Source organism: Aliiroseovarius zhejiangensis, from assembly GCF_014656375.1.
GTDB lineage: Bacteria > Pseudomonadota > Alphaproteobacteria > Rhodobacterales > Rhodobacteraceae > Aliiroseovarius > Aliiroseovarius zhejiangensis.
On record NZ_BNCH01000001.1, the window covers coordinates 1 to 115,343 of the forward strand.

Genomic DNA, 115,343 nt, shown 5'->3' on the forward strand with positions numbered 1-115,343 from the left:
CGTTGCGCTCAGAGTGACATTTCTGCTTTGCGAACCAGGTGACATTTCTACTTGGTTGCAACAAGGGCGCGCATTGCTGCGCACTGCCCTGACGTGAGATTATCACTGGATATCAGTGTGTTAACGGGTGATCCCTACGCCAACTGATATCGGTCTGCGCAATCCTTCGGTCGAATCAACTTGACCTGTCTTTTCCTTTGTAGATTTGCGACCGGTCGTTTTTTGTCGAACGGGTGATGATGCCTTGTTGAGCTTTGGTCTGACATTGATGCGATTTGTGAAAGCCGTGCTTCTGCGGGCAAGATCTTCACGGTGTTCTATATTCTGGTGGGTGTCGGAATTTTCGTGTCGCTGTTTACGTTTCTGGCTCGCGCGCTATTGCAAAGCCCTGATGTCGACACAGAAGGAAGCGCCCCGCATGGATCACCTGCGACCGGGAAGGACTAAGGGCGGGGTTTTCGCCCCTACCCGGTCGCCCCCTACCCCAGAGCGTAACCAGTCCCGCGCACGGTGCGTAGCGGATCGGCGCCGCCATCCCGGCACAAGGCCTTGCGCAGGCGACCGACATGCACATCAACCGTACGCGTATCGACATAGACATCGCGCCCCCAGACCCGGTCCAGCAGTTGTTCGCGGCTCCACACCCGACCGGGTTTTTCCATCAGGGTGGACAGCAGGCGAAACTCCGTCGGGCCGAGTTTTACCTCGCGATCCGCGCGCGTCACGCGGTGGCTTTCGCTGTCCAGCACGATGTCCTGATACTCCAGCCGTTGGCCGACGGCGGCAGGCCGGGTGCGGCGCAACTGGGTGCGGATGCGGGCCATCAACTCGCTGACCGAGAATGGCTTGACCACATAATCATCCGCGCCGGTTTCCAGCCCGCGCACGCGGTCGACCTCTTCCGAGCGGGCTGACAGCATGATCACCGGAATCATCCGGGTGTCCTTGCGGGTTTTCAGGCGGCGGCAAATCTCGATGCCCGACACGCCGGGCAGCATCCAGTCCAGCAAAACCAGATCGGGCGTGACCTCCTCGATCAGGATCAACGCATCATCTCCGTTTTCGGCAAGGGTGACATCATAGCCTTCGGCAGAAAGGTTGTAGCGCAGGATTTCCCGCTGGGCCGGTTCGTCTTCCACCAGCAGCACACAGGGCGTGTCGGCGCTCATGCCTTGGCTCCGCTGTCGGTGGTGGCCGGGATCTCGTAGTTGGGCGCGTTGCCTTTCGGGCGTGCCTCGTCCGGCATTTCGCCTTTCACCAGATAGATCACCTGATCCGCGATCGAGGTGACGTGATCCCCCATCCGTTCGATGTTCTTTGCGATGAAATGCAGGTGCATACAGGATGAAATATTGCGCGGATCCTCCATCATGAAGGTCAGAAACTCACGGAACAAAGCGTTGTACATCTGGTCGATTTCAAGGTCACGCTGGCGCACATCCTGCGCCAGATCGGCATCGCGGCGGATATAGGCGTCCAGCGCATCAGTCAGCATCTGCTGAGCCTCGCCCGCCATCCGTTTGATCGCGCCCGAGGCGCCGTCGATGGGCTGCATATGCACCAGAACCGTGGTGCGTTTGGCCATATTCTTGGCATAGTCGCCAATTCTTTCCAGGTTCGCGGCGACCTTCATCACCGTCAGAACCGTGCGCAGGTCCGAGGCAATCGGTTGACGCAGGGCCAGGACGCGGGCGCAATCCTCCTGAATCTGCAAATCCAGCGCGTCGATCTTCTTGTCGTTCTGGCGCACTTTGGCGGCCAGTTCTTCGTCCCGGTTTTTCAGTGATCTGGCGCCCTGGCGGATGGCGTCCTCGACCATGCCGCCCATTTTCATCAGATGGGCCTGAATGTCCTCAAGGTCGCGGTCGAAGGCGGATGCGATATGTTGGTCGGTCATGTTGGTCTCCTGCCCCGTGGTCAGCCGATCCGGCCGGTGATGTAGCTTTCGGTGCGCGGGTCGGTCGGGTTGGTGAATATCCGATCCGTCTCTCCGTATTCCACAAGGTTGCCCAGATGGAAGAACGCGGTTTTCTGGCTGACCCGTGCGGCTTGTTGCATGGAGTGGGTGACGATCACCACGGAAAAGTTCTGGCGCAGCTCGTCGATCAGTTCTTCGACCTGCGCGGTCGCAATCGGATCCAGTGCCGAGCAGGGTTCGTCCATCAACAGCACTTCAGGTTCGGTGGCAATCGCACGGGCGATGCACAGGCGTTGTTGCTGGCCGCCGGACAGTCCGGTGCCGGGCGCGTGCAGGCGGTCTTTCACCTCGTCCCAGATGGCGCCGCGACGCAGGGATTTCTCGACGATCTCGTCAAGGTCGGCCTTGTTGCGGGCCAGGCCGTGAATGCGCGGGCCATAGGCAATGTTGTCATAGATTGACTTGGGGAACGGGTTGGGTTTCTGGAACACCATGCCCACCTTGGCGCGCAACTGCACGGGATCGACGCGCTTGTCATAGATGTCTTCGCCATCCAGCCGAATATCGCCGTCGACCCGGCAGATGTCGATCGTATCGTTCATCCGGTTCAGGCAGCGCAGAAAGGTCGACTTGCCACAGCCTGACGGCCCGATGAAGGCGGTGACGGTGTTGTCCTGAATGTCGACCGACACATCCTTGATGGCGTGGGTGTCGCCATAGTGGACCTGCACGTTCTTTGCCGTGATCTTGATGTCCTGCATCGATGCAGTCCTTTCGATACTTTTCATGTCGTTCATGTGGTCGGTCTTTCATCTTTCGTTGCGGCGTGCGTCGTGCCGCTTACCAGCGGCGCTCGAACCGGCGTCGCAGGATGATTGCGATGATATTCATGCTCATCAGGAAGAGAAGCAGGATGATGATGCCGCCCCACGCCCGTTCATAATAAGCGGGATCGGCGCGTTTGGCCCATTCATAAATCTGTGCGGGCATCGCCGAGTTCGGGGCCATGAACCCTTCGATCAAGCCATCGGGATAGTTCGAGGCGATATAGCCCACCATCCCGATCAGCAGCAGGGGCGCGGTTTCGCCAAGCGCCTGTGCCAGACCGATGATGGTGCCGGTCAGGATGCCGGGCATGGCCAGCGGCAGGACATGGTGGAACACCATCTGCATATTCGAGGCCCCTATCCCAAGGGCGGCCTCGCGGATCGAGGGCGGCACCGATTTCAGCGAGGCACGTGTCGAAATGATGATCGTTGGCAAGGTCATCAGGGTCAGGACCAGCCCACCCACCAGCGGGGCGGATTGGGGCAGATGTGCGAACTGGATGAACACGGCAAGGCCAAGGATGCCGAACACGATGGACGGCACGGCGGCAAGGTTTGCGATATTGACCTCGATCAGGTCGGTGAACCTGTTCTGTGGCGCAAATTCTTCCAGATAGATCGAGGCAGCCACACCAATGGGCAGCGCACAGGCCAGCACCACCAGCATCATATAAAAACTGCCCAGCATCGACACGCCAATCCCAGCCTGTTCCGGGCGGCTTTCCGAGGCATCCGCCCCGGTGATGAAATCCAGATTGAAGGATTTTGTCACCAGCCCGGCCGTTTGCAGCGCGTCGACAAGATCAAGATGTGCGGGCGTCAGGTTCTTGTCCCGCGCAAGGCTGTCACGGGTCACGCGGCCTTTCAAATAGCCGTCAACACGCGACGAGGCGAGCAGCTTGAACGCCACCGTTTCCCCGATCTGCTCAGGGTGCGCAATGACGTGGTCACGAATGTCCGCCGCCGCGCCCGAACTGATCATCTTGCGCAGGTCTTTGCCCTTGGTGAACGGGTTTTCAGCACCAGCATCTGCGATGGCGCGGGCCAAGGCGTCATCAATCAGCGGGTTGTAACCGAAAGTCGTCACCTTCTTGATGGCCTCGATGTCACGGGTGCCGGACTTGTCCAGTTTTGCTTCCTGAAGGTCGACATTCAGGGTGATGAAGCTTTGCTGAAACGCGCCCGCGCCCTTGAAGAGGATCGAACTGACCAGCACCACAAGGAACACCAGACCCACCGCAATGGCGGCAATGCCATAGGCGCGGAACCGGGCCTCGGCGGCGTTGCGCTTTCGGGTGCGGTCATCGACCGTCAGGATCGAGGAGGTCGCACGGGGTTCAGGCGTCCCGGCAAGGCTTGCGTCGGTCATTCGTATTGCTCCCGGTATTTGCGCACGATGTAGAGCGCAAGGACATTCAGGCCGAGGGTCAGGATGAACAGTGTCATGCCAAGGGCGAAAGCCACCAGTGCCTCGGGGCTGGCGAAGTCGCTGTCGCCGGTCAATTGGCTGACGATCTTGGCGGTGACGGTGGTCATTGCCGCAAACGGATTCAGGTCCAGCCGGGCCGCAGCCCCTGCCCCCATCACCACGATCATCGTTTCACCGATCGCGCGGCTGGCGGCCAGAAGCACCGCGCCCACGATGCCCGGAAGGGCGGCGGGCAACACCACCTGCCGCACGGTTTCCGATTGCGTGGCCCCCAACCCGTAGGATCCATCGCGCATTGTCTGCGGCACCGCGTTGATGATGTCATCCGACAACGAGCTGACAAAGGGGATCAGCATGATGCCCATCACCAGCCCCGCCGTCATCACCGACCGTGCGCCCTGCATCCAGCCCAGCCCATCGGCACCAAAGACGCCCACCAGCATCGGCCCGACCACGGTCAGGGCGAACAGGCCATAGACGATGGTGGGAATGCCGGCCAGCACCTCCAGCAAGGGTTTGGCAACGGCGCGGGTGGTTTTGCCTGCGTATTCGGCCAAATAGATGGCCGCGAACAACCCGATCGGCACCGCGACCAGCAGTGCGACCAGCGATATGTAAAGTGTGCCCCACAAAAGCGGCAGGATGCCCAGATGCTCGGACCCGCCGCGCCCTTCCGGGCTCCAGACCGTGCCGAACAGGAAATCGGTCATCGGGAACATGCCGAAGAAGTTGATCGTGTTGAACACCAGCGACAGGACGATGCCGATCGTGGTCAGGATGGCCAGCGACGCCGCCCCGATCAGCAACAGCTTCACGCCGGACTCAACCCTGTTGCGGGCACGAAAATCGCCGGTGCTGCTGCGCAGCGCGAACAGAAAGCCGCCTGCCGCGATGATCAAGACAACCACGGTCAAGGCCAGGGTGCCTGTTTCGCTTCGCGCGCGCAAAGCCTGCGCGGCGCTCAGGATGGTGGGGCTGACCTCGCCCCCCAGCGCGACGCCGACCTGTGCCAATTGCGCGCGCAGATCGGTGCTGTCGGCATCAAGTGCGGCAATGCCTTCGCGGGTCATCACATTCTGGCGCACCATTTCGTCCAGGCCTTCGGCGACACGGGCCACATCGCTCATCACAAGGTTCAACTGGCCCGAGCTTTCATAGTGGGTTTCGGGGATCGCCCCGGCCACGCTGGCGTGGATCACGATGGGTTGCAGGATCACCCAAAGACACAGCACCAGAAGTGCCGGCACCAGCGCCAGCATCGCTACGTTGTATCCATAAAAGCTGGGCAGAGAATGCAGTTTGCGCCGATCCCCCCCCACCGACGCCAGGGCCCGGGCACGGCCCAGAACAAAGCCAAGCACCGCCAGCGCCAGAATGATCACGAGAAGCCAGAATGCGGACATGGGGAACTCTTCGCCATCTGTGCAGTTCCGTTGCTGGATCTGCGGGGTGAAGCGGTGCGGGACCCCTGCCCCGCACCGCTGTTTTTTAGTTGGTCAGCACGTCTTCGGCAGCCACGGCGGCCTGTGTCGCTGCCAATTCGGGATCGGCCACCAGACCGTATTCGGACAACGGACCATCCGGGCCGGCGATCTCGTCCGCGACGAAGAACTCGGCGAACTCTTTCAGGCCGGGGATCACGCCGATATGGGCTTTCTTGATGTAGAAATAGAGCGGACGCGACACCGGGTATGCACCGCTTGCGATGGTCTCGGTCGAAGGCAGAACCCCCGACATGGTGGCCACTTTCAGCGTGTCGGTGTTGTTTTCGTAAAACGCCAGACCAAAGATGCCGATGCCATCGGTATTGGACGAGATCGAGGCCAGCGTTTCGGTATAGTCTCCGTCGATATCGACCGATCTTCCGTCCGTCCGCACCGAGATGCAGGCCTTCTCGGCGGCTTTCTTCCTGGCTTTCTCGTCATCGCCTTCGGCGGCTTCGAGATAGAGGTCAAAGGCGCCTGCGGCCTCACATCCGGCCAAGAGCACCTTGTCTTCGAACACCTCGCGGGTGCCATGCTTGGTGCCGGGGATGAAGGCGGCGATGTCGGCGGCGGGCAGGGCTGCGTTGAACTCGGCCCACTGATTGTAAGGATTGTCGACCAGCGCACCGTCGACCACCACCTTGGCACCCAGCGCATTGAAGATGTCGATGGGTTCAAAGGCGCTGAAATCCGGGCCGTCGATCTGGCTGGCAAACACGATGCCGTCATAACCGATCCGCACCTCGACAATGTCGGTCACACCCGCGGCAGCGCAGGCGTCAACTTCGGACGATTTGATCTTGCGCGAGGCGTTCGCGATGTCGATGGTGTTTTCCCCCACCCCTTCGCAAAACCGCTTCAACCCGGCGGACGAGCCGCCCGATTCGACCACCGGTGTCGGGAAGTCGAAATTTTCCCCGAACGCTTCGGCCACGATCGACGCATAGGGCAGCACTGTCGACGACCCGGCCACCTGCACCTGATCGCGGGCAGAGGCTGCGGTTGCAGAGGCGGCGGCAATCGCCAGGGTGGAGGCGGTCAGTTTGGCAAAGGACATGATGAACTCCTGTCTGTCTGTGTCATCGCCCGCTCGGACGACATGCCCCTGTCCTATGGGTCCTGATCAAAACTTTTGTGTCGAATTTGTAAAAGTAATGTGACAAACCGCCGGGGTTTGCCGGATTTCATGCGGACCGAAAGCTCAACCCGCTGCGGCCGCAGGCAGAGTGACCGTGAACGTGCTGCCCTGCCCCATGGCGCTTTCGATCCTGAGCCGACCGCGATGGCGGTTCACGATATGCTTGACGATGGCAAGGCCCAGACCGGTGCCACCCATTTCGCGTGAGCGATGGGTGTCGACACGATAAAAGCGTTCGGTCAGCCGCCCAAGATGCTTGGGGTCGATTCCATCGCCATCATCTTCGACCGAAACCTCGACACCCGGTCCCTTGAAGGCGGGCACCTGTTCCAGCGCGCGGGTGGTGATCCGCACATTCCCGCCCTCGCGCCCGTATTTGATCGCGTTCTCGGTCAGGTTGGTCACGACCTGCGTCAGTTGATCGCGATCCCCTGTCACAAGGACGGGCTGCTCGTCGCACGGTTGGATCACCAGTTCGACCTGCCGGTCCGCGGCCGCCGGGCCAAGCGTCGTTGCGACCATCGCGATCACCTGATCCAGATCGACCAGATCAGTGGGGCGCATCCGGGCCATGTCCTCGACCCGGCTCAACGACAGAAGATCCGTGACCAACCGGTTCATGCGCCCTGCTTCTTCTGCCATGATGTTGAGAAACCGGGCACGCGCCGCGGCATCGTCACGGGCCGGGCCGCGCAGGGTTTCAATGAAGCCGGTCAGTGCGGTTAGCGGCGTGCGCAGCTCGTGGCTGACATTTGCCACGAAATCCGAGCGCATCTGCCCCGCCTCTTCCTGTGGCGCGGTGTCCACAAAGGCCATGAGAACGGAGTGATCGGACTCAAGCGCCGCTATATGGACATCAAAGATCTGTTCCTGACCATGCGTTGTCACAAGATAGCGGGCCGTGGTGGATGTGGTGCCTTCGATCACAGCCTCAACCGCGTCAAGCAAGGCAGGTTGGCGGATGGCCGTCGCCAGATGGCGCCCGGTCAGATCCCCCCGAAACAGGTCGCTCGCGGCCGCGTTCTGGTCCGCGATGCGCCGATCGCCCCCCACCACCAGCGCGGGCAAGGGTAAGGCATGCAGGACTTCGCTTGACGTAGGCACACAGATCCCTTTCCGACTTGTTGCGTCAGTCTTAGGGATGGCGGGATATCGGCAGCAGGTCAAACCCCAAAAAAATGCAGCGCCCATCGCAAAGCGGGAATTGCAAACCCCCGGATCGCCTTATATGTGTAAATCGAATTGGTGATGTGAAGGCCTGCGACAACCGCCCGCGGCGCCGGGAAATGGTGTTCAGAACTGTGAGAGATTTCAATCTGGTAACGTGTAATGACTGAACGACGCAGTGATAAACCAATGCTCCTGGCACTAGGCGACGATCCCGTCGCAGACGACCGACTGAATCAGGTCTGCCGCGTTACCCCTATGTCCTGCGAAGCGTTCTTTCGGATGTCGCGCGATGCGTTTGATCAGACCCGCGTCGACCTTGTGACGTCGTCCCTGTTCTGTGCGCAGACAGATTGCATCGAAATCGGGCAGCACCTGAACGCCATCGGGTTTCAGGGCGTATATCTGGTGCGCGCCGATACGCTGCCCAACCCTGCGGTGATCCGGCGTGAGCTGAAGCAACTCTATCCGAAACTTGATTGCCGGATTGTGACGCCGGAGGCGCTGATCAGTTTCATGAGCAGCGCACAACCGGTGTCGGGTCAATAAATCAGATCATGATCGTCGCCCGCCACCTGATCATAGTGGCGCGCAAGATAGCTGAGCGCGACGCGCAACAGGTATTTTCCTGACCGGGCCGGCATTGCCATATCAGCCTCGATCCGCTCCATCCCCCGTTCATGGCAACAGACCGCCATGGCAATCTGCCCAAGCTCCGGGCCAAGTGCGGTGATCGCGTCGCTGAACCGTCGCCGGGCATCAAGCTTGCGGTCCGAGGGGTGGCCCGCCCGCACCGCCAGCCCCTGCCCCTGCCCGGCAGCCTGCACCCGATCCCAACTGTTCAACCCCGAGACCGCGCATTGACCCAGCGCGAAGTCGCGGTGCAACCGTTCGGCGGCGCGCACCAGATCGGGCGACAGATAAGGCTTCTGCGCGCCTTTCGCGCGCCCCAGGACGCGCACCGGGCTGTCCGCCCCGATCGGACGCCGGGTCCGTTGCGTGCTCCGGGCGGCCTTGCCCCGCGTACCATCCCCCGCCAGACCCATGAAGGGGGTCTGAGCCTCGGCAAACCCGGTGGCGCGGCTTTCCGCCTGCGCCAGCATGCGGTTCAAGGCGACGCGACCTTCTGCGGTCATGTGATAGCGACAGATCCGCCCCTGCGTGTTGCCTTCGATCCAACCGCGCAGGGCCATGACCTCCACGACCTCGGTCGGTCCCTTGGCCAGAGTTACGGGATCGCCATCGTCGCGGGCGGCCAGCACAACGGCTGTGTCCACCCCCTGGCTGACCACCATCACCGCCCGATCCTTCATCATCGCCCTGAGCAGACGCATCATATGCGGCGATACCGGGTCTTCCATCGTGTCATCCTGCCGGTGATCGGCAGGGTCCAGATCGGCCTGACCATCCCGCACCCCTGCCCCAAGACGGGTCAGAAGCGCATCGACAAGGGGATCATCGCGGCGCGCTTCGGTCTTGCGCACCTGGCGCATCACCGTCGACGCATGAACCCCCATATCCCGCGCGAGAGAGCGAATTGACGTGCCCTTTTCCGTGTGTTTCAGATACAGGTGAACCTCGTCCGGCAGCCAGCGCAGTACAGAGTTGTGTTCGATCCCAGATGGCGTCGCGTTTTGCATTCAAGCCCCTTCCAATTGGCGTTCCGTGCGCTTCGCGATCATTCACCGCGCAACCGCAGGTTGAATTTTAGCCGGTTAGACCTATCATTCGATTGGTTAGCGTTTCGTTAACCTAATCGGCCTGCGATAAGGATTGTTGCCGAAGCGGTAAGAATTGTTAAAGGCCGCGCACGGTCGGCGGTGGCTTGGCGCAACACCCGTTTAGGTTGTGCAACGATCAGGGGGAATCATTGAAAGGATACCCCCATGACCGACCCCTTCACCTGCATCAAAGCCCTTCGTCGTCCGCGTTTGCTTGTGCGCGCCGCGCGGTTCGGTTTGGTAGATTACAACCGGGACAGAGATTTGAAAAAGCTCATGAAAACAGCCGCGACCCCCAGCCCTGCGACCGCAATTGACGAGCTGTTGCAGGAAGAAGCTCGGTTGGAAGACACCCGCAAATCGGGGGATGCATCCTATTCCATCGCCCATCATGTCGAGGTGCTGATTGCCCTGATGTCTGAACTGCGCTTGCTGCCTCAGGGGCCGCGAGAGGTTCGATAAGGATCACCTTGGATCACGATTAGTTAAGGGGGCCGTTAAGCCCCCTTAGCAGGTCGTTAACCGACAAGAACGGATCGCGAACGATTCCAGTTTAGCCGAAGGCATCCGGCATCGAGGCTTTCTTGGCCTCGACATAATCGCGCAGACCTTCGGCAATGCCCGGATCCATTCCGGGTTGCTGATAGTCGGTCAGCAATTTCTCGACCCGCGCCGCGGCCAGGGATTCGGTGTCGCGCGCGCCCTCCTCTTCCCAGGTCTCGAACGGTTTGTAGTCCAGAAGCTCGGACCGCCAGAACGCGGTTTTGAAGTTCGCCTGTGTGTGCGCGCAACCCAGATAATGCCCGCCCGGCCCAACCTCGCGGATGGCGTCCATTGCTTGCGCGTTCTCGTCCACGGCGATGCCTTTGGCCAGATGATGCAGCGTTCCCAACTGATCGGCGTCCATCACGAACTTCTCGAAGCTTGCAACCAGCCCGCCTTCCAGCCAGCCTGCGGCGTGCAACATGAAGTTCACACCCGACAACAGACCCATGTTCAGGCTGTTTGCTGTCTCATAAGCGGCTTGTGCATCCGGCAGTTTCGATCCGTTGAACGATCCCGCCGAGCGGTAGGGCAGCCCCAGGCGGCGGAACAACTGCCCCGCGCCATAGGTGATATGCGCCGCTTCTGGGGTGCCGAAGGTCGGCGCGCCCGAGTTCATGTCGATCGAGGACACGAATGTACCCGCCACCACCGGCGCGCCCTTGCGCACCAGCTGGCTATAGGCGACACCTGCCAGCACCTCGGCCAGCACCTGCGTCAGCGTGCCGGCCACCGATACCGGTGCCATCGCGCCGCCCACGATGAAGGGCGAAATGATCGAGGCCTGATTGTTGGCCGCGAACACCTCCATCGCGCCCATCATCACGTCGTCATACTGCATGGGCGAGTTGATGTTGATCAGCGAGGTCATCACGGTGTTTTGCTGCACGAAGTCCTTTCCGAACAGGATCTCGGACATCTCGATGCTGTCCTGCGCACGTTCGGGTGCCGTGACGGACCCCATGTAAGGCTTGTCCGACAGGGTCATGTGGGCCAACAGCATGTCCAGGTGACGCTTGTTCACCGGCACATCGGTCGGTTCGCAGACCGTACCGCCGGAATGGTGCAGCCATTTCGACATATAGGCCAGTTTCACGAACTTGCGGAAATCCTCCATCGTGGCATAGCGCCGCCCACCGGCCATATCGCGCACGAACGGGGGGCCATAGACCGGGGCCAGCACCAGGTTGTTGCCACCGATCTCGACATTGCGTTCGGGGTTGCGGGCGTGCTGTGTAAAGCTGCTGGGCGCGGTCTTGCACAGTTCACGCGCCAATCCACGCGGGATACGGACCCGTTCACCGCTGACATCGGCCCCGGCGTCTTTCCAACGCTCAAGGGCTGCCGGGTTCTCGACGAAGTTGACGCCAACTTCCTCCAGCACCGTTTCGGCATTGTGTTCAATGATCTCCAACGCCTCGTCATTGAGGATTTCGAGGTTCGGGATGTTGCGCGCAATCGTCTTGGCGCATTCGATGCGTACGGCGGTGCGTTCCGCGCGACGGGCTGCGCCGCCGCCTCCGCGACCACGACGGCGGGTGGGTGCCTCGGTCATGGATGTCCTCCAATCTGTCCTGTTGATCTGTGAATATCCTGCGGGTCCGGTCAAATCCGCTCGCAAGCGTCCTTCGCGGGGCAAAAGCGACATCCGGCGGGAAAAGGTCGAAAAAATGTCCGTCGAGCCGCCTGCCTGGGCACGGCGGGACTTGCGCCCGCCCCGCCCCTGCCCTAATCGGTTTGCATGACAGATCAGAGCCACGACCGCCTTCTTATCATCGACTTCGGCAGCCAGGTGACGCAGCTTATCGCGCGTCGTTTGCGCGAATTGAACGTCTATTGCGAAATTCACCCCTTTCAGAACGTCACGATGGACTTCGTGCGCGAGATGGCCCCGAAAGCTATCATCCTGTCCGGTGGCCCTGACAGTGTGACCCGCGAGGGCAGCCCCCGCGCCCCGCAAGAGATCTTCGATTTCGGCGTGCCGATTCTGGGCATCTGCTATGGGCAGCAGACGATGATGACGCAACTGGGCGGCAAGGTGGTCAGCGGTCATGGCACCGCCGAGTTTGGCCGCGCCTATGTCACCCCGGAAGCCAAGCTGGATCTGCTGGACGGCTGGTTTGAACACGGGGTCGAACAGGTCTGGATGAGCCACGGCGACCATGTTGCTGAAATTGCACCGGGGTTTCAGGTTTACGGCACATCGCCCGGCGCCCCGTTCGCGATCACCGCTGATCTGTCGCGACACTTCTATGCGGTGCAGTTTCACCCAGAGGTCCACCACACCCCCAAAGGCGCGAAGCTGTATGAAAATTTTGTGCGTCTGGCCGGGTTCAAGGGCGACTGGACCATGGACGCCTATCGCGAGGAGGCGATCCGCCAGATCCGCGAACAGGTGGGCGACAAGAAGGTCATCTGCGGTCTGTCCGGCGGTGTCGACAGTTCGGTTGCCGCGGTGCTGATCCACGAAGCCATCGGCGATCAGCTGACCTGTGTGTTCGTGGACCACGGCCTGCTGCGCAAGGGTGAGGCCGAAGAAGTCGTCACCATGTTCCGCGACCACTACAACATGCAACTGATCCACGCGGACGAGCAGGAACTGTTCCTGGGCGAGCTTGACGGGCAGTCCGATCCGGAAACCAAGCGCAAGATCATCGGGCGTCTGTTCATCGACGTGTTCCAGAAACACGCGGACAAGATCGAAGGGGCCGAGTTTCTGGCGCAGGGCACCCTTTATCCGGACGTGATTGAAAGCGTAAGTTTCTCGGGCGGACCTTCGGTTACCATCAAATCGCATCATAATGTGGGCGGTCTGCCGGAAAAGATGGGCCTGAAACTGGTCGAGCCACTGCGTGAGTTGTTCAAGGACGAGGTGCGCGAGTTGGGCCGCGAACTGGGTCTGCCTGCCCATTTCATCGGTCGCCACCCCTTCCCCGGCCCCGGCCTGGCCATCCGCTGCCCCGGAGAGATCACCCGCGAAAAACTGGACATTCTGCGCGAAGCCGATGCGGTCTATATCGACCAGATCCGCAAACATGGCCTGTATGACGAAATCTGGCAGGCCTTCGTGGCGATCCTGCCCGTCCGCACCGTGGGCGTGATGGGCGATGGGCGCACCTATGACTACGCCTGCGCGCTGCGCGCCGTGACGTCCGTGGATGGGATGACGGCGGATTATTATCCGTTCAGCCACGAGTTTCTGGGCGAAACCGCCACGCGCATCATCAACGAGGTCAAAGGCATCAACCGTGTGACCTATGACGTGACCTCGAAACCCCCCGGCACGATCGAGTGGGAGTAAGCCTTTCGGGTGTTGCAGAGTTTCTGCACCGCCTGATCCACCCTCACCTTTGAGTTGTATATTACATTGCGCAATGCAGCTTTGACGGAATATGATCCGCTCAGGTTCAATCAGTATGAAAGCGCAAGACATGAAGGCAATCCTCGTGCGGATGATCACGGGCCTTACGGCACATATGCGAGTCCGGCCGGTGCTGGCCCTGCTGCGCAGATTTCATCATCGCCCGGCTGTCCAGCGCATGTCGCGCTTTTTCGATCCGAATTACATCAGGAAAATCAGACCCTTCCGATGCCGACTTAAGTTAATGACCGTAGCTTGGAACGGCACTCGACTGCTGGTTGATGTGAACGATCACATCGGGTTTCAGACCTATATTCGCAACGAACCGTTTGAGATGACCGTCCACGCCGTGGCGCGGCAGCTTGGTCTGGCCCGTGGCGATGTGATCCTGGACATCGGCGCCAATATCGGGACGGCCAGCATACCGATCTGTCGCGAGCTTGGCTGCGAACTTGCGGCGGTCGAGGCGTCGAAAGACAACGCGGCCCTGCTTCTCAGGAACATCTCCCTGAATGATGTGAAAGCCCGCGTGGATGTGGTCGCACTTTGCGCGGATACGGGGGCGGACGGGTTTGTGAAGCTGCATCTGCGGGACGGGAACCGGGGTGCGAACTCCTTGCATGCGGAGTGGGCGGCCACCGCGGGCGACACGGCGTTTGAATGGGTGCCGGCCCTGACGCTGGACGACTATGTCAACCGGTCACGAATTGCGGACCGGATCAGGCTGATCAAGATTGACGTGGAGGGGGCAGAGCTGGATGTCCTGCGCGGCGGGCAAGGTTTCCTGAAAACAAACACCGCGCCGATCCTGATGGAATACAGGATTGACGCGGGCGATTCGACACGCGACCTGCTGTTTCAGGTGCTTGACGGGCTTTGCGTCGATTATGAGGTGCATGCGCTGGATGACCGAGGCAACAGGCAGCCTTTCGACCGCAACACCCCCTATGCCAATGTGATCTTCGAGCGGCGCAGGCTGGCGGCAGCGGCCTGACCCTTTCCGCTTTCAAAACCGTGATCGTTTGATACCTTGCCCCCATGCCCAGGATCAGCCTGACAGGATATATGGATGTTCCCGCCGCCCGACTGCCTGCGGTCCGGGCCGCGCTTGCCGACCATATCGCTCTGACGCGGGCTGAACCTGGGTGCCTGCGCTTTGACGTCACCGAAGACCTGACACATCCGGGTCGCTTTCAGGTGTCGGAGCTTTTCGCGTCGCGCGCCGCTTTCGACGCGCATCAGGTCCGCAGCGCGGCAAGCCCGTGGGCTGACGTCACGGTGGGCCTTCCGCGCCGCTACGAGATCAACGAGGTCACTGCATGACGCCGACCCTGCGTGCCGCGCTGTGGATGACAGGGGCAATCGCCTCTTTCACCGCGATGGCCATTGCCGGGCGCGCGGTCAGTCATCAGTTGGATACGTTCGAACTGATGCTCTATCGCTCCTGCGTTGGGTTTGTCATTATCCTGACCATCCTGACCGTCAGCGGGCGATGGGCCGAGGTCTCTGCCCGCAACACGCCGCTGCATCTGGTGCGCAACCTCGCCCATTTTGCAGGGCAGAACCTGTGGTTTTTCGCATTGACCGCCATTCCCCTGGCACAGGTCTTTGCGCTGGAGTTCACCTCGCCGCTCTGGGTGGCGGCGCTGTCTCCGCTGGTGCTGGGTGAACGGCTGACGCGGTCCCGCGCATTCAGCGCAGCGGTGGGCTTTGTCGGGATCCTGATCATCGCGCAACCCGGGTCGGGTGGTGGATTGTCGGTGGGGCTTGGAGCGGCGGCGCTGTCGGCTGTCTGTTTCGCCTTTACCGCGATGTTCACCCGTCGCCTGACCCGGTCCGAGACCACGCTGGGCATCCTGTTCTGGCTGACTGCGACCCAGCTTGTGTTCGGGCTGGTGACGGCGGGCCATGATATGGACATCTCCCTGCCCGACCAAAGCACCGCACCCTGGCTGGTGCTGATCGGCTGCGCGGGGCTGTTGGCCCATGCCTGTCTGACCACGGCGCTGTCCCTGGCGCCCGCGTCAGTGGTGATCCCGATCGACTTTACCCGCCTGCCGCTGATCGCCCTGATCGGTGCGGTGTTTTACGACGAACCATTGGGTTGGGCGCTGATCGCAGGCGGCGGGCTGATTGTCCTGGCCAACCTGGTCAACCTACGGGCCGAAGCATCGCCCGTGCGGCGCAAAACCAATCTGCACAACCTGTGATCGCACCCTGCCGACCGTGCCGGGGCGAAAAACCGTGTCCTTTCCACATCTTTTTACGGCTTATAAACCCCGTCGAACGATCTTACCCAAGGTAACGATTGACCAAGATCAACTGCGACAAATAGCCTTGGATTATGTAACCCACTTATCGGACAGTTTGTGGTTCACGGGAGGAATGATGAACAAACTAACACTCACAACCGCTGCGCTTTTCACCGCGGCAGCGACCACCGCACAGGCGGGGATTGATCGGTCTGACCAGGACATTTCGATCCTGTTTGAGGAAGGCAACTACCTGTCCTTCTCATATGTCAATGTCAGCCCGACCATCGAAGGCACCGCCGCCGGTGTCTTTCCGATCAGCCAGTCGGCCGTCGATTTCTCGATGTTCTCATTGGGATACAAGACCCAGTTGAGCGACAACCTGAGCCTTGCACTGATCTGGGACCAGCCCTATGGCGCCAGCATCTCCTATATCGACCCCCCTCTGGCCCCGGGAATGGCCGAGGTCAAAAGCTCGGCTCTGACCGGTATTTTGCGCTATGAAATGGGCAATGGGTTCTCGGTCCACGGCGGTGTGCGCGCCCAGAAAGTCTCGGGTGAGATCATTTCGAGCCTTGGGGCATTGAGCGCGGAAAGCGGCACCGAATGGGGTGGTCTTGTCGGCGTGGCCTATGAAAAACCCGAGATCGCGTTGCGTGTTGCCCTGACCTATTTCACCGCGGTCGATCATGCGCTGACTGGCGTACGCGCCACGCCGTTCGGAGTGGATGCTGTGACCGGTTCCGTTGAGATGCCGGAAGCCATCAATCTGGATTTCCAGACCGGTATTGCTGAAAACACATTGCTGTTCGGTTCGATCCGTCACGCAAAATGGGATGGTATCTCGCTGGATACGACCGGCCCGGCTTTCGGGGACGCCAACTGGGTGAACTTTGTCGAGGACATTACATCTTATGAGCTCGGCATCGGGCGCCGTCTGAACGACAATTGGTCGGTGTCGCTGTCGCTGGGGTATGAAGGCGGGTCGGACACCGGCACCACTTTCCTGGCACCGGCAGGCGCATCACGCTCGATCGCACTGGGTGCCAAATACACCCAGGGCAATTACGACATTTCGGCGGGTGTACAATACACCAAGTTCGACACCAAAACGGTGACATCGGGTGGCCTGCCCGTGGTCTATGACGGTGGCAGCGCCGTGGCTGTCGGCGTAAAAATGGGCCTGCGTTTCTGAGCTACACCCAGCAGACCTTTGTAAACGCCCCGTGCCTGATGCGCGGGGCGTTTTTCGTTTCACGCCGAGTTTTCTTTTCCCCTGCCTTCGCAGGATGATGCGAACCATTTGACCCGCCCGTCCTGGCCCCTTACCAAGGACCAAAATAACCGGGTGAACGATGCTGTATCAAAACGCGCAGGACTGGCTGGATGCTCCGCATAAGCGGGTGTTGTTTTTTGGCATGTCCGGCTTGGGCAAGACCTTTCTGTCGACAATGCTGCGCAAACAGGGCGATTGGTTCCACTACTCGATCGACTACCGGATCGGCACCCGGTACATGGACGAATACATCACCGACAACCTGAAAACCCAGGCGATGCAGGTGCCCTTTCTGCGCGACCTGCTTTTGTCGGATTCGATCCGCATCGCGCCCAAGATCCGGTTCGACCACCTGACCCCGATGGCCACCTATCTGGGCAAACCCGGAGCCCCCGACAAGGGCGGGCTGCCGATCGAGGAATATCGCCGCCGCCAGTCACAATTTCGCACAGCCGAAACCGCCGCCTTGATGGACACCGGCCATTTCATCGAACGGGCCGAAAAGATCTATGGCTATCCGCATTTCATCTGCGACACCGGCGGGTCGATCTGCGAATGGATCGATCCGGCCCTGTGCGAAAACGACCCCCTGATCGCTGAGCTAAGCCAGCATTGCCTTCTGGTCTGGCTCAGGGGGGACGAGGCCCATACCCAACATCTGATCGACCGCTTCGACCGCGACCCCAAACCGATGGCCTATCAACCCGAGTTCCTGGCCCGGGTGTGGGAGGATTATCTGTTGAAAAACAGTCTGAAAGCCGACGAAGTTGAACCCGATTCCTTCATTCGCTGGACCTATGCGCAGGCGCTCGCCCATCGTCAGCCGCTATATGAACACATGGCGCGCTATGGCGTGTCGCTCTGCGCTCACGAGGTGTCCGCGATCCAGACGCCGCAGGATTTCACGGCGATGATCGCCACGGCGATTGACGCCGCCTGATCCACACCTATCTTAAACCTTCTGTTGTTGACCAAGGACATCTGACATGCCGATCAAGATACCCTCATCCCTGCCCGCAGCAAATGTGCTGAAGGACGAGGGCGTGATGGTCATGTCCGAAGATCAGGCCGACAAACAGGACATTCGCCCGATGCGGATTGCGCTGTTGAACCTGATGCCCAAGAAGATCGAGACCGAGACCCAGTTTTCTCGGCTGATCGGTGCACATCCGTTGCAGATTGAACTGACCCTTTTGCGCCCGTCCGAGCATACGTCGAAAACCACCAGTCAGGCGCATATCGGTGCGTTCTATCAGCCGTGGGAGGACGTGCGCGATCAGAAGTTCGACGGGTTGATCATCACCGGCGCGCCGATCGAGCATCTGCCCTTCGAAGACGTCACCTATTGGGATGAAATCAGCCAGATCTTCGATTGGACGCAGACGAACGTGCACTCCACCTTCGGCGTTTGCTGGGGGGGGATGGCGATGATCTATCACTTCCACAAGGTCAAGAAACATATACTGGAGGCCAAGGCCTTCGGATGCTTTCCGCAAAAGAACCTTGATCCCGCTTCGCCTTATCTGCGCGGGTTTTCAGACACTTGCGTGGTGCCCGTCAGCCGCTGGACCGAGATGCGGCAGGCCGAAATTGATGCCGCTGACGGGCTGAGAACCTTGTTGGGATCGGACGAGGTCGGGCCGTGTCTGGTCGAAGATACGGCGCATCGCGCGCTCTATATCTTCAATCATTTCGAATATGATACGGGCACGCTGAAGGGTGAATATGACCGTGACATCGCCAAGGGCGCACCGATCAACGTGCCGATCAATTACTATCCCGGCAACGATCCGACGAAACAGCCCGAGAACCGGTGGCGCAGCCATGCGCATCTGCTTTACGCCAACTGGATCAGCGAGATGTATCTGACCACGCCGTTCGACATCGACCAGATCGGGGAAACCAGACAAGACCGCCGCAACTGACCCGGCCGGGGTCGTCTGGCGATTGCCAACCCGCGGCCTTCGCCCCATAATGGCGTGAAATCAGGAGTTTGCGTATGTCTTTGCCGTTCGATGGTGCCATCTCGAAATTTTTTCATGAGACTGCACCGGATGCGGTCAGACAGGCGATTGCAGAGGGTCACAAGAAAGACATCCTGTCGGACACCTATCCCTATGACGACCGGATGGACAAGAATATCTATCAGGCCGAGATCGAGGCGCTTCAGCTTGAACTGGTCAAACTGCAGGCCGATGTGAAAGCCACGGGCAAGCGCGTCGTGGTGATCTTCGAAGGGCGCGATGCGGCAGGCAAAGGCGGCACGATCAAGCGATTTCGTGAAAACCTGAACCCGCGTGTGGCGCGGGTCGTGGCCTTGTCCAAACCGTCCGACCGCGAAGCGGGAGAGTGGTATTTCCAACGTTATGTCAAACACTTGCCGACCGAAGGTGAAATCACTTTGTTCGACCGATCCTGGTACAACCGCGCGGTGGTTGAGAAGGTGTTCGACTTTTGCACCGAGGCCGAGCGCGAAGCCTTCTTTCGCCAGCTTCCCGATTTCGAGGACATGCTGGTCGATGAAGGCATCCATTTCGTCAAATTGTGGCTGAATGTCGGACGCGCCGAGCAATTGCGGCGCTTCCTTGCGCGCGAGAAGAACCCGCTGAAACAGTGGAAACTCAGCTGGATTGATGTCGAAGGTCTGAACCGGTGGGACGCCTATACCGACGCAATCAAGGAAACCTTTGATCGCAGCCATCGCCCACGCACGCCCTGGACCATTGTGCGGTCAGACGACAAGAAACGTGCGCGTCTTGCCGCCATTCGTTCCGTTCTGCAAGGCATTGAATACGCGGGTAAAGACAAGAACGTCGCGCATGCGCCAGACAGCAGGATCAGCGGTGGGCCAGAGGTTTGGGATGGCTAAACGCGGTTATCACCACGGAAATCTCAGGCAGGCGCTGGTCGATGCAGCCCTTGAACTGATCGAGGCGAAAGGCCCGACCGGCTTCACCCTGTCCGAAGCAGCCAAACAGGCTGGCGTGACCCCTGCCGCCGTCTATCGCCACTTTGCCGGGCGCGACGACCTGATCGCCGAGGCTGCACGTCAGGGATACGAGATTTTTGCCGATCTGATGGTCTATGCCTATGACAAGAGCCAGCCATCCGCCCTGGCCAGTTTCGAGGCTACGGGCCGGGCCTATCTGGCCTTCGCGCGCAAATATCCCGGCCATTACATCTCGATGTTTGAAAGCGGGATCTCCACCAACCATTCCGCCGAACTGGCCCGCGTGGCCGGGCGTGCAATGGGGGTTCTGGAAAAGGCCGCCGAGCGTCTGGCCGAAAACATTCCGGAAAACAAGCGCCCCCCCGCACGGATGGTCAGCGCCCATATCTGGGCGATGAGCCACGGCGTGGTCGAGCTGTTCGGGCGTGGCAGTCCAGGGCAGAAAAGCCCCTTCCCGCCCGAAGAGCTTCTGGAAAGCGGGATCGGGATCTATCTGCGTGGTTTGGGTCTGATTCGGCCGGACGATTGATGCACTCAGCTGCCGGTCAGACCAGCAAGCGGTGACACAGCTCCAACCCGTCAATCAGGCGATCCACCTCGTCTTTCGTGTTGTAAAGCCCAAACGACGCCCGCGCCGTTGCCGATACGCCAAGATGCTCCATCAACGGTTTCGCACAGTGGTGGCCCGCCCGGATCGCGATGCCCTTCTTGTCCAGAATGGTCGAGATGTCATGCGCATGCGCGGCACCTTCCATCGTCAAAGAGAAGATCGCCGCCTTGCCGGGGGCGGTGCCCTGCACGTTCACCCAATTCAGCCCGGCCAGCCGTTCAGACGCATAGGAGGCCAGTGCGGCCTCATGGGCGGCAACGTTGTCCATGCCCAGATCCATCAGGTATTCCAGCGCCACGCCCATACCGATGGTCTGCACGATGCCCGGGGTGCCGGCCTCGAATTTCAAGGGCGGTGCGGCATAGGTGACATTGTCCTTCGTCACCTCGTTGATCATGTCACCGCCGCCGAAAAAGGGCCGCATCTCGGCCTGTCGATCGGCCCGGATATAGATCGCCCCCGACCCGGAGGGGCCATAGAGCTTATGCCCGGTGATCGCATAGAAATCACAGCCGATATCCTGCACGTCGACCGGCATATGCACGGCCCCCTGTGAGCCATCCACCAATACCGGTACATTCCTGGCGCGTGCCTCCGTGCAGATGGTTTTCACATCCACCACGGTGCCGAACACGTTCGAGCATTGGGTGACGGCGATCAGCTTGGTGCGGTCGGTGATCGCGTCCAGCACCTTTTGCGGGTCCAGTGATCCATCCGGTTCCGGGTCGACCCATTTCAGCACCACGCCTTGGCGTTCGCGCAGGAAATGCCAGGGCACAATGTTTGCGTGATGCTCCAGCGTGGACAGGATGATCTCGTCCCCCGCCTGCATGCGCGGCGCGGCCCAGCCATATGAGACAAGGTTGATACCTTCGGTGGTGCCAGAGTTGAAAATGATCTCGTCGTCCGAACCGGCGTTCAAAAAGCGCGCGACGATTCCCCGAACAGCCTCGTATTTCTCGGTCGCCAGGTTTGACAGGTAATGCAACCCACGGTGAACATTGGAGTATTCCTCGGCATAGGCGCGGGTCACGGCGTCAATCACCACCTGCGGCTTCTGCGCCGAAGCGCCATTGTCCAGATAGGTCAGAGGCTGGCCATTCACCTGCCGCGACAGAATGGGAAAGTCGGCCCGGACTGTGTTGATATCGAACATGACGCGGGCTCCGATCAGTTGGGAAGGGTCATCGGCGCCGGTTCGACACCCAGAAGGACCAGAAGGAAAGATAGGGCAAAGACCGTCAGGATCATGAAGCCCAGGATCGACGCAAAGACCATACCTGTGGATGCAAAGCCGTGACTTTCGGTGGTGAAATGGCTCAGCACCCAGAAAAACAGGAAGATCGAGGCGATCATGGTGATCGCGGCCAGACCCGGTGCGAACACGGTCAGAAGCAAGGTCAGGGCCTGCACCATCAGAAAGATGAATTCCATCCAGACGACGGTGATGATGGCGTCCGACAGGCTGCCCTGCCCACCGAACATCCGCCCGATCACATATATGCCCCAGGCCAACCCGAACATGAACGACGCCTCGATCACGCCCAGCAGGACCGGGCTGGACAGGACGGATCCCACCTGTGCGGCATCAAGCGGAAACATCATTCCCGCCAGCACACCCAGGGCGGCATTCACCACCACGACCAGCGCCAGCGCGGTCCACAATGTCTCGCGCGGAAGGTTCAGGTCGAACAGATCGCGCGCGACCTTGCGTGGTTCCGGCACCGTTTGCAGCGCCATACCAAACAGATACCCAGGTTCAAGCCGCATGGTTCATCCTTCCACCCCGCGTTCCGCTTCCCGAAGGTTGATGGACCAGAACAGAAGGAATGCCAACAGGGCAAGCGCGCCGGTCAGGCTCATTTGCACGCCCTCACCAATGAAGCCAGCCACAAGACCCCAAAGAAGCCACAGCGGCGTGGCACAGAGAAGCGCCCAGAACAGGGCAAACCGCGCGCCGAACGCCGTACCCTTGCCGCCCGCAAGCCGCATCAGCATGTGGCTGAGGGTGCCGATCACATAGAAGGCCAGCGGCATGATGAAGATCCATGCCAGCATGGTGCCCCCCATCAGCATGTTCAGGTCTTCGCCCGTTTCATGCGCGACACGGGCCAGACGGGGCAATTGGGCGGCAAAAACCAGAAGGCACCCCCCCATCAGGACGGCCAGCGCCTTGTCTTCGCGCGTGCCCAGATCAAGCCTGCGCCGAAACACCGCACGCGGGGCGCGGTAGCTGCGGATCACATCATCAATCACGGACATCGCATCACGCCCTGATCAGCCGCGATGGCGGGCAAGCCACGCATCCAGCCGGTCGTTGATCTCGGCGGCGATGGTGTCGTCCTCGATCTCGTCGATCGCGTCGGCCAGGAAGGCCAACACCAGAAGATCGGTCGCGATATGGGCCGGCACACCGCGCGAGCGCAGGTAGAACAAAGCCTCTTCATCAATCGCGCCTGACGTTGATCCGTGCGAACAGATCACGTCATCGGCATAGATCTCCAGTTCGGGTTTGGCCTGGAAACTGGCGTCGTCGTCCAGCAAAAGCGACTGCGATTTCTGATAGCCGTCGGTCTTTTGCGCATCCGGTTTGACCAGAATCTTGCCCTGAAACACGCCCTTCGCGCCGTTTTTCAGCACTTTCTTGAACACCTGGCGACTTTCGCTGGCCACCGCGTCATGGGTGATGAACACGGTGTCGTCATGGTGAAAGGCACCGTCCGCCCCGTCGCCCAAGGCGGCACCCGCCACATGCGCGGTGGCGTCGTCGCCCAGAAATTCGATCACGCATTCGTTGCGGGTCAGGCGGCCATTCACCGTCATGGTGAAGCTTTTGAACACCGACTCAACGCCCAGACGGGCAAACATATGAGTGATCGCTTGCCGCTCATGGTCGCGTCCCTGCGCGCGGATATGGTGGAATTCGGCCCCATCCGCAACATCGACCTCGCACACTTTCGAGAACCGGGCAGCCGCCGCGCCGTTTTCCAGAAGCGTCAGTTTCGCCCCCTCTTCCAGCCGGATCACATGGTGCAACACCGCGTCCGAGGTGGCGTCTTCGTGGCGATAGAACAGGCTGACAGGGCGGCTGACCTCGCCGGTGACACGGATCACCACGCCATCGGTGGCCATGGCTGTGTTGTACGCCGCCAACGGGCGCGCGACAGGGTTTTGCCCCCGCGCTTCCAGCACACCATAGAGGTCCTTGGCCCAATGGATATCGGCCGCCGTGGCATCCGCCAGACGCTCAATCTCGATCCCTTCGCCGGACAGATCATCCGAGGCGGTGGCGTCGAACACACCATCTACAAAGACAATTGTCAGCCGGTCGATCTGGTGAAAGACCGGCGGCTCGCCTTCGTAATCAAAAACCGCAGCAGCGTCGGGCACGGCGGCAATCAGGCTGTCGGGCCGGGTCCATTTCCAATATTCGTCACGGCGCGTCGGCAGCCCCATCTGGGCAAGGCGCCGGGCAGCATCGGCGCGGGCATCCTGTGCCCAGGCACCCGAAACCGGGCGCGCCTCGGCGCTGATCACCGCGGTGGCTTGCTTGGTGGCGGTGTTCATGCCTCGACCTCCATTTCGGCCAGGATGTCGGCATAACCGTTGGTTTCAACCTCAAGCGCCAGTTCGGGACCACCCGATTTGACGATGCGGCCATCGGCCATGATGTGCACCACGTCCGGTTTGATGTGATCAAGCAGACGCTGATAGTGGGTGATGACCAGAAACGCGCGGCCCTGATCGCGCAGGGCGTTTACCCCGTCCGACACCAGTTTCATTGCGTCCACGTCCAGACCTGAATCGGTTTCGTCCAGGATGCACATCTTCGGTTCCAGCATCGCCATCTGCAGGATCTCGTTGCGCTTCTTCTCGCCACCCGAAAAGCCGACATTGACGGGGCGTTTCAGCATCTCGGCGTCGATTTTCAGCTCTTTCGCCTTGGCACGGATGAATTTCAGGAAATCGGCGGCCGACATTTCCTCTTCCCCACGTGCTTTGCGCTGCGCGTTCACGGCGGTGCGCAGGAATGTCATGTTGCCGACGCCCGGGATCTCGACCGGGTATTGGAACGCCAGGAACAGGCCCGCGGCGGCGCGCTCTTCCGGCTCCATCTCCAGCAGGTCTTCTCCTTCCAGCGTGGCGTTGCCCTCGATCACCTCGTACCCGTCACGACCCGACAGGACATAGGACAAGGTCGATTTGCCCGACCCGTTCGGCCCCATGATCGCATGCACCGACCCGGCGGGCACCTCAAGATCAACGCCTTTCAGGATGCGCTTGTCTTCTTCTTCAAGTTTGACGTGCAGGTTGTTGATTTTCAGCATTTTAATCCGTCCTTACGAAACAGTGACAGCCGTGCCCGAGGCCGACACCATCAGCATGTTGTTGATCACTTCATAGTCGAGGTCCACGCCCACGACCGCGTTGGCGCCCAAGGACGCCGCGTGTTCTTCCATCTCGGCCAGCGCGGTACGCCGCGCCCGGCCCAGTTCTTCTTCATATGCGCCCGAGCGTCCGCCCACGATGTCGCGCACCTGTGCAAAGATATCGCGAAAGATGTTGGCGCCCAGAATGGCCTCGCCGGTGACGATGCCGTGGTATTTGGCGATAGGATGCCCTTCGACCGACGGTGTTGTGGTGATGATCATTTCTCCGCTCCTTAACTGCGCAGGTCTCAGCGCCACAGATCCAACAGTTTCATCACACCGCGCGACGCGGCCCAGCCCAGAAAGATCCCGACCGGAATCCAGATCATCGGGTTCAACTGGTCCATCTTGTGGGTGTTGATGTAAATCACGGCTGCCCCGCCGCCGATGGCGGGCAACACGTAGGGCAACGCGGATTCAACGCTGGCCCAGAATGCCTGACCCCTGTTGTTTTGTTCCATGATCAATCCTCGGCTCACTCGGGGCGCTGATCAGCCCACCGACCCTTCCAGCGAAATCGCCACAAGCTGTTGCGCTTCCATGGCAAATTCCATCGGCAGCGCTTGCAGCACTTCCCTGGCGAAGCCGTTGACGATCAGGGCCACGGCCTCTTCCTCGTCCATCCCGCGCTGGCGGCAATAGAACATTTGTTCTTCGTCTACCTTGGATGTGGTCGCCTCGTGCTCCACGCGCGAGGAATTGTTCTTCACCTCGATATACGGCACCGTATGCGCGCCGCATTTGTCGCCGATCAGAAGACTGTCACACTGCGTGTAGTTGCGCGAGTTCTTGGCCTTCGGGTGCATCGACACGAGACCCCGATAGGTGTTCTGCGCCACGCCCGCCGAAATCCCCTTGGACACGATGCGCGATTTCGTATCGCGCCCCAGATGCACCATCTTGGTGCCGGTATCGGCCTGCTGGTGGTTGTTGGTGATCGCGATGGAATAGAACTCGCCCTGGCTTTCGTTGCCACGGAGCAGGCAGGACGGGTATTTCCACGTCACGGCAGAGCCGGTTTCCACCTGCGTCCACATCACCTTCGACCGGTCGCCCCGGCAATCGGCGCGCTTGGTCACGAAGTTATAGATGCCGCCCTTGCCCTCTTCATCGCCGGGAAACCAGTTCTGAACGGTCGAGTATTTCACCTCGGCGTCTTCTTCGACGATGATTTCCACCACCGCGGCGTGAAGTTGCGCCGTGTCGCGTTGCGGCGCGGTACAGCCTTCCAGATAGCTCACGTAAGAGCCCTTGTCGGCGATGATCAGCGTGCGTTCAAACTGGCCCGTATTTTCCGCGTTGATGCGGAAATAGGTGGACAGCTCCATCGGGCAGCGGGTGTTGGGCGGGATATAGACGAACGAGCCGTCCGAGAACACGGCCGAGTTCAGCGTCGCATAATAGTTGTCGCTGACCGGTACCACGGACCCCAGGTATTTCTTCACAAGCTCCGGATGATCCTTGATGGCTTCCGAGATCGAACAGAAGATGACACCGGCCTTCTTCAGTTCTGCCTGAAACGTCGTGCCCACGGACACGCTGTCAAAAACCGCGTCCACCGCGACCTTGCGGCCTTCGGCGGGCACGTCTTCGGCCCCTTCGACCCCGGCCAGGATCATCTGTTCCTTCAGCGGAATACCCAGTTTTTCATATGTCGCCAGCAGCTTGGGATCAACCTCGTCCAAAGACTTCGGCTTCACCTCCATCGACTTGGGCCGGGCATAGTAATACTGATCCTGAAAGTCGATTTCGGGATAGTTCAGCATCGCCCATTCCGGCTCCACCATCTTTTCCCAACGTGCGAAGGCCGCCAGACGCCATTCGGTCATCCATTCGGGTTCTTCGTTCTTCTCGGAAATCAGCCGCACGATATCGGGGTTCAGGCCCTTGGGCGCGTACTCCATCTCGATATCTGTTTCCCAGCCATACTTGTATTGGCCGGCCAGCGATTTTACCGCCTCGACGGTTTCTTCTTCCACGCCTTCCTTGACGTTCAGTTCATCTGCACCGGCCATGTCGTCCTTTCATTCGGGGACCGGGGGTCATCGACCCCGCGCCCGAAATTTCCTGTATTCTCTGATCCACGCCTCGGCAAAGGCGCGCACCTCATCCTCACTCGTCATGGGGCCAAGCGAGACACGCAACGCGCATCCCGCATGATCCCGGTCAAAGCCCATTGCCACCAGGGCGGCGCTGGATTTTACCTTCCCCGATGAACAAGCCGACCCTGCGGAAACCGCAAAACCGGCCAGGTCCATCACCATCACCTGTGTCTCGCCCTTCCAGCCCGGAGTGATGAAGCACGAGGTGTTGGGAAGCCTGTTCGCGTCTTTCCCGACAAAAATAGTCTCTTTTGCTGATTCCGCAATGGTGTTTTCTAGAATCTTTCTAAGTTTTTCGATGGCGGTCCAGGTGCCCGCCTCCAGATCCCGCTGTGCGGCTTTTGCAGCGGCGGCAAACCCGGCGATGCCGATCACATTCTCGGTGCCCGACCGGCGGCCCATCTCCTGCCCTCCGCCCTTGATCCGCGCTTCGATGTCGGTGCCACGCTTGACGATAAGGACACCCACACCCTTCGGCCCGCCCAGCTTATGCGCCGAGACAATCGCCATCCGCGCCCCGCACCAGTTGAACGCAAAGGGGATCTTCCCAAACGCCTGTGTCGCGTCGGTCAGGAAAAGCCCCTCTGGCAAGGTCTGGATCACGCCGGTTTCCGAATTCGCAACCTGCAACGCGCTGCGGGCCGGGTCGGGAACGGTCACGATGCCATCCATATCTGACGACAGGCTTTCATCACACCAACTGCGCACCGCATCATGTTCTATGCCAGCGCAGGCAATGCCGCGCCCCTGCAGCGCCAACGCCGCCGCCTCGGTCGCGGAAGAGGTGAAGATGATGTCCGCCCCTTCGGCCCCCAAGGCCGCCGCCAGGTCCTTGCGCGCCCGTTCAATCAACCCTTTCGCCGCCCGTCCCTCGGCGTGAACCGAGGATGGGTTGCCCACCACATCCATCGCCGCGACCATTGCTGTACGCGCCTCAGGTCGCAATGGCGTCGTGGCGTTCCAGTCCAGATACACGCGGCTCACCGGCGCACTCCCTCGCATTTTCTTGTTAAAAATATCCTTGCCGAAGGCCTTGAATCGCCGCGCAGCGGCTTATTCCTCATCAACCACCGCAAACAATGTCGGCACGGCAGGGCACGGTGTCAGCTCGTTCTTCACCACGTCCGACAATCGCGTCTGGTGCAGGAAAACATAGACATGCGCCGACAATCCTTCCCACAAACGGTTGGTCATGGATTGCGCCTTCGAGCCTGAGCTGGCCCCTGACGCCCCTGCCCCCTTGTGCATGGCAGAAACGGTCTCATCCACTGCCTCAAGCACTTCCGACACGCGAATGTCTGACGCGGCCCGTGCCAGTTTATAGCCGCCCCCCGGCCCGCGCACGCTGTCGACCAGCCCGGCACGGCGCAGCTTGACGAAAAGCTGTTCCAGATAGGGCAACGAGATATCCTGCCGCTTGGCCAGATCGGTCAGCGACAACAGGCTGTCATTGTCCTGCAACGCCAGATCGGCCAGCGCGACCATCGCGTAACGCCCCTTGGTTGACAGCTTCATCGCGTAACCTCCCGCAAAAACATTGACCTTTTGGACTATCGCCACTAGGTCACTTAGGACTGGTAAAGGCAGGTCCAGCACCCGCCAGATCGCCACCCCTGTATTATGGTGCGGGTCCGTATGCGTCAAGAAAGCTGGCAGTGGCAGCACGACGCAGGAACCGACGAAAAGAAGAGGCCAAGACCGAATGCCTGAAGTGATTTTTCCCGGCCCCGAAGGCCGTCTTGAAGGCCGCTATCACGCCCAGAAGGAAAAAGACGCCCCCATCGCCATCATTCTTCATCCACACCCGCAATTCGGCGGCACGATGAACAACAAGGTGGTCTATAACCTGCATTATGCGTTCCACAACATGGGGTTCAACGTCCTGCGGTTCAACTTCCGTGGCGTGGGGCGCAGCCAGGGCGAATATGATCAGGGCGTGGGCGAGTTGTCCGATGCCGCCTCGGCGCTGGATTACCTGCAATCCATGAACCAGAACGCCAAGCATTGCTGGGTCGCGGGTTTCTCATTCGGGGCATGGATCGGGATGCAGCTTCTGATGCGCCGGCCCGAAATCACCGGTTTCGTGTCGGTCAGCCCACCTGCGAACATGTATGATTTCAGCTTTCTGGCCCCCTGCCCCAGTTCGGGTCTGATCATCAACGGCACCGCCGACCGCGTGGCCCCGCCCGCCGACACCCATGCGCTGGTGAACAAGCTGCATGAACAGAAGGGCATCACCATCACCCACACCGAGGTCGAGCGGTCCGGCCATTTCTTTGAAAATGACCATATGGACACGATGATCACCCATGTGGATGAATATGTCCGCCGCCGCCTGACCGAAACGACACGCTGAACGGGGTCACGATGGATCTTCTGGAACAGGTTGCGGACGACATGGCCAAGGACGTGCTGGAGGCGGTTGAGCTGACGGGCAACGAAGACCTGGTGGACGAGATCAAGAAGACCATCGGATCCTCCTCAACCACGTTGGAGGAAGCGTTTATGACCGCCGTCCGCATCCGCCGCGCCGAGGCGCGCGGGCGGGCGCAGTTGCAGGCGCTGCTCAGGAAGTACACCTGATCAGGATCAGGCCGGGTCGGTATCGCTTGTGCGACTGTCATCCCATTCACACGGCTGCCACAGCTCAACCTTGTTGCCCTCCGCGTCCATGATCCACGCAAAATCACCGTTCTCGTGACGTTCAGGTCCGGCGACAATCTGCACTCCTGCCGCCTTTAGCTGGGCAAGCAAGCCGTCCAGATCATCCACCCGGTAGTTGATCATGAAACCGGCCGTGCTTGGGGCAAACCAGGTGCTTCCCCTGTCGGCCGTCGCCCAAACGGTCAGACCGCCGTCATTGGCGTTGTCGTCCTGCCATTTCAGGATTGCACCACCAAAATCGGCCAGTTCCAACCCCAAATGATCCCTATACCACTTCGCGAGCGTCGCACCATCGCCGGTTGACTTGATGAACACGCCCCCAATGCCGGTGACTTTTGCGATGATCAATCCATCCCTTGATGTGGCCGGGACGCTTGACCGTCTGGCCTGTTGTGGGGCACACGCTGCGCCGTCAGGGCTGCTTGATTTCTACCACTAACGCTTCGCCGCGCCCCTTGTCACGAGTGTACCGCATCTGAGAGCGACGGGCTTCGATTGTTTCACAGTCCAGACCAAGGTCTTCGCCTCGCCACATGGCGGTTCGACAAAAAAACTTCCCGGACCAATACCAACTGCCCGTCAAGACCTCGCCGTTGATCAGGCCCGACATCCGGCCATCGGAATGGATGGTGAACTCCATCCCGTCACCCACCAGAACCTTGTCGACGAAGTTGCGAACAAAGGCTTCTTTCGTTGTGATCTGGCGCCAATCCTTGTCATCGTTCGACGTCATTCAGAATGGTCCTTTCAGACGGGGGCGGCAGCATCGCCCCATCTACAGCCGATATATCTCGCCAAACTTGGCTTCCAGATACGCCAGCAATGGCTCGACCGAGACCGGTTTGCCGGTGGCCAGTTCGATCAGCTTTTCCGGCGCATAAAGCGCACCGTGCTGTTGGACCTTGTCGCGCAGCCAGTCCGTCGCATATGTGACATTGCCTTGCGCCAGTTGGACATCCAGATCGGGGCAGTCATGGCGCAGAGCGTCGTGCAGGCAGCCTGCATAGACATTGCCAAGGCTATAGGTCGGGAAATAGCCAAACAAACCCTCGGCCCAATGCACGTCCTGCAACACGCCGTGCGAGGCGCGGTCGACCTCGTATCCGAAATCGGCAGCGAAACGTGTGTTCCAGGCCTCTTCCAGATCGGCAACGTCCAACTGGCCGGCAATCAGACGACGTTCAAGATCAAAGCGCAGCAAGACATGCAGGTTATACTGCACCTCGTCCGCCTCCGTGCGGACATAGCCCTTTTCAAGCCGGTTGACCGTGCCATAGAACGCGTCGGCGCTGCTGGCAGGCGCATAGCCAAAACGCTGCTCCATCCGGTCAAACAGCCAACCCGTGAAGGCGCGCGAACGCCCCAGCTGGTTTTCATAGATCCGCGACTGGCTTTCATGCGCCCCCATTGACGCGCCGCGCCCGATCGGCGTCAGCAGATAGGCACGGTCCACATTCTGTTCGTAACAGGCATGGCCGACCTCGTGGATGGTGGAATAGAAGCAGTTGAACGGATCGGCGGGATTGGTGCGCGTGGTGATGCGCACATCAAGGCCCGAGCCGGAACTGAACGGATGCAACGCCTTGTCGATTCGCCCATGGGTCAGGTCATAGCCGAATGTGCGCGCCAGCTTTGACGCCAGCTTCATCTGCTTCTTGGCCGGATATGTGCCGATCACTTTCTCGGGCTGGTGGTCAGAGCCAAGGGCGGCATCCCTGAGCTTGACCAGTCGCGGGCGCATCGCGTCGAACATGGTTTGAATGTCCTGCCCCGACGCCCCCGGTTCGTAATCATCCAACAGCGCGTCATAAAGATCGCCCCCGTTGGCCAGCGCGGCGGCCTCTTCCCGGCGCAGGGACACGATTTCCTCCAGCGCCGGTTGAAAGGACGCGAAGTCGTCAGCCGCCTTTGCCGCCGCCCATGTGCGATGCGCGGCGGAGGTGGCGCGGGCGATCGCCATCGACAACGTGACCGGCACTTTCAGGGCGCGTTGCCGCGCGCGTTCGATTTCGCGGATCTGCGCGGCCGCGACAGGTGACAGTAGGGCTGTGTCAATCGCCTCCAGCCAATCGGCAATGCGCGGGTCGATCCGGCGGGCGTGCAGGATGTTCTCCATCGCTGCCATTTCTTCGGCGCGCTGCGGGGCGGCGCCGTCGGGCATCACGGTTTCCTGATCCCAGCCAAGACGTCCCGCGACTTCGGCAAGTGCCTGCGTGTCGCGCTGAAACGCCATCAGATCGTCAAACGCAGTCATATCGCCTTATCCCTTGCTGCGAATGGATTGTTCGGTCGGGTAACCCGCCAGAAAACGCGCGTTCAGGATCAGAACCCAGGTCAGGATCGCACCCACCTGATGGGTGATCGCCACATGCAGGGGCGAGGCCTGCAAAACCGTCGTGATGCCCAGCACCACCTGCCCCAGCACCATCAGCGCAGCAAGGGTGAACCCCGTCCGCACCATCTGATTGCCGGACTTGCGCGAGACACGCCAAACCACGATGGCATAGATCACCAACAGATAACCGGTGATCCGGTGCATGAACTGCACAAGACCTGCGTTTTCAAAGAAGTTGCGCCAGACCGGGGTCAGGTCGAAGGCATCCGGCGGGAAAAACTGCCCGGCCATCCAAGGCCAGTCGACAAAGCTGCGGCCCGCGTCGATCCCGGCCACCAACGCGCCCAACAGGATCTGAAGCAGCGCCAGATGCATCAAACCCGTGCCCATACCGAACAGTTTCGCCTCGCGCCCGCGGCGTGCGGCCATCAGGCTGGCCTCTTTCCGGCCCAGCAGCAGCACATACCACGCGATCAGCCCCAGGATGACAAAAGCCAGCCCCAGATGGATCGCCAGCCGATAGGACGCGACATCGACCCGATCCCCCGACAGACCGGACGAGACCATCCACCAGCCAATGGCCCCCTGCACACCGCCCAACGCGCCCAGAAGCAACAGGCGTCCGGTCCAACCATTGGGGATCTTGCGCGCAGCCAGAAAGCCTAAAAAACCGATCGCCCAGACCAGACCGATGAAGCGGCCCAATTGGCGATGCCCCCATTCCCACCAGTAAATGTATTTGAAATCGGACAGCTCCATGCCGCTGTTTTGCAGCTTGAACTCGGGGATTTGCTGATACTTCTCAAATTCACGCACCCAGTCTGCCTCGTTCATCGGGGGCATCGCCCCGGTAATGGGCGCCCATTCGGTGATCGACAGCCCCGAATCCGTCAGCCGCGTCAATCCGCCCACGACCACCATCAGGGTCACCAGCAAGAAAAGAACCACCAGCCACAGGCGCACGGCCCCGCGCGCGGCACCTCCGCCCGAGCCGCGTTCGATCACACCCGCCTTGGGCGCGGTGCGCGCGGTCTTCGTCTGGTCGCCGACTTCTTCAAAAATGCTGCGGGGTTTGGACATTCTGCTCTCCCATAGGCTTTGGCGCGATATTCGTTTACTTGACGGTGAAAGCCAAGGGGGCAGCGGGCAGGAAAATCCGTGAATATGCGCCGGTTTCCGGGGGAAAACAGGCCGTTCTGGTTGCCCCTGCGGTCAGCCCGATGATATAGTCATCGCAACCAGATATAGTGTGGCAAACACCAAAACGGCGGACAACGTGACAGACACCCCAGAACCCCCTGAGCAGACAGGCGAATTGCCGCCTGAACGACCCCATTACGACGGCCCCCAGATCGCCATCGAAGAGGAGATGAAAGCCTCCTATCTCGATTACGCGATGAGCGTGATCGTCAGCCGGGCCATTCCTGATCTGCGCGATGGATTGAAACCGGTGCACCGGCGCATCCTTTACGCGATGTACGGGACGGGCAACACGCATGACAAACCCTATCGCAAATCGGCGCGTCCGGTGGGCGATACGATGGGGAAATACCACCCGCATGGGGACTCTGCCATTTATGACGCTCTTGTGCGGATGGCGCAGCCCTTTTCGATGTCCCTGCCGCTTCTGGATGGTCAGGGCAACTTCGGCTCGATGGACGGCGATAATGCCGCGGCCATGCGATATACCGAGGTGCGGATGGACAAGCCCGCCGCCTCGCTTCTGGCGGATATCGAAAAAGACACGGTCGATTTTCAGGACAATTACGACGGCAAGGATCTTGAACCCACCGTCCTGCCCGCCCGGTTCCCGAACATGCTGGTCAATGGCGCTGGTGGTATTGCCGTTGGTATGGCCACCAACATCCCGCCCCACAACCTGGGAGAGGTCGTGGACGCTACGCTGGCCCTGATCGAAAACCCGGACCTGACGTCTGAGGGGCTGATGGAATATGTGCCCGGCCCCGATTTTCCGACCGGCGGCATCATGCTGGGCCGGTCCGGCGCGCGAAAGGCGTATCTGGAAGGCCGTGGCAGCGTCATCATTCGCGCCAAAACCCGTGTCGAAGAAATCCGCAAGGATCGCTATGCCATCGTGCTGGACGAAATCCCCTATCAGGTGAACAAGGCCACGATGATCGAAAAGATCGCCGAACTTGTGCGTGACAAACGGATTGAAGGCATCTCGGCGGTGCAGGATGAAAGCGACCGGATCGGTGTGCGTGTGGTGATCGAATTGAAGCGCGACGCCACACCCGAGGTCGTGTTGAACCAGCTGTTCCGCTTTACACCGATGCAAACCTCGTTCGGCTGCAACATGCTGGCCCTGAACGGGGGGCGGCCCGAACAACTGACGCTGCGTGATTTCCTGAGCCATTTCATCACCTTCCGCGAAGAAGTTGTGACACGCCGCACGGCATTCGAACTGCGCAAGGCACGGGAACGCAGCCATGTGCTGTGCGGCCTTGCCGTGGCGGTGACGAATGTCGATGAGGTGGTCGCCACCATCCGCGCATCGCACGATCCTGCCGACGCCCGCACCAGGCTGATGGAACGACGCTGGCCCGCGCAGGACATCGCCGAGTATATTCAGCTGATCGACGATCCGACCCACAAGATGAACGAGGACGGCACCTATAATCTGTCCGAAACGCAGGCCCGCGCGATCCTTGAGCTGCGCCTGCAACGTCTGACCGCCATGGGCGTGAAAGAGGTCACGGACGAACTTCAAGACCTCGCCGCAAAGATCAGGGATTACCTGGATATCTTGCGCTCGCGTGAACGGATCATGGCGATCATCTCGGACGAACTGAACGAGGTGAAAGAAGCCTTCGCCGTCCCCCGCCGCACCCAGATCGTCGATTGGTCGGGTGATATGGACGACGAAGACCTGATCGAACGCGAAGACATGGTCGTGACCATCACCGCGTCAGGCTGGGCCAAGCGCACGCCGCTGGCCGATTTCCGCGCGCAGAAGCGCGGCGGCAAAGGCCTGTCGGGGATGCAGACAAAGGACGAGGATGCGATCACAACCTTGTTCGTGGCCAATACCCATACCCAGCTTCTGTTCTTCACCGATGACGGGATGGCCTATAAGCTGAAAACATGGCAATTGCCGCAGGGCGGGCGCACCGCCAAGGGCAAACCGTTGGTGAACATTCTGCCGATCCCAACCGGCGTGTCGATTGCGGCCATCATGCCGGTTGATCGCGACGAAAAAGACTGGGACGACCTGCAAATCATCTTTGCAACCTCCAAAGGTTCGGTCCGCCGCAACCGTCTGTCGGATTTCACCAATGTGATGCGCAACGGCAAGATCGCGATGAAATTCGAAGGTGACGATGAAGGCACCCGCCTGATCAACGCGCGAATTTGTGATGAAAATGATGATGTTATGCTTGTAACCTCATCCGGTCGTGCGATCCGCTTCCCGGTCACGGATGTACGTGTGTTCAACTCGCGGTCGTCCACCGGGGTGCGCGGCATCAAACTGGTGAATGACGGGGACGAGGTCGTCTCGGCCTCGGTGATCCGCCATTTCGATGCCGAACCGTGGGAACGCACCGCCTTCCTGAAACGCTATCGCGCGGAACTGGGCGGCGACCCAAGCGACGACGACGGCACCGATTCCGAGAACGGCGATCTGGCCGAGGGCGTGCTGTCCGACGAGCGGTATCAGGAAATGCTGGCGGCGAAAGAGATGATCGTCACCATCACCACAGGCGGCGTGGGCAAGCTGACCTCGTCACACGATTATCCGGTGCGCGGGCGCGGCGGGCAAGGCGTGACCGCGATGGAAAAATCCATGCGTGGTGGCCCCATCGTGGCATCTTTCCCGGTCGATCCGGAGGATCAGATCATGCTGGCAACCTCCAAGGGGCAGTCCATCCGCTGCCCGGTCAACGGCATCAGCTTCCGGTCGCGCAGCGCAGGCGGCGTCAAGGTTTTCAACACCGGCAAGGGGGAAGAGGTCGTATCGGTCGCCCGCATCATCGAACAATCCGAAGACGATGACGCCACCGACAGCATCGACTGATCCCCGACACCAGACGGCCCCGTTTCTGCGTTTTCCAGCAAAAACGGGGCCTTCCCTTTTGCACGGCAATCTCCTATCTGCACCCCATGACTGACAAGACATTACACATCGTGGGCGGCGGCATGGCCGGGTCCGAGGCCGCATGGCAAGCCGCGCATATGGGCGTGGATGTGGTGCTGCACGAAATGCGCCCAAAGGTCGAAACCTTCGCCCACCAGACCGACGATTTCGCTGAAATGGTGTGCTCGAACTCGTTTCGGTCTGATGATGATGAACAGAACGCTGTGGGCCTTCTGCATTGGGAAATGCGTCAGGCAAATGGGCTGATCATGTCCAGCGCCGACCACAACCGCCTGCCCGCGGGCGGCGCCTTGGCCGTGGATCGCGACGCCTTTGCGCAATATGTAACGGAAAAACTGCGTGCGCTGCCGAATATCCGGGTCGAGTATGGCGAAATCAGCGATCTGCCCACCGACGGGCATTGGATCTTTGCCACCGGTCCCCTGACCTCGCCGGCCCTGGGGGACGCCATCGCGAATGAGACCGGCACCGACCGTCTGGCATTCTTCGATGCGATCGCCCCCATCGTCTATGCCGACAGCATCGACATGGATGTGGTCTGGGCGCAGTCCCGCTATGACAAGGGCGACACCGAGGACGAGCGACGCGCCTATCTGAACTGCCCCATGACCCGCGACCAGTACGAGGCCTTCATCGACGCGCTGCTCGCCGCCGACAAGACCGAGTTTCACGAAGGCGAAACCGCCACCTATTTCGATGGCTGCCTGCCGATCGAGGTGATGGCCGAGCGCGGGCGTGATACGCTGCGGTTTGGCCCGATGAAACCCGTGGGCCTGACCAATGCTCACAAGCCTGATGACAAACCCTATGCGGTGGTTCAACTTCGCCGGGATAACGCATTGGGAACGCTCTATAATATTGTCGGCTTCCAGACCAAGATGAAATACGGCGCGCAAACGGACGTGTTCCGGATGATCCCCGGCTTGGAAAACGCCTCTTTCGCGCGGCTGGGCGGTATTCATCGCAACACCTTCATGAACTCGCCGACGCTGCTGGACAGCCAAATGCGCCTGAAATCCCGCCCGAACCTCAGGTTCGCAGGCCAAGTGACGGGGGTGGAAGGCTATGTGGAAAGCGCGGCGATGGGGCTTCTGGCAGGGCGTCTGGCCGCCGCCGAGCTGCTGGGGCTGGACTTGCCCGACGTGCCGCAGGACACCGCCATGGGCGCTCTGATCCATCACATCACGGGCGGGGCCGAGGCAAAGTCCTTCCAGCCGATGAATGTCAATTTCGGTCTGTTTCGCCCGGTTGACGGGCTGAAGGGCGGACGACGTGGGCGCAAGGACCGTTACAAGGCCTATACCGATCGCGCCAAGGCCGCCTGGATCGACTGGCTTGAGCAATCAACATAAAGAACGGCGCGTATATGACGGATTTCATAACGCGTTTTGCCCCCAGCCCTACCGGGCCCCTGCATCTGGGGCACGCATACTCCGCAATACTCGCCCATGATATGGCCCGCGCGGCGAACGGCCAGTTCCTCTTGCGGATCGAGGACACCGATCTGCAACGCAGCAAACCCGAATGGGATGCGCTGATCCGCCAGGACCTGACCTGGCTCGGGCTTCATTGGGACGGCCCCGTGCTGCGCCAGTCGATGCAACTGACCTCCTACGACACATATCTAGCCCAACTCGCGGCACGCGATCTGCTCTACCCCTGCTCCTGCAGCCGCGCCGACATACGCGCCGCCCTCACTGCCCCGCAGGAAGGTCACCCGCACGAGGTCTATCCCGGCACCTGCAAACAGCGTCTCATGTCGGACCGCAAACCAGGCGACGCCCTACGCCTGCATCTGGACCGCGCGCTTGCCCTGCTGACTGATGACTTCCCCCGGTTCGTGGAAACCGGCGAGGCTCACAAAGGCACTCACCAGATCGACCCCAGTCAAGCCCACACGCAGATCGGCGACGTGGTCCTGTCACGCAAGGGCGAAGATATCGTGGCCTATTTCCTCGCCTCCGCCATCGACGACGCGAGACAAGACATCACCCACGTGATCCGTGGCGAGGACCTGTTCGATTTCACCGCGATCCAGGTGATCCTGCTCACGCTTTTGAACCTGCCCGTGCCGACCTATCATCACCACCGTTTGATCCGCGACGATCACGGCAAACGCCTCGCCAAACGCGACGATGCCCGCGCCATCGCGACCTATCGCGCAGAAGGCAAAACACCCGCCGACATCCGCGCTATGATCGGCCTCTGACCGCCCCCGGTTTCTTCTGGCCAAAAAATATCCTGCGGGGGTCCGGGGGTGCAAAACCCCCGGCGCAGCCTCAGAGCATGGGCGCCATGATCTCGACCTCTTCCCCACCCCGGACCGCCGTAAAAAAGCAACTCCGCCGGTTGGTGTGGCAGGCCGGACCAGTTTGATTTACCCTCACCAGCAGACAATCCCGGTCACAATCGACACGGAAATCGACCAGCTCCTGCACGTGCCCCGATGTCTCACCCTTCACCCAGAATGCCTGCCGTGATCGCGACCAATAGGTAACGCGCCCGGTCTCCAGCGTGCGCGTCACGGCCTCTTCATTCATCCAGGCCATCATCAGAACGTCACCTGTCGCAGCATCCTGCGCAATCGCCGGGATCAACCCGTTGTCGTCATAGCGCAGACTGCCTGTCTCGAATTTCATGGACCATCCTTTCCAATTGCCCGTCAGCACCCTATGTAGACCGGGAAACCGCGACGGAAAAGGCAGGACAGATGGCCGACAGCGACCTGATCAAGCTCTATTCAAAACAGATCCTCGCCCTTGCCGCGGCAATCCCGCATCTGGGCAGCCTCGAGGCGCCGGATGGCGAAGCAAAGGCCCGGTCGCCCTTGTGCGGATCAACTGTCACGGTCGGCATCACGCTTGACGCCGGAACGATCACGGATTTCGCGCAGAATGTGAAAGCCTGCGCCCTGGGCCAGGCGTCGGCAGCGATCCTTGGCGGCGTGGTGATCGGGCTGGACCGGGCCGCGCTGCAACAGGGGCGTGATGCGCTGCATGCGATGCTAAGCCAGAACGGCCCGGTCCCCGCTGCGCCGTTCGAGGGTTTTGAGGTCTTGCAACCCGCGCGTGAATTCAAGAACCGCCATGCCTCGATCCTGTTGCCGTTCGACGCCACGCTGAACGCAATCGACGCTGCAATGGCGGCGGCCTGAAAAAACCGCCGCGCTCCTGGCAGGGAGGCGGCGGCAGTTGCGGCTCGGGATAAACCGTTTCGGTGCAGGAATGAGGCAAAACACCGGAACGTGGGACAGGCGACGGGCAGTGAACCGTCAGGACGCATCGCATTTGGGACATGATGCAGTGTCCGGACCCTGAGCTGGCAGAAACTGTGGGTTTGGGGGTCAGATCACCCCCGGCAGGTGCAGCGCACCGAACAGAAGAACCAACAAGGACATCCCCCCGATTGCGTCTTGCCAGATTGTGGCGGACGAACGGGACATGACGGCTTTCACATCGTGCAACATGGGGTGTCTCCTGCTCTCGATCTCGGTGGCATTTCGGGGCTGCCATCCGCTTTGTTGCTACTTTGTTCGCATATTCTTAACGGTTTTGTAAAGAACTTTTTAAGAACATTTGTGAACTTATGAGAACAAACGGCTTAACCCACTGAAATCAAACGGATCGCTTCGTCCTGACGCATCAGCCACAAAAGCACCCGCGCCGCGTGGCCCCGTAGCGTGGTCAGATCCGGGTCTTGTTGCAGCAATAGCCGCGCGTCTTTCTGTGCCACAGCCATCAGCCCCGCCTGATGTTCCAGATCACCGACCCAGAAGCGCGGCAGGCCGGATTGCGCCGTGCCCAGCACATCGCCCGCCCCGCGCATTTCAAGATCAGCTTCAGAAATCACGAACCCGTCTTCCGTGTCGCGCATCACCGCCAACCGTTTCTCGCCCCCTTCCGTCAACGGAGGTTGATACATCAAAAGACACGTCGAGGCCGCCTGCCCCCGCCCCACGCGCCCGCGCAGTTGGTGCAGTTGGGCCAGCCCGAAATGTTCCGCCCGTTCGATCACCATGATCGAGGCATTGGGCACGTCCACGCCCACCTCGATCACCGTGGTCGCGACCAGCAGCTTGGTGCGCCCGGCGACGAAATCCGCCATCGCAGCGTCCTTTTCTACGAGCGGCATCTGGCCGTGAACCATGCCCACCATGCCCTCGCCCAGGGCGGCGCGCAGGTGTTTGAATCGTTCCTCCGCGGCGGTCAGGTCCATGACCTCGCTTTCATCGACCAGCGGGCAGACCCAATAGGCTTGCGCGCCATCGGCCATCGCGCGACGCAGGCGTTCGACCACCTCGTCGATCCGGCCCGATGACACCAGAACCGTCTTGATCGGCTTTCGCCCCGGCGGTTTCTCATCCAAGACCGAGACATCCATATCCCCATATTGCGCCAGCGCCAGACTGCGTGGGATGGGCGTCGCGGTCATCACCAGCACATCCGCCGCTTGCCCCTTCGCGCCCAGCTCCATCCGCTGTGCGACGCCAAAGCGGTGCTGTTCATCGACGATGGCGAGCCGAAGATCGTGGAACTCCACGTCTTTCTGGAACACCGCATGGGTGCCGACCAGAATGTGAATGTCGCCACGCGCCAATGCCTCCAGTTTCGCGCGCCGCTCGGCGCCCTTGTCACGCCCGGTCAGGATCTCGACCACCACGCCCGCGGCATCCGCCAAGGGGCGCAGCCCTTCCAAATGCTGACGGGCCAGAATTTCGGTGGGGGCCATCATGACGCCCTGCCCGCCCGCCTCGACCGCGATCAGAAGCGACAGCAGCGCGACCAGCGTCTTGCCCGACCCCACATCGCCCTGCAACAGCCGGTTCATCCGCTTGCCCGAGGCTAGATCGGCGCTGATTTCTTCGACCGCGCGGGTCTGGGCGCCGGTCGGTTTGTAGGGCAGTGCGGCCAGCACCTTGGCCTGCAAATCGCCCGTGCCGACGCTGACCCGCCCCTTACCCCGCCTGACCTTGGCGCGGGCCAGTGCCAGCGTCAGCTGGTGGGCAAAAAACTCATCATAGGCCAGCCGCCGGCGCGCGGGCGATTGGGGCGACAGGTCATCGACGCCCTCGGGCGCATGGGCCGCCATCAGCGCCTCATGCCAATCGGGCCAATGTTCGCGCGCTTTCAGTTCGGGGTCGATCCATTCCTTGAGGATGGGCAGCCGGGTCAGCACCTCGCCCACGCCCTTGGCGATGACGCGCCCGGTGACCCCGGCGGTCAAGCGATAGACGGGTTCGAAATCGGGGATGCTGGCGGCCTCGGCCGGGGTCATGATATAGTCAGGATGAACGATTTGCAGCTTGCCGTCGAAGCTTTCCACCTTGCCCGACACAACGCGCGCCGCCCCTTCGGGCAGTTGCTTTTGCAGCCAGGGGCCATTGGCGTGAAAGAATACCAGTTCGAACGTGGTCAGGGGGTCACGAACCTCGACCCGGTAGGGTGCGGTGCGGGTGCGGCCCGGCCGGTGCTGCCCCACCTCGATTTCCACGGTCGCCATGTCGCCCGGCTGCACCTCGGTGATCGAGGCGCGGAATTTGCGGTCGATACCAGCATGAGGCAGCCAGAACAGCAGGTCGCGCGGCCGTTCAATCCCCAATGTACCCAATGCCTTGGCGGTCTTCTCCCCGATGCCGCCAAGTGTTTCCAGATCGGCAAACAGAGGAAACAGGATCTCGGGCCGGGTTGCCATGGCTTATGCGTCCCCGATCAGGGCAAGCCAGCCGTCTTCGTCGATGATCTCGACCCCCAGATCGGCGGCTTTCTTGGCTTTCGACCCCGCCCCCGGCCCCGCGACCAGAAGATCCGTCTTGCCGGACACAGAGCCTGAGACCTTTGCCCCCAACGCCTCGGCCCGGGCCTTGGCTTCGGCGCGGGTCATCTTTTCCAGCGTGCCGGTGAACACCACGACCTTGCCCGCCACGGGGCTGCCGTCGGTCCTGGGGGCGGCGACGGGCTGCACGTCCAGTTCCGCCACCAGCCGGTCGATCGAGGCGCGCTCGGCCTCTTGCGAGAACGCGGCGACCAATGACCCGGCCATGACGGTCCCGACCCCGTCGATGGAGACCAGATCATCCCATTCCGGCGTGCCGGGTTGGGCGGCAGTCACGGCGGTTTCAAACGCCTCCCACGTGCCGTAGTGGTGGGCCAGAAGGTTTGCTGCACTTTCCCCCACATGGCGAATACCAAGTGCAAAAATCATTTTATTTAAAGGAATTGCGCGGCGGTCTTCAATCGCTGCAAACAGGTTTTCGGCGCTTTTGTCGCCCCAGCCATCGCGGTTTTTCAACCGGGCAAGGCTGTTCTTGTCGCGCGTGGCGAGTGTGAAAATATCGGCGGGTTCGCGGATGGGAAGGGCTTCGTCGTGATAGAACATCTCGACCTGTTTGGCGCCCAGACCTTCGATGTCGAATGCCCCGCGGCTGACGAAATGTTTCAGTTTCTCAACGGCTTGCGCGGGGCAGATGATGCCACCTGTGCAGCGGCGCACCGCGTCGCCTTCCTCGCGAATGGCATCTGATCCGCATTCCGGACAGCTCTGCGGAAATTTGTAAGGTTGCGCATCTTCGGGCCGCTGCGACAAATCCACGTCCGAGATCTTGGGGATCACATCGCCCGCGCGATACACCTCGACCCAGTCACCGACGCGAATATCCTTGCCGTCCCGGATGATGTCGCCCTTGTTGTCACGCCCTGCGATGTAGTCCTCGTTATGCAGCGTGGCATTCGACACGACCACGCCCCCGACGGTGACGGGCGTCAGCCGTGCAACGGGACTCAGCGCGCCTGTGCGGCCGACCTGAATGTCGATGGCCTCCAACCGGGTCCAGGCGCGTTCGGCGGGAAATTTGTGCGCGATCGCCCATCGCGGCGTGGTCGAGCGATAGCCCAGCCGCGCCTGCAAGCCAAGATTGTCGACCTTGTAAACCACCCCGTCAATGTCATAGCCCAGCGTCGCGCGCTGCGATTCAATCGCGTGGTAATGGGCCAGCATCGCGTCCAGATCCGTGAACCTTTGGGTCAGCGGGTTGGTCTGAAAGCCCAGTTCCGCCAGCCGTTCCACCGCGCCCATTTGGGTATCAGACAGCGGCGCGCTGAGCGCCCCCCACGCATAGGCGAAAAAGCGCAGCGGGCGGTCGGCGGTGATGCTCGCGTCCAATTGGCGCAGCGAACCTGCGGCGGCGTTTCGCGGGTTGGCAAAGGTCTTGCCGCCGCGCTCGGCCTGCCGGGTATTCAGCGCGGCGAAGTCGTCATGGGACATATAGACCTCGCCCCGGACCTCAAGCAGATCAGGCGCACCGTTCAGCGTCTCGGGAATATCCGCAACGGTCCGGGCATTCTGAGTCACGTTTTCGCCAACCGCACCGTCGCCCCGCGTGGCCGCATGAACCAACCGTCCGTTTCCATAACGGATCGACAGCGACAGACCGTCGATCTTCGGCTCGGCGGTGTAGGCCAGATCATCTTTCGGGCTGAGACCCAGAAACGAGCGGACACGCGCGTCAAACTCGGTCACATCCGCGTCCGAAAACGCGTTGCCCAGCGACAGCATCCGCACTTCGTGGGTGATCTTTCCAAAGCCCTCGGATGGGGTCGCACCGACCTGATCTGTCGGACTGTCAGCGCGTTTCAGGTGGGGAAACCTGGCTTCGATGGCCGCATTTCGCATCTTGGCCGCATCATATTCGGCATCCGAAATCGTGGGCGCGTCTTCTGCGTGGTAGGCGCGATTGGCATCGGACAGCAAACCGGCCAGACGCTTCAGTTCAGCGCGGGCTTCGGCCTCGGTCAGGTCATCAACATCGGTTCGGTCTGTCACGCGCAGGGCCCCCCATACCTGGTCCCAATGTGATAGGCGCCGCCATGTCCGCCGTCCAGCCCCGATCCGCATTGCAACATCGACAGGCCGGGCCAGCCATTTGAAATTCGGTCATTTCATCCCGTTGCCTGCGTGTGAGCTATTGCCCAGCCCGGTCACAGTGCCTAAGTTTCGCTGGGTACTGCCGGGGAACGGGTTTACATGACCGAACACGACGAACACGCAAAGCGCAAGCGGCGTCCGTTTGCCGGGCTGCGCAACAACTTCCTTGCCGGGCTTGTTGTCGTGGTCCCGATTGCCGTGACCATGTGGCTGATCTGGACCTTTGTCGGCTGGATCGACAGCTGGGTTCTGCCCTTCGTGCCTGCCCGGTATCATCCGGATGAACTGATCAACACGTTTTTCGGCGACAGCGAATGGTTCAAGATGCTGTTCGGCGAGGACGTACGCATCAATGTGCGCGGCTTGGGTGTGGTTGTGTTCCTGCTGTTCACCGTGCTGGTGGGCTGGATCGCCAAGGGTCTGATCGGACGGTCGTTCATCGCTTGGGGCGAAGGCCTGGTCGACCGGATGCCGGTTGTTCGCTCGCTGTATAACGGGCTCAAGCAGATTGCCGAGACCATTTTCAGCCAATCAACCGAGACCAAGTTCGACAAGGCCTGTCTGGTCGAATACCCGCGCAAAGGGATCTGGGCCATCGCCTTCATCTCGACCAAGGCCAAGGGCGAGATTGACGCACGGATCCCGGTGGACGAGGATATTATCTCGGTCTTTTTGCCTACCACGCCCAACCCCACGTCGGGTTTCTTGCTGTTCGTGCCGCGCCATTCGGTGATCGAACTTTCGATGACGGTCGAAGATGCCGCAAAGCTGGTCATCTCGGCGGGGCTTGTCTATCCCAATGGAAAAGATCCGAAGACACCCCCTGAAAGTGCAACTAAATGACCCATCTGGCCACGCCCGCGATCACAGGTTTTGCAACGGGGTTTTCCCTGATCCTTGCCATCGGCGCACAGAACGCGTTTGTGCTGCGGCAAGGCCTGTTGCGCCAGCATGTGTTTTGGTTGTGTCTGTTCTGTGCGGCTTCGGACGCGCTGTTGATTGCTGCCGGTGTGCTTGGCTTCGGGGCGCTGGTCGAGGCCTGGCCCCGCCTGCCCCTGATCATGGCGCTGGCAGGGGCGGGCTTTCTGATCATCTACGGGGCGATGCGGTTTCATGCGGCGATCAAGGGCGCCTACGAGATGGAGATCGCGGGGAAATCCCGATCCCTTGGCGCCGTGATCGCCATTGCCGCCGCCTTCACCTGGGCCAATCCGCATGTCTATCTGGACACGCTGGGCCTGATCGGGGCGATTTCGACATCATATCCCGACTGGGCACAGAGGATTGCGTTTGGCGCGGGTGCCGTGACCTCCAGCTTCGTCTTTTTCTTCTCTCTGGGCTATGGCGCGCGCCTGCTTGCGCCGATCATGCAGAAACCCGGCGCATGGCGGGTGCTGGATGTCGTGATCGGATTGACCATGTGGGTGATTGCGGCAGGTCTGATCCGGGGCGTGGTCACGGGGTCGATCGGCGGTTAGCCGAACATTTCTTCCAGATCGACGGTGCCGCGCAGGTTCAGATCCGCGCGATGGGCGTCCAAAAATGCACCTGCCGCCGCCCGTCCGGCATCCTTCAACCGATGCAGCGTCACCGAGGACGGCACCAGCTTGGTCGCGGTGCTGAGATCACGCATCAGTTCATCATCCGAAATCATGTGGACGAGTACATCACGCATCTGACCGGGTGACAATTGCCCCGACGCAATCAGCCGCTTGACGAAACTGATCGCCCGAAGCTCGCGCAAAAGCGAGGAATTGAAGCTGATTTCATTGATCCGGTTCTGGATATCCGCGCCGTTGCGCGGAATATCATGTCGATACAAAGGATTGATGTTCACCACCACGATATCGGCGGGCAAGGCCGGGTCGAACAGCGGAAACAGCGCTGGATTGCCGGTATAGCCGCCATCCCAGAACGCCTCGTCCGTGCCGGTTTTCGGATCGACCATCTCGACGGCCTGGAACACCGTGGGCAGGCAGGCCGACGCCAGAATAGCATCTGTGCTGATCTCGTCGCCGCCAAAGACCCGGATTTTGCCCGTGCGCACATTGGTGGCCGAGACATTCAGGCGCGGGCCGATATCGGCGCAGACCTTGTCATAATCGAAATCCGCAATGATATCGCGCAAGGGGTTCTTGTAGAACGGCCCATAGGCATAGGGGCTGACGACGCGACTTGCCATGTCGGCCCATATGAACATGGGCGAGGCCTGAAACGCCTGGCTGATCAGCTCGTTCTGCGGGGCAAATTGTGCAAACCACGAGGTCAGGCGCAGGTCATGCACCCCGGCCACCTTGTGCCACAGCGCATCAAGATTGGCGCGCGCCGCATCACGATCCTGCCCCTTGCCATCGGCCACCAATCCGGCTTTCAGCGCCGCCCCGTTGAGCGCGCCCGCCGAGGTGCCCGAGATCCCGGCGATCTCGATCCCGTCGTCTTCCAGCAGGCGGTCCAATACGCCCCAGGTGAAGGCGCCGTGGGCACCCCCGCCCTGAAGGGCCAGATTGATACGTTTTGGTTGTGCCATTTCGGGTTAAAGCGCCGTCCAGCCGCCATCGACCGATATCGTGGTGCCGGTGATCTGCGCTGCCGCGTCCGAGCACAGAAAGACCGCTGTGCCGCCCATCTGTTCGACCGTGGCGAATTCTTTCGACGGTTGGCGGGCCAGCATGACATCGCGCACCACCTCGTCCCGGCCCATGTTGTGGGTCTTCATTTGGTCTGGGATCTGCGCCTCAACCAGCGGGGTCAACACATAGCCGGGGCAGATCGCATTGCTGGTGATCGGGTCCTCGGCGGTTTCCAACCCGACCGTCTTGGTCAGACCGACAATCCCGTGCTTGGCCGCGATATAGGCGGATTTAAAGGGCGAGGCTGTCAGACCATGGGCCGAAGCGATGTTGATCACCCGTCCCCAGCCCGCCTTGCGCATCATCGGCAGCGCCGCCGCAATCGTGTGAAACGCCGAGGTCAGGTTGATCGCGATGATCGCATCCCATTTGTCGGTCGGAAAATCCTCGATCGGGGCCACATGCTGAATGCCTGCGTTGTTGATCAGAATGTCGCACTGCCCGGCTTTCTCGATCAAGGCGCGACATTGATCGCCCTTCGACATATCCGCCTGAATATAGCGCGCGGTGACACCGAATTCCTTGGAAATTTCAGCCGCCAGTGCGTGATCATCGTCACTATCGGTGAACGAGTTCAGAACGACATCCGCACCGGCCCGCGCCAGTTCGCGCGCGATCCCCAACCCGATGCCCGAGTTCGATCCGGTGATGACGGCGGTTTTTCCGTTCAGCGACGTGGTGATGGCCATGGTGGTCCCTTTCAGACGACTGTTGTTGCGATGCAGCATAACCCAATGTCTTTCGGACGCCAGTGGTTTCCCACCCGCAATCCCGCGGCGGGCCAGGTTGGTTTTGTGTCAGAGACCTGCACCCGATTCTCGTGCTTCGGGCCGCCGCGAAAGCACCCGGTTTTCAGCCATAAAAAAAACGCCCGCACGAAGCGGGCGTTAAGTTATTGAGGCAGGTTTCATACAGGCAAGAAACCTATCGAGCAGTGACCCCTTTATAAGCGGTCCGGCGCCACGTTCCAAGCTAAAAGTTTGAAAAGACTATTTTCCGCCTCTAAAGTTTCCCCAAATCAATTCAGGGATGTGAAGGAAAACGACGTTGATGAGAGCAGCACACATAAAGACATTTCGCAGCTTGATCGGTGCGGTTTCCCTGTCGGTCTTCACCGCGCAGGTCGGCCTTGCCGAGCCCAAACATGGCATAGCTATGTATGGCGACCCTGCCCTGCCACCGGATTTTGTGTCTCTGCCCCATGTCAACGCCGATGCGCCTAAAGGCGGCAAGATCATTTTCGCCGAAGCGGGAAGCTATGATTCGCTGCATCCCGTGATCCGAAAAGGCAGCGCACCGTGGCAGTTGCGCTTCATGTTGTTTGAAAGCCTCATGGGCCGCAGTTACGACGAACCCTTCACGCTTTACGGCCTTCTGGCCGAATCGGTCGAGACGAATGACGCGCGCACATGGGTTGAATACACCCTGCGCGAAGGCACGCAGTTTTCCGATGGAAGCCCCCTGACCATCGAGGACGTGATGTGGTCCTACGAGGTGCTCGGCACGCTTGGCCACCCGCGTTATCACGGGGCCTGGGCCAAGGTGGAAACGATGGAGCAGACCGGTCCCCGCTCTGTCAAGTTCACCTTCAACACCGAAGATCGTGAACTGCCGCTGATCCTGGGGATGCGCCCCATCCTGAAAAAGGCGCAGTGGGAGGGGAAGGATTTCGAAGCCTCGGGCGTCGATGTGATCCCGATCGGCTCGTCGCCCTACGTGATCGGTGATTTCGAACCCGGTCGCTATCTGACCCTGACGCGTAACCCCGATTATTGGGGCAAGGATGTGCCTTTCATGCAAGGACAGGCCAACCTGGATGAAATCCGGTTCGACTATTACGGCGACGGCGATGTGACGTTCGAGGCCTTCAAGGCGGGCGAAGCCACCACTCATCGCGAGACGAATCTGCAGAAATGGGCCACTCAGTTCAATTTCCCGGCGGTTCAATCGGGTGACATCGTGTTGTCCGATATTCCACATCAGCGCCCCACCGGCATCATGGGCTATGTGATGAACACCCGCCGCCCCGCCTTCTCGGATATCCGTGTACGGGATGCGATGATCCATGCGTTCAATTTCGAGTTCATCAATCAAAGCCTGAACGCTGGCGCGAAGAAGCGCATCCAGTCCTATTTCCACAACTCGGTCCTTGGGATGGCACCGGGCAAGCCTGCCGAAGGGTTGGTGCGCGAGATGTTGATGGGCTATGACGACCTGCCTGACGGTGCGGTCGAAGGTTATGCCTTGCCCGTCTCGGACGGATCGGCGCGCAACCGCGCGGGCCTGCGACGTGCGATGGAGCTGATGGAAGAGGCCGGGTGGACCATTCAGGACGGCATGATGAAGAACGCCGATGGGCAGCCCTTCACGTTCGAAATCCTGTTGAACACCGGATCGTCCGAAAACCGGCAGGAGATCGACATCTTCGCCGACGCGCTCGGGCGGATGGGCATCACGCCCACCATCACCTCGGTCGACAGTGCGCAATACAAGGAACGCACCAATGCCTTCGATTTCGACATGGCCTATTACTGGCGCGGCCTGTCGCTGAGCCCCGGCAACGAACAGCACCTGTATTGGGGATCCGAAAGTGCCGACAAGGAAGGCACCCGCAACTGGATGGGTGTGAAAAGCGCGGCCATTGACGGGCTCATCGACCAGATGCTGAACGCGCGCGGACAGGACGAATTTCGCGCCGCGACCAAGGCGCTGGACCGCGTGTTGACCGCAGGCCGCTATGTCATTCCGCTGGGCTATACCGACCTGTCCCATATCGCCCATGTGAAAGAGCTGAAATACCCCGATCGCATCCCGATGTATGGCGATTACCTCGGCTTCCAACCGGAAATCTGGTGGTACGAAGAATAGGATTGCCCTGCCCCGTTCCCCGCGTTACGGCGCTGTTACAAAGCGCGGATAAACACGCGTGACTTTTCGGGATCGGAGCATCTGATGGGATTGTTTGAACGGTATCTGTCGCTGTGGGTGGCGCTGTGCATTCTGGCGGGTGTTGTGTTGGGAAACACGGCGCCCGACCTGTTTGCGCTGATCGCCGGGGTTGAGTTTGCAAGCGTCAACCTGGTGGTCGCGGTGCTGATCTGGGTCATGATCTATCCGATGATGGTGCAGGTCGATTTCGCCGCGATCAAGGATATCGGTCGTCGGCCAAAAGGGGTGCTGCTGACGCTGGTGATCAACTGGCTGATCAAGCCCTTCACCATGGCCGCCCTTGGCTGGTTGTTCTTCCGGGTGGTCTTCGCCGGGTTCGTCGATCCGGAGACAGCCAGCGAATATATCGCGGGCATGATCCTTCTGGGCGTCGCCCCCTGCACTGCCATGGTCTTTGTCTGGAGCCAACTGACCAAGGGCGATCCGGCCTATACGCTGGTGCAGGTCAGTGTGAATGACGTGATCATGATCTTCGCCTTCGCCCCCATCGCCGCGTTCCTCCTGGGGATCAGCGACGTCACCGTGCCGTGGCAGACGTTGCTTTTGTCCGTTGTGCTGTATGTCGTGCTGCCGCTGGCGGCGGGGGTCTGGACCCGCCACCGTCTGATGCGCTCAAGCGAGGCGCGGCTTGACGCTTTCCTTGCCCGTCTGAAACCCTGGTCCGTCATCGGCCTGCTGGCCACCGTCGTGCTTCTGTTCGGGTTTCAGGCGCAAACCATTCTGGCCCAACCGTTCGCCATCGTGCTGATCGCCATCCCCCTGTTGATCCAGACCTATGGCATCTTCGCCCTCGCCTATGGAGCGGCCCGCGCGATGAAACTGCCCCACAACATCGCCGCCCCGGCGTGTATGATCGGCACGTCGAACTTCTTTGAACTGGCCGTCGCGGTCGCGATCTCTCTGTTCGGCCTTAACTCCGGCGCGGCGCTGGCCACTGTGGTCGGCGTGCTGGTCGAGGTGCCGGTGATGCTGTCGCTGGTGGCCTTTGCGAACCGCACGCGGCATTGGTTTGTTAGCTAAGGCAACCCCACAGAGCTTGGTTTTGCAACAGCTATTGCAACAGGTTTCGAGTCACGGCGCTTAAAGTTCGCAACCAGTTGATACGCGGTTCCTCCGCCGTTTTCTGCACGCAATCAAAGTCAAATCGCGCGATTGTTGATTGATCCAACACAAAGACCATGACTGGGAAAGGCGGTATCATTCAACTTTCCGTCGGGAGGAAGGTTTATGGCAAACTGGTTTTCCAAACTGACACTCGCCGTTTTGACCGGGGTATTAATCTATTGGCTGACTCAAGGTCTGCGAACCGACGCGCCATCGACACAGTCGTCGGCCACCCGTGTGGTTGGGTATCTCGTGGTGTCAGACGGTGGGCAAGTGCGCAATCTGAATGATTTAGGTGCAGGTGCGACACTTTGCGGGAACAAGTCAACCATCGAAGCGCTTCGTGCTTTTGCACCGCTAGTGACATTCAACTTGCGCACAGTCCCAACACAGGAGCTTTTCCAAGCTTATCAGGTGGGGCTGTGCAAAGGTGTCCTGTTCCGCCAGCTGACCCAAACCAACGAGGTATTTCCTGCGGATCTGGCCGGCGGACGGGTGATAGAGATTCGAAGCTAAAGCTCTGCAACCACGCAAAACGTGGCGTGCTTGTGTCTTGTTCAGGTTTGAAACAGAGAGAATTGGACTGCGATCCCTGACCAGGGATGTCTCCCATGGACTACAGCAGCGACGTCACCCACAAGATCGTGGCGTCCTCGGCGCTGGTCGAGATCACGTTGTGTCCCATCGAGGCGTCGTAATACGCGCTGTCGCCGCGCCTCATCTCGACCGGTTCATAGAACTCTGTGATCAGGCGGATCGCGCCGGTGAGGACATAGAGAAACTCCTCGCCATCATGGCGCACCCAGCCGTCGAACTCGTCGAATGATCGCGCCCGCACCCGTGCGCGATAAGGCAGCATGGTTTTCTTGGTCAGCGCACCGGCCAACAGCTCATGTTCATAGGTGGTGGTGGCATGGGCAGCGCCCTCGCCCGTTTTTGTCACCGTCATACGGCCCGACACCTGCGCGGCTTTTGGCGCGGTGAACAGTTGCGGGACCGAGATTTCCAGCCCCACCGCCAGCTTTTTCAACGCCTCATAGGTCGGCGACATCTGACCGTTTTCGATCTTCGACAGGGTCGACCGGGCCAGCCCCGCCTGCCGCGCCGCCTGCTCCAATGTCCAGCCGCGCGATTTGCGCAGGTCCCGCACGCGCGCGCCAAGGTCCAGCGGGCTGGGATCGGGGCGGTCATCCCCGTTCTCACGGGCCAGTCGGATCAGGCTGGGTTGTTCGGGCGTGGTCATGCGCTTTCAATACACGGAAACCGGTGTGATGCAACTGCATGCCCTTGCAAGTTGCGCACCCCCTTGGCACATCTGGGCGATGTTGTCCGAATTTCGCCCCACCGCCCCGCTGCCCGCCCCGCCCGAGACTTTCAACATGGCGCGCTATGTGCTGTCCCATGCGATGGACCTTGGCGACAAGACGGCGCTAGCGGTGGTGACGCCTGACGGGACGGGTGAAACACACTGGACCTTCGCCCAGCTTGAGCGAGCGGTGCGCGGCGTTGCAGGCGGGTTGCTGGCACGCGGGCTTGCGCCCGGCGACCGGGTGCTTCTGCGTCTTGGCAACACGGTGGACTTTCCGCTGGCCTTTCTGGGCGCGATTGCGGCGGGGCTGGTGCCGGTGCCGACCTCGTCGCAACTGACCGGGGCTGAGATCACCAAGATGTCGGCCATGGTTGCCCCCAGCCTGATCGTGGCGGGTGACGGGATCGCATTGCCCTCGGGCACCGACGCGCCGGTTCTGGACCGAGACGCGCTGCACGCGCTGGCAAGCCATACGCCAGCGCCGTTTCACATGGGGGACCCGGAGCAGCCGGGCTACATCGTGTTCACCTCCGGCACCTCAGGCAAGGCGCGGGCCGTGGTGCATGCCCATCGCGCCATCTGGGCGCGGCAGATGATGTGGGAGGGCTGGTACGGGTTGACCCGCGACGACCGTTTGATGCATGCGGGCGCGTTCAACTGGACCTATACACTGGGCACCGGGTTGATGGACCCGTGGTCGGCAGGCGCGACCGCTCTGATCCCGGCAGCCGGGACAGGTTCGGATCAATTGGGCGCGCTTCTGGCCCGCGAACGTGTCACGATTTTTGCCGCCGCGCCCGGCGTTTATCGCCAGATGCTGCGCGCGCCCCTGCCAGCCCTGCCCGCTTTGCGCCACGGCCTCTCGGCAGGTGAAAAGCTGCCCGCAACCACCCGCGAGCATTGGGTCAGCGCCACTCAGACCCCAATCCACGAGGCGTATGGCATGTCGGAATGCTCGACCTTCATTTCCGGTGCGCCGGACCACCCGGCACCGCCCGGCACGCTGGGCTTTCCGCAGCCCGGGCGTCATGTCGCCGTGCTGGATGAGGATGGCCGTATCGTCCCGCGCGGCACTCCGGGCATCATGGCGGTGCACCGCAGCGATCCGGGTCTGATGCTCGGCTATCTTGGCGCCGAACAAGACACAAAGAACCGCTTTTCTGGCGATTGGTTCCTGACCGGCGACACCGTCAGCATGGGGCCAGACAGCGCCATCAGTTTTGAAGGACGGTCGGACGACATCATGAATGCCGGTGGCTTCCGCGTCTCTCCGATCGAGGTCGAAGCCGCCATGACCCTGCATCCCGACGTTCACGAAGCCGCCTGCGCCGAGGTCGCGGTCAAGGATGATGCGACGGTGATTGCCTGTTTCTACACACCTGAAACCGGGCCGGTTCAGTCGGACGAGCTTTCGGCCCATGCCCACGCCCAGCTTGCGCATTACAAGTGCCCCCGGCTGTTCATCGCGCTGGAGGCGCTGCCGCGCGGCGCCAACAACAAACTGCTGCGGGGCACCTTGCGCGCACAGTTCGAAGCAGGCGCGCTGACCACGCTGTGATCCACGACACTTCCCATCCCTGACATTCCTCGCTAGAGATTTCGGTCAAGGAGACCCACATGATCCGCCTTGATATCTTTTCCGACCCGATCTGTCCCTGGTGCTATATCGGCAAATCCCGACTGGACCGCGCGCTGGAAGCGCGGCCCGATCATCCCTTCAAGGTCGAATGGCACCCCTTTCAGCTGAACCCGGACATGCCGAAAGAGGGGATGGACCGGCGCGCCTACCTGGAAGCGAAATTTGGCGGACAGGACGGGGCTGTGAAGGCTTATCTTCCCGTGATGAGCGAGGCCGAAGCGTCGGGGGTCGAGATCAATCTGGACGCCATCGCGCGCACGCCCAACACGTTGGATGCGCACCGGTTGATCCACTGGGCGGGGATCGAAAGGAAGCAGAATGCGGTGGTCGATCGCCTGTTTCGCGCCTATTTCGTCGATGGGATCGACATCGGCGACCCGGCCGAACTGGTCAGGATCGCACGCGCGGCGGGAATGGATGGTGACGTGGTGGCGCGGCTTTTGTCGTCGGACGCGGATGCGGATGACCTACGCGCCCGCGACGCAGATGCCCGCCGCAAAGGGGTGCAATCCGTGCCGACCTTCGTGGTGGCCAACCAGCATGTCGTGCCGGGTGCGCAACCGACCGAGCTTTGGACGCAGGTGATCGACGACCTGGCCGAACAATTGCGCGACGGGGCTACCGAAAGCCCCGAAGCGTGACATCCCGCCCCTTTCCGCCACAGACCCCGCTTCGCCTGCGCGAATATGTGCTGTTGATCGCGGCCTTATTCTCGATGGTGGCGTTCTCGATCGACTCGATCCTGCCCGCCCTGCCCGAGATCGGGGCGCAACTGGTGCCCGACGACATCAACAAGGCACAGCTTTTGATCAGCGCCTTCGTCATCGGCGCGGGATTGGGACAACTGATTTTCGGCCCCTTATCTGACAGTATGGGGCGCCGCTTTTCGCTGTCGATGGGGATGCTGCTTTACATGGCAGCCGCCTTTGCCGCCCTCTGGGCGCAAACGCTCGAAACGATCCTGTTCTGGCGCTTCGTGCAGGGTCTGGGCGCCGCAGGGCCACGCACCTGCGGCATGGCGATGACCCGCGATTTGTACGAGGGGCGCCAGATGGCGCGGGTAAACTCGATGGCCTTCGGGTTCTTCGTCTTCGTCCCCGCCGTCGCCCCGATGATCGGGCAGTGGATCGTTCTGGGTTTTGGCTGGCGGCAGATGTTCACCGCCTATATCCTGCTGGCCGCCGTGATCCTTGGATGGTTCCTGCTGCGCCAACCTGAAACGCTGCCGCCTGAACGGCGGCGCCCGCTGTCCCTGCGGCCCACCCTGCAAGCCTTCAGGCTGGTTCTGCAAACACGGGTTACGCTGATTTACATGGCGATCATCACCCTGGCCTTTGGACAGCTCATGTCCTTCATCAGCTCGGCGCAGCAGATCTTTGTCGACGTGTTGGGAGCAGGTACGAATTTTCCATATTACTTCGCGATGGTGACGGTTTTTTCCGCCGCATCCGGGTTTCTGAACGCGCAACTGGTGATGCGGCTTGGCATGCGAAGGCTGGCGTTGGTGGGCTTTGCCACGCAAACGGTGCTGGCCTCTTTGACGCTTTTCGCATGGTGGGTGCTGGCCCCAGACGGTGCGTTTGCGTTGTGGCTGTTCTGCGGCTGGGCGACGACGCTGTTCTTCCTGAACGGGCTGAGCTTCGGCAATCTGAACGCGCTGGCCATTCAGCCTTTGGGTCATGTGGCAGGCACCGCCGCCGCGGTCATTGGCGCCGTGCCGACCGTTGCAGCCATCGCCATCGCCGCCCCGGTGGGGCTGGCCTTCAATGGCACGCCCTTTCCCTTGCTGATCGGGGTTGTCCTTTGTTCTGCGGCGGCCTGGGCGCTGATGCAGTTGGACCGGGGGAACATGAACTAAGACGCGGTGGGTTTGGCTTTCTCAGCCTTCGCTCGCGCGTCTTTCACCTTCATTGCCAAATCCTGCGCGATGGCAAACGCCCCCTTGATCTTGTCGGAGGTCTTGCGCCAGTCGCGGCGCACGACGATTTTGTTGTCACGCACCTTGGCCAACCCGTTCTGGGCGTGAATGAACTCGACCAACCCTTCGGGCGAGGCGAATTTGTCATTGTGAAACTGGATCGTCGCGCCTTTCGGCCCGCCGTCCAGCTTGGCGATGCCAGCCCGTTTGCACATGCCTTTGATCCGAACCACCAGAAGCAAGGTGTTCACCTCTTTCGGAAGCGGCCCGAAGCGGTCGATCAGTTCGGCGGCGAAGCCTTCAAGCTCGACCTTGGTAGACAGCGATGACAGGCGCCGATACAAGCCAAGCCGCACATCAAGGTCTGGCACGTAACTATCTGGTATCAAAACAGGAACGCCCAGATTGATCTGCGGCGCCCATGTGCTGTCGGCATCCGTCAACCCCTCCAACTCGCCCGCCTTGATCTTGGCAATCGCCTCTTCCAGCATCTGCTGGTAAAGCTCGTAGCCCACTTCGCGCATCTGGCCGGACTGCTCTTCGCCCACCAGATTGCCCGCGCCGCGAATGTCCAGATCCTGACTGGCCAGCGTGAAACCCGCCCCCAGAGCATCCAGCGATCCCAGAACCCGCAGACGTTTCTCGGCAGTTGGTGTCAGCGGCACACGCGGCTTGGTGGTAAGATAGGCATAGGCGCGGGTTTTCGAGCGCCCCACCCGGCCCCGGATCTGGTAAAGCTGCGCCAGTCCAAACATGTCGGCGCGGTGAATTATCATCGTGTTCGCGGTCGGAATGTCGATGCCGCTTTCCACAATCGTGGTCGCCAGAAGCACATCATACTTTCCGTCATAAAACGCGTTCATGCGCCGGTCCAGCTCACCCGCCGCCATCTGACCATGCGCCACCACGAAGGACACTTCGGGGACGTGATCGGTCAGGAAGGCCTCGATCTCGGGCAGATCCTTGATCCGTGGCACCACGAAAAAGCTCTGCCCGCCGCGATAATGTTCCCGCAACAGCGCCTCGCGAATGGTGACGCTGTCGAATTCGGACACATAGGTGCGGATCGACAGGCGGTCCACCGGCGGGGTGCCGATGATCGACAGATCACGCACACCGGACAGAGACATTTGCAGGGTGCGCGGGATGGGCGTGGCCGACAGCGTCAGCACATGCACGTCCGAGCGCATTTCCTTCAGCCGTTCCTTGTGCCCCACGCCGAACCGTTGTTCTTCATCGACAATCAACAACCCAAGGTTCTGAAACCGCACGTCTTTCGCGAGCAACGCATGCGTGCCGACGACAATATCCACGGTGCCGCGCGACAAGCCCTCGCGCGTCAGCTTCGCCTCGCGTTGCCCGACAAAACGGCTGAGTTGCCCAACCTGCATGGGAAAGCCCCGGAACCGTTCAGAGAAACTTTTGTAATGCTGTCGCGCCAGCAACGTGGTGGGTGCGATCACCGCGACCTGCTGGCCCGACAGCGCCGCCACAAAGGCCGCGCGCATGGCCACCTCGGTCTTGCCAAAACCCACATCGCCGCAGACCAGCCGGTCCATCGGGCGGCCCGAGGACAGGTCGCTCAGCACGTCCTCGATGGCGCCAAGCTGATCTTCGGTCTCTTGATACGGGAACCGGGCCGAGAACTCTTCCCACGCGTGGTGGGGTGCGTCCAGCACCGGCGCTTTGCGCAGCTCGCGTTCCGCCGCCAGCCGGATCAGCTTGTCGGCAATCTCGCGGATACGTTCCTTCAGCTTGGCCTTCTTGGCCTGCCATGCACCACCGCCCAGCTTGTCCAACAGCCCGGTGTCCTGCCCGAATTTCGACAGAAGCTCGATGTTTTCGACCGGCACGAACAAACGGTCGCCACCTGCATACTTCAACGCCAGACATTCATGTGGCGCGCCCATGGCGGTCACGGTTTCCAGACCCGTGAACTTGCCGACGCCGTGATCGACATGAACGATCAGGTCGCCCGCCGACAGGCCCTGCGCTTCGGTCAGGAAGTTTTCGGCGCGGCGCTTGCGCTTGGGGGCGCGGATCAGGCGGTCGCCCAGCACGTCCTGTTCGGAAATCACCGTCAGATCGGGGCCTTCAAACCCGTGTTCCAACGGCCAGACGGTCAGATAGACGCCGCCTTTGCCATCCGGCACATCGCGGAAATCGGTGATCCGTGTGGTGGCGATCAGGCCTTCATCCGCCAACAGCCCCTGCAACCGTTCCCGCGCGCCATCGGAATAGGACGCAACGATCACTGGCGCGTCATCTTTCGCGGCAATATGGTCGGTCAACGATTTGAACAGGTTGATATTTTCCTGCTGCCGTTCCGGCGCGAAGTTGCGCCCGATGCGCCCGCCGCCATCCAAAACACCGGGACCGGTGGCTTGCGGAAGCGCGGCGAACTGCACCACGCGGGTGTCTGCCAATGTGGCCTCCCACGCCGTATCATCAAGATACAGAAGCTCCGGCGGACAGGGTTTATAGACCGTGTCCATCCGGTTCTTTGCCGTCATCGCGATCTTGCGGGTCTCGTACTGGTCAACAATCGACTCCCACCGGCTGAGGCGGGCGGGTGTCAGGTGATCGTCCAGCATCACGGATGCATCGGGCACGTAGTCAAATATCGTCTCAAGCCGGTCGTGGAAGAACGGCAGCCAGTGTTCGTTCCCCTGATGCTTGCGCCCCGCCGAAATGGCTTCGTACAGCGGATCGTCGGACCCGGCCGCGCCAAACTCGATCCGGTAGTTCTGACGAAACCGGGTGATCGCCGCCGCATCCAGAATAACCTCGGACACCGGGGCCAGTTCGATGGATTTCAGTGTGTCGGTCGTGCGCTGCGTCACCGGGTCAAAACGGCGAATGCCGTCCAGCACGTCGCCGAACAGGTCCAGCCGCACCGGGCCGTCATGGCCGGGGGCATAAATGTCGATGATGCCACCCCGGACGGCGAAATCCCCCGGCTCCATCACCGTAGGGGCTTGCGAAAACCCCATGCGCACCAGAAAGGCACGCAATTGATCGACGTCGATCTGGTGGTCAACGCGGGCGGTGAAGGAGGTTTCCTGCAACAGCGCGCGTTCCGGCACACGCTGCGTCGCCGCATTCAGCGTGGTCAGCAGAACAAAGCGACCCGCGATCTGCCCGGTCGCAAGCCCCGCCAAGGTCGCCATGCGCGTGGCCGAGATGGCGGCATTGGGCGACATGCGATCAAAGGGCAGACAGTCCCAGCCCGGAAAGCGGATCACCGGTATCTGAGGCGCAAAGAACGCCAGCGCGGCCTCCATCGCGGCCAGTCGCTTGTCATCGCGCGCCACATGCACGACCGGCCCGGACCCACGGTCCAGTTCCTTGACCAGCAACGTGGCGTCAAACCCTTCAGGGGCACCAGAGAGCAGCAATTTTTCCATGACGCGGAGGTAACGCCCTGTTTTCTGGTGTCAAGGGCGCGCCGTCAGCGCAGCACACCCAGTGACAGGTTCTGATACATCCCCCAAAGCGAGGTGATGAAAATCGCGCCCATCCCCAGAAACTGGGTCTGGACCCGATGGCGGTTCAGCCGGTCACGCAGCTCTTCGCCCACCAGCGCCCGCTCGCGGATCACCGCCGCCGTGTTCAGCGACATCAACCCGGCCAGCGCGATGGGGAACAACAACAAAAACACAGCCTGCGCAAACTCGACCTTGTACCAGAACCCCAATATGGCCATCGACGTGAACAGCGCCGCGGCGAACCCCAGGATCCACAGCCCCGATACACCCGCCACATACAATATCCGGTTGCAATTGATGCGCACCATGTCTTCCAGATCCTGCTGCGCCTCGCCCTCAAGTCGGGCGGCTTTCTGGATCAGGTCATAGGGCACGCCGACAACCCAGTGGCTGACCGTTGACCAGGCCACGGCCAGCGCGATCCAATACCACAGGTTGGAAAATGATCGCATGTCGATGATTTCGAATACGGTGGAATACCAATCCACGGGCGCTTTACCTTGCTTTTTGGCCGTATTCCGGGCGGTCCGGGTGCGGATCGGACGCTATGCCTGCTCGGGCCTGTCTTGTGTTTGGTCAGACTAGCCCCCGCAGCGGGTCAACGCCAGCCCGGTTTTGCGCTCAAAGACGCCCGATTGCAGACTTGTGACGCGTGCGATCCCGTGGCAGGAAGTTCACAGCCAATGCGGACGGGGCCGCCCATGCCCTGCCCCAGCCACAGGAGTCCCAGATGAGCCGCACCCCCCATCCCACCACGGTCGCCCCGTTTCCCATGACCCGCCTGCGCCGCACCAGGTCCAGCGCCAACCTGCGCAATCTGGTGCGGGAAAGCACGCTGACGGTGGATGATCTGATCTGGCCCGTGTTTGTCGTGGAGGGACAGGATCACGAGGAGCCCGTCCCCTCGATGCCGGGTGTTGCGCGCAAATCCATCGACCGTCTGGTGCTGGCGGCGCGCGAGGCTGCCGATCTGGGCATTCCGGCGATCTGCCTGTTTCCCAACACCGATCCGGCCCTGAAAACCGAGGGCTGCGAAGAAGCCTGGAACCCGGACAACCTGTCAAACCGCGCCATTCGCGCCATCAAGGACGCGGTGCCAGAGATTGCCGTGATGACGGATGTTGCGCTCGACCCCTATAACATCAACGGCCATGATGGGATCGTCGTGGATGGCGAGATCCTGAATGACGAGACCGTCGAGGCGCTGGTGAAAATGGCACTGGCACAGGCCAAGGCCGGGGCCGATATCCTTGGCCCTTCGGACATGATGGACGGGCGGATCGGTGCGATGCGCCACGCGCTGGAAGCCGCCGATCATCGGAATGTCACGATCATGAGCTACACGGCCAAATATGCCTCGGCCTTCTATGGACCTTTCCGCGATGCGGTGGGGGCATCGGGGGCGCTGAAGGGCGACAAGAAAACCTATCAGATGGACCCTGCCAATTCGGACGAGGCGATGCGGCTGGTGGAGCGTGACCTGGCCGAAGGCGCGGATATGATCATGGTCAAACCGGGGATGCCCTATCTGGACATCTGCCAGCGGGTCAAGGACACGTTCGGGGTGCCCACCTTCGCCTATCAGGTGTCGGGCGAATATGCGATGCTGATGGCCGCCGCCCAGAACGGCTGGCTGGATGGCGACAAGGTGATGGCCGAAAGCCTGATGGCATTCAAACGCGCGGGCTGCGATGGTATCCTGACCTATTTCGCCCCACGCATGGCGCGTTTGCTTAACGGCTTGTAATCCAAGGCGCTTCATCGGCCAATTTTCGCACTGTCAATGCATTGAGGGTGACAGCCCTGCATCAACGCGCTATATCTTGTGGCCAAGTGGACCCAGAGCCACAAACGAGCACACAATCGCGCCGCAGGCGCATCTTACGAGGCGAATACATGGAAAAGAACAGGCTTTCCCGCAGAGGATTTATCATCGCCGCAGGCGGCGCAAGCATGTCGCTGGCGGCTTGTGCCAACGGGGTTGGGTCACGCAGTGGCGAACGGATCGACGCCCGCGTCGACAGCACGTTGGACTATCTTTACAACCGCTATCCCGGCACGCGCGAACTGGCCGCGAAATCAACCGGTCAGTTGATCATGCCGCTTGTCACCGAAGCCGGCTTCGGTCTGGGCGGTGCCTACGGGCGCGGCGCGTTGCGTATCAATGACGCGACGGTGGACTACTATCTGCTGACGCAGGCCAGCGCGGGGCTGCAAATCGGTGCCCAGCAATTCGCGCATGTCCTGTTTTTCATGACCGATCAGGCGTTGCAGGATTTCCGCAGCGCCGCCGGTTGGGTCGCATCTGCCGACATCAAATATGCCTTCCAGACCGATGGCGACCGGCTGACCGCCGACACGATCACGGCCTCGTCGCCGGTCGTGGCCGTGGTGTTCGGTCAGGCCGGGCTGATCGCCGGTGCCTCGATCGAAGGGGCGAAATACACCCGGATCATTCCCTGATCCAACCGGAACAGAGCCGACACCGGATCACACGCAAAAAGGGCGGCAAAAGGCCGCCCTTTCTTTATATCTCAACACCTTATCCCAGTGCCTTCAATCTTTTGAACAGGCTGGACGTATCCCAGCGCCCGCCACCCATCTTCTGCACATCCTTGTAGAACTGATCCACCAGCGCGGTCACCGGCAAGGATGCGCCATTTTCGTTCGCGGTGGATAGGCAAATGCCCAGATCCTTGCGCATCCAGTCCACGGCAAACCCGTGATCGAAATGATCATCCGCCATGGTCTCGTGCCGGTTGACCATCTGCCAGCTGCCCGCAGCCCCGCCTTGAATGACATCCACCACTTCGCGAATGTCCAGCCCGGCTTTCTCGGCGAAATGCAGCCCTTCGGACAGGCCCTGCACCAGTCCGGCAATGCAGATCTGGTTGACCATCTTGGTCAACTGTCCCGCGCCGCTGTCGCCCAACCGCTTCACGCTGCGCCCATAGGCCTGCATGATCGGAAGCGCCGCATCGAACGCCGCCTGATCTCCGCCGCACATGATCGACAAGACGCCGTTCTCGGCCCCGGCCTGCCCGCCGGATACGGGTGCATCCACGAAAGATACGCCCTGATCGGCGGCAGATGTGAACAACTCGCGGGTCACCGCAGCGGATACGGTGGTGTGATCGACAAAGACCGCCCCGTCCCGCATCCCGGCCAATGCGCCATCTTCGCCCAGAACCACCGCGCGCAGGTCGTCGTCATTGCCCACGCAGGCCATCACGAAATCCGCACCCATGGCGGCCTCGCGCGGGGTGGGGGCGGATGCGCCGCCATGTTGCGCCGCCCAGCGATCGGCTTTTTCGGCGGTCCTGTTGAACACGGTGACCTCGTGCCCGTTGGCCGCAAGATGCCCGGCCATCGGATAGCCCATCACGCCCAAGCCCAAAAATGCACATTTCGCCATAACCGCGTCCTTCCGTTGAAATCCCCTGTGATGCACAGTAGTTACCGCGACAGCGGGCAAGGTCAACGTCGACCGCAAGTGAAATGCAGATCAAGTGATGGATAGGGTGTGATGGGCAAGGTCGTTCTGTGGATGATCCGCATCGTGGCGGGCCTTCTGGTGCTGGCCAGCCTGGCGACGCTTCTGGTCTATTACCTGGCGGCGCAATCGCTGCCCGACTACAGCGTCACACGAAAGACCGCCGGCATCTCTGCCCCGGTCGAGATCGTGCGCAACAACGCCAACATCCCCCATATCTTTGCCCAGAACGACGCCGACGTCTTTTTCGGCCTGGGCTATGCACATGCGCAGGACAGATTGTGGCAGATGATGGTGATGCGCCGCACCGCGCAGGGGCGCCTGTCCGAGGTGTTCGGGCGGCGGACCCTTCAGGTGGACGAACTGATGCGGCGACTGGATCTGTATACGCTGGCCAAGGCGGCGGTCGAGGTGCAGGATGACGATGCCCGCGCCGCACTCAAGGCATATAGTTCGGGCGTCAATGCGTATCTGAGCCGCGTGAACGCCGAGGCGCTGGGCCGTGGCGCACCGGAGTTTTTCCTGTTCTCGAATGACGTGTCGCCCTGGCAACCCGCCGACAGCATCGCGATTTTGAAGCTGATGGGGGTGCAACTGGCCGGCCATCTGGAAGAAGAGCTGCTGCGCGCCCGCGTCACCCTTGCCCTGCCCGATGAACGGGTCAAGGACATCCTGCCCGACATTCCCGGCACGGGCATCGCTGCCCTGCCCGATTATGCGGCACTGCTGGGTGTGCCAAAGTCACAATTCGCCAACCTGCCCGCCCGTGAGGACCGCCCCGATTTATGGCCTGCCCCACGTCGGGGCCTTGCCGGGGCATCCAACGCCTGGGCAGCGGCGCCCAAACGCTCGGCCGCCGGGGGCACGCTTCTGGCCAATGACCCGCATCTTGGGTTCAGCGCGCCGTCGATCTGGTATCTGGCCCGGTTGGAGCTGTCGACGGGGGGCGTGATCGGCGGCACCATTCCCGGTATGCCCGCGATGATGGTCGGCCGGTCCGACAGCTTTGGCTGGGGGATCACATCGTCCTACCTGGACGATCAGGACCTGCATGTTGAAAAGCTGAACCCCGACAACCCGCGCGAGGTGCAGACACCCGACGGGTTCAAACCGCTGACCGAACGTGGCTCGATCGTGCAGATCAAGGACGAAGCCCCCGTGACCTTCGACCTGCAATGGTCCGACAATGGCCCGATCCTGCCCGGGCATCTGTTTGATCTGGGGATCATCACCCCGCCCGGCCATACCATGTCGCTGAACTGGACCCTGCTGACCCGCGAAGACCGCTCGATGAGCGCGGCGATCCGCCTGATGCGGTCAAAAACGGTGATGGAAGGGATCGCGGCGGGGGCGGACTATGTGGCGCCCAGCCTGACCCTGACCCTGGCGGATCAGGACAGCATCGCGATGAAGGTGATTGGTGCCATGCCCCGGCGCGATGCGCAGCACCAGACCCGTGGGCGCATCCCCAGCCCCGGCTGGATCACCGAAAACCGCTGGCAGGGGGTGCTGAGCTATTCCGCCAACCCCGAGTTTGTGCAGCCCACCGGCGGTATTGTCGGCAATACCAACAACAAGCTGGTCGACCGCCCCTTCCCCAACCACATGAGCTATGACTGGGGCGACAGCCAGCGCGTCCAGCGGTGGAGCCACCTGATGCAGGCGCGCGAGGTGCACACCCGCGACAGCTTCATCGAGGCCCAGCTTGATCCCGTCTCGGTCACGGCGCGCACGTTGCTGCCGCTGGTCGGGGCCGATCTGTGGTTCACCGGCGAGGCCGCGCCCGACGGCACCCCCGAACGCGCCCGCCAACGCGCGCTGGAGCTTCTGGCCAACTGGAATGGCGAGATGAATGAACACATGCCCGAGCCGCTGATCTATTCGGCCTGGCTGCGCGCGCTGCAAACGCGCCTGATCCGGGACGAGCTTGGGCCGCTCGCGACCGAGTTCAAACACGTGGAACCGATCTTCATCGAGCGGGTCTTTCGCGATGTCGAAGGGGCCGGTGTCTGGTGCGACGTGATCCAGTCCGCCCCGACCGAGACCTGCACCGACATTGCCCGCGACGCGCTGGATGATGCCCTGTTGTGGTTGAATGAAAACGCCGGCGGCGCACAGGAAAGCCTCCGTTGGGGCGATTATCACGAGGCCACACACACGCACCCGGTTCTGGGGGATGTGCCGTTCCTGAAATGGTTTGTGAACATTCGCCAATCCACCTCGGGCGGCGACAACACGCTTCTGCGCGGGCGTACGGCGGGCGCGGGAAAAAACCCCTATCGCAACGTACACGGCGCCGGGTTTCGCGGAGTCTATGATTTCGCCGACCCCAACAGTTCGCTCTTTGTGATCTCGACCGGGCAGTCGGGCCATCCGCTGTCACGCCATTACGACGATCTGGGCGAGTTGTGGCGACGCGGGGAATACACGCCGATGTCGCTGGATCCGGCGCTGGCGCGGGCGGCCTCGGTGGGGGTGACGCAGTTGTTGCCGAAAGACTGATCAGAGATCGGGTCTAGAGCTTTTCAAACTCCGCCACTTGCCGTTCGGTCCAGGTGACGGTGATCGCCCAGCCGTCCTCGCCCGGCTCTTCGGCCTCGACAATGCCCTTGTCAAACAGCCAGGCGCGCTTGCGCCCGTCTGAGAAGGCCAGGGTCAGCGTTTCGGTCCGGCGCGGCACATCCAGCCCCGTGTCGATGGCCTGCACCAATGTGTCGAACCCCTCGCCGGTCAGCGCCGACAAGGTCAGGATCGTGTCGTTTCGCGCGGCTTCGCGGCGGCGGGCGTCGCGGTCTTCTTCGTCCAGCAGGTCGATCTTGTTCCAGATCTCAAGCTGCGGGGTGTCGTCGCTGACGCCAAGATCGGCCATGATCTGTTCGACGTCCCGGGCCTGTTCGTCCGTGCTGTCATGGCTGATGTCACGCACATGCAGGATCAGATCGGCGGCCAGCACCTCCTCCAATGTGGCGCGGAAGGCGGCCACAAGCTGGGTCGGCAGGTCCGAGATGAAACCCACGGTGTCCGACAGGATCACCTTGCGCCCGCCGCCCTGCTGAGGCGTCTTGCCCACGGCGGGCAACTCGATCTGCCGCATCGTGGGGTCCAGTGTGGCAAACAACATGTCCTTGGCCAGCACGTCAGCCCCGGTCATCCGGTTGAACAGGGTGGATTTGCCCGCATTGGTATAACCAACCAGCGCCACGATCGGATACGGCACCTTGGCGCGCGCGGCGCGATGCAGTTCACGGGTTTTCACGACCTTTTCCAACTGGCGGCGCAGCCGGGTCAACTGGTCGTCAATGGCGCGGCGGTCGGCCTCGATCTGGGTTTCACCGGGGCCGCCGACAAAGCCAAGCCCACCACGCTGGCGTTCAAGGTGGGTCCAGGCGCGCACCAGCCGCGTGCGTTGATAGGACAACGCGGCCATTTCCACCTGCAACACCCCTTCGCGGGTGCGCGCGCGGTCCGAGAAAATCTCAAGGATCAGGCCGGTCCGATCCAGGATCTTTACCTTCCATTCCTTCTCAAGATTGCGCTGTTGCACCGGGCTGACCGGTCCGTCGATCAGAACCAGCTCCACGTCCGCTTCGTGCAGCTTCGCGCCCAGTTCCTGCAATTTGCCCTTGCCGAACAGCTTGCCCGGATGCGGCGTGGGCAGGCGCACAATCTCGGACCCGACCACGTCAAGGTCAGGCAATGCCAACGCCAGCGACACGGCTTCCTCAAGCGCGGGGGCTGCGTCACGGCGGTTGCGGTCGGCTGTCAGTTCAGGGTGAAAGACCCAGGCCCGCGTGGGCCGTTCTTCCCGGTCAATGAAGTCGCTCAGCTGTCTTCGCCATCATAGAGGTTGATCGGTTGGCCCGGCATGATGGTCGAAATCGCATGCTTATAGACAAGCTGCGACTGCCCATCGCGGCGCAAGAGCACGCAAAAATTGTCGAACCACGAGATCACGCCCTGAAGCTTCACACCGTTGATCAGAAAGATCGTCACCGGAACTTTTGATTTTCGAACATGGTTCAGAAAGGCGTCCTGAAGGTTCTGTTTGTCGGCAGCCATCGCTTTTTTCCTTTTTTCTCTCGTGCTGCCGGACCCCCGGCAGAAATTCATCGTCACGTCACTATGGCGTGTGGTTTTGTCCTTTTCCACCCCCTTTTTTCACCCTTTGATCTGCGTCCGTTCCCCGCGCAGAACAGGTGCCTCGGGGCGGGTGGGCACATGTCGCGTGGCGGGTCAGCGCCGCCAGACCTCGGGGCTGAAAAGCGCGATGATGGCCAGCATTTCCAGCCGCCCCAGGATCATCGCCCCCGCCAGCACCGCCTTGGCCGGGTCGGTCAGGGTGCTGTAGGAAATCGGCTCTGCCGCCGCCACCTGCGCAATCGGCCCGGTGGTGGTCAGCGCGGCAATGGTCAGGGTCATCGCACTTTCGAAATCCTGCCCCAGCAGCGAAAACATCCCCATCACCAGCGCCACGGACATCGACATCAGCATGAAAAAGACCCAGGCCATATAAGCCCCGCGCCCCCGCAGGTGCCGCGCCTCGGTTCCCGACCCGCCCACCGACGAGGGGTGGACCAGCTTTCCCATCTCGCGCAGCCCGTGCAGATAAAGCGCATAGACCCGCATCAGCTTCGCGCCGCCCGCCGTGGTGGCCACCCCGCCCCCGATCAGCGACAGGCCCATCAGGATCAATCCCGGCGTCTGGAGGCCGGACCAGTCACGGCTGACGGACCAGGCGGCGCTTTCAAAGCCGGTCGTCGTCAGGAAGGACAGGACCGTGAAGAAGCTGCCCCAAAGCGAGGTCAGCCCGGCGATCCAGTTCTGTTCCTCGTCGACCTCATAGGCACCGACCCAGTGGCGCAGAAACAGAAACAGGGGCAGGACGATCACGATCACCAGCGCCAGACGGATCTCAGGGTCTTCCGGCAGGCGCCGCCGCCGTTCGCTGCCCTGCATGTCCGAGGCAAAGGTCACGCGGGAAATGGCAAAGAAGAAAAACAGCGCCATCACCATTTCACCGACATAGCCCGACTGGCTGCCCACGGGGCCGCCGACCGGGGAAATGCCACTGGTGGCCATGGTCGACATCGCGTGGCACAGCGCCACAAAGGCGGTATCGCCGGCCAGGATCAGTCCCAGCCACAAGGCCAGGGTCAGCCCGGCATAGATCGGCAGCAACCGGATCCCATAGGTGCGGATCCGTTCCGAAAAATCGGCGACGCGGATGATCTGGCTGATGCCCGCGCCGAACCGCGTGTCATCGGGGGCGGATGTGCCGCGCTTGCCAAAGCGCGCGCGCACCTCGAACCCTCCCAGCGACATGGGGGCCAGGATCGCGATGGCGCTTACCCAGATGAACAACCCGCCCATCCAGCCGACCAACGCGCGCCACAGGTGAACCGACCGCGCGATGCGGCTGGCATCCTCGAACAGGGTCGCGCCGGTGGTGGTCAGGGCCGACACCATCTCGACATAGGCGTTCAGGAAGGTCGTTGTGCGCACCGCCTGGTGAAACGGCACTGCCAGCATCAGCGGCAACAGCACGAACAGGCCCAACAGTGCCAGAAGGTGGCGCCGATGCCGGGTCGAACGTTCGCGGTCTGCCATCGCCATCGCCAGAAACGAGGTGATGAACCCGAACAAAAGCGCTCCGTAAAGAAACACCCGCGCTTCGAAGAACTCCCCGATCATCCAGCCGAACCCGGCGGGCAAAAGCATCGCAAGCGCGCTGATCCCCATCAGGATCACAAGCAGCGGCAGTTTGGCGATGGTCGCAAGCATGATGTCGGCCCTATCGGTGCATCGGGATCAGAAGAAGTCGATGGACACCTGCAGCAGGCGCTCGACCTCGGGCACATCGGCGGCCATCGAGAACAAGGCGACCACGTCGCCTTCGTCAATCCGCGTCTGGGCTGTGGGTTTCACGACCTTATCGCCCTTCAGAATGGCCCCGACCAGAACCCCCTCGGGAAAGTCGATATCGCGCACCGCCTTGCCTGCGATGGGCGAGGTCGACAGCACCTGCGCCTCGATCACTTCGGCCTCGGCGTCGCCCAGCGAATAGACCTCGCGCACCTTGCCACGGCGGATATGGCGCAGGATCGAGCTGACGGTCTGGGTGCGCGGGTTGATATAGGCATCGATCTTCAAAGGGGCCAGCAGATTGACCAGCGACGGGTCGTTGATCAGGCAAATCGACATGGCGGTGCCGGCCGTCTTGGCCCGGACCGCCGCCAGCAGGTTCACCTTGTCGTCGTCTGTCACCGACAGAATGGCATCGGCGCGGGGCACCCCGGCTTCTTTCATCAGTTCCATGTTCATGGCGTCGCCATGCAGGACCACCGTGCGCTCCAACGCATCAGCGGCCCGTTCGGCGACAGTACGGTTCAGCTCGACCACCTTGGCGCGGATGCGGTCGGTGCGGTTTTCCAACTCGCGCGCGACGGCCAGGCCCACATTGCCTCCGCCCAGAATCACGACCCGTTCCTGCCGTTTGACAGATTTGCCAAACACTTCCAGGGTGCGATCCACATCCCCGGTGCGGGTGAAGACATAGATCTGGTCGCCGCCGAACAGCTGATCACCCGCCTCGGGGGCAAACAGCGACCCGTCGCGGCGAATGCCCACCACCACCGCGCTGAGCGTCGAGAAAAGGTCGGTCAACTGCCGCAGGGGCGTATTCACCACCGGGCAGTCATCTGCAATCTGAATTCCCAAAAGCTGCACCCGCGCGTCCATGAAACTTTCAATGTCAAAGGCCGAGGGCGCTTGCAGCCGTTTCAGCACCGCCTGTGCAACTTCGCGTTCCGGGCTGATCACCACATCAATCGGCAGGTGGTCTCGGCGATACATGTCGGCATAGATCGCATCCAGATAGCTTTGCGCCCTGAGCCGCGCGATCTTGCGCGGGATGGCAAAGACCGAATGGGCGATCTGGCAGGTGACCATGTTCACCTCGTCCGAATGGGTCGCGGCGATGATCATGTCGGCATCCCTGGCCCCGGCCCGGTCCAGCACATCGGGATAGGACGCATGGCCCGACACCCCCTGCACGTCCAGCGTGTCGGTGGCCCGTGCGACAAGCTCGGCATTGTTGTCGACCACCGTCACATCGTTCTTTTCACTGGACAGGTGACGCGCAATTTGCCAGCCCACCTGACCGGCACCGCATATGATGACCTTCATCCGGTTCCCCTTGATGTCACATCAGGAAACACTTGGCAGATGGCCCGATCCGGGTCAATGCCCGCAGGGCACGGGCGCCAGCACCCCAAGGCAGGCAATCCGCCGTGAAGATCAGGCCTCGGCCTCGATCCCGGCCTCTTCCGCTTCGTCCGCCACATAGGCAATCCGCGCGCCTGCCTTCGACCCGGTCACGACGCCCAGGGATTTCAGCTTGCGGTGCAGCGCCGACCGCTCCATGCCGACAAAATTTGCCGTGCGTGAGATATTGCCGCCAAAGCGGTTGATCTGGGTCAAAAGGTATTCCCGCTCGAACGCCTCGCGGGCTTCGCGCAGAGGCATCATCGCAAGCGCGCCGGACACCACGATCCCCTGCTCGCCACCATCCTCGCCGCCACCGTCCTGCCCCGGCAGATCCGATGCCTGAATCGGCCCCGTGCCTTCGCCCAGGATCAGCACCCGTTCGATCATGTTCTTCAACTGCCGCACGTTCCCCGGCCATTGCATGGTCTGAAGCATCGCTTCGGCATCTTCGGCTAGATCACGCAGGGGAAGACCCTGATCACGGTTGAACGCCTGAAGAAAATAGCGCGCGAGCTCCGGTATATCCTCGCGCCGCTCGCCCAGAGGCGGCACGGCGATGGGCACCACGTTCAGCCGATGATACAGTTCCTCACGGAACCGGCCTTGCGCAATCTCGGCCTGCAAATCGCGATTGGTCGACGAAATGACCCTGAGATCGACCGACACCTTGTCCGTCCCGCCGACCCGCTGGAACCGCTGATCGACCAGAACGCGCAGGATCTTCGATTGCGTGCCCAGCGGCATGTCTGCCACCTCGTCGAAGTAGAGCACACCGCCGTTGGCCTCTTCCAGCAGGCCGGGCTCGACCCCGCGCTCGGTGCTTTCGCGACCGAACAGGACCTCTTCCATCCGGTCCGCTTCGATCGAGGCAGAGTTGACCACCACAAACGGCGCTGATGCGCGGTCTGAATTGGCATGCACATAGCGCGCGGCCATTTCCTTGCCCGCCCCGGCTGCGCCTGACAGAAGCACGCGGCCGTTTGATTTGGTCACCTTGTCCAGATGTGATTTCAAAGCCTTGAACGCCGCACTTGATCCGATCATTTCGGTCGGATGAGTGTCGCGGCGTTTCAGTTCGGTGTTTTCCCGGCGCAGACGGCTGGTTTCCATCGCGCGCGTGATCACCACCATCAACTGGTCGATGTTGAAGGGCTTTTCGATGAAATCATAGGCCCCCTGCTTGATGGCGGCGACGGCAATTTCGATATTGCCGTGACCCGAGATGATCACCACCGGCACCTCGGGATGTTCGCGCTTGACCATCTTCAAAATGTCGATCCCGTCCATGGCCGAGTCCTTCAGCCAGATGTCCAGGATCATCAAGGACGGCAATTCTTCTTTCACCGCGGCCACCGCTTCGTCCGAGGTGCCCGCCAATCGGGTCGTGAACCCCTCGTCTTCCAGAATATCCGAGATCAGTTCCCGAATGTCCCGTTCGTCATCGACAATCAGAATATCGCTCATATTGCCCCCGCTTTCTGCTGCTCGGTCTGCCCATGCTCGGCGGGCAGGAATATACGGGCCAACGCTCCGGAATGGGCGCTGTCCGTGTTGAAGGCGGGCGCATCCTCAAGGGTCAGGCGCCCACCATGCTCTTCAATAATCTTCTTTACGATCGGAAGCCCCAGCCCGGTGCCCTTGGCGCGCGTGGTGACATAGGGTTCAAACAGGCGCGCGCGGTCTTCCGGCAATCCGATGCCATTGTCGGCGATGGTGATTTCGATCCCGCCGGGAACGTTGGTCATATCCACCCGGATTTCCGGCGCGTGTCCTTCTGGTACACCTTTTTCCTGCAGGGTTTCAATGGCTTCCCCGGCATTCTTGATCAGGTTAGTCAACGCTTGCCCGATCATGGTGGCGTCGATTTCGACGTCAATCGGACCGTTCAGAAGGTTGGCCTTGATGCTCACACCCTCCTGCCCCGCCTGTTGCAGCACCACCGCGTCCCGCACCAGCGCGACGATATCCGCGGCGCGGCGTTCGGGTTCCGGCATGCGGGCAAATTTCGAAAACTCGTCGACAATGCGGCGCAGATCATTGGTCTGGCGCACGATCACATCGGTATATTGTTCCAGCGCCTCGACGTCGATGCCCTCCACTCGGCTGAACTTGCGCTTGATCCGTTCTGCCGACAGCTGGATCGGGGTCAGCGGGTTCTTGATTTCATGCGCGATCCGGCGGGCCACATCGCCCCAGGCGGCCATGCGCTGGGCCGAAACAAGTTCGGTCACATCATCAAAGGCCACCACATACCCTTCCAACCCGCCCTCGTCCGAGCGGCGCGTGGCGATGCGCACCAACAGGTTTTCCTGTTTGCCGCCGCGCGTCAGCCGCAACTCGGTCTGGGAGGTTTCACGGGTGCCGCTGGCAACTTCGTCCAGCAACGGCTGAAATTCGGGCACCACAAGTGCCAGTTCCTGTTCAATGCCGGTCTCATCACGCACGTCCAGCACGTCTTCTGCGGCGCGGTTCACGAAGGTCACCTGCCCGCGAGCGTTCAGCCCGATCACCCCCCCCGTCACGGACCCCAGCACACTGTCGAACAGGCGGCGGCGGCGTTCGATCTGTTCTGTATTCTCCAATAGCCGTTCGCGCTGCGCCTTCAGTTGCGTGGTCATCTGGTTGAAATAGCGCCCCAGCATGGCAATCTCGTCATTGCCCTCTTCCTCGATCACGCGCACATCCAGATCACCGGCGCCGACTCGCTGCGCGGCACCCGCCAGCCGTCCGACAGGGCGGGCCAGTCGCTCGGCAAAGGACATGCCCATCCAGATCGCGGCCAGGATCAGGATCACGGCAAAGCCCAGATAAATCAGCCCGAACTGGAACAGCCGCTGGCCACGCTGGCTTTCCAACTGGTTATAGACCAGCGCGGCCTCTTGCGTTTCATCCACAAGGTCAAGGATCGCGCCGTTGACGTCGCGGGTCAGCTGGATCAGGTGGTCCGAGAAATTGTCCAGCTTGATCAGCACGCGAAACTCGTTGTTCTGCCAATCCTCGATCACCACGGTTTCGCCCGCCAGCGCCCGGTCCAGCGCGGCCTGATCAGGTTTTTCATAGTCAAACAGATAAGAGCCACCGCCCCGCACCCGGATCTCGCCATTGGAATCGATCACATAGGCTTCCCGCAGCCCCCGCTGGATACGCGCCTGCCCCTGCGTCAGAAGCGCGCCCAGCTCGGCATCGGTCAGCAGAAGCTGCGACTGGCGCTGGCGTTCCAGGAACAGGGCAAGCGCCTCGCCATCCTGCACCAGCCCGTCGCGACTTTCCTGCTTATAGGCCTGAGCAGCCGACAGGGAATTGCCGACAACCGTGCGCACCCGGTCCGAGAACCAGCCCTCAAGCCCCATATTCAAGGTCAGCATGGCAAAGATGGCCACGAGGATGGTCGGGCTGAGCGCGAGGACCGCGAAAACCATGGTCAGGCGCAGATGCAAACGCGAGCCTGCGCTTTCCTGACGGCGCGCCACGATCATACGGCTCACACCGGCCAGAACCAGCCCGGCCACCATGATCACATAGATTGCATCCGCCAGAAGGATCAGCCGCAGCGTATTGCTGTCGGCGCGCTGCGCAAAGGGTCCAAGTGTCAGGAAGGTCACGATCGTCAGAACCGGCCCCAGCACGACCATGCCAAAGGCCCCCACGGACCTGAACCTGCGCCACCGGCGCATGGACAGATACTGGTCCAGCCTCGACTTCCGCACCGCGCGTCGCGCCACTGTGCTCGCCCCTACTCGTCATGGCCGCGTTGCCGCGGCGACCGCCTGTGTGGCCCGGGTCTTGTGCCCAATTGCCACGCTCTGTTGCCCTTTTACATCAATTTGCGGCGGCGTGTCACCTCGATTTCGAGCTCGGTGATCTTTTTACGCAAGGTATTGCGGTTGATTCCCAACAAATCGGCACATTTAGCTTGGTTGCCGCCGGTCGCATCCAGCGCGATTTCGATCAAAGGAAGCTCGATTTCGCGCAGAATCCGCTGATACAGCCCCGCCGGTGGCAGTGTTCCGCCATGCAAATCGAAATAACGTTGCAGATGGCGCGCGACCGAATCCGACAGCCGTTCATCTGACAGATCGGTTGCAACGAATTTGGTCGCCGCCATGCCGCCGAGCGCCAGATCCACCTCGGATTTCGAGATTTCGTCCTCGGCGCTGGTGACGACCAGCCTGTTCACCAAGTTTTCCAGCTCGCGCACATTGCCCGGCCAGGGGAAGGCCCGCAGGGTTTGCGCGGCGTCGCGTGAAAACCGGCGTTCGGGCAGACCATCGCGCGCGGCACGCGCGAGGAAATGATCGGACAACGCAGGAATATCCTCCATCCGTTCACGCAGGCTGGGCACCGGGATCACCACCCCGGCAAGGCGATAATAGAGATCCTCGCGAAAGGCTCCTTTCGCCGCCGCCCTGGCCAGATCACCTTGCGAAATGGCCAGAACGCGCGGCCCGGACGACCCCAACCCGTCCAGCAGCCGGGACAGGCGGGCTTGCGCATCGCCGTCAAGGTCGCCAACGCCATCAAACAGGATCGTGCCGCCCCGCGCGCGGCGCACCACGTCGCCAGCCCCGTCAGCGGGCGCCAGATCATCAGGCGTGGCGATGATGAACGGGGCGTCGCGCCGGTCCGAGAAATCGTGAAGCGCCTGCGCGATCAGCGACTTGCCGGTGCCGCTTTCCCCGGTGATCAGCACCGGCAGATCGACATTCAGAACCCGCGCCACCAGGCGATAGAGTTCCTGCATCGCCGGCGTGCGGCCCACTAAAGGCAGGTCGGTTGCGGCATCGGGCGGGCGCGTCGGCTCGTCATCGCGGCTGACACGCAGCCGCTTGCGTTCCAACGCCTGCGCCGTGCGTTTCATAAGGTCCGGCAGGTCGAACGGCTTGGGCAGATAATCGAACGCCTCGGCCTCGGCGGCCTGGATGGCGGTCATGATGGTGTTCTGTGCCGAAATCACGATCACTGGCAGGTTGGGGCGGATCTTGGCAATCCGCGGCAGGGCCTCAAGCCCGTTGCCGTCAGGCATCACCACGTCCGAGATTACCGCATCCCCGCGCCCGTCTTCCACCCAGCGCATCAGGGTCGCCATCGACCCGGTGGCATGCACCCGGCACCCGGCGCGGGTCAGCGCCTGGGTCAACACGGTGCGGATCGTGCGGTCATCATCCGCGACAAGAACGGTGCCATCCATGGTCAGGTTCCTTTTCGATTGGGCGCCGGGGCGATCGGCAGGGACAGGCGGAACGCGGTGCGTCCGGGACGGCTGTCGACCGAGATCAACGCGCCGTGATCGGTCAGGATCTTGGACACCAGCGCCAGCCCCAAGCCGGTGCCGTTCTCGCGCCCGGACACAAAGGGATCGAACACGTGATCGGCGATGTCGGCGGGCAGACCGGGGCCGTTGTCGATCACCTCGACCTGCAACGGCAGACTTGCATGGCCTCCGTCCGGCAAGCGCAGACGCAGGCCACCCTCATAGAATGTCCTGATCTCGATTTTCCCTTCCCCTTTGCAGGCTTGTGAGGCGTTCTTCAACATGTTCAGGAACACCTGTTGCATCTGGTCGCCATCGACCCAGACGTCAGGCAAAGACGGATCATAATTTTCCTCGATCATCATGCCGGGCGCAAATCCAACCTGCGCCGTGGCCCGTGCACGGTCCAGAATATCGTGGATGTTGACCGACGCACAGGCGGGCGGGCGCAGATCGCCGAAATGCTCGACCTGTTCCAGCAGCGCCACGACGCGTCGGCTTTCGGCCACGATCAGGTCGGTCAGTTCCCGGTCCTCGGGTGACAGTGACATCGATAGAAGCTGCGCCGCCCCGGTGATCCCGGCCAGAGGGTTCTTTATTTCATGGGCCAGCATCTCGGCCATGCCTATGGCTTGTCGTGTCGCCACCTGCGAGCCTTGCACCCAGCCCAGATGCTCGGCGCCGCTGCGCGGCTGAAGCAGAACCAGCACATGCCCGGTGTCGCCAGCAGATGTGGCAAGCGGCGAAAACTGAAGGTTGACCTCGCGCAGCTCTCCGCCCGGCAGGGTCAGTTTGGCACCGTCCACATAAAGCGGCCCGCCGGTGCCAGTGATCCGGTCAATCGCGTCGTCGACATTGATCGACAGCGCGATCTTTGCCCCAAGCCGTGAGCCCTGAAGGCTGCGTTCCGAGGTGTTCAGAAACATCTCGCCGGTTCCGTTGACCCTGAGAATGCGCGCATCCGCATCCAGTTCGATCGCGGGCACGGGCAAAGCCGACCAGAGATGTCCGTCCTGCCTCATGCCGCACACCGTTCGGTCAGCACCGCGTCGGGCAGCATGGCAAGCACCTCGGCTGTGTTCCGGCTGGACAGGACGCGCCGGCGCAACCCGGCCTCGGTGCCCGCCCAGTCCATATACCAGCCCAGATGCTTGCGTATGACCCGCGCGCCCAGGTCCGGCCCATAGAAATCAAGACTGGCGCGGTAATGGTCCGTCACCATGTTCGCCAGCGCCATTCCTTGCGGGATGATGGGGGCGGTCGTGCCCCAGATGTCATGGGCCACCTGTGCCAGCAGCCAAGGCTGCCCCCCGCTGCCGCGCCCGATCATCACGCCGTCCGCGCCGCTTTGTGCCAGTGCCTGCCGCGCGGTCGCTGTGTCCACGATGTCGCCATTGGCAATCACCGGGATCGAAACGGCCTGTTTCACCGGCCGGATCGCCGCCCAATTGGCGTGACCCTTGTAGAATTGACAGCGGGTGCGGCCATGAATGGTGATCATCCGGATGCCCGCAGCCTCGGCCATCTGCGCCAGCGTGGCGGCATTCAGGCTGTTATCATCCCAACCAAGGCGGGTCTTGAGTGTGACGGGCACCGACACCGCGCCCACAATCGCCTTGATCAGCAGAAGCGCGTGATCCAGATCGCGCATCAGGGCTGATCCCGACAGCCCCCCCACCACTTTGCGCGCGGGGCAACCCATGTTGATGTCGATGACCTTCGCGCCGTTCTGTTCGACCATGCGCGCGGCCTCTCCGGCCCAATACACATCACGCGCGGCCAGTTGGACTGCGGTGTTGGCGTGCCCAAACCCCAGCTCCGCCCGTTCGCGCACACCGGGTTTGGCCTGCACCATTTCCTGGCTGGCCACCATTTCCGACACCACCAACCCTGCGCCGAAACCAGAGACGAGGGTGCGAAACGGAAGATCGGTAATGCCAGCCATCGGGGCCAGCAAAACCGGAGGATCAATGGTGATATCCCTGACGCGGATCGTCATGCCTAATCCTTGTGCAACAACCGTGACGTTGAAAGACGCCTTGCGAAATAGCAATTTCTGTCCCGGTGCGCGAGGACTAGATTCACTTTCTGCCTATTTTTTATGCAGTTTTTCCGGCCGAAATGGCCCCATTGTCCTTCATTTCGGCACAGCCTAAACAAGAGCCATGGATATTGCAGCCCTTATCGTCGCCGCCGGGCGCGGCACCCGTGCAGGCGCGGGCCTTCCCAAACAGTGGCGACAGGTCGCAGGCGCGACCGTGGCGGCCCGCAGCGTGGCCGCGTTTCGCAACCATCCGCGCATCACCCGGTGCCTTTTGGTGATCCATCCCGATGACAGGGCGCAGGCCAAAGCGATCGACGGGGTCGAACTGGTTCATGGCGGCGCCACCCGTGACGCCAGCGTGCGCGCGGGGCTTGAGGCGCTGGCGGCTGATGCGCCCGATCTGGTGCTGATCCATGATGTGGCGCGCCCCATGGTCAGCGCCGGGGTGATCGACGGGGTGATCGAGGCGTTGGTAACAGCGCAAGGTGCCGCCCCTGCCCTGCCCGTCACCGATGCACTTTGGCGTGGCGCGGACGGCATCGTGACCGGCACAGTGGCACGCGATGGGCTCTATCGCGCCCAGACGCCGCAGGGCTTTCACTTCGCCCCGATCCTGGCGGCCCATCGCGCCCATACAGGCGGCGCGGCGGATGATGTCGAGGTCGCGCGCAACGCCGGGCTGGACGTAACCATCACGATGGGCGATGAGGGGAACCTGAAGATCACCACGGCGGGCGATTTTTCCCGCGCGGAGCGGATGATCCGCCAACGGGCAAATGAACAGGCAAAGGAGCAGACCATGGATATCCGCATCGGCAACGGGTTCGACGTGCACGCGTTCGAGGACGGCGACCATATCATCCTGTGCGGGGTGCGTCTTGCACATGACCGTAAGCTCAAGGGCCATTCGGATGCGGATGTGGGCATGCACGCGCTGACCGATGCGATTTATGGCGCATTGGCCGAGGGTGACATCGGCCAGCATTTCCCGCCCTCTGATCCGAAATGGAAGGGCGCAGACAGCCATATTTTCCTGCGCCATGCGGTCGATCTGGCCGCATCGCGCGGCTATCGCCTGTCCAATGCCGATGTGACGCTGATTTGTGAGCAGCCGAAAATCGGGCCCCATGCGGACGCAATGCGCGCCGAACTGGCCCGGATCATGGGGATCGGGGTGGACCGGGTGTCGGTCAAAGCCACCACGTCCGAACGCCTTGGATTTACCGGGCGTTCCGAGGGCATCGCGTCCTTGGCGTCGGCCACCCTGATCAAGGACTGATCCGATGCAGAAATCCACCGCCAAGGTGATCGCCACCTTCTTCTATGCCGGATTGCTGAAGCCCGCCCCCGGCACATGGGGCACGCTGGCCGCCCTGCCCGCCGCGTGGCTTCTGCACCTGATCGGCGGTCCGGTTCTGCTGACCGGCGCCACGATCGTGGCCTATTACCTTGGCCTGAAAGCCACGGAGGCCTACACCGCCGGGTCGGACAATCACGACCCCGGCGAGGTGGTGATAGACGAGGTGGTCGGCATGTGGATCACCCTGTTTCCGGTGTCTTTCGGAGCGAAACTGATGGGGGCGGATATTCTAGCACTCTATCCCGGCTGGATTGTCGGCTTCTTTGCCTTTCGTTTCTTCGACATCACCAAGCTGGGGCCGATTGGCACGGCCGACCGGCGCGGGGATGCCACGGGGGTCATGATGGATGACGTTTATGCCGGAGTGGCCGCCGCCATCACCGTGACCCTCGCCGCCTATGGCGCCCATGCGGTCTTGATGTCTCCATGACTGATCAACGCGCTGTTGTCGAACTGCTTGACCTGTGCCGCACCAAGGGGCTGCGCGTCGCCACCGCGGAAAGCTGCACCGGCGGCATGGTCGGCGCGTGGCTGACCGAGGTCGCGGGCAGCTCGGATGTGTTTGATCGCGGCTTCATCACCTATTCCAACGCGGCCAAACAGGACATGCTGGGCGTCAGCCAGGCATTGCTGGTCAGCCATGGCGCGGTGTCCGAACCGGTGGCACATCAGATGGCGAAAGGCGCACTTGCCGCCTCGGCCGCCCAGATTGCGGTGTCCATCACCGGCATTGCCGGGCCGGGCGGGTCCGAGCACAAGCCGGAGGGACGTGTGTGCTTTGGCCTTGCGACGCGCAGCGGCTGCACCACCGAAACCGTGGAGTTCGGCGCAATTGGCCGTGACCGGGTGCGCCGGGCGGCCGCCGCACATGCGGTATCATTATTGCTGACCGCCGCCCGACAGGCAGATGCGCGCTGATCTGCACCGCGATCCAACCCTGAACATCACCCACTGGCGCCTCGAAGGCCCGGCCCGCGCCCTGCCCGTCAAGCCGCCCGCAACAACGCACACAGTGTCGGCAGATCGGGCAACGCGCCCACCGCGTCGATCAGCTCTGCAGCCTTTGCCCCCAGCAAGGCGCGGCTTTTCGCTTCGAGCTTGTCGCGACGCGAACCGGTGGGCATGGCTCGGTTCAAATTGTGCTCGGACGTGTGGACCGCGCCGGATTGCATCGTCACCTCGATCCGCGCCGCCGTTTCGGCGATGTTGTCATCCGCCACCACATGCACCCGTGACGCAAGCGCCGTCAGATAGCTGTCCCGCGCAATGGCGTCGGTGAAACTGTCCAGCGCCGAGGTATCAAGCCCCGACAAGGCCATCGCGGCACAATGCGCATAGGAAAACTTGACCTCAAGCCCGGTGCGGGGATGGGGGATGTTGCACACGCTCATCCAGCGCGGGTGGGTCCAAAGCTGCATCTCGGCCATGTCGGGCGCGGCGATGTCGATCTTGGCCAGCGCCTCCAGCATCGCGTGCGTGCCGTGACAGCAGGCATGAAATTTGTGACTGATCGTCAGTATATCCCAGTCCCGGCCCAGCCCTTCGATGGCCGATGCATCCCCCTGCGCCGCATGGGTGGGGCCAAAGCCCTGCGCGCCTTCGATCCCGTCAAGGGTCGAGACAAAGCCCGCCTTGGCGGCGCGTGCGACCTCGACCCCGGTCTGGGCGGCCAGCCCCGCGTGATAAGGTTTGCCCATCGTGCCGAACTGGCTTTTCAGACCCGCCGCCCGGGTGGCGCACAGACCCAGCGCATGGGCCATCTGATCGGCACTGAGCGCCAACAGACGCCCCGCCGCCAGTGTGGCCCCAAACGCCCCGGCGGTTGCGGTCTGGTGAAACCCGGTCTGATAATGGCTGCGTCCCAGCCAGCGCCCCATGCGAATCGACCCTTCGACGCCGATCAGGGCCGCGTCCAGCATATCCGCGCCCGGCGCCTCGATCCATTCGGCAATAGCCAGCGCGGCCGGCACCACGGCCACGGACGGATGCCCGATATGGGCGAAATGCGTGTCGTCATAGTCCAGCGCATGGGACGTTGTGCCATTGACCATCGCCGCCGCCCGCACCGGCAGCTTCCGCGCGAGCCCCGCCACACTGGCCTGTGCCCCGCCCCCGTCGTCAACCGCCATGTCGCGCATGATCCGCGCCACGGGTTCGCCAGTGCCGGCCATCGTGACCGAGGCCCAATCCATCAGCGACAGGGCCATCATCTCGCGCGCGGCGTGCCCCGCATCGCCCCGCACCGGCCCGATGCCGAAGCGCGAAAGTTCCTTAATGACCACGCCCATCCGACGCCCCTTTCCTGTCCGTCCCTTGAAAGCATACGCGTTGCGCTACATAACACTAACAGGAAAAACGAAAGGCAATCAGGAACATCATGGATACCGGATTTTGGATCAGCAGCGCCGCGATTGCGGCTCTTCTTGTTTTGTCTGCCTTTTTTTCGGGATCTGAGACGGCGCTGACCGCAGCCTCGCGCGGCAAGCTCAGGTCGCGCGCCGACCGAGGAGATCGGGGGTCCGAACGCGCCCTGTCGATCACCGAGGATAACGAGCGGCTGATCGGTTCTGTGTTGCTGGGCAACAACCTGGTGAACATCCTCGCCGCCTCGCTGGCCACCGCGCTGTTCACACGGCTTTTCGGCGACAGCGGCGTGGCGCTGGCCACCCTGGTGATGACCCTGCTGGTGCTGATCTTCGCCGAGGTGCTGCCCAAAACCTACGCCATCACCCGGCCCGAGGACGCGGCGGCCAAGGCCTCTGGCCCGATTTCCATCGTGATTCTGGTGTTTGCGCCGATCGTCGCGGCGGTGCGCGTGATCACCCGCGGATTGCTCAGCCTGTTTGGCGTAAAGACCGACCCGGACAGTCATATCCTGGCGGTGCGCGAGGAAATCATGGGCGCCATCGCACTGGGCCATTCCGAGGGCGCGGTTGAAAAAGAAGACCGTGACCGCCTGCTGGGCGCGCTGGACCTGGGGGATCGCGCGGTCGAGGAAATCATGCTGCACCGCAGCCAGATCGAGATGATCGACGCCTCAGCCCCCGCCATCGAGGTGTTGGAGCAGATCCTGGCCTCGCCCCATACCCGCCTGCCGGTCTATCGTGACGAGCCGGAAAACATCATCGGCGTCATTCACGCCAAGGATCTGAGCCGCGCCATGTATATGGCGCAGGCCGAAGGCAAACCGATCGAGGAATTCGACGTTCTGCAAGTGGCGATGAAGCCATACTTCATCCCGGAAACCACCACGCTGGACGACCAGATGCGCCAGTTCCTGCGCCGCCACACGCATTTCGCGCTGGTGGTGGACGAATACGGGTCGCTTGAAGGTCTGATCACACTCGAAGACATTCTGGAAGAGATCGTGGGCGAGATCACCGATGAGTTCGACAACCAGACCGAGTTGGAGATCGAACGCGCGCCCGACGGCAATTTTCTGGTCGACGGGGCCGTGACGATCCGCGACATCAACCGCGCCAATGACTGGAACCTGCCCGATGACGAGGCGAACACAATCGCCGGTCTGGTCATTCACGAAGCCCAGATGATTCCCAATGAGGGACAGGTGTTTTCCTTCCACGGCTTCCGGTTCGAGGTGATGAAACGCGACGGCAACCGGGTCGCGATGCTGAAAATTCGCCCGTTGTGATCCCCGTCTGACCCCGGCCTCAACGCGTTGGACTGCGCGCCATTGTCGCTGGAATAACGCTTGCACCTGACCGGCTTTTGGCCGTTAGCTGGGTCAACACGAACCGGTATCGGAGTATTGCATGATGTCCTTCTTCAAAGCGACAGCCACGATTTGCGCGGTGCTGGCCGCCGCCCCGTCCGCCATGGCCCAAAGCGACAGCCAGGACCCCCTGTTCCAGCAACTGGCCGGAAAATCCTTTGTCGGCAAAACCGGGTTGGCGATCAAGCTGGAACCTGACGGCACGATTTCGGGCGGCAATGACGCGTTGCAGTTTGCTGGCACATGGACTGTCGAGGACGGCAAATACTGCCGCACCCTGACCGAACCAACCCCCGAGCCGATGCGCTCGTCCGGCTGCCTGGAGGTGATGATCGACGGCGATCAGGCCACCCTGACCAGCGAAGACGGCACAATCCGGACCTATACGTTGAAATAGGTCGGGCGCGGCGACCCTAGCGCCCCTTGAACAGCGACCCGAAGATGCCGCGCACGATGCGTTTGCCGGTGGTGCCCTTCAACTCCTTGACCACCACATTCAGAACCGCATCCCCGAACCCTTCATCCGACGATTTGCGCGACCGTCGGCGTGACGGGGGGGCGTCGTTTTCGCTGCCCGTATACCTGCGCCCGGCGTTGAATTCGCGCAGGGTCAGGGTTTCCTCGGTTTCGCGGCGCTCAGCCTGTTCCGCGGCTTTGGCGGCGTCGGCGGCGCGCTTTGTCAGCACCTCATAGGCGCTTTCGCGGTCTTTCAGTGTCTCGTATTTCCCAGCAATCGGCGAGCTGTCGATCAGCGCCTTGCGCTCGCCCGGATCGATTGGTCCCAGCTGTGAACTGGGAGGACGGATCAGGGTGCGTTCCACGACGCCCGGCGCGCCCTTGGCTTCCAGAAACGAGGTGACGGCCTCGCCCACGCCGACCTCGCGGATCGCGTCTTCGGTGGAAAAGCGCGGGTTGTCGCGATAGGTTTCCGCCGCCTGCCGCAGTTCCTTGCGGTCCTTGGCGGTAAAGGCGCGCAGCGCGTGCTGCACCCGGTTGCCCAACTGGCCCAGAATATCCTCGGGCACATCCGCCGGGTTCTGGGTGATGAAATAGACTCCCACCCCCTTGGACCGGATCAGTCGTGCCACCTGTTCGACCTTGTCGACCAACGCCTTGGGGGCGTCGTCGAACAGCAAATGCGCCTCGTCAAAGAAGAACACCAGTTTGGGTTTGTCGGGATCGCCCACCTCGGGCAGGTCCTCGAACAATTCGGACAACAGCCACAGAAGGAACGTCGCATAGAGACGCGGCGCGCCCATCAGCTTGTCCGCCGCCAGGATCGAGATGCGCCCGCGCCCGTCGATATCGGTGCGGATGATGTCGGCCAGATCCAGCGCCGGTTCCCCAAACAGCTTGTGACCACCCTGATTTTCCAGCACCAAAAGCGCGCGCTGGATCGCCCCCACGGAACTGGTCGAGACATTGCCATAGCGCAGCGACAGGTCTTTCGCGTTCTCACCGACCCAGACCAGCAAAGCTTGCAAGTCCTTCAGGTCCAGAAGCGGCAGACCCTGTTCGTCCGACACCCGGAACGCGATGTTCAGAACACCTTCCTGCGCCTCGGTCAGTTCCAGCAGACGCGCCAGCAGAAGCGGCCCCATTTCGGTCACGGTGGTGCGGACTGGATGGCCCTGTTCGCCGAAAAGATCCCAGAAGGTGACCGGAAAGGCATCGTAACTGTAATCGTCAAAGCCGATCTTTTGGGCGCGGCTGGTAAAGGCCTCGTGCAGCTTGAAGCTGGCCGATCCGGCCTTGGCCAACCCGGACAGATCGCCTTTCACATCCGACAAAAACACCGGCACGCCCTGGGCGGAAAAGCTCTCGGCCAGGATTTGCAGGGTGACGGTTTTCCCGGTGCCCGTGGCGCCAGCGACCAACCCGTGCCGGTTGGCGTATTTCAGCAAAAGCCCCTGCTTGGTGGCGTAATCCTCTCCGCCACCGCCCACAAAAATCGCACCGTCCATTCACACTCTCCCCAAGGGCTACAATCACCTGTCAGAACAATACAAAATTAACCCTTCTGCGCCAGAGTGGATTCATCCCGGCAGATGTTGACTGTCGGGGTTGACATCCTCCCTGTCAGACTGGCCTCGCCTTTGGGCGGGGCATTTTTCTTAACAAGGTGAAGTAATTACGTGTCACAGCATAAAAATCTTCCGCGACGTCAAAAACCGACATTTCACCCCAAAAACACGTCGCAAAAATCCTTGACCCCTGCGACCAAGTGACATAGCGTCTGCCCCATAAGCCGGTCAGTCCGGCAGGGAGAGAACAACAGAAAAGGGTCCGCCTGTCGGGCCCTTTTCTTTTTCAGGCCGGCAGACAGCGGCAGAGATTCATAAAAAGCCTGTGACGTATCGTTCGAAATCGTGAGCGGATTCGGCGATCCTTTGCCCAAATCGGGGGAAGAGCGTGGGTCTGCCTGTTCTGATCGAGGTTTTGCACCTGACACCCGATTTTGGTCGTGTTATCCACGCATCCAATGAGACCCGAAATATTTACAAGGATCCGATATGAAGGCTGAGCTGATGAAAACGCTGCCCCTGGCAGCCCTTTTGGCGCTGGCAACCCCGGCATTTGCACAAGACACAACCGAAACCCCCGCCGAGGACGCCCCGGCTGCGGAAGCGACAGAGGCTGCTCCCGAGGCCGCACCCGAAGCCGCACCCGAAGCCACTGGGGACCAACCGCAGGTCGATCTGGGCGAGCCGGTGGACGGTGAACGCAAGCCCGGCCAGACCTATATCGAGAAGGTCGTTGGCGATTGGGAACGTAAATGCATCACCCTGCCTGAAGGCAAGGGCGACGACCCCTGTCAGATGTATCAGCTTCTGAAAGACGATAAGGGCAATGCAGTGGCCGAAATCTCGCTTGGGCGGCTTCCCGATGGGGGTCAGGCCGTGGCAGGGGCCACTGTGGTCGTGCCGCTGGAAACCCTGTTGACCCAGCAACTGACCGTTGCGGTCGATGGCGGGCAAGGCAAACGCTATCCGTTCCGGTTCTGCGCTCAACCCGGTTGCGTGGCGAATATCGGCTTCACCCAGGCCGAGGTGGACGGGTTCAAACGCGGCGCTGCCGCCACCGTGACCATCGTTCCGGCAGCGGCCCCTGATCAGAAGGTCAACCTGACCATGTCGTTGAAGGGGTTTACCGATGCCTATAACGAGCTGGTCGTGCCGGTTCCCGCGCAGCAGTAGACCGCGCGTTCAGATACAGACAACGCCGCCCTCAACCGGGCGGCGTTTTTATTGGCATTTGCCTTGGTCGATCAGGCCGCGCGTAGGGCCAGCACTGCGTTCAATCCACCAAAAGCGAAGGCGTTTGACAGCGCCGCCTCGACCTTCACGTCGCGCGCTACGTTGGGCACCACGTCCAGCGCGCATTCCGGGTCGGGTTCCTCGTAACCGATCGTGGGGGCGATCACGCCGTCCCGCAGCGCCATGATACAGGCCAGAAGCTCGACCGCGCCGGTGCCGCCGATCAGATGCCCGTGCATCGACTTGGTGGACGAAATCATCAGGTCATCGGCGTGATGTCCGAACGCGTCCGCCACCGCCGCGCATTCGGTCTTGTCATTCGCCGTCGTGCCGGTGCCATGCGCGTTGACATAGCCCACATCCTCGGGGTTCAGGCCCGCGTCCCGCATCGCGCCCACAATCGCCCGCGATGCGCCTTGCTTTGAGGGCATGACGATATCTGCCGCGTCCGATGTCATTGAAAACCCGACAACTTCCGCCAATATCTCGGCCCCGCGGGCGCGGGCGTGGTCATAGTCTTCGAACACGAACACCGCCGCGCCTTCGCCCTGCACCATGCCGTTTCGGTTGGCCGAGAACGGGCGGCAGCCGTCCTTGGACATGACCCGCAGCCCTTCCCAGGCCTTGATCCCGCCAAAGCACAGCATCGCCTCGGACCCGCCGGTGATCATCACATCGGCCATCCCGCCCCGGATCATCTGCATCGCCTGCCCCATCGCGTGGTTCGAGCTGGCACAAGCGGTGGCTACGGTGAAGCTTGGCCCCTTCAGGTTCCATTCCATCGACACATGGCTGGCGGCGGCGTTGTTCATCAGCTTGGGCACCACGAAGGGATGCACCCGGTTCTTGCCGTCCTCGTAAACGGTGCGATAGTTCTCATCCAGCGTGTTCATCCCGCCACCCGAGGTGCCCAGAACCACGCCTGAACGGGTCGCCAGTTCGCCCGAGAAGCTCAGCCCCGATTGTCCGATCGCCTCGCGGGCGGCCAACAGCGTGAACTGCGTGAACCGATCATACAGCGCGATCTGCTGGCGGTTGAAACTGGCTTCCGGTTCATAGCCCTTGATCTGCGCACCGATGCGGATCGACAACCGTTCCACGTCCTGAAACTCCAGATCGCTGATGCCACAGCGCCCGTCCCGCATCGCCGCAAGCGTTTCGGGAACATTGCGGCCCAATGCGTTGATGGTGCCTTGCCCGGTGATCACGACCCGGCGCATGTGACCGCTCACGGTCACGCAGCCTGCGTGGCAACCAGGCCCTGCACCGCACGGATGATTGCATCGACCGAGGATATGTCGAAATCGCCTTCGGTCGGGTCATTTGCGTTGAACGGCACCGAGATATCGAACGCCTCTTCAATGGCGAAGATGCTTTCGACCAGCCCAAGACTGTCGATGCCCAGGTCTTCCAGCGATTGCTCGGGCGAGATATCGCCCGGTTCCAACATGGCCTGTTCTGCCAGAATGGCGATCACGCGGTCCTTGATACTGTCCGACATGATATACCCTTTCGCGTTTTGCGGATCTCTAATCCTTGTCCACGAGTTTTGAAACAGTTTTCTGAAGCTCACGCAGCGCCTCGGCCAAGCGTGGCAAGCGGCGCAATTCGCGACGAATGGCCATCTCGGTCTCGATCTTCACCGCCGGGCTGCCCAGCACCGCACGCCCTGCTGGCACGTTGGTGTAGATATTGGTGCCGCCGCCCGCAATTACATCATCGCCGATGAAAATATTGTCGCTGACACCAACCTTGCCGCCCAAGACGACACGGTTGCCGATCCTGGCGGACCCGGACACGCCGACATTGCCGCACATCATCACGTCTTCGCCCACATCGGCGTTATGACCCACCTGCACCTGGCAGTCGATCTTGGTGCCGCGCCCGATGCGGGTGGCGCGAATGGTGCCGCGGTCGATGGTCGAACTCGCGCCCAGTTCGACGTCATCCCCGATCTCGACCCCGCCCAGCGAATGAACCCTTGCCCAGTGGTGGCTGCCCTCGACAGCGACGGCTTTTTCGCCTTCGGCCATGCCGCCCCGCAGGCTTTCCACCGCGCTTTCCTTGTCCAGCGTGACATAGGAAAACCCGTCACCGCCCACGACCGAGTTGGACTGGCCGATATAGCGGTCGCCAATGGTGCACAGATGCGCGATGCGCGCGCCGGGATGCAGCACAAGGTCATCGCCGATCACCGTGCCATAGCCGACCGATGCATGAGGCGCGATTGTGGCCCGTGCGCCGATTGTGACATTCGCGCCGATCACGGCCAACGGGCCGATACGCGCACCGGGACCGATTTGCGCCGTGTCATCAACGACAGCGGTCGGGTGAATACCCTCGGCAATGCCCAGGCCCGGGTCAAGCGCCCGGGTCAGAAGCGGCATCGCCGCCTTGCCCCGGTTCAGGCAAATCGCCCCCTCAAGCCCCAGCGCCTGCCAGTCGGCCCCGACCCACAGAAGTGCCGCACGGGCGCGCCCCCTGGCAATCCCGTCCGCATATTTCGGGTCCATCGCCAGCGCCAGCTGATCGGGGCCGGCATCGCCGGGCTCTGCCGCACCAACCAGGTCAATGTCACCATTGCCCATGACCTCGACCCCCAGTGAGGCGGCAATGTCTGAAAGAGTGAACTGCATCTGATCCCGCATCTGTTTCCCTTGTCCATTGTCAGTGGGCGATCTGCCCCGCCGACTTTGCCCAAGGATTTACCCGTCCGCGTGACCGAACGCCACCCCGGCGTTTTGCAATGCCTCCCAGATCCGGGCATCGCGCCCATAGACGTCACGACGATAATTCATGCGTCCCTTCGCTGGCGCCACGGCGGTACGATAGACCAGATGCACCGGCACCGGCTGTTCCAGGTCAACCCGCGTTTCGCGTCCGGTGTTCAGAACCTTGTGGAAGGTGCCTTCAGGATCGGAGGTCTGCCGCGCCAGCAACGCATAGGCAAAATCGAACGGATCGCTCAGCCGGATGCACCCATGGCTGAACGCCCGCACCTCGCGCCCGAACAGGCTTTTGGAGGGCGTGTCGTGCAGATAGATGTTGTATTTGTTCGGAAACATGAACTTCACCAACCCCAACGCATTGCGGCTGGACGGTGGCTGCTTGATCGCAAACGGGAAGGACTTGGCCGAGAAGGCATTGAAATTCACCGCCGAGCGATTGACCACCCGCCCCCGGCTGTCGATCAGCTTCAGGTGGCTGACCGCGTTGGGGTTGCGCTTGAGCATCGGCAGATACTCTTTCGTCGCGATCGAGCGTGGGACGTTCCAGGTGGGGTTGATCACCATGAACTCCATCACGTCCGAAAATTCCGGGCTGCGCTGGTCGTGGATGTTCTTGCCGATCACCGACCGCGTGGTGAAGGTCACGCGCCCGCCATCGACGATCTTGGCGGTGAAATCCGTCAGGTTGACCCAGATATGGCGCTTGCCGCGCTCCATATTGGTCCAGCGTTCCCGCTCCAACGCCACGATGATCGACGCCAGACGCGCCTCGGGCGTGGTGTTGATTTCATCCATCGTGCCCGGACCGGCCACGCCATCGTTGGTCAGCCCGTGATCTTCCTGAAACTGCTGCACCGCCTTCTGGATGGTCGCATCATAAGACTGGCTGGCCGAGCGGCTCAGATATCCCATGCGGATCAAGCGGTTGCGCAGGGCCACGACCGATGCCCCCGCCTGCCCCGGTTTGAGAGAACTGGCCGGCACAGGCGCCCCCCATCCGCCATGGGCGATCTGATGATCCAGCCGCAGCTTTTCCTTCATCAGTCGTGCATATTCCGGCGATTTCGGCGGCAGCGCCTTCAGAAACCGTGTGGGATCCGAGGACACGAACCCCGCCAGCAGCGCCGCCCCATCCTGTCTGGGCACCTTGCGCACGATCCCGCTGTCCACCTTCGAGGGCGTCAGCACGCCGCTGTTAACCCCTTGCGCATAGCTGAGAAACAGCTTCGACAGTTCAACCTCGGCGCGGCCCAGATCGCGCAGGCTGGCAACATTGCGCAGGCGGGTGTTCAACTCGGTGGTGTTGAAATCCGGCAGGCCGTGATCAGCCGCGCCCGAAAGCGCCCTGAGCAGCGCCGCCCGGCGTGCAAGATCCTGCGGCTGCGATCCGGTCCAAATCGGCTGATAGCCATTGTCGCGATAAAACGCAGCAATTTCAGTGTCGCGCGCCGCGGCTTCGGCCACAGCTTGCGCAAAGGCTGACACTTTGGCCTGACCAGCCATATCGTTTTTGGATTGTGCCGTTGCCGGTGCAATGGGTCCGGTCAGAAACAAAGCCCCCATCAAAGTCGCAAAAATTGTCGCGCGGTGGATCGCACGACGTTGTGGCAGCGCATTTGAAATCATAATTCGCCCAATAGTAGTGTACCTGCGTATAATTCCAGATCATCCATGATTGGCAGGCGCAAGTCCATTCACAAAGCCGAATAGAAAGCGTGTTTTCCGGGCCTACGCCATGGGTCCGGCGCTTTGACGCGTTTAGGTCACGTTTTACCACTTTTTCAGTGATTTCAGCAAAATTTTGCCGATTTTGCTTGAACAGGTTCAGGACCCCAAATCTTCGCTTGGCCCGCGATTCGAGTTGTGCCATAAGTTCGGCAAGCCTGGGGAAGAGGCTAAACACTTGTTAACCTGAATGGACAACGATCCGTTTCAGGCACAAAAACAGGCAAGCGACGGGACACGCTGGGACATGACTATCGACAATTCGGTCGGATCTAAATCCATTTTGACACGCCGCGGATTGCTGGGGGCCTTTGCCGCCACGGCAGTGACCGCAGCACCGATGTATGCAAATGCTGCAGGCTTTCTGCGTGGCGGGGGCGATGTTCGCCGGCTCGCCATGTATTCCGGGCGCACCGGTGAATCGATCAACATGATCTATTGGATCGAAGGCAAATACATCAAAGACGCACTGAAAGAGATCAATCATTTCATGCGCGACTGGCGCACCGATCAGTCGATCAAGATTGACACCCGAACGGTGGACATCATGGCCGCCGCGCATGGGCTTCTGGATGTGCGCGAACCTTACATGATGCTGTCAGGCTATCGTTCGCCCAAGACCAATGCCATGTTGCGGTCACGGTCGCGCGGGGTGGCCAAGAACTCGTTGCACATGAAGGGCCAGGCGGCCGATCTGCGGCTGAAATCCCGCTCGGTCAACCAGATGTTCAAGGCCGCCGTTGCCTGCAATGGTGGTGGCGTCGGCAAGTATTCCGGGTCGAATTTCGTGCATATGGATTGCGGCGTGGTGCGCAGCTGGGGCCGGTGACACCGCCCCCGTCCTGACCCTGCCCTGATCCCTTTCCGAGAAATCCCACAGACGAATAAGGCCCCCGTCGCGAGGGCCTTTTCTTTTTTGTGCGAGTGTATCAGCTATCCTTCGGCATCAGGCGACCGGGTTCGTTGGATTCCAAATAAGCCTCCTGCTCGGGCGTCAGGTCGATACAATCATACCCCGTCACCATCGGGCGCACATGCGACCGGAACCCATGCCCCACCGTCAGAAGATAAACGTGCGTGATCACGAAGGCAGCGATCACATAGGCGGCCAGCAGGTGCACATTCGCGATCACATAGAGCGCAAAGCTCGACCCTTCCTCGGCGGCCCAGAGATTATAGGTCAGATACAGCAGACCCGAGCCCCAGATGGCCGGGAATACCAGCACTTTCAGCCCGAAATAGGTCAGGGCTTGAAGCGGGTTATGCTTGCGCCAGAACACTTTCCGATACGGAGGCTCCTCGCCACGAAAGACCCCATAGGCATAGAACCGCGCCATCTGAAACAATCCTTCAAGCTGCGGCACGAACTGTCGCCAGGTGCCGGTGGTGAACAGCCAGAAGGTGGCAAAGATCCAGACCGCCAGCAGCACCAGCGCCGCGATGGTGTGCAGCATCACCGCCGGGCCGAAAGGCAAGAGCGAATGCACCCCGTTCAACCCGAACCCGGTAAACATCAGGATCATGATCATCACCATCTGGGTCCAGTGCCACAGACGTTCAAAGCGGGGGTAAACCTTGACGACGCGTCTAGCCATGATCTGTGCCTCCTTTTCGGCCACCAACAAGGCGCAGGATGATATGCAGACCCACACCCAGAATTGTCAGCGCCACCAGCGCCATGCCCAACAGACCCACCGGCGAACGCGGTTCGGTGCCGGGCATATAGACCGCGGCGATCCCATCCAGCCGCCCGTCCTGCGCGTGACAGGCCGCACAGTCCAAAGCGTCCTCGGCCGGGGCGACCATATGGGTGATCGGCCAATACATCTCAGTATCGACGAAATCGAAGTGACCAGAATAGTCCTGCCCGGCCGCTTTCATGCCCGCCTCGATCGCTTTGGGCCAATCGAAATTGGTCCAGAAGGCCGTATCGGTGGTTGGCCCCCAGACATGCGAATACGCCAGCTTGTTGCTGTCCGTGTCATAGGCCTGCCGCCCTTCCATCCGTTTGAAGGGCCAGATGCGGCTGTCCGCGCCGCCGGGGGATCCGTTGATGCGGTTCACTTCGACCGGGGCTGTCGGGTCGATCTGTTCACCGGTCGCATATTCCACATGACCGTTGAACCAGGCGTAATGCGGCACCACGTCCTCGCCCCATTTGAAATCACCCTTGGTGGACAGATAAGTGTGCAGCTCTTTCCCGTCGGACTGCACATAATTCGCTTCGTGCATCGGTTTGCCGTCAGCCCCCATGCGGCCCGCTGTCGACCAGTCCCAGTAGGTCTTGGTGGCGACGCCACCGCGCGCGAATTCGGGGATGTGGCAGCTTTGACAGGCCAGCTTGTCGGTGTGATCGTTCAGCTTCACACCTTGGAGGGTCAATGGGTGCGGGTCGCTGTCGTGGCAGCTTTCACAGGTCGCCGCCGTGCGCACCGCCCCGGGCTTGCCGCGCCCGATCACATCCTTGGCCACCGTGTCATATCGTGACCCGGCCCAGTTGTGCTTGTCCTCCACATGGCAGGTCGAGCAGGTGAAGTTCAACCCGTCGGGCGACATGTGCACATCGACGGCTTTCGGCGGGTTATACAGCGCCGAACTCAGGTCACCGTGCTTCACGTTGTCGCCACCACCGCCATAGAAATGGCAGTTTCCGCAATTGTCGCGCCCCGGCATCCCGACAGATTGCGCCGCCTTGGACAGATCCACGGGCCAGGCCGCCGCCCCCGTGATGGTCTTGGTGCCGGCCTTCACCGGCTCAAGCGGCGGGTGCCCGGCGCCTGTAGCGGTCTTGGTGTACTGGCCAGACCGGTCGTGACAGACCAGGCAATCGGGCGTGACCCCCGCCTGCGCGGGCGTCTTTGACATATCGTCCCATCCATAACCCGCATGGCACGAGGTGCAGCGGGCCTCGTTCCCGGCCACGTTGCCACAGAAGGCGTTGATTACCTTGGATTTTCCCAGCGTCTGGCCGCTGTCGCTGTCATATTTCCATTCGAAATGGATCGAATGCATGATCTGGTCGTCGGCTTCCGTGTGGCAGCTGACGCAGGCCTCGGTCACTTCCGGCCCCGAGGCAAAGGGCTTTTTCAGGATGTCGAATTTCGTGTGGTCCGCCGTCGCACTGGAAATCGACTGAGCCGGTGCGGCTGGCGGAGTTGGCGCTGCGGTCTGATCTTCGGCCGCGGCAAAACCGCCCGCCCCGACCATCAAGGCAAGCGTCAGAATCGGTGCAAGAATTTTCTTCATGGCTCAGCCTTCCTCAACTCCGGTTCGCGCGGCGGAGGATTACATTCTGCTATTCTAATATGTATCAGAGACAGCAAAGCACACCTACTGCCAAAATGCCGCACCATCTGCGCTGGGCGATTGACCCGGCCCCGGCCTTTTGTCATCGTCGGTCGATCTGCGACGAGAGGCGCCATGAAACCATTTCTGATCCTGCAACTTCGCCCGGAAACCGATGCGTCAGATGACGAATTTCGCGCGTTTCTGGCCAAGGGCGGGCTGGAACCGGACCAGGTTCATCGCATCCGGCTGGATCAGCAGGACATTCCCGCCAGTCTTCGGCTTGGCGATTATTCCGGGGTTATCGTCGGGGGCGGGCCGGGCTGCGTGTCCGATGCGCCCGGTCAGAAATCTGCGGTCGAGGCGCGGATCGAAGCGCAATGCCTTTCCCTGATGCCGCAGATCACCGGGCAGGACATTCCGTTTCTTGGCTGCTGCTATGGGATTGGCATACTGGGCCATCACCTGGCGCCCGGATCAGTGACAAAAGACCAATATGGTGAACCCGTCAGCGCCAGCCCCTGCGAGGTCACGACCGAGGGGCGCAATGATCCGCTGCTCGACGGCATTCCCGACCGGTTCGAGGCCTTCGTGGGCCACAAGGAGGCGATGCAGCACCTGCCCCACGGGTGCCACCACCTGGTCGCGTCCCCCCGTTGCCCGTTCCAGATGATCCGTCATGGGCAGAACGTCTATGCCACTCAATTCCACCCCGAAGCCGACGCGCACAGTTTCGAGACCCGGATCGGCATTTACAAGCACCACGGATATTTCCCACCGGAAGAGGCCGAGGCGCTTGTCGACATGGTGCACGCCGCGAATGTCCACGCGCCCGCACAGATCCTGCGCAATTTCGTGACGCGGTATCGAGCCTGAACAAGCCACCGACACACATTTTCCAAGCAGAGTTTATGGCGCACCCGAGAGGATTCGAACCTCTGGCCTCTGCCTTCGGAGGGCAGCGCTCTATCCAGCTGAGCTACGGGTGCCAGTGACACTGGGTCTGGCGCGGATATAGGCCATCGCCCTGCCTGCCGCAACATGAAAAGGACGGGCGGCTGTCAATCAACGAAAATCAAGCGCGGACATTGGTTTATCGACAGCGCTTTAACGGCGGGGCGAGCAGACCCGTCCCGCGTGGGACGCCATGTGCAAATTGCCTGACGCCCACGCTCCTGCAGATTGACACCCCCGATTAGAGGATGAAGTCGGACCCGTACAACGTGTCCACGCCGACCACCAAAACCTCAAAATCGGCTTTTGCATCACCGTCGATATCGGCTCGCACCAATGTGTCCGAACCGACATCCACAGTCCAGACGGCGTGAGCCTGGGCACCGGATTTGGAGAACACGAAGGCCTGATCCCCGGCCAGATTCACGCTGGCGTCAATTGCGGCCAGGTCAAGATCATCTTCGCCACTGTCGAACTGATAAATCTGGTCACGATATGACCCTGTGGTGCTTTCTTCGACCTCGTAGAAAACAAACACATCGCGATCATTGTCGATGCCCGCGTACATCCGGTCAAAACCTTCGCCACCGACCAATGTGTCTTCACCTTTTCCGCCAAACAGTTTGTCACGATGTGGCCCGGCGATCAAAAGGTCATCGCCGGTCTCCCCATACATCACGTCATACCCTTTGCCGCCATAGATCTGATCCGCGCCTTTGCCCCCAAGAAGTTTATCGCTATGCCGACCACCGTAGATCTTGTCGTTTCCCTCGCGTCCGTACAGCGAGTCATCGCCCGTGTTGCCGACGAGGAAATTACTGGCATCGTTGCCGTAAATCTTGTCCGCGGATTTGCCGCCCCACACATTCTCGATGCTGGAAACCGTGTCGCGACCGTAACCGGTATTCTGGGCGCCGGTATTATCAAGATTGAGTGTCGCTTTTTTCGAGGTGGTAAACAGTAGCCAGTCCGATCCCTTGCCGCCCTTGATCACATCATTCCCCGATGAGGCATAGATCTTGTCATTTCCGGGGCCGCTATAGATCTTGTCGTTCCCACCGTAGTCGTAGATCTTGTCGTCGCCTTCGTTTGAAATCAGCGTATTCGACTTCTTGTTTCCGTAGATCTTGTCATCACCCCCCCCGCTTATTGCCTTTTCAATTACGGTGCCAACTGACAATGCCAGGTTACCTTTCAGTCCGGCAATGCTGGAGGTGGTCGGCTTACCCTTTCCCGGCCAAGAAATGTTCAGGTTGATCGTCTGATTGTCATCCCAGCCCGAGAAATCGAAGGTGTCATAACCACCGCCATCCGCGATCGTATAGGCATTGGTATCCGCATTATTTTTCAAGCGCGCCAGGAAGGGATCACTGCTTTGCGAGATATTCGTGTTGAACCCATAGGTGGTATTGCCCTTGAACGCGTTCGACGTCCCGAAGGTGACACCATTATGGGACTGTCCGCCATACATGCGGTTCAGCGCCAGAAGGTCCGCTGCCATATAGGTTTGCAGGTAGGCATAGCTGGCATCGACATTGTAGTTTTCGCTTTGCGAGAAATACGACATGATGCTGTTCTGCCAGCTGTCATTGGTGAACTTCGCGTCCCAGGGATAATCCGCCCACCCATCATATTGCCCCATATGCCCAAGCCCAAGCGCGTGACCGATTTCATGCAGGATGGTCTGCATGGCATAGCTGGTCCTGCTGGTCGAACCGGAATCCCAGGAACTGCTGACATTTACATAACCGTAATCCGCAAAGCCGCCACCGTCACTGTCCTGAAGACCCGCATATGCGCCACCGTCTTCGTCACCGAAAGAGATATCGGCATAGTTGTATGACGTTGTCTCGACAAATCTGATTCCAGTGACATTCGATAGGTAATCGAAGGCGTCGCGCACCATTTCACGTCGTCCTGCCAAAAGCCCATTGCCATCAAACCAGTTCGGACTGACCGAATAGGTTAGTTTGCCATACTGCGGATCATTGCCGAAGCCAGTCAGGTTCCATTTCAAACCCGAATATCCCTGTTCATTCCAAAACCCTGAAACAAGGTAATTTGCCAGCGTACTCAATGACCTGTGTTGCATGCTCTACTCAATCTCTGGTTATCGGTTCAGACAGCTGAAACCTCGTGACTGCAACCATGCGCAGAATGGCACGGGCGAAGTCCATCCGAACTTGAACAATTTTTGCGGGTAGAACTTAGCCCAGGGTTTGGGTTCAGACCAGATCAAAATCGGCTTTGGTTTTCAAAGAATGCGAATTTGTTGAGGGTCTCGCAACAATTGCAATGCGTATTGCCAGATTAGTGTAAGTTATGCACGAACTCGTGGACCCTGGTCTGTTGAACGCGACAATGCACTGCGCTCCTTGGCCCCCCAAAAAAAACGCCCGCAGCAGCGGACGCTTTTTTGTTTTTCCAAGAAACAGAAGCTGACTTAACGCTTCGAGAACTGGAAGCTCTTACGGGCTTTGGCTTTACCGTATTTCTTCCGTTCCACCACGCGGCTGTCGCGGGTCAGGAAACCGGCGGCTTTCAGGGCGCCACGCAGGCTGGGTTCGTAAAGCTGAAGCGCTTTCGAAATTCCGTGCTTCACGGCACCGGCCTGACCGGACAGACCGCCGCCCTTGACGGTGGCAACCACGTCAAACTCGCCTTCCACGCCGGCGACTTGCTCGGGCTGGCGCACGATCAGTTGCAGAACGGGACGGGCGAAATACTTGTCCATGTCCTTGCCATTCACGCTGACCTTGCCGGAACCCGGCTTGATCCAGACGCGAGCGACCGCGTCTTTCCGTTTGCCGGTGGCGTAGGAGCGGCCCAGTTCGTCACGAACAGGCTCGCGCGGGGCAGCAACTTCAACCACGGCTTCGGTACCTTCGGCAACGGCGTTCAGGTCTTCGAGTGTTTTGATCTCTTCAGTCATGATCAGCCCTCACGCGTGTTTTTGGCGTTCATGGATTTCACATCCAGCACTTCGGGGCTTTGCGCCTCGTGCGGATGCTCGGCGCCGGCATAGACGCGCAGATTGGTCATCTGCTTGCGGCTCAGCGGACCGCCGGGCAGCATGCGCTGAACGGCTTTGGTCAACAGACGCTCGGGGTGCTCGCCCTCGAGGATCTGGCCAGCGGTGCGGGATTTGATACCGCCCGGATAACCGGTGTGCCAGTAGTGCACTTTGTCGGTGCGCTTCTTGCCGGTCATTTGCACTTTGTCCGCATTGATCACGATGACATTGTCACCCATGTCCATATGCGGCGTGAACGAGGCTTTGTGCTTGCCCCGAAGACGCATTGCGATGATCGATGCAAGACGGCCCAGAACAACGCCTTCGGCGTCGATCAGGATCCATTTCTTGTCGATATCTGCAGGCGTTGCAGAAAAGGTTTTCATGTGTTCAGCCCTGATTGGGTTACGGATGCGGTGGTTTTAGTGATTTCCATCTGCAGGTCAAGCGACAAAGTGTTGGTTTTTATATACGTTTTCAAACACTTAAAATTATGGTATTATTATACCCCACCTTACACCGGCGCACTTCTGCCAAAAAAAGCCGGATCTGATAAAATCGAAGAAAGGTCTTGCGCGACTCGATCACCCCCCCTAAATGGCGCCCCACATGAGGGACCGATCCCAACCCCGGAGAAACGGGGGGGCGCTAAGGGACCGACTGGAACGAACTACTGGTAACGAAGGGGAGCATTATGAAGGATGCGGACCTCTTCCAACTGGGGATCGGTCTGGAGACAGGCGCCCACGAGGAAGGCTCACTTGGCCCGATTGCGGCCAATTCAAATATTGCATGTGATCTCATGGATGACGACCGTGATGACCATTTCATCCGCAAGGGGGATAAGGTCTATGCGGGCACGCATCTGATCATCGAGGTTCTGGACGGCCACGGGCTGGACGACGAAGACCGCATTCAACAGGCGTTTCGCGATTGCGTCGACACCTGCGGGGCCACGCTTCTGCACATCCACACCCACAAGTTCAGCCCGCAAGGGGTAAGCGGTGTCGCCGTGCTGGCGGAAAGCCATATCTCGGTGCACACCTGGCCGGAAATCGGCTATGGCGCGTTTGACGTCTTCATGTGTGGCGACGCGCAGCCGTGGAAAGCGGTGGATGTCCTGAAAGCGGCCTTCGGCACCGATAACGTGCGGGTCAAGGAACTCTTGCGGGGCGACGGGATCGTGCAGGCCGAGGTTGCGGCATGAGCGACTGGCTGACCGAGAAACTGCACGACGATTATGCCCAATCGCTGCGCATCGGCGAGATGCTATACGACAGCAAGACCGAGCATCAGCGCCTGAAAGTGTTTCAGAACGGCACGTTTGGCCGGGTTCTGACGCTGGATGACGTGGTGCAGACCACCGAAGGCGACAATTTCATCTATCACGAGATGCTGACCCATGTGCCGATCCTGGCGCATGGGGCAGCGAAGCGCGTGCTGATCATCGGCGGCGGCGACGGCGGCATGGCGCGCGCAGTGTTGGATCACTCAAGCGTCGAACATGTGACGATGGTTGAAATTGACGCGGGCGTGGTGGCGTTCTCAAAGGAATACCTGCCGCAGCTCAGCCGGGGCGCATTTGACGATCCGCGCCTGAACCTGGTGATCGCGGATGGTGCGGATTTCATGCGCGCGACCGATGGCGGGTTTGACGTGATCATTGTGGACAGCACCGATCCGATCGGTCCGGGCGAGGTGCTGTTCACCGATCACTTCTATGGTCACGCCAAGAAGGCCTTGACCCCCGGCGGCATTCTGGTCACGCAAAACGGCGTGCCCTTCCTGCAAGGTGATGAGCTGACCGGCACCATGCGCGCCTTTCAGTCGCTGTTCTCGGACGCAACCTGCTATCTTGCCACCATTCCGACCTATGCGGGCGGGCCGATGGCGTTTGGCTGGGGTACCGACAGCGATGCGCGCCACGTATCCGTTGAGGTGTTGCAGGAAAGGTTCGCAGCCTCCGGGATCAAGACAGATTACTACACCCCCGAGGTGCACAAGGGCGCCTTTGCCCTGCCCCCCTATGTGGAACGGTTGATCCCCTAATGTCGGACTGTCGCCCTATTCGGGGCGGCACACCTCTCCGCGCAGGATGGCAAACATGGTGCGCCAGATCAGTCCGGCAATCACAACGGCCAGCAGCGCCAGGATCAACATGCCGATGGCCTGATGCCCGCGCGCGCCCTCAAGCTGCGCAAACCTGAGCGATGCTATGGCCAGCGCAGCCAGCGGGAAGCTGAGCGCCCACCAACTGAGCGCAAAAGGCAGCTTGGCCAGTTTCGGCACCTGAACCACCACCAGCGCAGCGAAGATATAACCCGCGTTCAGCAGGATGCGGGCAAATCCGTCCACCGTTCCCGTCATGCTGACATAGGCCAGAAAGGCGACTGCGGGCGGGGCGATCAGGATCACCATCGTCGGAAACAGCCGGGCGACGATCGGATCGTGAAAGATCAACCGGTTCATCACAAGAGTCAGCAGGACGATCCAGAAAATGATCCCCCCCGAGAAGAACAGCCACGAGACCTCGATATACCCGATACGCGCACCAAGGATGGGCACGATCACGTTGCCGACCGCCGGGATGAACCATGCGGGCGTCAGGTGGCCGACCTGGAAACTGCGATGGCTGATCCAGCCCGACACAACCGCGATGGTCAGCACCCCCTGCCCCGCAACCCCGGCCAGCCAGATCCATGTCGCCGCCGTTTCGTTGTAGGGAAAGACGGCGGTGGCCATCAGCAACATCGACACTGTGATCGTCGGAAAGAAGGCAAGCTTCACCGGGTGGTGCCATTCCTCGGCCACCATCGCCGGATACCGCAGCGCCTTTGCCAGATAGAAGCCCGCGATGGTCAGAAACACCGCACCGCCGACCAGCAGGATCAGCGAGGACGCTTGGGCGAGCCACCGGGCGGCGGGCGCCCCGGCATGCAGTGCCAGGGTAAAGCCCATCAGCCCCATGACGATGGCAAAGAACGTCACCGGAAAATGCGCCAGGCGGCTTGTCTCGGCCGGGGGCGTGATCGGATCGGGGGCTGTGGTGGTCTGCTCGGACATGGGGGCCTCGTCGCTTGCGTCCTTATGGTGGTGCGTCAATCCGCGCCGCCGGTCAAGCCCGTTCCGGCGGGATCGAGTAGGTCAAACTGGCGCGGGCAACCGGGGCGTCATCGCCTTCCGAATAGATCAGCACATCACCCACCGCCAGCACCCGCCCCAGCTTGTGCAGCCGCGCATGCGCAATCAGATCGGTATCCGCCGCCGGTTTGCGCATGAAATCTATCGAACAATTGGTGGTTACGGCCAACGCCTTCGGCCCGATCATCGCCAGGATCGCCAGATAGATCGACACATCCGCCAGCGCAAACATCGTCGGCCCCGACACGGTGCCGCCGGGGCGCAAATGCTTGTCGCCGATCCGGGTGCGGACAGTGATCTGCATCGGCGCCACATCCGCCACCTCGAAGTCGGGGGCGACCTGCGGAAACGCGGTCTCCATGAAAGACTGAAGCTCGTCGCGCGACATTTCCAACTGCATGGTTTCCCCCCGTGAATTTCCCGCCTATCGTGGGCCAGAACAACGAGCGAGGACAAGATGTCAGAGCCCCTATTGATCCGCGAGGACGCAGCGTCAGTTGCGCGTTTGACCTTGAACAACCCCGGCGCGCTGAACGCGCTGTCGGATGCGATGCTGGCCGCGCTGAAGGCCGAATTCGAGGCGCTGGCACAGGATGACAGCATTCGTGCAGTCGTGATCGCGGGCGCAGGCAAGGTGTTCTGTGCGGGCCATGACCTGAAGGAAATGACGGCAGGACGACAGGCCGCGGATGGCGGGGCAGCGTATTTCAAAGACCTGTTCGACCGCTGCGCCGAGGTCATGTGCATGATCCCCCGCCTGCCCCAACCCGTGATCGCCCAGGCCCACGGGATCGCCACCGCCGCCGGATGCCAGCTGCTGGCGACCTGCGACATGGCCGTGGCCGCCGAAGGCACGCGGTTTGGCGTGAATGGCGTGAATATCGGCCTGTTCTGCTCGACCCCGATGGTGGCCCTGACCCGGAATGTGCCGCGCAAGGTGGCGTTTGAAATGCTGACCACGGGCGAGTTCATTGACGCCACCCGCGCCCGCGAGGTCGGGTTGGTCAACCGCGTGGTGCCGCCCGAAGACCTGCACGCCGCCACCGACGAATTGGCGCAAACCGTCGCCTCGAAGCTGGGCGCGGCGGTCAAAATCGGCAAGGCCGGGTTCTATGATCAGGCCGATATGTCGCTTGAAGCCGCCTATGCCTTTGCCGGGGCCGCGATGGTCGAAAACATGATGCTGCGCGACACCGAAGAAGGCATCAGCGCCTTTATCGAAAAGCGCAAACCGGATTGGGACCAGTCCCGCTAACCCCAACGACGCGAGGTCGCCATGCCTTACCTGATCCTGTTCTTTGCGGTGGTTGCGGAAACCATCGGCACCACAGCCCTGCAAGCCAGCCAGCAATTCAGCCGGTTCTGGCCCTCGGTCACGGTGGTCGTGGCCTATGGGATCAGCTTTGCGCTGCTGGGTTGGGCATTGAAATACATGGCGGTCGGCGTGGCCTATGCCATCTGGTCCGGGCTGGGCATCGTGCTGATTGCCCTTATCGGATACGCGCTGTTCGGACAGCGTCTGGACCTGCCCGCAATCATCGGCCTTGCGATGATCCTGGGCGGGATTCTGATCATCCACCTTTTCTCGCAATCCGCACAGCATTGACGCTGCATTGACACCGGACCCGACCGGGCGAGAAAATTAACAAGAGTTGTTTTTTTGGTGGCGTTCCACCGTCAACCGGGCTATGCGCCCCCCTAACTTCTCATACGTTTGATACGTTCCCCTTTAAGGTGGCCCTATGGACCTGCGCAATATCGCGATCATCGCACACGTTGACCACGGCAAGACGACCCTTGTTGACGAGCTTTTGAAACAATCCGGCGCGTTCCGGGAAAACCAGGCCGTCGCTGAACGCGCCATGGACTCGAACGATCTGGAGCGTGAGCGCGGGATCACCATTTTCGCCAAGCCCACCTCGGTCGAATGGAAAGGCACCCGGATCAACATCGTCGATACCCCCGGCCACGCCGATTTCGGCGGCGAGGTTGAGCGGATCCTGTCCATGGTCGATGGCGTCGTGCTGCTGGTCGATGCCGCCGAAGGCCCGATGCCGCAAACGAAATTTGTGACCTCGAAAGCGCTGGCTCTGGGTCTGCGCCCCATCGTGGTCTTGAATAAGGTCGACAAGCCGGATGCCGAACCCGACCGGGCGCTGGACGAATGCTTCGATCTGTTCGCCAACCTCGGTGCAGATGATGACCAACTGGACTTCCCGCATATGTATGCGTCAGGCCGCAATGGCTGGGCGGATGCGGAACTGGATGGGCCGCGCAAGGATCTGCACGCGCTGTTCAACCTGATCGTGAACCATGTGCCGAAGCCGAAACAGATTGCCCATCAGGATGAAGATTTCTCGATGCTGGCGACCACGCTGGGCGCCGACCCGTTCGTGGGCCGCCTGCTGACCGGTCGCGTGGAAACCGGACGCCTTAAAGTGGGTGCCACCGTGCAAGCCCTGTCGCGCGTCGGTCAGAAGATCGAACAATTCCGCGTCACCCGCATTCAAGCCTTCCGTGGCCTGGCCCAGCAGGACATTGACGAGGCTGTGGCAGGTGACATCGTCTCGCTTGCCGGCATGTCGAAAGCCACCGTGGCCGACACGATCTGTGCGCTGGCCGTCGAAGAACCGCTGGACGCCCAGCCCATCGACCCGCCCACCATCACCGTCACCTTCGGCATCAACGACAGCCCGCTGGCAGGCCGCGACGGCAAAAAGGTGCAGTCGCGCGTGATCCGTGAACGGCTGTTGAAAGAGGCTGAGTCAAACGTCGCCATCAAGGTGGCCGACACGCCGGGCGGCGAAGCGTTCGAGGTGTCGGGCCGCGGCGAATTGCAGATGGGCGTTCTGATCGAAAACATGCGCCGCGAAGGGTTCGAACTGTCGATCTCGCGCCCGCAGGTGATCATGCGCGAACAGGATGGCCAGACCGTCGAACCGATCGAAGAAGTCACCATCGACGTGGACGACGAATATTCTGGCGCGGTGATCGAAAAGCTGACCGGATCGCGCAAGGGCGAGTTGACCGAGATGAAGCCCGCAGGCGCTGGCAAGACCCGGATCATTGCCCATGTGCCGTCACGCGGGCTGATCGGCTATCACGGCGAGTTTCTGACCGACACGCGCGGCACCGGCGTTCTGAACCGGGTGTTTCACGGCTGGGCACCGCACAAAGGCAATATTCCGGGCCGTCGCGCGGGCGTTCTGATCTCGATGGAGAACGGCACGTCTGTGGCCTATGCGCTGTGGAACCTGGAAGATCGCGGCCGCATGTTCATCGGCGCGCAGGAAGACGTGTATCAGGGCATGATCATCGGCGAACATAGCCGCGAAAACGATCTGGAAGTGAACCCGTTGAAGGGCAAGAAACTGACCAACGTCCGCGCCTCGGGCACGGATGAGGCTGTGCGCCTGACCACGCCGATCACCATGTCGCTGGAAGAGGCCATCGCCTATATCGACAATGACGAGCTGGTCGAGGTGACGCCCAACAACATCCGCCTGCGCAAACGCTACCTTGACCCGCATGAACGCAAGCGTCAGGCACGGTCATCCGACCAGTAGTCCCCCCGACAAAAACAGGAAAGCCCCGGAAAATTGCCGGGGCTTTCTTCGTTTTAATTCAGCGTGTTATTCGTCGATTTCGACCACCAACAATTCCCGCTCGGATGCGCCGCGCGCATGGCTCAGCGCCTCTTGATACTCGGGCGAGTGATAGCAGCCTTCGGCAGCCTCGACGCTGGGAAATTTCGCCACGACATTGCGCGGGCGGTCCTTGCCTTCAAGCTGCACATAGCGCCCGCCGCGCGCGATGAAATGCCCGCCATGTTTGGCAATCGCAGGCCCGGCAAGGGCGGCGTATTTGCCATAGGCGTCGTCGTCGGTCACGGTCACATGGGCAATCCAAAGGGCGGGCATAGGTCTCTCCTGCAAGTAAAAAGCCGCGTAAGTCAGCAGACGATACGCGGCCTCTCAGGATTTGCAACGGGTAGTTACCCGGCGATGGCGGCTTCCGCGGCGGCCACCGCTGCCGCAGCGCCCGAAATGTCCTGACCACCCCCCTGTGCCAACTCGGGACGACCGCCGCCGCCCTTGCCCCCCACTGCGGGCACGGCCGCTTTCACAAGATCCACCGCCGACACACGGTCGGTCATATCCGCCGTGACGCCAGCAGCCACAGCGACTTTGCCGTCATTGTCCGAGATGATCAGAACCGCCCCTGATCCAAGCGCGTCTTTCTGTTCATTCACAAGCGTTTGCAGGTCTTTCCCCGCGACGCCCGCAATGGTCATGGCCAGAAATTTCACGCCGCCAATATCCTTGGCCTCCGCCCCTGCGCCCGACGCTTTCGCCAACTCGCGCTTCAGGTTCGCAATCTCGCCCTGCAAGGCCTTGCGTTCGTTCAAAAGCCCCTTGACGCGGCCTACGACCTCTTCCGGTTTGGCTTTCAACATGCCCTGCAGTTCCGACGCCCGCGCAGCCTCCTCCTCGATATAGGCGACGGCGGCCTTGCCGGTCAGCGCCTCGATCCGGCGGATGCCAGCGGCACTGGCCCCTTCCGACAGGATCACACAGACTCCAATGTCGCCGGTCTGCCGCACATGCGTGCCGCCGCAGAGTTCGATGGAATAGGTCTGCCCATCCGTGCCCTTGCCGGTCGCGGCATGCCCCATCGAGACCACGCGCACCTCGTCGCCGTACTTTTCGCCAAACAAAGCCTGCGCACCAATCTCGCGGGCATCATCCGGCGTCATGATCCGGGTTTCCACGGGCGCATTCTGGCGAATATAGGTGTTCACCTCGCGCGCGATATTGCCCAGTTCCTGCGCTGACATGGCCTTGTTGTGGCTGAAATCGAACCGCAGGCGATCCGGCGCGTTCAGCGACCCACGCTGCGCGACATGATCGCCCAACTCGTTGCGCAGCGCCTCGTGCAACAGGTGCGTGGCCGAATGGTTGGCGCGGATCGCCGTGCGGCGCAAGTGATCCACCGCCAGTTCAGCACCCTGCCCCTTCACGATCTCGCCATCGTCGACCCTGGCGAAATGAATGAACACGTCGGCCACCTTCTTGGTGTCGGTGATATGCGCCGATCCGGTATCGGTGCGGATCAGACCCGTGTCGCCCACCTGGCCACCCGCTTCGGCATAAAACGGTGTCTGGTTGACGACGATCTGAACCTCGTCCCCGGCCTTGGCGCTGTCGGTCAGCGCGCCGCCCGAGACAAGTGCCAGCACCTGACCCTCGGCGTGTTCGGTGTCATACCCCAGAAACTCGGTCACGCCATGCTGCTCGGCCAGATCGAACCAGATGGTGGCATCCGCAGCTTCACCCGAGCCGGACCACGCCGCCCGTGCCCGCGCCTTCTGTTCGTCCATCGCCGCATCAAACCCGGCCTGATCCACTCCGCGCCCCTTTTCGCGCAGCGCATCCTGCGTCAGATCCAGCGGAAATCCATAGGTGTCATAGAGCTTGAACGCCGTCTCGCCCGGCAAATCAGCGCCTTCGGGCAGGCTGGACACCTCATCATCCAGCAGCTTCAACCCACGATCCAGCGTTTTCTTGAACCGCGTTTCCTCGTTCAGAAGGGTCTCTTCGATCATGGTTTGCGCGCGACCAAGTTCGGGATAGGCCTGCCCCATCTGCGCCACCAGCTCCGGCACAAGGCGATGCATGACCGGGTCTTGCGCGCCCAGCAAATGGGCATGACGCATCGCGCGGCGCATGATCCGGCGCAGCACGTAGCCGCGCCCTTCGTTCGAGGGCATCACCCCGTCGGCCATCAGAAACGAAGTTGATCGCAAGTGGTCGGCAATGACGCGGTGATGCACATTCTGATCGCCATAGGGATCGACATTCGTCACGTGCGCGGACGCCTCGATCAGCGCCTTGAACAGATCGGTGTCGTAGTTGTCGTGACTCCCCTGCAACAACGCACCGATCCGCTCCAGCCCCATGCCGGTGTCGATCGACTGCATGTCCAGCGCCTTCATCGAGCCATCTTCAAACTGCTCGTTTTGCATGAACACGATGTTCCAGATCTCGATGAACCGATCACCATCTTCCTCGGCGCTGCCCGGAGGGCCGCCCCAGATATGGTCGCCGTGGTCATAGAAAATCTCGGTGCAAGGGCCACAGGGGCCCGTCGGGCCCATCTGCCAGAAATTGTCGTGCGTCGCAATGCGGATGATCCGGTCTTCGGGCACGCCCACCTTCTTCCAGATTTCAAACGCCTCGTCGTCCGTGTGATAGACGGTGGTCAACAGGCGTTTGGGGTCGATGCCGAATTCCTTGGTGATCAGGTTCCAGGCGAACGGGATCGCGTCATCCTTGAAATAGTCGCCAAAGCTGAAATTGCCCAGCATCTCAAAAAACGTGTGGTGGCGCGCGGTATATCCCACATTGTCCAGATCATTGTGCTTGCCGCCTGCGCGCACGCATTTCTGTGCCGTTGTCGCACGGGTGTAATCGCGCGTCTCGATCCCGGTGAACAGGTTCTTGAACTGCACCATGCCCGAGTTGACGAACATCAACGTCGGGTCGTTGCGTGGCACCAGGGGCGAGCTGTCGACAACCGTATGTCCGTTGGTTTCGAAATATTTCAGAAAAGTCGAGCGGATGTCATTAAGGCTGGCCATGTTATCTTGTCTCTGAAGGGGCGTTCACATCCGTTTACCTTTGCCAGCCATCCCTGTCCACCGGCTGTTGCCGCAAAAAGAAAAGGCCGGGACATGCCCGGCCTGCCTTTGTCTTTGGTGACGATCTTTCACATGATCATGCTTCCAGAAGCCCGTCGTCATCGGCGTCTTTTTCGCCTTCGGGCATGTCAAAATCCAGACCGTGCGCGGCTCGGATCTTGTCTTCGATCTCAAGCGCGGTGCGGGTGTTTTCCCGCAGATAATTCTTGGCATTCTCGCGCCCCTGCCCGATCCGCTCATCGCCATAGCTGAACCACGACCCCGACTTCTCGACCACGCCGGCCTTGACGCCCAGATCCAGCAACTCGCCCATTTTCGAGATGCCTTCGCCATACATGATATCAAACTCGACCTGCTTGAACGGCGGAGCCACTTTGTTCTTCACGACTTTTACGCGGGTGGCGTTGCCAACCACCTCGTCGCGGTCCTTGATGGCGCCGATGCGTCGGATGTCCAGCCGAACCGAGCTGTAGAACTTCAGCGCGTTGCCGCCTGTCGTGGTTTCGGGGCTGCCGAACATGACGCCGATCTTCATGCGGATCTGGTTGATGAACACCACGGTGCATTTCGAACGCGAGATCGACCCGGTCAGCTTGCGCATCGCCTGGCTCATCAGGCGGGCCTGCACGCCGACATTGCTGTCGCCCATATCGCCTTCCAGTTCGGACCGGGGCGTCAGTGCGGCAACCGAGTCGACCACCACCATGTTGACGGCCCCTGATCGCACCAGCGTATCAACGATTTCCAGCGCCTGTTCGCCCGTGTCGGGCTGGCTGATCAGAAGCTCATCCAGATCGACGCCCAGCTTGCGGGCATATTGCGGATCCAGTGCGTGTTCGGCATCGACAAAGGCGCAAACTCCGCCCTTTTTCTGCTCTTCCGCCACGCAATGCAGGGTCAGCGTCGTCTTGCCCGAGCTTTCCGGGCCGTAAATCTCGATGATCCGACCTTTGGGCAGGCCGCCAATGCCAAGTGCGATATCCAAACCCAGCGAGCCTGTTGACGTCGCCTCGATCTCGGCGACCGGGTTGTCGGCGCCGAGCTTCATGATCGACCCTTTGCCAAACTGCCGTTCGATTTGCGCCAGCGCGCTGTCGAGCGCCTTTTGTTTGTCACCGTCTCGTTTCATGTCAAAGATATCCGCCGTTGCCATTTGTTATCATCCCTTATTTCACACCCGCGAACGGGCGGCAATCATGCTCGTGTTCTGCTCTTGTTCTCACAATCCGTTATGAGCACAAAATAGGAACATTTCAAGTCAAGTTTTCAAAACGAGTTTGCCCGGGAATGGTAAGCAAAGGGTTAACAACGCTGAAACCGCTGCGAAATCGGCGAATACGTGAGGTTGGAACGGGTCAATGCAACTGCCTTTGCACCGTTGCGGTCAGGTCCGTCAGCGAAAATGGTTTGGGCAAAAACACCGAGTTCGGAATGCGCGACTGGTGTTCGGAGACCGAATCCTCGGCATAGCCCGAGACGAAGACCACTTTCACGCCCGGTCGGTCCTCAAGCGCCTTGGCCACCCAGGTGGGGCCATCCATGCCAGGCATGATCACATCCGTGACAAACACGTCGACCGAAAGGGTCGTATCTTCAAGTGTTTTCAAAGCCTCCTCGGCATTTTCGGCTTCCAGCACCGTGAACCCGCGCATGCGCAGCGCGCGCGAGGCAAAGGCGCGCACCGGGGCTTCGTCTTCCACCAGCAAGACGATGTTGTCCTTGCCGTCTTCCAGCGCATGGGTGGGCATCGGAAGCGTCGGAGCAACTTGCAACCCGGGCGGTGCCGCCACCGTTTCATCGACCACACCATTTCGGCCGGGCGCGTCAGACGGGGCTGCACCATCGGCGCCTGTTACGATTGCGGAAGCACCATCAAGCAGGATCTGGTCGTTGGCCGTCAAGGCATCCAGCGTATCCCGGATCGGATCGCCCCCTACGGCTTCGGCCATTTCAACCCGTTCGCCTTCCCCATCAAGGGGCGTGGGTTCCATTTGGTCCGTCTCCTGACAAACCGGGAAATACAGCGTGAAGGTCGATCCCGCGCCGGGGATCGAATCGACGAAAATGAACCCGCCCATCTGCTTCACGATACCATACGCCATCGACAGGCCCAGGCCGGTGCCTTTGCCAGCGCCCTTTGTCGTAAAGAACGGCTCGAAAATCTTGCTGAGCTTGTCAGCAGGGATGCCCGTGCCCTGATCAATCACGCGGATGGTGACATAGGCACCCGGCGGCACCGTTGCCCGGTCACGATGGAGCGGCTGGTCGATGGTGACGTTCCGGGTCTCAACGCGGATCTCGCCTTCGCCATTCATGGCGTCGCGCGCGTTCACCACAAGGTTCATGATCACCTGATCCAGTTGACGACGATCAGCGCGGATCGGTTTCAGATCCCGGTCATGGTCCAGATCAAGCGATACTTTTTCCCCGACAAGACGGTTCAGCAGATGGGTCAGGTCCGACAGCGAGTCTGTCAGAGCCAGTTTCTCGGGGCAGAGCGTCTGTTTGCGCGAAAACGCCAGCAGCTGACGCACCAGAGCCGCGGCCCGATTGGCATTCTGATGAATTTGCGACAGGTCGGAATATTCCGGGTCGTTCTCGTCACGCCCCAGCAACAGAAGGTCGCAATGACCTGATATGGCCGTCAGCAGATTGTTGAAATCATGCGCCACACCGCCCGCCAGTTGCCCGATTGCCTCCATCTTCTGGCTTTGAACGAACTGTGCCTCAAGGGTTTTCAACTCGGTCGCATCCTGCAACACGGCAACCAGCGCCCGCCCGGTATCATCTGCCACTTGACCCAAAGAGATTTGCAGAAACACATCCTCGTCCGGTTTTACCGCGCGCACCACCTCGACCCGCCCAAGATGACGCCCGGCATGTGCCTCGCGCAGCCATTCCGAGACGGGGCGGCCCAGACCTTCGACCTGATCGGCCAACTGGGTGCCGATGGCTGCTTCGTCGCCCAGAAGCGCGCGCGCCCGCCGATTGGCCAGCACGATGACACCGCCGGTGTCCAACTTGATCAGAGGTACGGGCAAACGTTCGATAAACGCCCATTCTTCGTCCGTGATCACCGGACCGGCCGGGGGTGGCAACAAGTAGATCTCACGCCGGCCCGCGCTGATTTCCAACTCACACACGAAGGCCGGGACCGGACCGTTTCGGGCCGACACCTGCACCACTGTGCCCGCCTGGACCGGCAGGTCGGAAAACACCCGGTCCAGCGTGGTTTCACGCCCGCCCAGAAGACGCCGAGCACTTTCATTCATGAACAGGATGGTGCCGGATTTCGACACTGTCATCATCGGCAGACTGATATGTTCACCGCTGCGAGCGCCCTGCCCGCGTTCGCCGAAATCTTCCATGCGCCAGAGATACCCGCCGCCGTCCATCACATGCACCGATAGCCGCACATGCCCGCGCCGCAAGACGACATCTTCATAGGCCGCCCCCTTGGCCTGGGCCTTGTTCTGCAACCGAAACAGAACCGAGGCCGGGGCGGCAAACATGTCCTTCACGGCACCGGCCAAGGTCGCGCCGAGCTGATCGCCGAAGGCTTCGGTCGCGGCACGATTCTGATAACGGATCATCCCGTCCGCATCCGTTGCAAAGCTGGCCGCACCGTCATGGTCAGCCACTTGGTGCACCGTACGGATCATCACATCCTGCCGCCGTTGATGAAGCGCGCACAGCGCCATGACCGTCAGCGCCAGCGCCAGAAACGTCAGCCCGATCAGCAACAGGCTCAGCCCCAGAACCGGCAGGGCAACAAACCACGCTGCGCCGACCGACAAAACCGCAAGCAACAGAAGAAACCCGACCCGCTGCGACAGGCGCAGGGCGATTTCGGTCAATGGATTGGACGACACGTCAACGTACGACACAATGATCCCCTTTTACAGAATCGGCCCCGCCGTTATGACGCACGGTCGGTTAAGCGCCGATTAATGGGATCAAGGTTAACAACCTTAGATTGTTCTTGCCAAGCGTTACTTTCCCTCAAGTCGCGCGATGTAAAACCCATCACCCCCGTCCAGGGGGGAAAACTGTCGCTCACAGACCATGGTAAAATCGGCGTGGTGCGTCAGGAACCAATCCACCTGCCCCCGGTTCTCGGGCTGAAGAACAGAACAGGTGGCATAGGCAATCGCTCCACCAGACGAGGTCAGCGCGGGAAGTTGCGACAACACCATGCGCTGGGTCTCCAACAACGTGGCGAAACGGTCTGGCGTCAAAAGCCATTTGCCCTGCGGCGCGCGACGCCAGGAACCGCTGCCTGAACAGGGGGCATCGGCAAACACCAGATCGAAGCTGCCAAAATCGCGCAGCGTGTCCGGAGTGGATATATCTATCTTGCAACCAGCCCGCTCGGCGCGCGCTGGCAGGTCTTTCATCCGCGCTGGCGCGATGTCATGGGCCACCACTTCAGCCCCGAGCGAGGCCAGAGCCAGCGCCTTGCCGCCACCGCCCGCGCAATAATCCAGAACGCGCTGCCCCGGTTTCACCTGCAACGACTCGACAACCGCCTGCGAAGCCGCATCCTGAAGTTCCACCAAGCCTTGAAGAAAGGCTTGTGAACCACTGATTTTGCGCGGGTTTTCCAGAACTTCCAACGCTGTGGACGCCAGCGGATGCGGCTGTGCGACGATGCCCTCCTGCGCCAGCGTGCGTTGCACCTCCTCTCGCGTCGTGCGCGTGGTGTTCACCCGCAGGAACACCGGTGCGCGATGGCGCAAGGCCTCCAGCACCGCTTCGGTCTCAGGGCCAAGGCTGTCCTCGACCTGCGGCAAGAGCCAATCCGGGCAATCCAGACGTTCGGCGCGGCTGAGCGTGGCGGTCAGGCTGCGTTCCTGATCGGTCAGCGGGGCGGGTGCGTGCCCTTCACCGGTGAACAGCGTATCCGGATCGACCCCCTGTCCGCGCATCAGACCAATCATGATGGCGCGCCCGGTCTTTCCCGCGCCCAACCCCGCCGCCGAGCGCAGTCGCCGAAGCGCGTCGAAAACGTGATCACGAATGGCGGCGCGGTCTTTCGACCCGGCAAACCGATGCCGCCGCGCCCAACCGGTCAGCGCCTGTTCCGCAGGGGTGCCGGACAGATAGTCGTCCAGGATCTCGATCGCCGCAGCGACGCGGGCACTGGGCGTCACCGCACCGACCCAAAGACATCAATGTCACGCTGCAACATATTGTGTTCCCTAACCTATCCGATAATTCGGACTTTCGCGTGTAATCTGCACATCATGCACATGGCTTTCCTTCAGCCCCGCGCCGGTGATCTTCACAAACTGGCAGTTCTTGCGCATTTCGGCGACGGTGGCACAGCCGGTATAGCCCATCGCCGCCCGCAGACCGCCCACCAACTGGTGAATGACCGCGCCCGCACTGCCCTTGTAGGGCACCTGCCCCTCGATCCCTTCGGGCACCAGCTTGTCCGATGCCGCGTCTTTCTGGAAATAGCGATCTGCCGAGCCGCGCGCCATGGCGCCCAACGATCCCATCCCGCGATAGGCCTTGAACGAGCGGCCCTGATACAGGATCACCTCGCCAGGGCTTTCATCGGTGCCTGCGATCATCGAGCCGACCATCGCACAGCTTGCCCCTGCCGCAATGGCCTTGGCGAAATCGCCCGAGAACTTGATGCCCCCATCGGCAATCACCGGCACGTCGCCCGCCGCCGCGGCACAATCGCCAATTGCTGTCAGCTGCGGCACACCAACGCCTGCCACCATCCGCGTGGTGCAGATCGAGCCCGGCCCGATCCCCACTTTCACCGCATCCGCACCCGCATCGATCAGGGCGCGGGTGGCATCCCCGGTCGCGACGTTGCCTGCAATGACCTGCACGCTGTTGGATTGTGCCTTGATCCGTTTCACCGCCTCGATCACGCCCTCGGAATGGCCGTGCGCCGTGTCCACGACGACGATATCCACCCCCGCGTCGATCAGGGCCTCGGAGCGGGCAAACCCGCTGTCACCCACAGAACTGGCCGCTGCGACGCGCAACCGCCCCAGATCGTCCTTGCAGGCGGTCGGGTTCAGCACCGCTTGTTCCGTGTCCTTAAGCGTCAGAAGCCCGGTCAGCTTGCCGTCGCCATCGGTGACCAGCAATTTTTCGATCCGGCGCGCCTTCATCAGGCTTTTCGCCTCTTCCAGCTCGGCCGGTTCCTGCAGCATGGCCAAGTTGTCCGAGGTCATCATCACCTTGACCGGCGTGTCGTCATCGGTGGCAAAGCGCATGTCGCGGTTGGTGACGATCCCCACCACGCGGCCCTGTTCATCCACCACCGGAAAGCCGGTCACGCGATAGCGGTCCTGCAACTGCTTGGCATCGGCGAGCGTCTGGTCGGGGGTCAGGGTGATCGGGTTGTAGACGATCCCGCTTTCAAACCGCTTCACCCGGCGCACCTGTTCGGCCTGCTCGTCCACATCAAGGTTTTTATGGATGACACCCATGCCGCCCGCCTGTGCCATGGCGATGGCCATGCGGGCCTCGGTCACCGTGTCCATCGCCGAACTAAGCAGCGGGATGTTCATTGCAATCGTTCGGGTGACGAAGGTGGTCGTGTTTGCGGTGGACGGCAGCACATTGCTGGCGGCCGGAACCAGAAGGACGTCGTCGAAAGTCAGCGCCTCGCGAATCTCCATGGGCTTTCTCCTCGGGAGTGTTCGTTTGGCACGTCCCTATCTCATGGCGGGGGCTGTTTGGAAAGAGTGTTGCCCGACATTTCTGCGCATGGTGGGAATTTTCCAGATATGCGGGTTGGGCAACGCCTGTGTTTGACAAAGGCCGCGTCAGTCGGAAAGCTTCTGCGCAGCACATGACCAACAGGATCGGAGCATCAGATGAACGATCAGAACCGCGGCACCGCCTTTCGCGCCCTGCACCAGAAGGGCAACCCGTTCATCCTGGCCAATGCCTGGGACATCGGCAGCGCGAAGATGCTGGCGGGGCTTGGGGCGCAGGCGATCGGCACCTCGTCCGCCGCCCACGCCTTCACCTTGGGGCGGCCCGACATGGGGCATGTCAGTCGCGACGAAGCTCTGGCCCACGCGCAGGATCTGGTTGGGGCGGTGCAGGTCCCCGTGTCGGGCGATTTCGAAAACGGCTTTGGCGATGACCCCGACACCTGCGCCGAGACCGTGCGCCTGTCCTACGAAGCCGGGCTGGCCGGCATCTCGATCGAGGACACCGCCCTGCCTGCGGCGACGCCCTATGACCGCGCGCAGGCCGTCGAACGGATCAAAGCCGCCGCATCCGCCGCGCGAGCCCTGCCCGGAGACTTCGTCCTTGTGGCCCGCGCCGATGGGGTGATGAACGGCGAATACGATCTGGACGAGGCGCTGGCCCGGATCATTGCCTACGAGGCTGCGGGGGCGGATTGCGTCTATGTTCCCCTGCCCGGCACGCTGGCCGATCAGGCACGTGTCTGTGCGGCCACCGATCTGCCCGTCAACGCCTTGGCGGCGGGTCCGCTGTCACAGGTCAGCCGCGCGGATCTGGCGCAGGCTGGCGTGGCGCGTATCTCGCTTGGGTCGGCGCTGGCGCGTGTGACCCACCGGGTGATCCGTGACGCAGCTCATGCGATGTTCGACAGTGGCGATTTTTCGATGCTGGGGAAAGGTATGCCGGGGGACGAGGTCGATGCCCTTTTGACCGCCAAACCACGCTAGATGCGCGTCACATCCGTGTCATAGATCCAGCGAAACCGGTTGAACACCTGCCTGGGCGCCAGACGACCGGCCACCCGCAGCGCCCCGTGGCCCAGACGCCGCGCAACCGGGTTGGCATAGTGGTAATTGCGCGCATTCCGGCTGGCGGCGTTCACGATCTTTTCGCAGCGCGCGCGGCGCAGCTGCTGATACCTTGCCGGGCCGGCATCCGGCCCGTCACGGTCCAGACAGGCGGCCAGAACCCAGGCATCTTCGATCGCCATGACCGCGCCCTGTGCCATGAACGGCAAGGTCGGATGGGCCGCGTCGCCCAGCAACGCGCAGTGACCATAATGCCAGTTCACCGCCACCGGATGACGGAACAGGCCCCACAGATGCACCCCGTCGACCCGTTCCAGCAGGGCCTGCGCATCGTCGCAAAACCCGCTGAATGCG

At 61.2% G+C, this 115,343-nt stretch carries 105 protein-coding genes and 1 tRNA gene (1 of these 106 running past the window's edge); 43 read left to right on the top strand and 63 right to left on the bottom strand.

From position 1 onward, the window contains the following. Positions 1 to 303: 303 nt before the first annotated feature. On the top strand, positions 304 to 447 hold the full coding sequence (locus tag IE188_RS16865) for a hypothetical protein (protein WP_407648167.1): 144 nt from the start codon (positions 304 to 306) through the stop codon (positions 445 to 447). A 32-nt stretch (positions 448 to 479) separates the two neighbouring features. Here the strand turns inward: IE188_RS16865 and phoB are convergent, their stop codons facing one another. From phoB to IE188_RS00035, 7 genes are all read right to left on the bottom strand, one after another. Next, on the bottom strand, positions 480 to 1,169 hold the full coding sequence (gene phoB, locus IE188_RS00005; protein WP_191284427.1) for a phosphate regulon transcriptional regulator PhoB: 690 nt from the start codon (positions 1,167 to 1,169) through the stop codon (positions 480 to 482). Then, entirely contained in the window at positions 1,166 to 1,897 is a 732-nt protein-coding gene (gene phoU / locus IE188_RS00010) for a phosphate signaling complex protein PhoU (protein WP_191284428.1), read from the bottom strand. The genes phoB and phoU overlap by 4 nt, the downstream gene beginning before the upstream one ends. 20 nt (positions 1,898 to 1,917) lie before the next feature. After that, a complete protein-coding gene (gene pstB, locus IE188_RS00015; protein ID WP_191284429.1) occupies positions 1,918 to 2,715 on the bottom strand; it encodes a phosphate ABC transporter ATP-binding protein PstB in 798 nt (265 codons plus the stop codon). 43 nt (positions 2,716 to 2,758) lie between these two features. Next, on the bottom strand, positions 2,759 to 4,114 hold the full coding sequence (gene pstA / locus IE188_RS00020) for a phosphate ABC transporter permease PstA (protein ID WP_191284430.1): 1,356 nt from the start codon (positions 4,112 to 4,114) through the stop codon (positions 2,759 to 2,761). Beyond that, the gene (gene pstC, locus IE188_RS00025; RefSeq protein WP_191284431.1) at positions 4,111 to 5,577 is read right to left on the bottom strand and encodes a phosphate ABC transporter permease subunit PstC; all 1,467 of its coding nucleotides are present in this window, start codon (positions 5,575 to 5,577) and stop codon (positions 4,111 to 4,113) included. Before pstC ends, pstA begins: the two co-directional genes overlap by 4 nt. Positions 5,578 to 5,662: 85 nt before the next feature. Beyond that, a complete protein-coding gene (locus IE188_RS00030; RefSeq protein WP_191284432.1) occupies positions 5,663 to 6,715 on the bottom strand; it encodes a substrate-binding domain-containing protein in 1,053 nt (350 codons plus the stop codon). A gap of 144 nt (positions 6,716 to 6,859) precedes the next feature. Beyond that, the gene (locus tag IE188_RS00035) at positions 6,860 to 7,900 is read right to left on the bottom strand and encodes an ATP-binding protein (RefSeq protein ID WP_308442424.1); all 1,041 of its coding nucleotides are present in this window, start codon (positions 7,898 to 7,900) and stop codon (positions 6,860 to 6,862) included. Between the two features lie 252 nt (positions 7,901 to 8,152). On the opposite strand from IE188_RS00035, the gene IE188_RS00040 reads away from it, so the two are divergent. Beyond that, positions 8,153 to 8,512, top strand: coding sequence for a hypothetical protein (locus IE188_RS00040; RefSeq protein ID WP_191284434.1), 360 nt, complete (start codon positions 8,153 to 8,155; stop codon positions 8,510 to 8,512). Here the strand turns inward: IE188_RS00040 and IE188_RS00045 are convergent. After that, positions 8,506 to 9,603 carry a DUF6456 domain-containing protein gene (locus IE188_RS00045; protein WP_191284435.1) on the bottom strand — a complete coding sequence of 366 codons (1,098 nt, stop codon included), beginning with the start codon at positions 9,601 to 9,603 and terminating at the stop codon, positions 8,506 to 8,508. The two genes, IE188_RS00040 and IE188_RS00045, sit on opposite strands and share 7 nt — an antisense overlap. A 246-nt stretch (positions 9,604 to 9,849) precedes the next feature. On the opposite strand from IE188_RS00045, the gene IE188_RS00050 reads away from it, so the two are divergent. Beyond that, positions 9,850 to 10,146, top strand: coding sequence for a DUF6477 family protein (locus IE188_RS00050; RefSeq protein WP_191284436.1), 297 nt, complete (start codon positions 9,850 to 9,852; stop codon positions 10,144 to 10,146). A gap of 91 nt (positions 10,147 to 10,237) precedes the next feature. On the opposite strand, the gene IE188_RS00055 is transcribed toward IE188_RS00050, so the two are convergent. Further along, positions 10,238 to 11,782 carry a trimethylamine methyltransferase family protein gene (locus IE188_RS00055; protein ID WP_191284437.1) on the bottom strand — a complete coding sequence of 515 codons (1,545 nt, stop codon included), beginning with the start codon at positions 11,780 to 11,782 and terminating at the stop codon, positions 10,238 to 10,240. A gap of 186 nt (positions 11,783 to 11,968) precedes the next feature. Between IE188_RS00055 and guaA the strand changes: the two genes are divergently transcribed. The 9 genes from guaA (at position 11,969) to IE188_RS00100 (ending at position 20,595) form a co-directional block, all read left to right on the top strand. After that, a complete protein-coding gene (gene guaA / locus IE188_RS00060) occupies positions 11,969 to 13,528 on the top strand; it encodes a glutamine-hydrolyzing GMP synthase (protein WP_191284438.1) in 1,560 nt (519 codons plus the stop codon). A 304-nt stretch (positions 13,529 to 13,832) separates the two neighbouring features. Next, positions 13,833 to 14,582, top strand: coding sequence for an FkbM family methyltransferase (locus IE188_RS00065; protein WP_191284439.1), 750 nt, complete (start codon positions 13,833 to 13,835; stop codon positions 14,580 to 14,582). 71 nt (positions 14,583 to 14,653) lie between these two features. Further along, the gene (locus tag IE188_RS00070) at positions 14,654 to 14,911 is read left to right on the top strand and encodes a putative quinol monooxygenase (protein WP_229836347.1); all 258 of its coding nucleotides are present in this window, start codon (positions 14,654 to 14,656) and stop codon (positions 14,909 to 14,911) included. After that, entirely contained in the window at positions 14,908 to 15,798 is an 891-nt protein-coding gene (locus IE188_RS00075) for a DMT family transporter (protein ID WP_191284441.1), read from the top strand. The genes IE188_RS00070 and IE188_RS00075 overlap by 4 nt, the downstream gene beginning before the upstream one ends. Before the next feature lie 178 nt (positions 15,799 to 15,976). Beyond that, positions 15,977 to 17,035 (top strand): OmpP1/FadL family transporter, encoded by a 1,059-nt coding sequence (locus tag IE188_RS00080; protein WP_191284442.1) that lies wholly within the window; start codon positions 15,977 to 15,979, stop codon positions 17,033 to 17,035. 160 nt (positions 17,036 to 17,195) lie between these two features. Continuing rightward, positions 17,196 to 18,056 carry an ATPase gene (locus IE188_RS00085; protein ID WP_191284443.1) on the top strand — a complete coding sequence of 287 codons (861 nt, stop codon included), beginning with the start codon at positions 17,196 to 17,198 and terminating at the stop codon, positions 18,054 to 18,056. Positions 18,057 to 18,102: 46 nt separating this feature from the next. Continuing rightward, positions 18,103 to 19,041 (top strand): homoserine O-succinyltransferase, encoded by a 939-nt coding sequence (locus tag IE188_RS00090; RefSeq protein ID WP_191284444.1) that lies wholly within the window; start codon positions 18,103 to 18,105, stop codon positions 19,039 to 19,041. A gap of 74 nt (positions 19,042 to 19,115) precedes the next feature. Continuing rightward, entirely contained in the window at positions 19,116 to 19,985 is an 870-nt protein-coding gene (gene ppk2, locus IE188_RS00095) for a polyphosphate kinase 2 (RefSeq protein ID WP_191284445.1), read from the top strand. After that, positions 19,978 to 20,595, top strand: a complete 618-nt coding sequence (locus IE188_RS00100) for a TetR/AcrR family transcriptional regulator (RefSeq protein ID WP_191284446.1) — start codon at positions 19,978 to 19,980, stop codon at positions 20,593 to 20,595. The genes ppk2 and IE188_RS00100 overlap by 8 nt, the downstream gene beginning before the upstream one ends. A 16-nt stretch (positions 20,596 to 20,611) precedes the next feature. Here the strand turns inward: IE188_RS00100 and IE188_RS00105 are convergent, their stop codons facing one another. The 10 genes from IE188_RS00105 to iscR form a co-directional block, all read right to left on the bottom strand. After that, a complete protein-coding gene (locus IE188_RS00105; RefSeq protein WP_191284447.1) occupies positions 20,612 to 21,832 on the bottom strand; it encodes a cysteine desulfurase in 1,221 nt (406 codons plus the stop codon). Between the two features lie 14 nt (positions 21,833 to 21,846). Next, positions 21,847 to 22,446, bottom strand: a complete 600-nt coding sequence (locus IE188_RS00110; RefSeq protein WP_191284449.1) for a YIP1 family protein — start codon at positions 22,444 to 22,446, stop codon at positions 21,847 to 21,849. 3 nt (positions 22,447 to 22,449) lie between these two features. Then, entirely contained in the window at positions 22,450 to 22,938 is a 489-nt protein-coding gene (locus IE188_RS00115; protein ID WP_191284450.1) for a YIP1 family protein, read from the bottom strand. Positions 22,939 to 22,953: 15 nt separating this feature from the next. Beyond that, the gene (locus IE188_RS00120) at positions 22,954 to 24,243 is read right to left on the bottom strand and encodes a SufB/SufD family protein (protein ID WP_191284451.1); all 1,290 of its coding nucleotides are present in this window, start codon (positions 24,241 to 24,243) and stop codon (positions 22,954 to 22,956) included. After that, complete coding sequence (gene sufC, locus IE188_RS00125) at positions 24,240 to 25,004, bottom strand: Fe-S cluster assembly ATPase SufC (protein WP_191284452.1); 765 nt, start codon at positions 25,002 to 25,004, stop codon at positions 24,240 to 24,242. The genes IE188_RS00120 and sufC overlap by 4 nt, the downstream gene beginning before the upstream one ends. A 12-nt stretch (positions 25,005 to 25,016) precedes the next feature. After that, positions 25,017 to 25,328 (bottom strand): heavy metal-binding domain-containing protein, encoded by a 312-nt coding sequence (locus tag IE188_RS00130; protein ID WP_191284454.1) that lies wholly within the window; start codon positions 25,326 to 25,328, stop codon positions 25,017 to 25,019. Between the two features lie 26 nt (positions 25,329 to 25,354). Next, positions 25,355 to 25,567: a hypothetical protein gene (locus IE188_RS00135; protein ID WP_191284455.1), complete on the bottom strand. Its 213-nt coding sequence runs from the start codon at positions 25,565 to 25,567 to the stop codon at positions 25,355 to 25,357. A 30-nt stretch (positions 25,568 to 25,597) separates the two neighbouring features. Further along, positions 25,598 to 27,121 carry a Fe-S cluster assembly protein SufB gene (gene sufB / locus IE188_RS00140; protein WP_191284456.1) on the bottom strand — a complete coding sequence of 508 codons (1,524 nt, stop codon included), beginning with the start codon at positions 27,119 to 27,121 and terminating at the stop codon, positions 25,598 to 25,600. A gap of 27 nt (positions 27,122 to 27,148) precedes the next feature. Further along, on the bottom strand, positions 27,149 to 28,192 hold the full coding sequence (locus IE188_RS00145) for a cysteine desulfurase family protein (protein WP_191284457.1): 1,044 nt from the start codon (positions 28,190 to 28,192) through the stop codon (positions 27,149 to 27,151). Between the two features lie 69 nt (positions 28,193 to 28,261). Beyond that, positions 28,262 to 28,723: a Fe-S cluster assembly transcriptional regulator IscR gene (gene iscR / locus IE188_RS00150; protein ID WP_191284458.1), complete on the bottom strand. Its 462-nt coding sequence runs from the start codon at positions 28,721 to 28,723 to the stop codon at positions 28,262 to 28,264. Positions 28,724 to 28,910: 187 nt separating this feature from the next. Between iscR and IE188_RS00155 the strand changes: the two genes are divergently transcribed. Both IE188_RS00155 and IE188_RS00160 read left to right on the top strand, forming a co-directional pair. Next, positions 28,911 to 29,564, top strand: a complete 654-nt coding sequence (locus IE188_RS00155) for an alpha/beta hydrolase (protein ID WP_191284459.1) — start codon at positions 28,911 to 28,913, stop codon at positions 29,562 to 29,564. A gap of 11 nt (positions 29,565 to 29,575) precedes the next feature. After that, the gene (locus IE188_RS00160; protein ID WP_191284460.1) at positions 29,576 to 29,791 is read left to right on the top strand and encodes a hypothetical protein; all 216 of its coding nucleotides are present in this window, start codon (positions 29,576 to 29,578) and stop codon (positions 29,789 to 29,791) included. Positions 29,792 to 29,797: 6 nt separating this feature from the next. Here the strand turns inward: IE188_RS00160 and IE188_RS00165 are convergent, their stop codons facing one another. The 4 genes from IE188_RS00165 to ctaA all read right to left on the bottom strand — a co-directional run bounded on the left by IE188_RS00165 (position 29,798) and on the right by ctaA (position 33,287). Continuing rightward, positions 29,798 to 30,220, bottom strand: coding sequence for a VOC family protein (locus IE188_RS00165; RefSeq protein WP_229836349.1), 423 nt, complete (start codon positions 30,218 to 30,220; stop codon positions 29,798 to 29,800). Positions 30,221 to 30,284: 64 nt separating this feature from the next. Continuing rightward, positions 30,285 to 30,605, bottom strand: coding sequence for a hypothetical protein (locus IE188_RS00170; RefSeq protein ID WP_191284461.1), 321 nt, complete (start codon positions 30,603 to 30,605; stop codon positions 30,285 to 30,287). A gap of 42 nt (positions 30,606 to 30,647) precedes the next feature. Beyond that, on the bottom strand, positions 30,648 to 32,126 hold the full coding sequence (locus tag IE188_RS00175; RefSeq protein ID WP_191284462.1) for a carboxypeptidase M32: 1,479 nt from the start codon (positions 32,124 to 32,126) through the stop codon (positions 30,648 to 30,650). Positions 32,127 to 32,132: 6 nt separating this feature from the next. Then, positions 32,133 to 33,287 carry a heme A synthase gene (gene ctaA / locus IE188_RS00180; protein ID WP_191284464.1) on the bottom strand — a complete coding sequence of 385 codons (1,155 nt, stop codon included), beginning with the start codon at positions 33,285 to 33,287 and terminating at the stop codon, positions 32,133 to 32,135. A gap of 196 nt (positions 33,288 to 33,483) precedes the next feature. Here ctaA and gyrA point away from each other — a divergent pair, with 196 nt between their 5' ends. The 3 genes from gyrA (at position 33,484) to gluQRS (ending at position 38,533) form a co-directional block, all read left to right on the top strand. Beyond that, a complete protein-coding gene (gyrA, locus tag IE188_RS00185) occupies positions 33,484 to 36,243 on the top strand; it encodes a DNA gyrase subunit A (protein ID WP_191284465.1) in 2,760 nt (919 codons plus the stop codon). An 86-nt stretch (positions 36,244 to 36,329) separates the two neighbouring features. Further along, complete coding sequence (gene trmFO, locus IE188_RS00190) at positions 36,330 to 37,676, top strand: methylenetetrahydrofolate--tRNA-(uracil(54)-C(5))-methyltransferase (FADH(2)-oxidizing) TrmFO (RefSeq protein ID WP_191284466.1); 1,347 nt, start codon at positions 36,330 to 36,332, stop codon at positions 37,674 to 37,676. A gap of 14 nt (positions 37,677 to 37,690) precedes the next feature. Beyond that, a complete protein-coding gene (gluQRS, locus tag IE188_RS00195; protein ID WP_191284468.1) occupies positions 37,691 to 38,533 on the top strand; it encodes a tRNA glutamyl-Q(34) synthetase GluQRS in 843 nt (280 codons plus the stop codon). A 70-nt stretch (positions 38,534 to 38,603) separates the two neighbouring features. On the opposite strand, the gene hisI is transcribed toward gluQRS, so the two are convergent. After that, positions 38,604 to 38,963, bottom strand: a complete 360-nt coding sequence (gene hisI, locus IE188_RS00200) for a phosphoribosyl-AMP cyclohydrolase (protein ID WP_191284469.1) — start codon at positions 38,961 to 38,963, stop codon at positions 38,604 to 38,606. Positions 38,964 to 39,034: 71 nt separating this feature from the next. Here hisI and IE188_RS00205 point away from each other — a divergent pair, with 71 nt between their 5' ends. After that, on the top strand, positions 39,035 to 39,478 hold the full coding sequence (locus IE188_RS00205) for an iron-sulfur cluster assembly scaffold protein (RefSeq protein WP_191284470.1): 444 nt from the start codon (positions 39,035 to 39,037) through the stop codon (positions 39,476 to 39,478). Between the two features lie 189 nt (positions 39,479 to 39,667). Here the strand turns inward: IE188_RS00205 and IE188_RS16820 are convergent, their stop codons facing one another. The 3 genes from IE188_RS16820 to ligA form a co-directional block, all read right to left on the bottom strand. After that, on the bottom strand, positions 39,668 to 39,790 hold the full coding sequence (locus tag IE188_RS16820; protein WP_268246012.1) for a hypothetical protein: 123 nt from the start codon (positions 39,788 to 39,790) through the stop codon (positions 39,668 to 39,670). A 134-nt stretch (positions 39,791 to 39,924) separates the two neighbouring features. Next, positions 39,925 to 42,015 (bottom strand): ATP-dependent DNA helicase RecG, encoded by a 2,091-nt coding sequence (recG, locus tag IE188_RS00210; protein WP_191284471.1) that lies wholly within the window; start codon positions 42,013 to 42,015, stop codon positions 39,925 to 39,927. A gap of 3 nt (positions 42,016 to 42,018) precedes the next feature. Further along, on the bottom strand, positions 42,019 to 44,142 hold the full coding sequence (gene ligA / locus IE188_RS00215; RefSeq protein WP_229836351.1) for an NAD-dependent DNA ligase LigA: 2,124 nt from the start codon (positions 44,140 to 44,142) through the stop codon (positions 42,019 to 42,021). Between the two features lie 201 nt (positions 44,143 to 44,343). Here ligA and IE188_RS00220 point away from each other — a divergent pair, with 201 nt between their 5' ends. After that, a complete protein-coding gene (locus tag IE188_RS00220) occupies positions 44,344 to 45,087 on the top strand; it encodes a DUF502 domain-containing protein (protein ID WP_191284474.1) in 744 nt (247 codons plus the stop codon). Then, positions 45,084 to 45,722: a LysE/ArgO family amino acid transporter gene (locus tag IE188_RS00225; RefSeq protein ID WP_191284476.1), complete on the top strand. Its 639-nt coding sequence runs from the start codon at positions 45,084 to 45,086 to the stop codon at positions 45,720 to 45,722. The genes IE188_RS00220 and IE188_RS00225 overlap by 4 nt, the downstream gene beginning before the upstream one ends. On the opposite strand, the gene IE188_RS00230 is transcribed toward IE188_RS00225, so the two are convergent. Together IE188_RS00230 and IE188_RS00235 are read right to left on the bottom strand one after the other, a co-directional pair. Next, entirely contained in the window at positions 45,719 to 46,771 is a 1,053-nt protein-coding gene (locus IE188_RS00230) for a patatin-like phospholipase family protein (protein ID WP_191284478.1), read from the bottom strand. The two genes, IE188_RS00225 and IE188_RS00230, sit on opposite strands and share 4 nt — an antisense overlap. A 6-nt stretch (positions 46,772 to 46,777) precedes the next feature. After that, positions 46,778 to 47,563: a 3-hydroxybutyrate dehydrogenase gene (locus IE188_RS00235; RefSeq protein ID WP_191284479.1), complete on the bottom strand. Its 786-nt coding sequence runs from the start codon at positions 47,561 to 47,563 to the stop codon at positions 46,778 to 46,780. Positions 47,564 to 47,924: 361 nt separating this feature from the next. On the opposite strand from IE188_RS00235, the gene IE188_RS00240 reads away from it, so the two are divergent. The 3 genes from IE188_RS00240 to IE188_RS00250 all read left to right on the top strand — a co-directional run bounded on the left by IE188_RS00240 (position 47,925) and on the right by IE188_RS00250 (position 51,443). Further along, complete coding sequence (locus tag IE188_RS00240) at positions 47,925 to 49,742, top strand: extracellular solute-binding protein (RefSeq protein WP_191284480.1); 1,818 nt, start codon at positions 47,925 to 47,927, stop codon at positions 49,740 to 49,742. An 84-nt stretch (positions 49,743 to 49,826) separates the two neighbouring features. After that, on the top strand, positions 49,827 to 50,843 hold the full coding sequence (gene arsB / locus IE188_RS00245) for an ACR3 family arsenite efflux transporter (protein ID WP_191284481.1): 1,017 nt from the start codon (positions 49,827 to 49,829) through the stop codon (positions 50,841 to 50,843). A 207-nt stretch (positions 50,844 to 51,050) separates the two neighbouring features. Further along, entirely contained in the window at positions 51,051 to 51,443 is a 393-nt protein-coding gene (locus tag IE188_RS00250; protein ID WP_191284482.1) for a hypothetical protein, read from the top strand. Positions 51,444 to 51,543: 100 nt separating this feature from the next. Here the strand turns inward: IE188_RS00250 and IE188_RS00255 are convergent, their stop codons facing one another. Continuing rightward, positions 51,544 to 52,170: a helix-turn-helix domain-containing protein gene (locus IE188_RS00255; RefSeq protein ID WP_191284483.1), complete on the bottom strand. Its 627-nt coding sequence runs from the start codon at positions 52,168 to 52,170 to the stop codon at positions 51,544 to 51,546. A 79-nt stretch (positions 52,171 to 52,249) separates the two neighbouring features. On the opposite strand from IE188_RS00255, the gene IE188_RS00260 reads away from it, so the two are divergent. The 3 genes from IE188_RS00260 to IE188_RS00270 are packed head-to-tail and all read left to right on the top strand — an operon-like array spanning position 52,250 to position 55,733. After that, positions 52,250 to 53,794, top strand: coding sequence for a class I adenylate-forming enzyme family protein (locus IE188_RS00260; protein WP_191285266.1), 1,545 nt, complete (start codon positions 52,250 to 52,252; stop codon positions 53,792 to 53,794). Between the two features lie 59 nt (positions 53,795 to 53,853). After that, positions 53,854 to 54,516: a DsbA family oxidoreductase gene (locus IE188_RS00265; protein WP_191284484.1), complete on the top strand. Its 663-nt coding sequence runs from the start codon at positions 53,854 to 53,856 to the stop codon at positions 54,514 to 54,516. Further along, positions 54,513 to 55,733 carry a multidrug effflux MFS transporter gene (locus IE188_RS00270; RefSeq protein WP_229836353.1) on the top strand — a complete coding sequence of 407 codons (1,221 nt, stop codon included), beginning with the start codon at positions 54,513 to 54,515 and terminating at the stop codon, positions 55,731 to 55,733. Before IE188_RS00265 ends, IE188_RS00270 begins: the two co-directional genes overlap by 4 nt. Here IE188_RS00270 and mfd read toward each other — a convergent pair. Both mfd and IE188_RS00280 read right to left on the bottom strand, forming a co-directional pair. Further along, positions 55,730 to 59,200, bottom strand: a complete 3,471-nt coding sequence (gene mfd, locus IE188_RS00275; protein WP_191284485.1) for a transcription-repair coupling factor — start codon at positions 59,198 to 59,200, stop codon at positions 55,730 to 55,732. The two genes, IE188_RS00270 and mfd, sit on opposite strands and share 4 nt — an antisense overlap. Before the next feature lie 44 nt (positions 59,201 to 59,244). Then, complete coding sequence (locus IE188_RS00280) at positions 59,245 to 59,769, bottom strand: component of SufBCD complex (protein ID WP_191284486.1); 525 nt, start codon at positions 59,767 to 59,769, stop codon at positions 59,245 to 59,247. A gap of 242 nt (positions 59,770 to 60,011) precedes the next feature. Here IE188_RS00280 and hemB point away from each other — a divergent pair, with 242 nt between their 5' ends. Both hemB and IE188_RS00290 read left to right on the top strand, forming a co-directional pair. Then, positions 60,012 to 61,028 (top strand): porphobilinogen synthase, encoded by a 1,017-nt coding sequence (gene hemB, locus IE188_RS00285; RefSeq protein ID WP_191284487.1) that lies wholly within the window; start codon positions 60,012 to 60,014, stop codon positions 61,026 to 61,028. 149 nt (positions 61,029 to 61,177) lie between these two features. Then, positions 61,178 to 61,744 carry a lipid-binding SYLF domain-containing protein gene (locus IE188_RS00290; protein WP_191284488.1) on the top strand — a complete coding sequence of 189 codons (567 nt, stop codon included), beginning with the start codon at positions 61,178 to 61,180 and terminating at the stop codon, positions 61,742 to 61,744. A gap of 79 nt (positions 61,745 to 61,823) precedes the next feature. Here the strand turns inward: IE188_RS00290 and IE188_RS00295 are convergent, their stop codons facing one another. After that, entirely contained in the window at positions 61,824 to 62,696 is an 873-nt protein-coding gene (locus tag IE188_RS00295; RefSeq protein ID WP_191284489.1) for an NAD(P)-dependent oxidoreductase, read from the bottom strand. A gap of 111 nt (positions 62,697 to 62,807) precedes the next feature. On the opposite strand from IE188_RS00295, the gene IE188_RS00300 reads away from it, so the two are divergent. Then, positions 62,808 to 65,276: a penicillin acylase family protein gene (locus IE188_RS00300; protein WP_191284490.1), complete on the top strand. Its 2,469-nt coding sequence runs from the start codon at positions 62,808 to 62,810 to the stop codon at positions 65,274 to 65,276. A 13-nt stretch (positions 65,277 to 65,289) separates the two neighbouring features. Here the strand turns inward: IE188_RS00300 and hflX are convergent, their stop codons facing one another. The 9 genes from hflX to dusB form a co-directional block, all read right to left on the bottom strand. Further along, positions 65,290 to 66,588: a GTPase HflX gene (gene hflX / locus IE188_RS00305; RefSeq protein ID WP_191285268.1), complete on the bottom strand. Its 1,299-nt coding sequence runs from the start codon at positions 66,586 to 66,588 to the stop codon at positions 65,290 to 65,292. Positions 66,589 to 66,596: 8 nt separating this feature from the next. Then, positions 66,597 to 66,833: an RNA chaperone Hfq gene (gene hfq, locus IE188_RS00310; protein ID WP_091430174.1), complete on the bottom strand. Its 237-nt coding sequence runs from the start codon at positions 66,831 to 66,833 to the stop codon at positions 66,597 to 66,599. A gap of 174 nt (positions 66,834 to 67,007) precedes the next feature. Then, complete coding sequence (locus tag IE188_RS00315; protein ID WP_191284491.1) at positions 67,008 to 68,555, bottom strand: TrkH family potassium uptake protein; 1,548 nt, start codon at positions 68,553 to 68,555, stop codon at positions 67,008 to 67,010. Between the two features lie 27 nt (positions 68,556 to 68,582). Beyond that, positions 68,583 to 69,959: a Trk system potassium transporter TrkA gene (trkA, locus tag IE188_RS00320; RefSeq protein ID WP_191284492.1), complete on the bottom strand. Its 1,377-nt coding sequence runs from the start codon at positions 69,957 to 69,959 to the stop codon at positions 68,583 to 68,585. Between the two features lie 111 nt (positions 69,960 to 70,070). Then, on the bottom strand, positions 70,071 to 71,504 hold the full coding sequence (gene ntrX, locus IE188_RS00325) for a nitrogen assimilation response regulator NtrX (protein WP_191284493.1): 1,434 nt from the start codon (positions 71,502 to 71,504) through the stop codon (positions 70,071 to 70,073). Next, the gene (locus IE188_RS00330) at positions 71,501 to 73,714 is read right to left on the bottom strand and encodes a sensor histidine kinase NtrY-like (RefSeq protein ID WP_191285269.1); all 2,214 of its coding nucleotides are present in this window, start codon (positions 73,712 to 73,714) and stop codon (positions 71,501 to 71,503) included. Before IE188_RS00330 ends, ntrX begins: the two co-directional genes overlap by 4 nt. Before the next feature lie 140 nt (positions 73,715 to 73,854). Further along, a complete protein-coding gene (locus IE188_RS00335) occupies positions 73,855 to 75,228 on the bottom strand; it encodes a response regulator (protein WP_191284494.1) in 1,374 nt (457 codons plus the stop codon). 2 nt (positions 75,229 to 75,230) lie between these two features. Continuing rightward, positions 75,231 to 76,313, bottom strand: coding sequence for a two-component system sensor histidine kinase NtrB (locus tag IE188_RS00340; protein WP_191284495.1), 1,083 nt, complete (start codon positions 76,311 to 76,313; stop codon positions 75,231 to 75,233). Then, a complete protein-coding gene (gene dusB / locus IE188_RS00345) occupies positions 76,310 to 77,290 on the bottom strand; it encodes a tRNA dihydrouridine synthase DusB (protein WP_191284496.1) in 981 nt (326 codons plus the stop codon). The genes IE188_RS00340 and dusB overlap by 4 nt, the downstream gene beginning before the upstream one ends. Positions 77,291 to 77,456: 166 nt before the next feature. Here dusB and IE188_RS00350 point away from each other — a divergent pair, with 166 nt between their 5' ends. Genes IE188_RS00350 through IE188_RS00360 form a run of 3 tightly spaced genes read left to right on the top strand, consistent with a single transcriptional unit; the run spans position 77,457 to position 79,613 of the window. Further along, complete coding sequence (locus IE188_RS00350; protein WP_191284497.1) at positions 77,457 to 78,614, top strand: bifunctional 2-C-methyl-D-erythritol 4-phosphate cytidylyltransferase/2-C-methyl-D-erythritol 2,4-cyclodiphosphate synthase; 1,158 nt, start codon at positions 77,457 to 77,459, stop codon at positions 78,612 to 78,614. Positions 78,615 to 78,618: 4 nt separating this feature from the next. Beyond that, positions 78,619 to 79,125, top strand: a complete 507-nt coding sequence (locus IE188_RS00355; protein ID WP_191284498.1) for a phosphatidylglycerophosphatase A family protein — start codon at positions 78,619 to 78,621, stop codon at positions 79,123 to 79,125. Next, complete coding sequence (locus IE188_RS00360) at positions 79,122 to 79,613, top strand: CinA family protein (protein WP_191284499.1); 492 nt, start codon at positions 79,122 to 79,124, stop codon at positions 79,611 to 79,613. Before IE188_RS00355 ends, IE188_RS00360 begins: the two co-directional genes overlap by 4 nt. A gap of 68 nt (positions 79,614 to 79,681) precedes the next feature. Here the strand turns inward: IE188_RS00360 and IE188_RS00365 are convergent, their stop codons facing one another. Further along, on the bottom strand, positions 79,682 to 80,983 hold the full coding sequence (locus IE188_RS00365; protein ID WP_191284500.1) for an MmgE/PrpD family protein: 1,302 nt from the start codon (positions 80,981 to 80,983) through the stop codon (positions 79,682 to 79,684). Between the two features lie 89 nt (positions 80,984 to 81,072). Here IE188_RS00365 and IE188_RS00370 point away from each other — a divergent pair, with 89 nt between their 5' ends. Further along, positions 81,073 to 82,347: an HlyC/CorC family transporter gene (locus IE188_RS00370; RefSeq protein WP_191284501.1), complete on the top strand. Its 1,275-nt coding sequence runs from the start codon at positions 81,073 to 81,075 to the stop codon at positions 82,345 to 82,347. 121 nt (positions 82,348 to 82,468) lie between these two features. After that, a complete protein-coding gene (locus tag IE188_RS00375; protein ID WP_191284502.1) occupies positions 82,469 to 82,825 on the top strand; it encodes a hypothetical protein in 357 nt (118 codons plus the stop codon). Positions 82,826 to 82,841: 16 nt separating this feature from the next. On the opposite strand, the gene IE188_RS00380 is transcribed toward IE188_RS00375, so the two are convergent. Continuing rightward, entirely contained in the window at positions 82,842 to 84,392 is a 1,551-nt protein-coding gene (locus IE188_RS00380; protein WP_191284503.1) for a helicase HerA-like domain-containing protein, read from the bottom strand. A gap of 549 nt (positions 84,393 to 84,941) precedes the next feature. On the opposite strand from IE188_RS00380, the gene IE188_RS00385 reads away from it, so the two are divergent. Next, positions 84,942 to 85,625 (top strand): invasion associated locus B family protein, encoded by a 684-nt coding sequence (locus IE188_RS00385; RefSeq protein ID WP_191284504.1) that lies wholly within the window; start codon positions 84,942 to 84,944, stop codon positions 85,623 to 85,625. Positions 85,626 to 85,696: 71 nt separating this feature from the next. Here the strand turns inward: IE188_RS00385 and IE188_RS00390 are convergent, their stop codons facing one another. The 4 genes from IE188_RS00390 to IE188_RS00405 form a co-directional block, all read right to left on the bottom strand. Next, positions 85,697 to 86,905, bottom strand: a complete 1,209-nt coding sequence (locus tag IE188_RS00390; RefSeq protein WP_191285270.1) for a beta-ketoacyl-[acyl-carrier-protein] synthase family protein — start codon at positions 86,903 to 86,905, stop codon at positions 85,697 to 85,699. 14 nt (positions 86,906 to 86,919) lie between these two features. Then, the gene (locus tag IE188_RS00395; protein WP_191284505.1) at positions 86,920 to 87,186 is read right to left on the bottom strand and encodes an acyl carrier protein; all 267 of its coding nucleotides are present in this window, start codon (positions 87,184 to 87,186) and stop codon (positions 86,920 to 86,922) included. Positions 87,187 to 87,214: 28 nt separating this feature from the next. Next, positions 87,215 to 88,321, bottom strand: coding sequence for a UDP-3-O-(3-hydroxymyristoyl)glucosamine N-acyltransferase (locus tag IE188_RS00400; RefSeq protein ID WP_191285271.1), 1,107 nt, complete (start codon positions 88,319 to 88,321; stop codon positions 87,215 to 87,217). Between the two features lie 69 nt (positions 88,322 to 88,390). Further along, positions 88,391 to 89,917 carry a L,D-transpeptidase family protein gene (locus IE188_RS00405; protein ID WP_229836355.1) on the bottom strand — a complete coding sequence of 509 codons (1,527 nt, stop codon included), beginning with the start codon at positions 89,915 to 89,917 and terminating at the stop codon, positions 88,391 to 88,393. Between the two features lie 469 nt (positions 89,918 to 90,386). On the opposite strand from IE188_RS00405, the gene IE188_RS00410 reads away from it, so the two are divergent. Further along, positions 90,387 to 90,968: a YcbK family protein gene (locus IE188_RS00410; protein WP_191284507.1), complete on the top strand. Its 582-nt coding sequence runs from the start codon at positions 90,387 to 90,389 to the stop codon at positions 90,966 to 90,968. A 100-nt stretch (positions 90,969 to 91,068) separates the two neighbouring features. On the opposite strand, the gene IE188_RS00415 is transcribed toward IE188_RS00410, so the two are convergent. Both IE188_RS00415 and IE188_RS00420 read right to left on the bottom strand, forming a co-directional pair. Then, on the bottom strand, positions 91,069 to 91,734 hold the full coding sequence (locus IE188_RS00415) for a cytochrome b/b6 domain-containing protein (protein WP_191284508.1): 666 nt from the start codon (positions 91,732 to 91,734) through the stop codon (positions 91,069 to 91,071). Continuing rightward, complete coding sequence (locus IE188_RS00420) at positions 91,727 to 93,385, bottom strand: tetrathionate reductase family octaheme c-type cytochrome (protein ID WP_191284509.1); 1,659 nt, start codon at positions 93,383 to 93,385, stop codon at positions 91,727 to 91,729. Before IE188_RS00420 ends, IE188_RS00415 begins: the two co-directional genes overlap by 8 nt. A 174-nt stretch (positions 93,386 to 93,559) precedes the next feature. On the opposite strand from IE188_RS00420, the gene IE188_RS00425 reads away from it, so the two are divergent. Continuing rightward, positions 93,560 to 94,300, top strand: coding sequence for a glutamine amidotransferase (locus IE188_RS00425; protein WP_191284510.1), 741 nt, complete (start codon positions 93,560 to 93,562; stop codon positions 94,298 to 94,300). Positions 94,301 to 94,336: 36 nt separating this feature from the next. Here IE188_RS00425 and IE188_RS00430 read toward each other — a convergent pair. The 4 genes from IE188_RS00430 to rplM form a co-directional block, all read right to left on the bottom strand. Further along, positions 94,337 to 94,413 (bottom strand) — tRNA-Arg (locus tag IE188_RS00430). Positions 94,414 to 94,619: 206 nt separating this feature from the next. Then, entirely contained in the window at positions 94,620 to 96,395 is a 1,776-nt protein-coding gene (locus IE188_RS00435) for a M10 family metallopeptidase (RefSeq protein WP_191284511.1), read from the bottom strand. Between the two features lie 426 nt (positions 96,396 to 96,821). Beyond that, entirely contained in the window at positions 96,822 to 97,310 is a 489-nt protein-coding gene (gene rpsI / locus IE188_RS00440; protein ID WP_191284512.1) for a 30S ribosomal protein S9, read from the bottom strand. 2 nt (positions 97,311 to 97,312) lie between these two features. After that, positions 97,313 to 97,777 carry a 50S ribosomal protein L13 gene (gene rplM / locus IE188_RS00445; protein ID WP_191284513.1) on the bottom strand — a complete coding sequence of 155 codons (465 nt, stop codon included), beginning with the start codon at positions 97,775 to 97,777 and terminating at the stop codon, positions 97,313 to 97,315. Positions 97,778 to 98,085: 308 nt separating this feature from the next. Here rplM and speD point away from each other — a divergent pair, with 308 nt between their 5' ends. Beyond that, on the top strand, positions 98,086 to 98,598 hold the full coding sequence (gene speD / locus IE188_RS00450) for an adenosylmethionine decarboxylase (protein ID WP_191284514.1): 513 nt from the start codon (positions 98,086 to 98,088) through the stop codon (positions 98,596 to 98,598). After that, entirely contained in the window at positions 98,595 to 99,440 is an 846-nt protein-coding gene (gene speE, locus IE188_RS00455) for a polyamine aminopropyltransferase (RefSeq protein ID WP_191284515.1), read from the top strand. The genes speD and speE overlap by 4 nt, the downstream gene beginning before the upstream one ends. Before the next feature lie 15 nt (positions 99,441 to 99,455). Here speE and IE188_RS00460 read toward each other — a convergent pair whose 3' ends face one another. Beyond that, positions 99,456 to 100,454: an SLAC1 anion channel family protein gene (locus IE188_RS00460; protein WP_191284516.1), complete on the bottom strand. Its 999-nt coding sequence runs from the start codon at positions 100,452 to 100,454 to the stop codon at positions 99,456 to 99,458. 52 nt (positions 100,455 to 100,506) lie between these two features. After that, a complete protein-coding gene (locus IE188_RS00465; protein WP_191284517.1) occupies positions 100,507 to 100,932 on the bottom strand; it encodes a PaaI family thioesterase in 426 nt (141 codons plus the stop codon). Positions 100,933 to 100,989: 57 nt separating this feature from the next. Between IE188_RS00465 and IE188_RS00470 the strand changes: the two genes are divergently transcribed. From IE188_RS00470 to typA, 3 genes are all read left to right on the top strand, one after another. Further along, positions 100,990 to 101,787: an enoyl-CoA hydratase gene (locus tag IE188_RS00470; protein ID WP_191284518.1), complete on the top strand. Its 798-nt coding sequence runs from the start codon at positions 100,990 to 100,992 to the stop codon at positions 101,785 to 101,787. A gap of 21 nt (positions 101,788 to 101,808) precedes the next feature. Then, on the top strand, positions 101,809 to 102,138 hold the full coding sequence (locus IE188_RS00475; protein WP_191284519.1) for a DMT family transporter: 330 nt from the start codon (positions 101,809 to 101,811) through the stop codon (positions 102,136 to 102,138). 136 nt (positions 102,139 to 102,274) lie between these two features. Next, entirely contained in the window at positions 102,275 to 104,098 is a 1,824-nt protein-coding gene (gene typA / locus IE188_RS00480) for a translational GTPase TypA (RefSeq protein WP_191284520.1), read from the top strand. Positions 104,099 to 104,164: 66 nt separating this feature from the next. Here typA and IE188_RS00485 read toward each other — a convergent pair whose 3' ends face one another. The 6 genes from IE188_RS00485 to guaB all read right to left on the bottom strand — a co-directional run bounded on the left by IE188_RS00485 (position 104,165) and on the right by guaB (position 113,882). After that, positions 104,165 to 104,452, bottom strand: coding sequence for a DUF1330 domain-containing protein (locus IE188_RS00485; RefSeq protein ID WP_191284521.1), 288 nt, complete (start codon positions 104,450 to 104,452; stop codon positions 104,165 to 104,167). A 74-nt stretch (positions 104,453 to 104,526) separates the two neighbouring features. Next, positions 104,527 to 107,172 (bottom strand): alanine--tRNA ligase, encoded by a 2,646-nt coding sequence (gene alaS / locus IE188_RS00490; protein ID WP_191284522.1) that lies wholly within the window; start codon positions 107,170 to 107,172, stop codon positions 104,527 to 104,529. Between the two features lie 136 nt (positions 107,173 to 107,308). Then, positions 107,309 to 108,385 carry a recombinase RecA gene (gene recA, locus IE188_RS00495; RefSeq protein WP_191284523.1) on the bottom strand — a complete coding sequence of 359 codons (1,077 nt, stop codon included), beginning with the start codon at positions 108,383 to 108,385 and terminating at the stop codon, positions 107,309 to 107,311. A gap of 202 nt (positions 108,386 to 108,587) precedes the next feature. Further along, positions 108,588 to 111,119: a hybrid sensor histidine kinase/response regulator gene (locus IE188_RS00500; protein ID WP_229836358.1), complete on the bottom strand. Its 2,532-nt coding sequence runs from the start codon at positions 111,117 to 111,119 to the stop codon at positions 108,588 to 108,590. Positions 111,120 to 111,224: 105 nt separating this feature from the next. Further along, positions 111,225 to 112,385, bottom strand: coding sequence for an RsmB/NOP family class I SAM-dependent RNA methyltransferase (locus tag IE188_RS00505; protein ID WP_191284524.1), 1,161 nt, complete (start codon positions 112,383 to 112,385; stop codon positions 111,225 to 111,227). A gap of 48 nt (positions 112,386 to 112,433) precedes the next feature. Next, entirely contained in the window at positions 112,434 to 113,882 is a 1,449-nt protein-coding gene (guaB, locus tag IE188_RS00510; RefSeq protein ID WP_191284525.1) for an IMP dehydrogenase, read from the bottom strand. Between the two features lie 198 nt (positions 113,883 to 114,080). On the opposite strand from guaB, the gene IE188_RS00515 reads away from it, so the two are divergent. Beyond that, the gene (locus tag IE188_RS00515) at positions 114,081 to 114,908 is read left to right on the top strand and encodes an isocitrate lyase/PEP mutase family protein (protein WP_191284526.1); all 828 of its coding nucleotides are present in this window, start codon (positions 114,081 to 114,083) and stop codon (positions 114,906 to 114,908) included. Here the strand turns inward: IE188_RS00515 and IE188_RS00520 are convergent. Then, a protein-coding gene (locus IE188_RS00520; protein ID WP_191284527.1) for an FAD-dependent monooxygenase crosses the window boundary here: on the bottom strand, positions 114,905 to 115,343 show its 3' end. 731 nt of this gene lie beyond the right edge of the window; 439 of the gene's 1,170 nt are visible here — the last part of the coding sequence; the start codon falls outside the window, past its right edge; it ends in the stop codon at positions 114,905 to 114,907. The two genes, IE188_RS00515 and IE188_RS00520, sit on opposite strands and share 4 nt — an antisense overlap.

Excerpts from the sequence above, each read along its gene's own strand:
- IE188_RS00100 (WP_191284446.1), top strand. The coding sequence starts at position 19,978 with ATGGCTAAACGCGGTTATCACCACGGAAATCTCAGGCAGGCGCTGGTC.
- trmFO (WP_191284466.1), top strand. The coding sequence starts at position 36,330 with ATGACTGACAAGACATTACACATCGTGGGCGGCGGCATGGCCGGGTCC.
- IE188_RS00475 (WP_191284519.1), top strand. The coding sequence starts at position 101,809 with ATGCCTTACCTGATCCTGTTCTTTGCGGTGGTTGCGGAAACCATCGGC.
- IE188_RS00155 (WP_191284459.1), top strand. The coding sequence starts at position 28,911 with ATGCCTGAAGTGATTTTTCCCGGCCCCGAAGGCCGTCTTGAAGGCCGC.
- IE188_RS00290 (WP_191284488.1), top strand. The coding sequence starts at position 61,178 with ATGGAAAAGAACAGGCTTTCCCGCAGAGGATTTATCATCGCCGCAGGC.
- IE188_RS00105 (WP_191284447.1), bottom strand. The coding sequence starts at position 21,832 with ATGTTCGATATCAACACAGTCCGGGCCGACTTTCCCATTCTGTCGCGG.
- IE188_RS00080 (WP_191284442.1), top strand. The coding sequence starts at position 15,977 with ATGAACAAACTAACACTCACAACCGCTGCGCTTTTCACCGCGGCAGCG.
- IE188_RS00375 (WP_191284502.1), top strand. The coding sequence starts at position 82,469 with ATGATGTCCTTCTTCAAAGCGACAGCCACGATTTGCGCGGTGCTGGCC.
- mfd (WP_191284485.1), bottom strand. The coding sequence starts at position 59,200 with ATGGAAAAATTGCTGCTCTCTGGTGCCCCTGAAGGGTTTGACGCCACG.
- IE188_RS00330 (WP_191285269.1), bottom strand. The coding sequence starts at position 73,714 with ATGCGCCGGTGGCGCAGGTTCAGGTCCGTGGGGGCCTTTGGCATGGTC.
- IE188_RS00030 (WP_191284432.1), bottom strand. The coding sequence starts at position 6,715 with ATGTCCTTTGCCAAACTGACCGCCTCCACCCTGGCGATTGCCGCCGCC.
- pstA (WP_191284430.1), bottom strand. The coding sequence starts at position 4,114 with ATGACCGACGCAAGCCTTGCCGGGACGCCTGAACCCCGTGCGACCTCC.
- ctaA (WP_191284464.1), bottom strand. The coding sequence starts at position 33,287 with ATGTCCAAACCCCGCAGCATTTTTGAAGAAGTCGGCGACCAGACGAAG.
- IE188_RS00355 (WP_191284498.1), top strand. The coding sequence starts at position 78,619 with ATGCAGAAATCCACCGCCAAGGTGATCGCCACCTTCTTCTATGCCGGA.
- IE188_RS00255 (WP_191284483.1), bottom strand. The coding sequence starts at position 52,170 with ATGACCACGCCCGAACAACCCAGCCTGATCCGACTGGCCCGTGAGAAC.
- IE188_RS16820 (WP_268246012.1), bottom strand. The coding sequence starts at position 39,790 with ATGTTGCACGATGTGAAAGCCGTCATGTCCCGTTCGTCCGCCACAATC.
- hemB (WP_191284487.1), top strand. The coding sequence starts at position 60,012 with ATGAGCCGCACCCCCCATCCCACCACGGTCGCCCCGTTTCCCATGACC.
- IE188_RS00160 (WP_191284460.1), top strand. The coding sequence starts at position 29,576 with ATGGATCTTCTGGAACAGGTTGCGGACGACATGGCCAAGGACGTGCTG.
- rpsI (WP_191284512.1), bottom strand. The coding sequence starts at position 97,310 with ATGACTGAAGAGATCAAAACACTCGAAGACCTGAACGCCGTTGCCGAA.
- IE188_RS00090 (WP_191284444.1), top strand. The coding sequence starts at position 18,103 with ATGCCGATCAAGATACCCTCATCCCTGCCCGCAGCAAATGTGCTGAAG.
- iscR (WP_191284458.1), bottom strand. The coding sequence starts at position 28,723 with ATGAAGCTGTCAACCAAGGGGCGTTACGCGATGGTCGCGCTGGCCGAT.
- pstB (WP_191284429.1), bottom strand. The coding sequence starts at position 2,715 with ATGAACGACATGAAAAGTATCGAAAGGACTGCATCGATGCAGGACATC.
- IE188_RS00040 (WP_191284434.1), top strand. The coding sequence starts at position 8,153 with ATGCTCCTGGCACTAGGCGACGATCCCGTCGCAGACGACCGACTGAAT.
- IE188_RS00130 (WP_191284454.1), bottom strand. The coding sequence starts at position 25,328 with ATGATCATCACCACAACACCGTCGGTCGAAGGGCATCCTATCGCCAAA.
- IE188_RS00235 (WP_191284479.1), bottom strand. The coding sequence starts at position 47,563 with ATGGCCATCACCACGTCGCTGAACGGAAAAACCGCCGTCATCACCGGA.
- IE188_RS00395 (WP_191284505.1), bottom strand. The coding sequence starts at position 87,186 with ATGTCGGACAGTATCAAGGACCGCGTGATCGCCATTCTGGCAGAACAG.
- IE188_RS00070 (WP_229836347.1), top strand. The coding sequence starts at position 14,654 with ATGGATGTTCCCGCCGCCCGACTGCCTGCGGTCCGGGCCGCGCTTGCC.
- IE188_RS00390 (WP_191285270.1), bottom strand. The coding sequence starts at position 86,905 with ATGCGCCGGGTCGTGATCACCGGGCAAGGCACCATCAACGCATTGGGC.
- IE188_RS00065 (WP_191284439.1), top strand. The coding sequence starts at position 13,833 with ATGACCGTAGCTTGGAACGGCACTCGACTGCTGGTTGATGTGAACGAT.
- IE188_RS00170 (WP_191284461.1), bottom strand. The coding sequence starts at position 30,605 with ATGACGTCGAACGATGACAAGGATTGGCGCCAGATCACAACGAAAGAA.
- gluQRS (WP_191284468.1), top strand. The coding sequence starts at position 37,691 with ATGACGGATTTCATAACGCGTTTTGCCCCCAGCCCTACCGGGCCCCTG.
- IE188_RS00045 (WP_191284435.1), bottom strand. The coding sequence starts at position 9,603 with ATGCAAAACGCGACGCCATCTGGGATCGAACACAACTCTGTACTGCGC.
- ntrX (WP_191284493.1), bottom strand. The coding sequence starts at position 71,504 with ATGAGCGATATTCTGATTGTCGATGACGAACGGGACATTCGGGAACTG.
- IE188_RS00365 (WP_191284500.1), bottom strand. The coding sequence starts at position 80,983 with ATGGGCGTGGTCATTAAGGAACTTTCGCGCTTCGGCATCGGGCCGGTG.
- hisI (WP_191284469.1), bottom strand. The coding sequence starts at position 38,963 with ATGAAATTCGAGACAGGCAGTCTGCGCTATGACGACAACGGGTTGATC.
- speE (WP_191284515.1), top strand. The coding sequence starts at position 98,595 with ATGAGCGACTGGCTGACCGAGAAACTGCACGACGATTATGCCCAATCG.
- guaA (WP_191284438.1), top strand. The coding sequence starts at position 11,969 with ATGACAGATCAGAGCCACGACCGCCTTCTTATCATCGACTTCGGCAGC.
- IE188_RS00295 (WP_191284489.1), bottom strand. The coding sequence starts at position 62,696 with ATGGCGAAATGTGCATTTTTGGGCTTGGGCGTGATGGGCTATCCGATG.
- IE188_RS00370 (WP_191284501.1), top strand. The coding sequence starts at position 81,073 with ATGGATACCGGATTTTGGATCAGCAGCGCCGCGATTGCGGCTCTTCTT.
- IE188_RS00410 (WP_191284507.1), top strand. The coding sequence starts at position 90,387 with ATGACTATCGACAATTCGGTCGGATCTAAATCCATTTTGACACGCCGC.
- ppk2 (WP_191284445.1), top strand. The coding sequence starts at position 19,116 with ATGTCTTTGCCGTTCGATGGTGCCATCTCGAAATTTTTTCATGAGACT.
- IE188_RS00460 (WP_191284516.1), bottom strand. The coding sequence starts at position 100,454 with ATGTCCGAGCAGACCACCACAGCCCCCGATCCGATCACGCCCCCGGCC.
- IE188_RS00360 (WP_191284499.1), top strand. The coding sequence starts at position 79,122 with ATGACTGATCAACGCGCTGTTGTCGAACTGCTTGACCTGTGCCGCACC.
- IE188_RS00415 (WP_191284508.1), bottom strand. The coding sequence starts at position 91,734 with ATGGCTAGACGCGTCGTCAAGGTTTACCCCCGCTTTGAACGTCTGTGG.
- IE188_RS00380 (WP_191284503.1), bottom strand. The coding sequence starts at position 84,392 with ATGGACGGTGCGATTTTTGTGGGCGGTGGCGGAGAGGATTACGCCACC.
- IE188_RS00115 (WP_191284450.1), bottom strand. The coding sequence starts at position 22,938 with ATGTCCGTGATTGATGATGTGATCCGCAGCTACCGCGCCCCGCGTGCG.
- IE188_RS00350 (WP_191284497.1), top strand. The coding sequence starts at position 77,457 with ATGGATATTGCAGCCCTTATCGTCGCCGCCGGGCGCGGCACCCGTGCA.
- IE188_RS00340 (WP_191284495.1), bottom strand. The coding sequence starts at position 76,313 with ATGAGGCAGGACGGACATCTCTGGTCGGCTTTGCCCGTGCCCGCGATC.
- IE188_RS00385 (WP_191284504.1), top strand. The coding sequence starts at position 84,942 with ATGAAGGCTGAGCTGATGAAAACGCTGCCCCTGGCAGCCCTTTTGGCG.
- IE188_RS00205 (WP_191284470.1), top strand. The coding sequence starts at position 39,035 with ATGGCCGACAGCGACCTGATCAAGCTCTATTCAAAACAGATCCTCGCC.
- IE188_RS00120 (WP_191284451.1), bottom strand. The coding sequence starts at position 24,243 with ATGAACACCGCCACCAAGCAAGCCACCGCGGTGATCAGCGCCGAGGCG.
- rplM (WP_191284513.1), bottom strand. The coding sequence starts at position 97,777 with ATGAAAACCTTTTCTGCAACGCCTGCAGATATCGACAAGAAATGGATC.
- IE188_RS00085 (WP_191284443.1), top strand. The coding sequence starts at position 17,196 with ATGCTGTATCAAAACGCGCAGGACTGGCTGGATGCTCCGCATAAGCGG.
- IE188_RS00335 (WP_191284494.1), bottom strand. The coding sequence starts at position 75,228 with ATGGATGGCACCGTTCTTGTCGCGGATGATGACCGCACGATCCGCACC.
- hfq (WP_091430174.1), bottom strand. The coding sequence starts at position 66,833 with ATGGCTGCCGACAAACAGAACCTTCAGGACGCCTTTCTGAACCATGTT.
- IE188_RS00465 (WP_191284517.1), bottom strand. The coding sequence starts at position 100,932 with ATGCAGTTGGAAATGTCGCGCGACGAGCTTCAGTCTTTCATGGAGACC.
- IE188_RS00055 (WP_191284437.1), bottom strand. The coding sequence starts at position 11,782 with ATGACCGAGGCACCCACCCGCCGTCGTGGTCGCGGAGGCGGCGGCGCA.
- IE188_RS00515 (WP_191284526.1), top strand. The coding sequence starts at position 114,081 with ATGAACGATCAGAACCGCGGCACCGCCTTTCGCGCCCTGCACCAGAAG.
- alaS (WP_191284522.1), bottom strand. The coding sequence starts at position 107,172 with ATGGCCAGCCTTAATGACATCCGCTCGACTTTTCTGAAATATTTCGAA.
- IE188_RS00425 (WP_191284510.1), top strand. The coding sequence starts at position 93,560 with ATGAAACCATTTCTGATCCTGCAACTTCGCCCGGAAACCGATGCGTCA.
- IE188_RS00485 (WP_191284521.1), bottom strand. The coding sequence starts at position 104,452 with ATGCCCGCCCTTTGGATTGCCCATGTGACCGTGACCGACGACGACGCC.
- IE188_RS00050 (WP_191284436.1), top strand. The coding sequence starts at position 9,850 with ATGACCGACCCCTTCACCTGCATCAAAGCCCTTCGTCGTCCGCGTTTG.
- IE188_RS00300 (WP_191284490.1), top strand. The coding sequence starts at position 62,808 with ATGGGCAAGGTCGTTCTGTGGATGATCCGCATCGTGGCGGGCCTTCTG.
- IE188_RS00260 (WP_191285266.1), top strand. The coding sequence starts at position 52,250 with ATGTTGTCCGAATTTCGCCCCACCGCCCCGCTGCCCGCCCCGCCCGAG.
- dusB (WP_191284496.1), bottom strand. The coding sequence starts at position 77,290 with ATGACGATCCGCGTCAGGGATATCACCATTGATCCTCCGGTTTTGCTG.
- IE188_RS00230 (WP_191284478.1), bottom strand. The coding sequence starts at position 46,771 with ATGGCACAACCAAAACGTATCAATCTGGCCCTTCAGGGCGGGGGTGCC.
- phoU (WP_191284428.1), bottom strand. The coding sequence starts at position 1,897 with ATGACCGACCAACATATCGCATCCGCCTTCGACCGCGACCTTGAGGAC.
- IE188_RS00240 (WP_191284480.1), top strand. The coding sequence starts at position 47,925 with ATGAGAGCAGCACACATAAAGACATTTCGCAGCTTGATCGGTGCGGTT.
- guaB (WP_191284525.1), bottom strand. The coding sequence starts at position 113,882 with ATGGAGATTCGCGAGGCGCTGACTTTCGACGACGTCCTTCTGGTTCCG.
- IE188_RS00135 (WP_191284455.1), bottom strand. The coding sequence starts at position 25,567 with ATGGAACAAAACAACAGGGGTCAGGCATTCTGGGCCAGCGTTGAATCC.
- IE188_RS00470 (WP_191284518.1), top strand. The coding sequence starts at position 100,990 with ATGTCAGAGCCCCTATTGATCCGCGAGGACGCAGCGTCAGTTGCGCGT.
- IE188_RS00220 (WP_191284474.1), top strand. The coding sequence starts at position 44,344 with ATGACCGAACACGACGAACACGCAAAGCGCAAGCGGCGTCCGTTTGCC.
- IE188_RS00405 (WP_229836355.1), bottom strand. The coding sequence starts at position 89,917 with ATGGCTGGTCAGGCCAAAGTGTCAGCCTTTGCGCAAGCTGTGGCCGAA.
- IE188_RS00265 (WP_191284484.1), top strand. The coding sequence starts at position 53,854 with ATGATCCGCCTTGATATCTTTTCCGACCCGATCTGTCCCTGGTGCTAT.
- IE188_RS00075 (WP_191284441.1), top strand. The coding sequence starts at position 14,908 with ATGACGCCGACCCTGCGTGCCGCGCTGTGGATGACAGGGGCAATCGCC.
- IE188_RS00315 (WP_191284491.1), bottom strand. The coding sequence starts at position 68,555 with ATGCTTGCGACCATCGCCAAACTGCCGCTGCTTGTGATCCTGATGGGG.
- pstC (WP_191284431.1), bottom strand. The coding sequence starts at position 5,577 with ATGTCCGCATTCTGGCTTCTCGTGATCATTCTGGCGCTGGCGGTGCTT.
- recG (WP_191284471.1), bottom strand. The coding sequence starts at position 42,015 with ATGGCAACCCGGCCCGAGATCCTGTTTCCTCTGTTTGCCGATCTGGAA.
- sufB (WP_191284456.1), bottom strand. The coding sequence starts at position 27,121 with ATGGCCGGTGCAGATGAACTGAACGTCAAGGAAGGCGTGGAAGAAGAA.
- speD (WP_191284514.1), top strand. The coding sequence starts at position 98,086 with ATGAAGGATGCGGACCTCTTCCAACTGGGGATCGGTCTGGAGACAGGC.
- IE188_RS00250 (WP_191284482.1), top strand. The coding sequence starts at position 51,051 with ATGGCAAACTGGTTTTCCAAACTGACACTCGCCGTTTTGACCGGGGTA.
- recA (WP_191284523.1), bottom strand. The coding sequence starts at position 108,385 with ATGGCAACGGCGGATATCTTTGACATGAAACGAGACGGTGACAAACAA.
- IE188_RS00175 (WP_191284462.1), bottom strand. The coding sequence starts at position 32,126 with ATGACTGCGTTTGACGATCTGATGGCGTTTCAGCGCGACACGCAGGCA.
- IE188_RS00110 (WP_191284449.1), bottom strand. The coding sequence starts at position 22,446 with ATGCGGCTTGAACCTGGGTATCTGTTTGGTATGGCGCTGCAAACGGTG.
- arsB (WP_191284481.1), top strand. The coding sequence starts at position 49,827 with ATGGGATTGTTTGAACGGTATCTGTCGCTGTGGGTGGCGCTGTGCATT.
- IE188_RS00400 (WP_191285271.1), bottom strand. The coding sequence starts at position 88,321 with ATGCAGTTCACTCTTTCAGACATTGCCGCCTCACTGGGGGTCGAGGTC.
- IE188_RS00225 (WP_191284476.1), top strand. The coding sequence starts at position 45,084 with ATGACCCATCTGGCCACGCCCGCGATCACAGGTTTTGCAACGGGGTTT.
- phoB (WP_191284427.1), bottom strand. The coding sequence starts at position 1,169 with ATGAGCGCCGACACGCCCTGTGTGCTGCTGGTGGAAGACGAACCGGCC.
- trkA (WP_191284492.1), bottom strand. The coding sequence starts at position 69,959 with ATGAAGGTCATCATATGCGGTGCCGGTCAGGTGGGCTGGCAAATTGCG.
- sufC (WP_191284452.1), bottom strand. The coding sequence starts at position 25,004 with ATGCTGAAAATCAACAACCTGCACGTCAAACTTGAAGAAGAAGACAAG.
- typA (WP_191284520.1), top strand. The coding sequence starts at position 102,275 with ATGGACCTGCGCAATATCGCGATCATCGCACACGTTGACCACGGCAAG.
- IE188_RS00420 (WP_191284509.1), bottom strand. The coding sequence starts at position 93,385 with ATGAAGAAAATTCTTGCACCGATTCTGACGCTTGCCTTGATGGTCGGG.